This is a genomic window from Burkholderia sp. 4M9327F10 (assembly GCF_005503145.1).
In the GTDB taxonomy this organism is placed as follows: Bacteria; Pseudomonadota; Gammaproteobacteria; order Burkholderiales; family Burkholderiaceae; genus Paraburkholderia.
Genome location: NZ_SCNV01000006.1, coordinates 114,418 through 228,553, shown reverse-complemented (window position 1 = coordinate 228,553; position 114,136 = coordinate 114,418). Strand labels below are relative to the sequence as shown.

The window sequence follows — 114,136 nt, the reverse complement described above, 5'->3', positions numbered from 1 at the left end:
TGCCCTGCAGGTACGGTCAAAACAACGCGGGGGGAAGACCGCGTATGGGCGGGATGGTCCGTCGCGCCCATGGAAACCAGTGTAAAGAGGAACCCATGAAAACGATCCGGCGAAACGAGGGGAATTGACGGCGCAGTTCAACGAATTGCCAGAGGGTGCTGTCCACAGCGGGTTAAAGTGCGCTCGGTTCTGATGCACTTGTACCTGTGCGACGGTTAAAGGGTGGCGGCTGCCACCTCATGCAAGGATCGCGCTCACCGGGACATTGGCCTCGCTGATGCCGGCACGCCGATCATGTTCATCAGGCGTCGTTCTTCATCGCACTGTCCCTTGTCTAGCTCAATTCAGCTTCGTCTAGTTCGATTTGGCCGACATCGCAATGTGGGTTCTTTGTTGCGTCTCCAGCGGCGGCGGGGCATTGCCGGTTAATCACAGCGTGTCATCCAGCCGTCGTGATCTCTCACGTAGCCTGTCATCCAACGCGAGGGAGGGTATATCGTCAGATGAGTTGTTGCCGTTTTCGCGCCTTACTCAATTGATATGGATAACGAATCAAATTGCAGCGATGTGTTCCGGAAACCGAAGTGGCGTTCCTGATGCAGAGGGACTCTGCTTTATTCGGCAAGCCGTCGTTGCTACGGCGCATGAGGAGTCAGCCATGTTCCACGCTGCGAGCCTTGCGTTGCGCACCGAAGCGGTGCTGCCGTGCTCGATCTTGCGCACCTTGGGGCGCACAACGCACACGAGCATGCAAGCGTTAAATCTGATATTTGGTCAAAAGACCGTCAGGCGGTCAGTTGACCAGATCGGCATAAAACTTGCCTCAATCAGCCGGGTGAGCAGCGCATGCGGGGTGGCCAGGTCGCGCCCTGGCCGGTTTGCGCAGCGTGTGGAATATGGACCTGTCGCGTCGGGCTGGAGGACTGTCACGCACTGGAAAGGAAGCAATCCACGAACGGGAGGACATCATGTTCGAGTCCGCGCCTATTACGGCCAGCAAGGTAGTGGATGGAGAAACCGTGCGCGCCGAATATCTGTGCGATACGGGACGTCTGCGCATTATCGGTGAGCGAGCCGTGCATGCAGAATGGTTCCCACCGCATTCATGGTTCGCGATTGCATCGAGTTCGGGGCATAGCCGTTGGGGCACCCAGCCGGACGAAGCCGACCTGTTGCTGCTGATCGACAATTACATGGGGTATTCGCGTCACGACGGCTTCGCGCTCGTGCGGCGTTAATCGCAACAAAGCAGTCCCTGGCGTACAGCAACAGCTTCTCCTCAAAGCGTGCTGTAATTCTGACCAGATCTGGACGTGACTCAAACTCTCCATGCAGATTAATATCCTGCTTCAGACCGGGGCAGCGAGGCGCAATCGCCATGGCTACCATTCATCGTGAGATATTGATCGACGCGCCGCCCGGGCAAGTCTGGGATGCCGTGCGCGATATCGGCGCACTGCATACACGTCTGGTGCCGGGCTTCGTCGCCGATACGCAACTGGAGGATGGGGCGCGCATCGTCACCTTCTGCAATGGTATGGTTGCACGTGAACTGATCATTGATGTCGATGACACAACCCGCCGGATCGCGTGGGCAACGGTTGGCACCGCCATGAAACATTACAGCGCTTCCTTCCAGGTATTCCCTGAAAATGGGCGTACACGCGGCGTCTGGATTGCCGATTTATTGCCTCATGAAATGGCGCCTGCTATTGCTGCGATGATCGAGCAAGGCCTTGCCGCGATGAAGCGTGCCATGGAAATGCCGCTTGACCGGTGATAGCACCCGAAACGTCCCGCTGGAGCGAACGAAATGCTAGTCCATATTTTCCGGGGTCCGGGTCGCGTGTTCGGTTTCACGCTGGATGAGGCCGGGGCGAATTTGCCTGCCATGTTCGCCCCTTGGGTTTCATTTAAATCGGTCGAACTGAATCGCGATCAAGCGACGCCCGGCGTGAAGCCGGGCGAGTGTCTTGACGATATTGCGGAACATGGCTTTCACATTACCGATGCTCACGTTCGCATAGCCGACAAGGTAATCTCAGGCCACGCTTAGTCCGCCCGCGGAGATTGTGAGGACCGGTTGCGCCGGATGCTGAAAATAGCGCTATTGCGTGAGCGGAGTCTTCAGCATTAACCGTGACTGTCGACCCAGGCGCGCGCCCAATCGAGGCCCGCGAGGCGGGCGTCATCCTCGCTATCGAAGGTGCCGAGCACACCGGAGCCTTCCACCAGCTTGCTGCCGCGGGTAATCGTGCCGCTCGCGGCGTAGCCGTCGTTCTGGACGATGGCATGGCCCCAGATCGCATAGCCCTTGTAGGTTTCAGATTCCATTTCTTGTCTGCATAAGAGGCTATGCCGGTTGCGGCCCAGACCGCAACGACGGCGTGTGATTCCCAGCGCGCCCCTGGTTGTGACCGTTAGCGAAGCACGGAAACAGGCATATGCCCGGTACTCACCTGCAGGATATTGCCTTCCGGCGTCACGATCCGGGGAATGTCGATAAACCGCGGATTCGTCGCTTTTTTCGACGCATCGTTGCCGGCGTGCTTACCTGCCGACGCTTTCGCGAGCGGGTCTGCGATACGGCGCGGCGCTGCCTTGGTCATGCCATGCGAGAGAAGCGCCGTTTTGCCGGTCCTGGGTTTGCATTTGCCGACCGGCTGGCCAATGCGAGCCTCTGGCGGGTTCCAGATCTCCACATAATGCTCGCCCGCCACGGCGGTTGACGCGACCGCCAGCAGCAGGGCGGCCGCGCTCACGAATCGCAGCATGTCTTCTCCGTAGGTTCGCCCGACAGGGCCCGGTGCGCTAAACAGCACGGCAACTTGCCTCAGTTCCCGCGCATGAACCGTCACAGCCTTCGCGGCAATGACGGTCACGCACTGCGCGGCCGACGCGCAATTGACGCCCAGGAAAGAGGATTACGGATACTGTACATCCATACAGGTTTTTGTGCAATCGGGTTCCAGCCGGGTCCTGGCCTCACTCGATCGAGGCAACCTAGGCCTGCCGGCGCCCAAGGTTCAGACGTTTAGCGCCTCCGGCTCCTTGCGGCGGATGGCAACAGCCACCGAACTGCCGACAATCAGGACGATGCCGAGCAGCGACAGCATGCCGACCGACTCGCCCCACAACACATACCCGAACACGGTGGCCCAAACGATGCTCGTGTAGTTGAACGGCGCGAGCACGCCGACCTCGCCGTGGCGGAATGCCGAAGTCATCAGCAGTTGCCCGGTGCCGGCAGCCACGCCCAGCAAGACGAGGATGCCCAGGTGCGCGAGGCTTGGTGTGCGCCACGCGAAGAGCAATGAAAGACCCATCACCACGGTGCCGATCAGGGTGGAATACAGAACGATCAGGCTGGCGTTTTCGCTCGCGCCGATGCGCTTGATCTGGATCACCGAAAGCGCGCCGAAGATGGCGCTCAGCAGGATCAACAGGGCGCCTGTGAGGTTCGACGAAGCGCCGGCGGGCCGCACCACCAGCACGATGCCGATGAAGCCGAATACGGCGGCGAGCAGGTCGCGGCGGCGCAGTGCCGCTTTCAGGAGCAGAGGCGAGAGGACGATCAGGAACAGGGTTTCCGTATAGGCCAGCGCCACCGCTTCGCTGAGCGGCACATAGCGCAGACCGGCGAAGAAAAACGCCAGCGAAGCCATTAGCGCGACCGCGCGCTCGAGATGCGCGCGCCAGTGGCGGGTGCGCAGCATCCGGGGGCTTTGCCTGGCGCGCGCGGCGAGCAGCAGCGCTGGGCCGAGGCCGAACAGCATGCGGAAGAAGGTGATTTCGTTGGCCGGGTAGTGTGCCGTGATGGACTTGGCCAGCGCGTCGACCACGGCGAAGCAGAACATTGCGGCGAGCATCTGCGCGATGCTGCGCAGGGGCAGGGTGGAGCTGGGCGTGGTGGCGATCTGCATCGAGACTCGGGGCGTTGGAGACAGGGCGGGTGTGCGAGGTGTGGCACCTGAGGCACAAGCGGCGGCGGCCGCGCGGGGTCCATGATAGCCCTGCAACCACCCGTTACGCGCTCGCGTCCCTATCGCCCAGGCAGCATGCCTGGGTGGCGCCCTTAGGTAGCTCATGTAGCGCGCTCAGGTTGCAAGCTCATGCAGCACGCTGCACGCAGCAAGCTCACGCAGCAAGCTCAGGTTGTAAGCTCATGCAGCAAGCTCAGGTTGCACGCTCGCGCAGCGCCCCTGCTTTCGTCTGCGCGCGCCACTGCGCCGGCGTCATCCCAACCTGCCGCTTGAACACCCGCTGAAACGCCGCATCCGACTGATACCCGACCGCCTCGCCGATTTCAGCAATCGCGAGGCTCGTTTGCGCGAGTTTGCGGCCGGCCAGCGCCATGCGGATTTCCGTCAGGACATCGCTGGCCGAGCGGCCGATCGCCTCGTCGAAATGGCGCGCAAACGTGGCGCGCGACATATGACATAGCTCCGCCAGCTCGGGCAAGGTCCACGGCCGGGCGGGTTCGTCGAACATCGCCGCAAGGGCCGGTTGCAGGCGCGGGCGCTGCGCGAGGGCGAGCAGGCCGCGCGGCGGCTCGTCGGCATGGCTCGCAAAACGCAGCGTCAGCGCGAACAGGGCGCCTGACAGATGGTTCACCAGGGTCTCGCTCGCCGGCCCCTGTTCAAGCGCCTCTTCGCGCATGAGCTGGATCAGCCGCGCAAGCCGGCTACTGGCGAATTCATCGTCGCGCGGCCCGGTCTGCGCGTCGTCTCGTGGCGCCACGCTATGCACGAGCAGGCGCCCCGGCAAATGGTCGCGCAACAGCCGCTGCGGCACCGCAGGCAACAGAAACCGGCCACACAGGATATCGGCAGCCGCGCTCGTGCCTCCGGTTACGCCTTCGCTTATGCCTTCGCTCGCGCCTTCATTGGTCACCACAGTCAACCCATTTACCTGGCGCCTGCTCGCCGCCAACACCGCGCCGCCGCTGCCATCGTGCAGCACGTGCGGCGTGCCGGCCGGAAACAGCACGATATCGCCCGCCGTCATGCGCAACGGCGCGCCGTGCTCGTCCTCAATGACCGCTTCGCCACGCAGCAGCACGTGATAGGGAATCTCGCGCGTCTCTGCGGCCGGTTCGTCGATCCGCCACGGCGCGCCGAAATGGCAGCGCACGTCGAGCCGGCCGGCAACCGGCATCAACGCGAGTAATCGGCTCAGCAGATCCATAACGGGGTTCCAGTTGGACGGGATAGGGGTCGAGACGTTTGGGCATAATTTTGCTAGATTGTGGCATTAATTTACTCGCCGCGTCTCGCTAAACTGACTCTCATGCCATACGACATGGCTAGCAGTTGCAGACAAACCCATCTCAAGGAGTCAATCATGTCCCGTCTTACCGCAATCAGCCCTGAAGCGGCTACCGGCGCCGCCGCAGAAGTCTTTGCCAAAATCAAGAAGGCTGCCGGCAAAGTGCCGAACGCCTACGCCACCGTCGGCACGCATAGCCCGGCCGCACTGGGCGCGATGCGCAACGTCGACGCGGTGCTGGCAAGCGGCAGTCTCGCCAAGGCCGAAATTGAAGTGATCAAGCTGGCTGTCAGCGAAGTCGCGGGTTGTGACTACTGTATTGCCGCCCACACGTTGATGGGCAAGTTCGCCGGCCTGTCGGCGGACACAATGAAGCAGGTGCGTGCCGGCACGGCAAGCGGCGATGCGAAGCGCGATGCGCTGGTGCGCTTTGTCCGGACCCTTGTGACGACGAGCGGCACGGTGCCCGCCGCCGATGTCGAAGCGATTCGCGCCGCAGGCTACAGCGAACAGCAGGTGATCGAAATCCCGCTGGCGATTGCGTCCATCACGTTCACGAACCTGGTGAACCGCGTGAACGACACCACGCTGGATTTCCCGGCCGTGGCCTAAGGTGGGGAGCGGCGGATAGCGGTGCTTCGGTGACACGTGCAGCTTACCGCCGCCCAACGCCGCTCACCCCAGCAACGCCTGCAGAGCCGCTCGCGCGCTGTCGACAAAGGCCAGAGCCAGCGTCGACAGCGGCTGGGCGGCGGCGCTGGCCAGATAGCACTCATCCGGCAACTCAGGCAGAAACGGCTTAACGGCCACACGGCCATCGACAAACGCCGCGGTCACCGGATCGATCAGGGCGACGCCCGCCCCATTGGCGACCAGCGAGACGATGGTATGCGACAGTTGCGCCTCCACAGTCAGTTGCCGTGAGACGCCGTGCTCAACGAAAACCCGGTCTATCACGTTGCGTGCATCGAACCAGCGCGGAAACGAGACGAAGGCTTCGCCGCACAGATCTTCGGGCCGCAGCACGTGTTGCGTGGCGAGGCGGTGTCCGAGCGGCACGATGCAGCGCATCGGCGCGTCGGTAAGGCGTTCGAGTTTCACCGCGGGATGCGGGATTGCCTCCGCAGCAAAACCGACATCGCAGCGCTGCGAGGCGACCAGCTCCACAACCGTGGTCGAACTATGCGTGAGCAGCGTCACGTCGATGCCGGGGTGCGCGGCGACAAAAGCCGTCACCACGCGCGGCAGCAATTCCAGCGCGAGCGCGGGCGACCCCGCGATGCGCAACGAGCCGCGGCGCATGGCGCGAATCTGCTGCGCGGCCTGGGCGATACGGTCCATGCCGACAAACGCACGCTCGACCTCTTCATGCAGGACATGTGCCTCGGCGGTGGGCACGAGCCGCCCCTGCTGCCGCTCGAACAGCGTAAAGCCGACGCTGGCCTCGAAGTCGGCCAGCAGGCGGCTCACCGCGGGCTGCGAGACGTGCAGCGTCTGGGCGGCGCGGGTCACGGTATGGCGCTGCATCAAGGCGCGGAACGCCTCGACCTGGCGGATCTTGAGGTCGGAAGAAGCCATAACATTCCAGCATGGATAACTGAAAAAACGGTATTTGACGCGTCCTTTCGCTAGCCCGAAAGTTGAGCCCATTGCCTTCTATAGGGGACTTGACGCGTGGCGGACACCCATAATATCGGATCGATGCCTTGGCGGCTCGGGTGAGCGCCCAGACACAGGCACAGCAGGCGCGCCGCGCGGCGCGGAGCTTCGATGTGGTCGTGGCTGGCGGCGGACTGGTGGGCATGGCGCTCGCCTATGGCCTGGCGCGGACCGGCCAACGGGTCGCGGTCTGCGATGGCGACGACTCCGCGTATCGCGCCGCCCGCGGCAATTTCGGGCTGGTCTGGGTACAGGGCAAGGGCAGCCGCTGCCTGCCCTACGCACAGTGGTCGCTCGATTCGTCGCGGCGCTGGGGCGCATTCGCGGCGCAATTGCTGCGCGAGACCGGGGTCAATCCGTGTTTTGTCCGGCCGGGCGGCTTCGAGTTATGCGAGGGCGCGCAGCAACTGGAGGACGGCCGGCGGTTGCTCGAGTCGCTGCATGAGCGCGACGCCGGGCTCGACTACGAGGTGTTTGATACGGCCGCGCTGCGCCGGCGCATTCCCGCTGCGTCAGCCGGACTCGCCGGCGCCCTGTACTCGCGCAACGACGGCCATGCGAACCCGTTGTTCACGTTGCGGGCGCTGCATGAGGCGTTTCAGGCGCTCGGCGGCGTGTACCTGCCTCAGCATGAAGTGACCGACGTGATTCCCCATAGCGGCAGCTTCACCGTCGTGACGAGGCGCGCCACGCTGGAGACAGGGCGGATCGTGCTGGCGGCGGGTCTCGGCAACGCGCGCCTTGGACCGATGGTCGGTCTCGACGCCCCGATCACCCCATTGCGTGGCCAGATCATGGTCACCGAAAAGCTCGCGCCGTTTCTCGACTACCCCACGCTCGTGGTGCGGCAAACGCGCGAGGGCTCGGTCATGCTGGGCGACTCCGCGGAAAACGTCGGTTTCGACGACGGCACCAGCCGCGCCATCATGTCCGACATCGCACGGCGCGCCCAGACCGCGTTTCCGCTGCTTGCCCAGGCGCGCATCGTGCGCGCCTGGGGGGCGCTGCGCATCATGACGCCGGACGGCTTGCCGGTGTACGAGGAATCGCCCGCGCACCCCGGCGCTTTCATGGCCATTTGCCATAGCGGCGTGACGCTGGCGGCCGCCCATGCGGACCTGCTGGCGCCGTGGATGGCCGGCGGCCCGCGTCCCGCTGTGCTCGACGCTTTCACCACAGCCCGTTTCCATGCTTCTGCACTGAGCCATCATGTTTGAGTTATTGCCGCTGAAGGCGGCCGCTACCTGTTCGATTGAGATCGACGGCCGGACGGTTCAGGTGCCGGACAGTTTCACGGTCGCCGCCGCCTTGCTTGCGAATGGCTGGGATGCGTGCCGGACCTCCGCGATAAGCGCCGCGCCGCGCGGGCCGTTTTGCATGATGGGGGTGTGCTTCGAGTGCCTCGTCGAGGTGGACGGCGTGCCGAACGTGCAGGGCTGCATGACGCCGGTCCGCGAGGGCATGCAGGTGCGGGCGATGCAAGGCAAGGCGAGGCTGGCATGAGCGAACTACGCTGCGACCTGTTAATCGTCGGCGCCGGGCCCGCCGGCATGGCGGCGGCGCTGACGGCGCGTCGTCAGGGGCTTTCGGTGATCGTCGCCGACGAGGCCGTGCAACCGGGCGGCCAGATTTACCGCGCGGCGGCTGACTCGCCACTGGCAGATCCCGCCATACTCGGCGCCGAATACGCGAGCGGACAGGGACTGATTGCCAGCTTCCTCGCGAGTGGCGCGCAGTACCTTGCACAGACGCTGGTCTGGCAGATCGAAGCGGCGCCGACGCCCAGCGCCATGCTGACCTGTCGCGGCGCCCACGGTGGCACGCTGCAAGTCCACGCGCAAGCCGTGCTGCTCGCCACCGGTGCGCAGGAGCGGCCGTGGCCGGTGCCTGGCTGGACCTTGCCGGGGGTGATGGGGGTGGGCGCCGCACAGACCTTGCTGAAATCCGGCGGCCTCGCGCCCGGCGCGGATACGGTGCTGGCCGGCAGCGGGCCGCTGCTCTGGCTCTACGCGTCGCAACTGCTGAGGGCGGGGCGCACGATTCGCGCGGTTGTCGACACCACGCCGCGTGGTGCATCCCGCGCCGCGTTGCGCTATCTGCCGCGCGCCTTGCTGGCGCCCGACTATCTGCTCAAGGGCATGCGCATGATGCACACGGTGCGGCGCGCAGGCGTCGAGGTCTACCGGGCCGCGCAAGAACTCGAAGTGCTCGGCGAGACGCACGCCTATGCGCTGCGGTTTCGGGTCGGCGCCCATCTGCATGCCTTTCCGGCCAGCCAGGTATTGCTGCATCAGGGCGTGGTGCCGCGCACCAATGCGGCGCGTTCGCTAGGCTGCGCGCATCGCTGGGACGCGAGGCAGGCCTGCTGGCGTCCGCAAGTCGACTCCTGGGGCCGCAGCAGCGTGCCGCGTGTATGGATTGCCGGCGACGGCGCGGGCATCGGCGGCGCCAAGGTCGCCGAACGCGCGGGTGAGCTGGCCGCGCTCGATATCGCCGCCGCGCTCGCACGTATCGATACCGCAACCCGCAACCGCGCCGCGCGCGCAGCCCGTTCGTCCACGCGCCGTCATCTCGCCATCCGCCCCTTGCTCGACGCCATGTACACGCCCGAAACGGCGCTGCGCCGTCCGGGCGACGACGTCATTGTGTGCCGCTGCGAAGAGGTCAGCGCGGGCGAGATCCGGCGCATTGCCCGGCTCGGCTGCACCGGCCCGAACCAGATGAAGGCGTTTTCGCGCTGCGGCATGGGACCGTGCCAGGGACGCTGGTGCGGCACGACCGTAGCGGAACTGCTGGCTGAGGTGCAGGGGCGGCAGCCGGAAGAAGTCGGTTACTACCGCATCCGCGCGCCGATCAACCCCGTGAGCATCGCGGAGATCGCAACCGCCATGCCCTCCGGCGACCCGTTGGAACGCGGCGAATTTCCAAGTTGAACGAGGCGGGCGCCTTTATGCAGAAGATCGGCACAAGAGCGCGCCGCAACTGTTGTCCCATTGATCTCATTGCCCGGAGTGCTGTGATGAAACGAAGCTGGAAACTGGCTGCATCCGTCGTGTTGATGGCGCTGTCATGCGCGGCGTCGGCGAAAGAATGGACCACGATCCGGTTCGGCGTCGACGCCACCTATCCGCCGTTTGAATCCGTCGCCAAGGACGGCTCGGTGGTCGGCTTCGACGTGGACCTCGGCAATGCCCTCTGCGCCAAACTGAAGGCGAAATGCGTCTGGGTGCAGTCGAGCTTCGACGGCTTGATCCCCGCTTTGCAGGCACGCAAGTTCGACGTGATTCTGTCGTCGATGGCGGCCACCGCGAAACGCCGCGAGCAGATCGACTTCACCGACCGTCTGTACCGCAACCAGGTGCGGCTCGTGACCGCGAAGGGTTCAAGCCTGCTGCCGGACGGCGCCAGACTGGCGGGCAAGAAAATCGCAGTGGAGCAGGGGACCTTGCAGGAGACCTACGTGCGTGAGAAGTGGGCGCCGCTTGGCGTCGAGTTGACGGCCTACCCCAACTACGATCAGGCGTATGCGGATCTGGCCACCGGCCGGGTGGACGGCGTTCTGGTGGATGCGGTGCAGGCCCAGTTGGGTTTCCTCGACACGCCGCGTGGCCAGGGCTTTGCATTTGCGGGCGGCACCGTGTACGACCGCAAAATCATGGGCGACGGCGACGCAGCCGGGGTGCGCAAGAGCGATACGGACTTGCGCGAGGCGCTTAACGGCGCCATCGCGGAAATGCTGCGCGACGGCACCTACAAGCGGATCGAAGCGAAGTATTTCGACTTCGATATGTACGGGCAGTGAGGCGCATCTGGCGCGCGTGCCGTCCTTCCCACGCCACCTGCTTTGCATATGCGCATTGATTGGTTCGCCTCGCGCTGACGCGTCCTTATCCTAGACGTCGCGACGGCGATGGGCCGCCCGCTTGCGGCGCATCGAGCCGTCATGAACTTGCAAAGGACGCATATGGCTTCATCAGGACAGACCAACCGCGACGCACAGCCGGCCGATGCCAGCCGTCGTTCGCTTCTGAAAGCAGCCGCGGCGTTGGCCGTCGGGACCGGCGCCGCGCTGGCGGGAGGGGCCGGCGCGTTGCTGGCGAGCCAGCCCGCGCTGGCGCAAGGCAATCCGAAAACGCTACGCATCGGCTTTCAGAAATACGGTAACTTCGTTGTCCTGAAGGCACACGGCACGCTCGAAAAGAGACTTGCATCGCAAGGTGTCAGCGTGCAGTGGCTGGAATTTCCCGCCGGGCCGCAACTGCTGGAAGGCCTGAATGCGGGCGCGGTGGATGTCGGCACGGTCGGCGAAACGCCGCCCATCTTCGCGCAGGCCGCGGGCGTCGACTTTGTCTATATCGCCAACGAACCGCCGGCGCCCAAGGGCGAGGCGCTGGTGGTGCAGCAGGATTCGCCGGTCAAAACGGTGGCCGACCTGCGTGGCAAGAAAGTCGCGCTCAATCGCGGCTCGAACGTGCACTTCCTGCTGGTCAAGGCATTGCAGCGCGCGGGTCTCGCTTACACGGACATCGTGCCGGTCTATCTGACCCCGGCCGACGCCCGCGCAGCCTTCGTGCAGCGCAGTGTCGACGCATGGGTGATCTGGGATCCGTATCTGGCCGCGATCGAGCGTCAAGCAAATGCGCGCGTGCTGACCAATGGCGAAGGGCTCGTGCGCAACACGCAGTATTACGTCGCCACCCGCAAGTTCGCCGAAGCGCAGCCGCAAGTGCTGCATACGCTGCTCGACGAACTGAACGAGGTGGACACGTGGGGGCGCGGCAACATTCCTGCGGTGGCCGCGCAGTTGTCGCCGCTCGTCGGTCTCGATACCGCCACGCTCGAAGTCGCGCTCGGACGCGCCGGCTACGGCGTGCAGCCGATCACCGATGCGACCCTCGCCTACCAGCAGCAGATTGCCGACACGTTCAGCGACCTCAAGCTGATTCCGAAGAGGCTGACCGTCGCGGATGCGCGCTGGAACAGCGAGGGGTGATCGGACCCTGGCGCAAACGGGGACTCCGGGCATGACCGGTGCACCAGGTACGCCGGGCGGTACCCGGCAGCCGCACTACATGCCCTTGAACTGATCGGCATACAGGCGGCTCACGCTCAGTTTCGCCGGATGGCTACGCAGGTTGAGCGTCAGCTTGCCCGACTCGTCGCGCGAGGCGCTGGCAATCGCGTCGGCGCGCACCACCGTGCCGCGATGGATCTGCCAGAACTGCTGCGGGTCGAGTTGCAGCAGCAGGTCGCGCAACGAGGTGCGAATCAGGTGTTCGCGCTCGGCCGTCATGACCCGCACGTACTTGTCCGCCGCCTCGAAGTACAACACCTCGCCGACCGGAATCATTGTGATCGTGTTGCCGGCGCTCGCCTGGATCATGCGCAACGGGGCGGCGGCCTTCGCCGTGGCGGCCGCAGGGTCGAGGCTCGCTGCGCGAGGCGCCGCGGCGCCGAACAGTGCGCGCAACTGATCGATCATCGGCGCCAGCGCCGCTTCCTCCGCCTGCGTTTGCTCACGCGCCTGCAACGCCGCTTGCAGGCGCTCGCAGGTTTTGGCGAGCCGCTCGGGTTGCACGGGCTTGAGGACATAGTCGAGCGCGGCGCGTTCGAACGCTTGCAGCGCATATTCATCGTAGGCGGTGACGAACACGAGCAGCGGCAAGGGCCGGCCCGAGTCGGGCCAGTCTTCTGCCAGCGCCTGCGCGGTTTCGAGGCCGCTCATGCCCGGCATGCGGATATCGAGGAACAGCAGGTCCGGTTGCAGCGCAAGCCCCTGCTGCAGCGCCGAGGCACCGTCGCCAACGCTCGCGACAATACGCATTTCGGGCCACAGGCGGATCAGCTCGGCTTGCAGGTTGGCGGCGAGCAAGGGTTCGTCTTCGGCGATCAGGGCTGTGGCGTACATAAGTGGAGACCCAAAAAGAGGCGGCCGGCGCTCAAGCAACGGGCAGGCGCACAACGGCGAGCGCACCGCCGCGGCCGTCAGCGGGCGTGGTCAGTTCAAGGGAGGCTGCGTCGCCGTACAGGGCCACGAGCCGTTCACGCACCTGTTGCATGCCGAAGCGGCTGCCATGCGCCGCCGCGCCAAGGCCCACGCCGGTGTCGCGCACGCTCAGGCAGAGGCCGTGGCCGTCGCGCCGCGCGCTGACTTCAATCTGTCCCCCCGACACGCTCGGTTCGAGGCCGTGCTTGACGGCATTTTCGACCAGCGGCTGCAGCAGCAGCGGCGGCACCGGCAAACTGCTGAGATCGGCGGGTAGATCGAGTGTGCCGCGCAGCCGTGGCCCCATGCGTACCTGCATCAACTCGAGGTAATCGGCGATTCGCGCAAACTCGGCGGAAAGCGCATGCGAGTCCGAGCGCGAGGCGTCGAGCGTGGCGCGCAGGAAGCCGTTCAGATGGTCGAGCATGGCCTGGGCCCGCGGCGGATCCTGGCCGATCAGCACGCGCAGGTTGGCGAGCGTATTGAACAGCATATGCGGCTCAAGCTGCGACACCAGCAGCTTGAGCTGATTCTCGGCGGCGGTGCGCCGCGCGGCCTGGGCCTGCGCTTCGCTCGCGGCGAGGCGGCCGCGGGCATAGAAAAAATACGTGAAGCCGATCGAGACGGCAAACGCGGGCGCGAGAGCCGGCAGCAGCGTTTGCATATTGCGCAGGAAACCGGGCGCCGGGTGATGCGTGCCGGTCAGCAGGTCGCCCAGCGCATGGCCGCCCAGATAACCCACCGCCGCGGACATGGCCACCCACGGCGCCATCAACGCCCAACCGGGCCAGCGCCGCTGCGCTACCGGGTTGCCTGACGGGGTATCCGGGCTGGCGGCGCCTGGCCGGACAGGTTTCGTCGAGAAGCCGTAGCGGCCCGCTTCGATCAACGCCTGAATACACAGCGTAACGGTGCACGAGTAGATCAGATTGGTAAGAATCGCCGTATCCGAAAACGGGGTGAACAGGAAAGTGCTCGCCAGTGCGATGAGAATCGTGATCCTCAGTTCACGCCAAAGCCAGTTGAACATGATGCGGTACGAGGGCATGGGGCTGTCCGGGTTCGGAGGCGGGTCAAGCGGTTTGGCGAGGGATGGCGGCGAGGGTGGGCAGGTTGTGCGGACACCGGCCGCGCGCTCCGGTCCGTGCAGCGGATTGTAACGGCTCGGCGCCCGGGTCCTGTGGGAGCGCCTGGGGAAGGCCGCGCCATTCTGCACGCCAGTCCAGCCGGCTGAGTGCCGCGCGCCGGATCAATATGCGGCATCGCGCGACGTCGCCTGCCGTACCACGCGCCACACCGTCAGCGCGCGGGACAGGAAGGCACCGCTAAACGCGCCGTAGGCGAGGCCCGCAAGGGCGGCTACCCCAGTGTCGGCGCCAAGCCCGGGACTGGTCGCCAGCGCTACGCCGACACCGAACTTGATGCAGAACACCCCGAGCATCAAGACGAGCGGCAGCCAGCTACCGGGCATCAGCACGCTGCGCTCGGCTTCGAGCCAGCGCACCTCGCCCCACACACGCAAGGATTGACACCCGGTCAGGACGACCGCCACGCCGGCAGCCCAGGTGAAGAGCGCCGTCGCTTGACCGGAAAATGCGGACGTGAGGCCGTAAAGCGACAGGATGGCCATCACAACGGGCAAGCCGGTGGCGCTGCGCAACGATCTGCGGCGCGGTACTGTCTGCTTGAACCCGGTTGCGAGCAGCGCGGCGAGTACGCCCCAGACCCAGTCGGGGGTGTGCTGGAGTATGCCGTCGAGCATGGCGGCGGGCATGTCCCAGCCCCAGAGCCAGTCGGGCGTCTGCCGGAAAATGTCGTTGAACATGGTGGTGGGCTCCTTGTCTATCAACGAAGGTTGCGATGCCGCACATGTTCAGCCGGCTTGCCGCCATGTTCGAGCGGTTTGCGACAAAATGACGAGCAGTGGCGCGAAACGGTCCGGCTCAGGCGCGAAGCGTGGCTGGCGCGCGGGCCTCTGAGCTTGCCCGGCGCGCAGGCTTCCGAATGCGCAAGGCGCGCGGGCCTCTGCACGCGCCCGGTGCGGGTGCTCCTGATCGCGTGCCTGAAAGCCTATGTAATCTGCACTGATGGTTGCCGTACAGAAGGAGCGGGGCGAAGGTCCTACGTTGGGAACGGGCTCCGCATGCCGGACACCTGCCAGGATAGAGGTTGCATGACCATGAGACTGTGCTTTCCCAACGCGCTGGGCCTGCTGGCCGCGATCGGCGCGACCCTCTATACGATCTCGTCGGCGGCGTACGAACTCGACGCGCAACTGGATTGCAGCTCCAACGCGCATAGCTTTATTGCTTCGCTGCAAAGCGACCAGTTCATCGAAGCGGAACCGATGCATGTGGAAGCGAACTCCGTCAACGCGTTTCGCCCCACGCGCGGCAGCGAGCTGACCGCCTTCGGCTTCCGGGTCTATGCGGTGCTCGGCTACGACCAGAACGACCAGCTATTTCACAAGGGCAGCGGCCAGGCCATGACGGGGTCGTTGTACGGCGTCGTGGTGTTCGGCGCGAGCGATTCGGTCAAGGTGCATCTGCATGATGCCGGCAGCGCGGCGGCGGTGCATGATGTCCTGCCGCTGGTGATGACGGCGGTGGTGTGCAAGAGCAATTGAGCCGGGCCCGGCCGACGAGCCGACAGGCAAGAGGGTCAAGTCCGGGTCAAGTCCGGGTTACGTCGCGGCACGCCAGACCGATTCAGCTCCGCTCGCGCAGCACGTCCGCCAGCGCATCTTTCACGTCGCTGATCACGCCTTGCCAGTTCCCGTCTGAATCGCGCGGACGGAACAGATACATATCCTTGGGGTACCACGGCGACTGCGTGCCTGTGCGGTGCCAGCGCCAGTCGACGCCCCGGCGCGGCAGCATCAGCCAGCAGGCCACGCCTAGCGCGCCGGCCAGGTGAGCGATGGCGGTGTCGACGCAGATCACCAGATTGAGCTGCGCGACAATCGCGGCGGTGTCGCCGAAGTCGCCAATCTCCTCACCCACGCACAGCGCCGGCTGCCGCGCCGCACATGCCCGCGCCTCGGCCTCGGCGCCACCCACCTGCAAGCTGACGAAACGCACGCCGGGCACTGACCACAGTGGCAGCAACTCGGAGAAATGACGCAGCGAGCGCTCGGCGTCGTTGTCGTGTGCGGGGTTGCCCTTCCAGACGAGCCCGACGCGGATGCCGTCGCCCGCCAGCCGCGCACGCCACTTCTCGAGGCGCTGGGTGAACACGCCGACATAGGGAATCGCCGCGGGGATGGACTCCAGCGTCGTGCCGAAGCGGCCCGGCAGGCTCAGCAGCGAGTCCCAGTAATCGTGCGCGTGCAGCGCTTGCGGGTCGGTGATCAGCGCGTCGATGCCGTGCACGGTCCGTAGCAGCGGCGCCAGCGCCGGTTTGCAAACCACCGAGAGCTTCGCCAGGCCGCGTGCCTTCAGCAGGCTCGCATAGCGGACAAACTGAATGGTGTCGCCATAACCCTGCTCGGGCAGCAGCAGGAGCGTCTTGCCCTGCAGATCCTCGCCGCGCCATTGCGGAAACGGCAGGGCGCCATGCTCGCGGAATACCTGCGAACGGGCTTCGTAATGCGGCCAGGCTTGGGCATAACGGCCCGCGGCGAGCAGCATCAGTCCATAGTTGAAGCGCACTTCCGGGTCGTCGGGCTGCAGTTCGAGCGCGCGGCGATACTCGGTCTCGGCTTCCTCATAGCGCCGCAGGCCTTCGAGCGTGTCCGCCAGGTTCGCGCGGATCTGCGCGGCGTCCGGCAGCGCCTCGAGCGCGCGCCGGTAGTGATCCACGGCCTCCGGCAAGCGGCCCGACTTGCGCAGCAGATTGGCGAGGTTGTTGTGAGCCACGCCCTGGTGATCGCCGGTTTCGAGCGCGGCGCGGTACAGGCTTTCGGCAGAGGCGAAGTCGCCCTTTTGCTGGGCGTCGAGTGCCGCATCGACAAGCTGAAGGCCGGCACCGGACGTGCGGCGTTGCGGAGGCTGCTGGTTCATGCGACAGGTGGTTGGCGCTCGAAGGCGGCAAGCGGTGTCTTTCAGATGGAACGTTCGGCACTTCTTCATGGCCGCGTGGCGGCTATTTCAAGGCCTTTTCAAGACCACAGCGAGGCCCGCGTGCCGTACCAAGGCAACTCGCGCCATTTTACTGCTGCGCCTACCATCGGCACACCAACACGCAAGGTTCTGAAACTATCGGCGCACACGATATATTGGATGCTAAATAACGATTTTTCATTTGCATATAACCGACTTAGGATGCACGGGTACGCTGCCGCGGCCCTACCGCAGTGCGTCAGCGTGGCAATAGCGGGCGTCACGCGGTTCATGCAGCCGGCAAGACCCAAGGAGGTATCGATGGAACACCATCCGCGCACGCAAAACGAAAAACTCGAGGTCAAAACCACCACGTGCTACATGTGCGCCTGCCGCTGCGGCATCCGCGTGCATCTGCGCGACGGCGAAGTGCGCTATATCGATGGCAACCCCGAGCATCCGCTCAATCAGGGCGTGATCTGCGCGAAGGGCTCGTCGGGCATCATGAAGCAGTACTCGCCCGCGCGCCTGACGCAGCCGCTGATGCGCAAAGCGGGCGCCGAGCGCGGCAGCGCACAGTTCGAACCGGTCTCGTGGGAGGTGGCGTTTGCGACGCTCGAAAAGCGCCTCGCCCATCTGCGCGCCACCGATCCGAAAAAGTTTGCCCTCTTCACCGGCCGCGACCAGATGCAGGCGCTCACCGGCCTGTTCGCCAGGCAGTTCGGCACGCCCAATTACGCGGCCCACGGCGGTTTCTGCTCGGCCAATATGGCGGCCGGGATGATCTATACGATCGGCGGCTCGTTCTGGGAGTTCGGCGGCCCCGATCTCGACAACGCGAAGCTGTTCTTCATGATCGGCACCGCCGAGGACCATCACTCCAATCCGCTGAAAATCGCGCTCTCGAAGTTCAAGCGCGCGGGCGGCCGCTTTATCGCCATCAACCCGATCCGCACTGGCTACGCGGCGATTGCCGACGAATGGGTGCCGATCCGCCCCGGCACCGACGGCGCACTGTTCATGGCGCTGATTCACGAACTGCTCGCAACCGGCGCTTACGACCGCGAGTTCGTCACACGCTATACGAACGCGGCCGAACTGCTCGACATGAACGCTGCCAGCGACGCGTTTGGGCTGTTCGTGCGCGAGCCGGGTCTGCCCGAGGTCAATCCGCTGTTTCCGCAAAACCACCTGTGGTGGGATCTGAAGACCCAACGCGCGGTTCGGCATCACACGCCGGGCGCGCAGCCCGCTCTCGAGGGCAATTACACGCTCGACGACGGCACGCCCGTGGCGCCGTCGTTCGCCTTGCTGCGTGAACGCGTGGCGGACACCACACCGGAATGGGCGTCGGATATCACCGGCATTCCCGCGGAGGTGATCCGCCGCCTCGCGCGCGAAATGGCGCAGACGGCACGCGATCACAAGATCAGCTTGCCAATCCCGTGGACCGACGCGTGGGGCGAAACGCACGAGACCGTGACCGGCAATCCGATTGCTTTTCACGCAATGCGCGGCCTCGCGGCTCATTCAAACGGCTTTCAGTCGATCCGCGCACTGGCGGTGCTGATGTCGCTGCTCGGCACGATCGACCGGCCCGGCGGCTTTCGCCACAAGTCACCGTATCCGCGCGCAGTGCCGCCCTCGGCCAAACCGCCGAACACCCCCGATGCGGTGCAGCCGAACACACCGCTCGCCAATGGGCCGCTCGGCTGGCCGGCTGCGCCCGAGGACCTGTTTATCGACGGCGCCGGCGAGCCGGTGCGGATCGACAAGGCGTTCTCATGGGAATACCCGCTGGCCGTGCACGGCCTGATGCATAGCGTGATCACCAACGCGTGGCGCGGCGATCCTTACCCGATCGACACGCTGCTGATTTTCATGGCCAACATGGCGTGGAACTCGTCGATGAACACGGTCGAAGTGCGCAAGATGCTCGCGGACAAGCACGAGAACGGCGAATACAAGATCCCGTTCCTGGTGGTCTGCGACGCCTTTCAGTCGGAGATGACCGCGTTCGCCGACCTGATCCTGCCCGACACGACCTACCTGGAGCGCCACGATGCGATGTCGGTGCTCGACCGGCCGATCTCGGAGTTCGACGGCCCGGTGGATTCCGTGCGCGTGCCGGTAGTGCCGCCCACCGGCGAGTGCAAGCCGTTCCAGGAAGTGCTGATCGAACTGGCGAGCCGCCTGAAGCTGCCCGCCTTCACCACCAAAGAGGGCACGCGCAAGTTCCGCGACTATCCGGACTTCATCGTCAACTTCCAGACTGCACCGGATTCCGGCGTGGGGTTCCTGATCGGCTGGCGCGGCAAGGACGGCGACAAGGCGCTGGTGGGCGAGCCGAACCCGAACCAATGGGAACAGTATGCGAGCCACAACTGTGTGTTTCATTACACCTTGCCGGAAACGCTGCAATACATGCGCGGCGTGAATGGCCCGTATCTGAAGTGGTCGGTCGAGAACGGCTTTCGCAAGTTCGACACGCCGATCGTGATCCAGCTCTACTCGGATGTGATGCAGAAATTCCGCCTCGCCGCGCAAGGCAAAACGGCGGGACGGCAACCGCCTGAGCATCTGCGTGCACGCGTCGAGCGTTACTTCGATCCGCTGCCGTTCTGGTACGAGCCGCTCGAGCTCGCCGCCACGGATCGCGCGCGTTTTCCGCTGGCCGCCGTCACGCAAAGGCCGATGGCGATGTACCACTCGTGGGACTCGCAAAACGCCTGGCTGCGGCAGATCCATGGCGAGAACTACCTGTTCATGAATCCATTGATGGCGCGCGAGCAGGGCATCGGCGACGGCGGCTGGATCTACGTCGAATCGCCGTGGGGCAAGGTGCGCTGCATGGCGCGTTACAGCGAGGCGGTGGAGCCGGGCACGGTATGGACCTGGAACGCGATCGGCAAGGCCGCGGGCGCCTGGAATCTCGGAGCGGACGCCAACGAATCGCAGCGCGGCTTCCTGCTCAATCACCTGATCACCGACGAGTTGCCCGGCGCCACGCCAGGCGAGACCCGTATGTCGAACTCCGATCCGATCACCGGGCAGGCGGCCTGGTACGACGTGCGGGTGCGCGTCTATCCAGCCGAAGCCGACGCGGATCACACCTTGCCGCAATTCGCCCCGATGCAACCGTTGCCGGGATCGACGGGCGCACCCCAGGCCGGGTTGGCCCGCCGCATCGTGCAAACCTACTTCGCCGGCCGCGGCGAGTTCGCGGCGCGCCTGCGTGGCGCCGGCAAGCAAAAATGATGAGGAACCTGCAATGACCCAGATGGCGCTCGTAATCGATCTGAACGTCTGCGTGGGGTGCCATGCCTGCGTGACGAGCTGCAAGGAATGGAACACGTCGGGCGAGGCCGGCAGCCTGGCCGACCTGCGTCCCTACGACGCCGATCCATCCGGCACGTTCTTCAACCGCGTGCAGACCTTCGAAGCCGGCGAGTTTCCGCTCACCGATACAATCCACTTTCCCAAGTCGTGCCTGCACTGCGAAGACCCGCCGTGCGTGCCGGTCTGTCCGACCGGTGCGAGCTATAAGCGCAAGGAAGACGGGCTCGTGCTGGTGGACTTCGACAAATGCATCGGCTGCAAATACTGCGCATGGGCTTGTCCCTACGGCGCACGCGAGCTCGACGAAGAGCGCCAGGAGATGACCAAGTGCACGCTGTGCGCGGATCGCATCCATAACGAGGCGTTGCCTGAGCGCGATCGCAAGCCGGCCTGCGTGCTGGCCTGCCCGACTTCGGCGCGGCTTTTCGGCGACATTCACGATCCGGAGTCGGTGGTGTCGCAGGCGATCCGCGAGCGCGGCGGCTATCAATTGATGCCGGAGTGGGAGACCAGGCCCGCCAATCACTATCTGCCGCGCCAGAAAACCACGGGCTGCGGTGGCGAGGCCTGCTCATGCAAGTCGCAGAGCGGCGCCGAGGCTTTGGTTGCGGACACCACGAGCGCGCCTCGCGCGCGTGCTGATGTCGATGCTCCGCTTACGCAAGGACAGTCGCGCGCCGAGCGGCGCGGACCCGTCGCCGGCATGTTCGAGCGCGTCTTCAATATCCTGAGTCTGGGGAGGGGCGCATGAAGCCCGCATTTTCCGTCGTGTTTCTGACCACGCTGAGCGGCGCGGGGCAGGGACTGCTGATCGCGCTATTCGGCGTTGAACTGGCCGTGCGGCTTGGGCTGGTTACGGCCGGCGCTGTGCCGCCGCAGATGTTCTTTGTGCTCGGTGCGGCGCTCTCGGTCGTGCTGGGTGGCCTTGGACTGCTGGCTTCGTTTTTCCATCTCGGCCATCCCGAGCGCGCCTGGCGGGCCATTGCGATGTGGCGGACATCATGGCTGTCGCGCGAATGCCTTGCTTTGCCGGTGTTTCTGGGCTGTGCTTTTGCGTATGGCGTAGCGCACTGGCTCGGCTCATCGTGGTCTCTCGGGATTGGCGCTTTGGGTGTGCTCGCCAGCCTCGTGCTGTTCGTGTGTACTTCGATGATTTATGCGTGCCTGCGTTTTCTGCAGGAATGGGCCACGCCGCTGACGATGGTCAATTTCGTGCTGCTCGGTTGCGCGTCGGGCTTCACGATCGCGACCGCCTGCGCCGCCTGGTTTGCGCCGGGGCTGGTGGCCGGATTGGCTGTCTGGGCGGGTGCGTTGACGCTGGCGGGTGGCGCGAGCCGTGTGGCATCGCTGCTGCGCAATGCTCGCCTGCGGCCTAAATCGACCGTGCAGAGCGCGACCGGCATCAAGGCGGCGAAACTGGAGCAGAAGTCGCGCGGGTTTACGGCCGGTGCATTCAATCTGCGCGAGTTCTTTCACGGCAAGACGCCACAGGCGCTGCGCCGGATCAAGTGGACTTTTCTGGTTGCTGCGTTTGCTGTGCCGGTGGTGTTGATCGCGTTGGGTGGCAGTGTGGCGTCTTTGGCAGCCTCGTTCTGGCTGCTGTGTGCGGCGTGTACCGTGCAGTACGCAGGGCTGGTTGCTGAGCGCTGGTTCTTCTTCGCGGAAGCACGGCATCCGCAGAATCTTTATTATGGGCAGGCTGCCTGAGGGCGCTTGGCAGTGCGGCTCTCAGGCAGTTTCGTTCCCGCTGCCGGCGGCAGGCGTTAACGCCTGCCGCCGACGCGGACACCCATCATTCAGCGTGTGACGCCGCAACCGCAGGAACCGCCGCACCCGACCCACCCGACGCCGCCGCGGCCGGTTGCGCAGCGGCCGCCCGCGGCGGCGCATCCTTCACATAGCGATCAAACCACCGCTGCATCTCATACGCGAGCTGCTCATTCGATTCAAGCGCCGAGTACCAGTGCGGCTCATGCGGCAGCATCACCAGCCGGGTCGTGCCGCCGTTGCCGCGCAGTGCTTCGTATAGCAGCGTCGCCTGCAGCGGGGTCGTGCCTGGATTCGCGTCGTCCATGCCGTGCACGATCAGGAGCGGCGTCTTCAACTGGTCGGCGTAGAAGAACGGCGACACCTTCAGATAGACATCCTCGGCTTGCCACACCGAGCGCCGCTCGTTCTGGAAGCCGAACGGCGTGAGCGTCTTGTTGTAGGAGCCGCTCGTCGCCACGCCGGCGCGGAACAGGTTGGAATGCGCCAGCAGATTGGCCGTCATCAGCGCGCCATGACTGTGACCGGTCACGCCGATGCGCTCCGGATCGACGACGCCGAGCCGCACCGCCTCATCGACCGCAGCCTTGGCGTCGGCCACGAGCTGCTCATTGTAGGTGTCGTAGGCATGCTTCGGATCGCCGATGATCGGGAACGAGACGTTGTCGATGATCGCGTAGCCGGCCAGCAGCATCAGCCGGTAGTTCTTCAGGCGCGTGAAGGTCTGCTCGGAACCGCTTACCTGGCCAGCCGTCGCCGCATCGGCGTAGTCGAGCGGGTAGGCGTACAGGATCGCCGGTACCCGCGTGCCTTCCTGATAGCCGGGCGGCGTGTAGAGCGTGAACGACAGGTCGACGCCGTCGGCGCGCTTGTATTTCACCAGACGCTTCTTGATCTGGCGCACCACCGGCGTCGGATCGATCAGATGCGTGATGGCGGTCTCGCTCGATGCATAGCGGGCCTCACCCTCGGGCGCGTCGACCGGGGCGCCGAGCGTGCGCTCGAACAGGTTCGGCGGATCGGCCGGTGTCTGGTGCCACGTCAGGAACGACTGCGTGCCCTCGCCGGTGAATGCCACGAAGAACTCATAAGCCGTCTTGTCGCTGCGGAACAGGCGCTCGGTCTTCAGGGTCGCGAGGTCGAGGCGGTCGAGGAACGGCCGGCTGCCGGCCGGCGAGGCGCCTTCGCCGGCGAGGAAAATTGCACCGTTGTCGATACGGATCACCCGGAAGCCGTTCGGCTGCATGCGGGTGACCGGCGTGCCGGGGTCCGCGTATTGTTCGTCGCTCGACATGTCCCACAGCACCCGCTGCGTGAGTTGCGCGGCATCGACATCGACGAGGAAGGTGCGTTGCCAGTGGCGGTTGTGGTCGTACTCGCTAAGCAGCGCGAGATCGGGCTGCGAAGTCCATCCGAAGCCCGCAAAGCGCTGGTGCAGGCGCGTCACTTCACGCGGCGCGCTGTCGAACGGCGCCTTGAGCATCATCACCTTGTCGCGCTCCGGCACGTCGACGTTCCAGTCGCCCTGGTCCAGTGCTTCCGCCCACACGAGCGTGGCCGGGTCGGTTGGCCGCCATGAGAAGTTGCGCGGCCCGAGCGGCACGCCACCAACCGGCACCCGGTCGGCCAGCGGGCGCGACACGATCCGGTGCGTGGCGATGTGCGTGCGGTTCGCGATGTCCCACACCGTGTAATCGTGCGGGAAGCGCTCGGCGGTCGTGACGTAGGAATACGGCCGCTGGATCGTCGACACCAGCACGTGCCGGCCGTCCGGCGCCGGTGCGATGCCGTCGAACAGCGCGGGTGTCCCGAGCGGCGTGACAGCGGCCGTGCGTGTGTCGACCAGGGCGAGCTGCGAGGCGCCGTAGTAGTCGAACAGCGCTTCGTCCTGCACGTTCCTGAGCGTATCGCGCGCCTCGTAAGTGCTGCTTTGGCCACGCTTGCCGTCGGACTCCTGGATGCTCGGGCCGACCGATGCCTCGGTGGCTACCGGCGGCGGGCCGCTGTGCGCGGGAACCAGCTTGACGAGCAGGGAGGTCTGGTTGGGCATCCAGTTCAGCTCGTCGGCGAACATCGGGTTCAACTGCACACCCGGAATGCGGCGGACCGCGCCCGTTTCGCCATCGCCGACCCACAGTTCGACCGAATGCGCGGTCACGTTTTCGAAGGCGAAGCGCTTGCCGTCGGCGTTCCAGCGCGGACGGGTTGCGCAGACACCGGCCGGCAGCGCGACCGGCAGCGTGGCGCCGCCCGCGAACCGCGTCAGCTCGAAGCGGGTTGCACACGCCGGGATGCCATAACCGCCGGGCGTGTCGTGCCGGCTACGGTTGGCAGGTTCGATGCGCACGCCCGCGAGAGCCAGGAACGGCGTCGCGACCCGCGCAATGGACGGATATTCCTGCCAGGTGACCAGCAGCGCCCGGTCCGCGCTCGGGCTCACGACCGGCGCCGGCTGCGGCGGTGCCAGTATCACATCGAGGATCGCTTTGGACGGCTGGTTGTAACCCGAAGCGGCGGACTGCGCCACGGCGGGCGCCGGCGCCGCCGTGGTGGTCGGCTGGGCGAGTGCGGCTTGAGCGGTGATCGACAGGACGAACGCGGCAATGGCGAGAGGGGATGTGACGGAGTGAGAGGTCATCGTCGGCGTGGCTGGTTTTGCGGAAATGAAGTCGTCAGATGAAGCACAACGCGCAGTATTGCATGCGGCGGGCGCCGGGCCTCGGGCACGTATGTCAAATCTTCGCCCGGCGCGGCAAACCGGTTTGGTAAGATCCGCCTTTATATCCGTGCGATCCCGTCATGCTGGCACTCAAGCTCACGCTTGTCCCCGTGTTCCTGTTGGTCGTGTCCATGTCGGGCAAGTGGTGGGGGCCATCCGTTGCAGGCTGGCTCGCCGGGCTGCCGGTGGTGGCGGGGCCGATTCTCTATCTGCTGGTGCTGGCCCACGGGCCGCAATTCGGCGCGCATGCCGCCACGCTCTCGCTTTCGGCGATTCTCGCCTCCGAAGCCTTCAATTTTGCCTATGCCTGGACTTGCCGCGCCCGCGCGTGGCCCATCGCGCTTGCGGCGGCGCTTGCTGCCTGGCTGGCCGCGGCGTGCGCGCTGTCGTTCCTGCCCGCTTCGCCGCTCTGGGCGCTCGGCGCGGCGCTGGCGGCGGTGCTGTTCGGGCAATCCTTCCTGCCGCGCAGCACGGCTGTCGCTGCCGGCGCAACGTTGAGCCCCACTGACCTCATCAGCAGCATGCTCGCGGGGATGGCGCTCACGCTCTTGGTGACCTCGCTGTCCGGCTGGGCCGGCGCGAGCTGGAGCGGCTTGCTCGCGGTGTTTCCGTTGCTCGGCAGTGTGCTGTCCGTGTCGTCGCATCGCGCTCATGGCGCCGACTTCGTCATTGCATTGCTGCGCGGCATGGTGCTCGGGCGGTTTTCATTCGCGGCGTTCTGCCTGTTGCTGGCGTTTGTACTGCCGCATCAGGCGCCGCTCGTTGCGTTTCTGGAAGCGGCCGCACTGGCTATCTGCGTGCAGGGCTGCACCCGGCGTCTGGCGAGCGCAAGCCGTGCGCAGGCCGTGGCGCGGGACGCCGTGGCGGCTGAGTAAGCACGTCACCGCGCCATTGCAGGTTCGACCCTGGCCTACTCGAGCCGCGCGAAGCGCACGGCTCGGGTAGGGCGATAGCACCCATGTCGGAGACTCACACCGGGCAGTTCAGCATCCACTGCACGCCGAACCGGTCCGTCAGCTTGCCGTAGAACGTCCCCCAAGGTTGCAGGCCGAGCGCGGTGGTAATAATGCCTCCCGCCGCGAGTTGGCCAAACAGCGTCTCCGTCTGCGCCGGGCTGTCCATCGTCAGGATGTGGGCGGACCCACGCATGGGCTCCGCGTCGTCGTTATCGGACGCATAAAACAGCACGCCCGGTCCCTCGAACCTGGCGTGCATGACCCGCCCGCGCATGGCTTCGTTGCGCACCGGCATGCCCGCTTCGCCGTGACGCATCAGTTCAGTCACGCGCCCCAGACCGCATTGCGTGTAGAAGCTGAGCGCCGGCTCGCAGTCCGTCGTGAAGAACAGATAGTTGGAAAGCTGCATGATACGGAATCCTAATCAGATGATTTGCACGGGTTCAGGCAAAGGATGACAGGAATCAGCTTGGGTGGGTCACAAGACGCTCAATTGCCGCGGAGACACGGTTCAAGCCCCGCTCACGACCGCCTTGCTTGCTCGGGATAGCCGTGGGCTACATGCATCCGTTCCTGCGCAGCCAGCAGCGGCTCGAAGAATTCCGCTCGCTGCGGTGTGCCTCCCGCGACCTGATTGATCTCGCGAATGCCAATGGTCTGGCCGCTTGCGCCCCAGTTGCCATCCGGCACTTCGTGGATCAGCACCCAGTCGCCGCCGCGCTGCGGAAACGTGCCGTCAACGTCGAGCGTCTCGGCCACGATCGCATTGATCCGCGCATGCAGGGCGCTCTTGTCCACCTGCGAGGCGGCGCCATACGGGTAGACCACGTCGAACAGGAAGCGGCCGCCCTTCGGTGGATCGAGATCGGGCTTGCCACCGACGAACCACTGCGTTTTCGGATCCACTTCGTCGAACAGCACATAGGCTACGGCGCGGCCGGCAGGGGTGTCGGCGCCGACCTCTGCAACCAGGATCGCCGCGGTGAGCTGTTCGGCGAGCTGGGCCTTCTGGGCGGTGGTAAAGGCGCCGCGCTGGTGGGTGATACGTAGCAAAGGCATACGATTCTCCTCGGGATATGCGCCGGCAATTGCCAGCGCTTCCCCGGTAAATTATATTGGGATCGTAATTTAATCAAGAATTATGTGACGATCGTCATGTAAAAGGAGAGCTGGCATGGCGCGCTATGCGCAAGGGCATAAGGAAGAGAGCCGCGCCCGGCTGGTGGATGCGCTCGGGCGGGGCTTTCGCAAGCAGGGTTATGGCGGCAGCGGCGTGGACGGTCTTGCGCGCGAGGCGGGTGTGACGCACGGGGCGTTTTACGGGCATTTCCGCTCCAAGGCGGAGGCTTTCGCCGCCGCGGTGGCGCAGGGCCTGCAGGATTTGCGGCAGGCCGTGGAAAGCTTGCGCGCCGAGCATGGCAAGAACTGGCTGGGGGTATTTGCCGCGTTCTACATGGGTTACAAGCGGACCTGCGAACTGGGCGACGCCTGCACCTTGCCGAGTCTGTCGGCGGAGATCGAGCGGTCGGATCTGGCGGCGCGTACGGCCTACGAGGGCGAGTTGCAGCGCGTCATGGCGGCGGTCGCGGCGGGTTTGCCGGAGGGCACCCAGGCCGAGCGCGAGGCGAGGGCCTGGGTATTGCTGTCGTTGCTGGCGGGCGGCGTGACGCTGGCGCGAGCCGTGCCGAGCGAGGCGACCGGAGAACAGATCGCCGCGGCGGTTCAGCAGGCGGTGAAGCTGTTGGGCGGCGTGGCCGAATGAGCGGGTTCGAGCAAGGCGCTCATTTCAGCCCATCGATCCCCGGTCGTGCAAGATGCATCACGTCGTAGACTTCGCCACCGCGAGCGGGATCGGCGGGCGCCGACGAAAGCGTAAACCGGATCAGGCGCCAGGCCGACAAATCGAGCGCCGCCCAGACCGCAACGGTGTCGGCCCGTGCGGCTATCTCGCGGTTGGCTTCGATCTCCCGCGCCTGCAATGCCGCGCGATCCTCAGTGGCCTTTAGCGCGCGCTCGTCCCGGTAGAGCGAGACCGCGTTGCTCGCGTGTCCACGCCGCGCATCGAGCGGCAACCAGGTTTCGATCTGCGGCCGGCCAAATGAATCGATCACCGCCTGGAAACGCTCACCCATCAGAAAGCGAACCGTCGCATCCGAATCGGACCACAGATATACCGATGCGTAGAGATTGCCTGCTGCGCCATTGCGGTTGCGCTCCTGCACGGCAAACACCTTGCAGACGAGGCCCTGCGTGTCATCCCACAGTGGGCCGCGCTGGGCCACGCGCTGACGGATGATCTGCATATCGTAGTCGGCGGGCAGCCGGTGTGAATATTGCATCGCGAACATGTCGTGCTCCGTAGTCTGAAGGAACCGTTCGCAGTGTGCACCGATGCGGGCCTTCAGTGAAGACCCGCATCGCGATAGCTGTGATAAGGGAAGTAAATCGCCGGCGCGCAGTCAGCGCACCGCCGCGTGCTGGGGCATCGTGCCCGGCCGCATGGCTTACTGGCTCGACTGCGCCGATCCGTTCGTGGACGGACCGTAGCCGTCGGTGCCTTGCGTCTGCTTGCGGGCCGCTATGCGCGCTTCGGCGGCCTGGATATCCGCGGGATAGTTGTAATCGTTGGTTGCGCCGGGATTGTAGCCGGCCTGTTCGACCTCGACCAGTTGTTCGCGGACCTGCGCGCGTGTGAGGGGTTCGTTGGCCGACTGCGCGAACGCGGCAAGCGGCGCGGCGAGCAAAGATAATGCGGCGACAGCATAGGCTAGTTTTTTCATTGTGTGCTCCCTGCAGGATTCGATGATGGGCCACTGACGCCGGTGCAGCGCCAGACGCGGCACGACAGGCCCGTGTGGCTACATTTTAGTAACGCGGCGTGCCTGTCTTTGCACGGGTTTGCACAACTCAGTATTGCGCCGGACGTGGGGATGAAGGCGGTGGCGTTCGCGCCGGCTGGCGGGTGTTAAAACAGCTCTTTTTGCCCCGTCATCAACGCAGAAAAGTCGTCACCGAGAAACGGCAGGATCGCATCGGCGACCGGCTGTAGCTGGCGTGTCAGGTAGTGGTCGTAGTCGATCGCCGCGCGTTGCGTCTCAAGCGGTTCGGGGCCGGCCACGGTCATCACATAGGTAATCCAGCCGCCGTTCTGATACTGCAGGGGGCGGCCTTGCTGCAGGTTGAATTCGTCGGCCATGCGTGCCGCCCGCGCGTGCGGCGGCACGTTGCGTTGATAGTCGTCCAGATTGCGGCGCAAGCGTCGCCGGTACACCAGCAAGTCGTCGAACTCGCCCTTCACCGTGCGCTCCACATAGTCGCGCACATAGTCCTGATATGGCTGCTGCTTGAAGATGCGCAGATAGAGTTCGCGCTGGAACTGCTGCGCGAGCGGGGTCCAGTCGGTGCGCACCGTCTCCAGGCCTTTGAAGATCATCTCGTCGCTGCCGTCCGGCCTGGTCACCAGTCCGGCGTAACGCTTCTTGCTGCCTTGCTCGGCGCCGCGAACGGTAGGCATGAGAAAGCGCCGGTAATGCGTCTCGAACTGCAATTCGAGCGCGCTCGCGAGGCCGAAGGTCTGCTGCAGGTGTTCGCGCCACCATTCATTCACGTATTTGACGAGCGCGCGGCCGATATGCGTGGCCTGTTCCTCGGAACGGGCCCGCTTTAACCAGACGAAAGTGGAGTCGGTGTCGCCGTAAATGACCTGATAGCCGCGGGCCTCGATCAGCTCGCGGGTACGGTGCATGATCTCGTGGCCGCGCATCGTAATGGAGGAGGCGAGCCGCGGGTCGAAGAAGCGGCAGCCGCTCGAACCGAGCACGCCGTAAAACGAGTTCATGATGATCTTCAACGCCTGCGATAGCGGCTTGTTCTGTTGCCGCTTGGCGGCCTCGCGCGCCTGCCAGACCTGTCCGACGATAGCGGGCAGGCTATGCTTGTTGCGCGAGAAATGTGCGCCGCGAAAACCGGCGACCGAGGCGCTCTCGTCCGGATTGCGTATTCCCTCGACAAGCCCCACCGGGTCGATCAGAAACGTGCGGATGATGGAGGGGTAGAGGCTCTTGTAGTCGAGCACCAGCACCGAATCGTAGAGACCCGGCTGGGAATCCATCACGAAGCCGCCGGGGCTCGCTTCTCCCGCCGTATCGCCGAGATTCGGCGCGACATAGCCCTGACGGTGCATGAGCGGCATGTACAGATGCGTAAATGCCGCCACCGAGCCGCCGCTGCGATCCGCGGCGAGCCCGGTCACGGTGGCGCGCTCCAGCAGGAAGTTGAGCAACTCGGTTTTAGCGAAAATCCGCGTAACCAGTTCGCAGTCCTTGAGGTTGTAGCGGGCCAGTGCCGGCTTGTCCTCGGCGAAGCGCCGGTCAATTTCCGCCATGCGCTGATAAGGATTGTCGATCGATTTGCCTTCGCCGAGCAGTTCCTGGGCGACATATTCGAGGCTGAAGCTCGGGAAGCTCCAGGTGGCGGAGCGCAGGGCCTCGATGCCGTCGATAATCAGGCGGCCCGCCGCAGCCGCGAAGAAATGGTTCTGATTACCGCCGTGCTCACGCCACTCCATCACGTCGCCGCCGCGGCCGAGCCGCAACGGTGTCTGATAGCGCTGCGAATGCTCCTGCAGCACGCGCAAATCGAACTGCACCAGGTTCCAGCCGATCACCGCGTCGGGATCGTGCCGCGCCATCCAGCCATTGAGCTTTTCCAGCAGCAGGGCGCGCGTGTCGCAATACTCGAGCTCGAAATCGAGGCCGCCGGCGTCGCCGTTCGGCGGTCCGAGCATATACACCTGACGCTGCCCGCAGCCCTCCAGCGCGATCGAGTACAGCTCGCCGTGCGCGGTGGTTTCAATATCGAGCGAGACGAGTTTCAAGGCCGGGCGATACGCCGTTTCGGGTTTCATCTCCCCGTTGAGCCAGTGCCCCGCGCCGGCAGCCTCGCCGCCGAACACCACCGGCGCGGTGATGAAGCGCTCCATCAGGTAGCGCTCGGGCGGGCGGATATCCGCTTCGTAGACGTCCACACCGAAGTCTTTCAGCAGTTTTTCGAGCTTCAGCAACTGACGGTATTGGCGGCAATACAGGCCGAGGACGGGGCGCTGCTGAAAATCGGTCAGTGCGAGCGGGCGCAGTTCGACCTGGCGTTCGTTGCGCAGCACCCATTCGGCCTGCTGGTGCTGCTCGGCCGGGATGAACGCGACCGAGGTCTGGGGCGGCAGGCGCACGTGTTGCGGGCCGCTCTCGGTCGCCAGCCAGAAGTCGACTTCCGTGCCAGCCGGCGTGTCCCGCCAATGTCGGGTCAGAAGAAAACCCTGCTGTTGTTGAACCACTGCAACCCTTTATGAACCCGTTATCTACCCGTTTAGAGACTATTTTACTTGCCAATCGCCCCCAAGCCGCTCCCCGCAGGCATGCCAGGCGGGGCCGGCGCGCCCCCGCCGGCGGCCCCGAGGGTAAGGAAACGTAGTGTGTAAATGTCGGCAAACCCTTGCCTGGCGTGCCTTCTGCGGCGAGGGTGCGGTAACATGGCGGTTCCCGGCGCCCGTCCGGACGGCGTCCAGACGCCCGGAACGGGGGGCCGCGCCTGGTACCGCGTCTGGCACCGCGCTGGGAACTGAGCCGCCCGCGGGCCTGTCGTAGCCTGCAACGAGGGTGTCCAGCCGGGCACTCGCGGTGCCGCGGGTTTGCGTAGAAGCGCCCGGATGAGGTAGGGTGGCGGGTCTGGCGCTGTTTGAAGGCGCCGGTTCTATCAATACAGAAAGGGATGTGCAATGAACAAGCAGGAACTGATTGACGCAGTTGCGGCAGCGACGGGCGAAAGCAAGACGGCCACCGGCAAGTCGATCGATGCGATCATCGAAGCGGTGACGAACGCGGTGTCTCAAGGAGAAACCGTTCAGCTGATCGGCTTCGGAGCGTTCTCGACCGGCGCCCGCGCTGCGCGCGTCGGCCGTAACCCGTCAACCGGCGCGGAAATCCAGATCGCTGCGGCCAAGACGGTGAAGTTTACCGCCGGCAAGGCGTTCAAGGACGCGGTCAACGCTTCCTGATCGTTGCGTCGATCTCCGCGCGGCCGCCACCCCTCAGGGAGGCGCTGCGCGGTGCTTACGGGCTCGTAGCGTGCCGGCTGGCCGGCGCGGCGAGCCCGTTTCCGATGTGTTTCAATCCTCCGGCAGTCTCCCCTCGGTCCTCCCTCAGTCTCCAGTGAGCGCCACCTGATTCTTGCCGTCGCGCTTCGCCTTGTACAACGCCAGGTCCGCGGCTTCGATAAGCGAAGTCATCGGCGCTTCGCCGGTCGGAATGACCGAGGCTCCGCCGATACTGATGGTCACGAATTGTCCCGTTGACGAATTGGCGTGCGGCACTTGCAGCGACTCCACCTCGCTGCGGATTTTTTCGGCCAGCGTGCGCACGCCCTGCAGTTGCGTGCCGGGCAATACCACCGCGAATTCCTCTCCACCGAAGCGCGCAGCCAGGTCGCCCGGCCGTCCCAGGCACCGTTCCACTGTCGCGGCAATCTGCTTGAGCACTTCGTCGCCCGCCACGTGGCCGTAGGTGTCGTTGTAAAGCTTGAAATTGTCGACGTCGATCATCAACAGCGACATTTCCGCGCGGTCGCGCGTGCCGCGGCGCCACTCGGCGCTGAGATACTCGTCGAGATAGCGCCGGTTCGAGAGGCCGGTCAGGCCGTCCGAATGGGTCAGCCGGCGCAGCTCCAGATTGGCCTCCATCAGTTGCTGCTGCGACTGGCGCAGCGCGCGGTAGGCTTCGTCGCGCTGCAGCAGGCTGACATACGAGCGCGAGTGGTAGCGCAGCCGTGCCACCAGTTCGATGCGGTCGGGCAGCTTGACGAGGTAATCGTTCGCCCCGGCGGCAAAAGCCGCGCTTTTGATCACCGGCTCCTCCTTGGTGGACAGCACGATGATCGGCACGTCGCGGATAGCCGGCGTCGCGCGGTACGCCTTGACGAGCGTCAGCCCGTCGATGCCGGGCATCACCAGATCCTGCAGGATGACCGTCGGCCGGGTCTGAACGGCGGCCTTCATCGCTTCGTCGGCGCGCGCGCAGTAGTGGAAGTCGATGCCGTCTTCGCCCGCCAGCGCCTGGCGCACCGCCTCCGCGACAATCGCCTGGTCGTCCACCAGCAGGACCATGACCGGCTGTTCGGCCGGCAGCGGAACCTGCAGCGCCGCCCGGGCCGCTTCGAGCGTGGCGTCGGCGCCGTCTTTTGCAATGGGCGTCGTGGCTCGCTGGTCAGGCGAGCCGGTTTGATCATTTGCCATATCTGTTACCTGTTCCGGAAACCCGTGTCACGCGTGTCGTGCCATTCATTCTATTCATCCCATTCTCATCGTTTGACGTTCGCCGTCAATTCCGCCGCAATGCTGCCAAGCGGTAGGATCCGGCGCGCCGCGTCGAGTGCGGCAGCGGCCTTCGGCATGCCGTAGACCGCGCAACTGGCCTCGTCCTGGGCGATCGTCAGGTAGCTCTTCGCGCGCATCGCCTTGAGTCCGATGGCGCCGTCGCGGCCCATGCCGGTGAGCAGCACGCCGATGGCCTCGCCGCGCCAGTGCTCGACCACGCTATGAAAAAACACGTCGACAGAGGGGCGGTAGGGTGTCGCGGACGGCTCGCCGGTGTAGCCGAGCGTGCCGTTGCGGGTCAGTTGCAGATGGTCGTTGGTCGCGGCCAGCAGGGCTTCGCCGCGGGTGGGCTGGTCGCCGTGAACGGCGACACGCACTTTCAGCGGGCTCTGGCCGTCGAGCCATTGGGCCATGCCCTCGGCAAACGCCTTGTCGACGTGCTGCACGATCACGATGGCGCCGGGGAAATCGGCCGGCAGCTTGCCGAGCAGCGCCGCGAGGGCGCTGGGGCCGCCGGCGGAGGCGCCGATCGCGATCAGCGTGGGTGCGCCGCGCGAGGTGCTCGCGCCTGGCCGCGGCGCGGCCGTGACGACCGGCTTGTCGAGCAGGCGGCCGATCTGGTCGATCTTGGCGAGCAACGGCTGGGCGGCGTCGGCGAGGCGAATGTCGGCGAGCGTCGGGGTGTCGACCGCATCGAGCGCGCCTGCGCCCATCGCTTCGTAGACCCGCCACGCGTTGGCGCCGACGCTGCTCGTCACAACGAGAATCGCGCAGGGCGCCTGCGCCATGATGCGGCGTGTCGCCTCGACGCCGTCGAACTTCGGCATGATCAGGTCCATCAGCACCACGTCGGGCGGCTGCGCGAGACAGAAGTCCACCGCCTGGGCGCCGTCGGTGGCAACCCATAGCACGCGATGCTCGGGCCGCAAGGCGATCGCGCGGCGCATGGCTTCCACCGCAAGCGGCAAGTCGTTGACGATGCCGATGTTCATGTATGGGCTTCTCCGATCAGGTCGTGCACCGCATCGAGCAGCGCTTCGTCGTGGAAGCTGCCCTTGGCAAGATAATAATCGGCACCGGCTTCGAGTCCCCGGCGGCGATCTTCGTCGCGATCCTTATACGAAACGATCATCACCGGCACGGATTTGAGCAGTGCGTCGCGCTTGATCAGCGTGACCAGTTCGATGCCGTCCATGCGCGGCATGTCGATGTCGGTGACCACCAGGTCGTAGTGCGTGTTGCGTAGCGCATTCCAGCCGTCCATGCCGTCCACCGCGACGGTGACCGTATAGCCGCGCTTCTCCAGCAGCTTGCGTTCGAGTTCGCGCACCGTCAGCGAATCTTCCACCACCAGCACGTGCTTGCGGGTGCGTGCGGCGACGCCGTGCGCGCGCTGCACCTTGTCGAGCTGGCCGCCGCGCACGAGCTTGTCGACCGAGCGTAGCAGGTCTTCGACATCGACGATCAGCACCGCCTCGCCATTTTCCATCAACGCGCCGGCGGCAATGTCCTTGATCTTGCCGAGGCGGCTGTCTAGCGGCTGGACCACCAGCGTGCGCTCGCCGAGAAAGCGGTCGACGGCGACGCCGTAGGTGCCGCGCTCGTCGCCGATCACGACCACCGCGACATTGGCGCGCGTCTCGTCCGGCGCATCGGTGCCGAGCAACTGGTGCGCGGTGACGAGGCCGACGGGCCGGTTGTCGAAGGAGAAATGCTGCTGCCCCTCGAGCATGTCGATGCCGCCACGGGCCAGTTCCAGCGTGCGGCGTACATGAGCCAGCGGGAACGCATAGGCCTCGCCGCCGACCTCGACCAGCAGGCTGCGGATCACCGAGAGCGTGAGCGGCAACTGCAGCACGAAGCGCGTGCCATGGCCGGGTTCCGTGACGATGCGCACGGTGCCGCGTACCGCCTTGACCATCTCATGCACGGCATCGAGTCCGACGCCGCGGCCTGAAACGTCGGTCACATGAGCGCGCATCGAGAAGCCCGGCAGCAGCAGAAAATCGAGCAGTTCCTGATCCGAGAGGCGCGCCGCGGTTTCCCAGTCCGCCAGTTGGCGGCGCACGATTGCGTCGCGCAGGGCGTCGAGGTCGACCCCGGAGCCGTCGTCGCTGACGCTGATCAGCAACTTGCCGGCGCTATGGCGGGCTTCCAGCGTCAGCGTGGCTTCGGCGGACTTGCCGCGGGCGAGACGCACCTCGGGCGCTTCCACGCCGTGGTCGAGTGCGTTGCGCAGCAGATGGCCAAGCGGCGCATCGAGCATGTCGAGGATGTCGCGGTCGATCTGGGTGGATTCGCCCACAATCGAAAAGCGCACGCGCTTGCCGAGCGAGCGCGCAAGGTCGCGCACGATGCGCGGATACGCGTGGGTCGCGTCGCCGAACGGACGCATGCGGCATTGCAGCGCCTCGTCGTAGAGCTGCTGTGCGAGATGGCTGCTGCGGCGATCGAACCGGTCGAGCTCGTCGATGCGCGTGGCGAGCAGATGCTGCATGGTGCCGAGCGTTTGCCGCACGGCGTCGAGCGCGGCGAGCGCCTGCGGTTCGAGGCGTTCGGCGAGCGTTTCGTAACAGGTGTCGAGCGCGCGTGCCGCGTCGCGGTGGGTGCGCTTGACGCGCAGCAACGATTCGGCAAACGGTTTGAGCCAGCGCGATTCGACCAGCGACTCGCCCGACAGGCTCAGCAGCCGGTCGAGATTGTCGGCGCGCACGCGCAGCATGCGCTCCGGATCGCGGGCGCCGTGCAGATTTTGCGCAGCGCTGAAGCCGGCGACGGGCGGGGCCGTCGACGGGGCCGGCGTAAGCGGCGGCTCTGCCGCCGGTGCTCCGCCGGCCGGAAATTCGCTGGCGGGTTCTTCCATGGCGGGCGCTGTCGCGGCAGGGCTGGCCGACAGCTTGGCCGCGTCGGCGCCGAGGATGGCGAGCGCGGCGCGCATGGTCGCGTCGTCGTCCGGGTTCGCCGATGGGTCTGCGAATGGGTTGGCGAATGGGTTGGCGAATGAGTTTGCGAATGAGTTTGCGAATGGGTTTGCGGCTGGCTCCGCCAGCGCATTCGCGGCGAGCAGGGCGCTCCAATCCTGCCCGGCTCCGGCGTGTTCGGACCCGCCAGGCGCAGCGCCAGGCACGGCGCTGAAGGCCGCAAGGCGCGCCACGAACGCGTCGACTTCGGCCCGCGTGAGCGCACCCGCCGGGTCCGCCTCGCCGGCGCGCAACAGCAGGTCGACCCCGCGCAGCAGCTCGTCGATATGGGCAGCCGAGAGCTGCAACGCGCCGCGTTGCGCTGCCACGAAGCACTCTTCCATCAGATGCGCGATGTCCACGCCATCCTGCAGGCCGATGATGCGCGCCGCGCCCTTCAGCGAGTGCGCGGCGCGCATGCACGCCTCCAGTTGCGCCGCGTCGCTCGGCGCATGTTCGAGCGCGAGCAAGCCGCCGGAGAGCACGCGTGTTTGCGTCTGCGCCTCCTCGCGGAACAGGTCGAGTAATGAACGGCGGCTCAGATCGTCGTCGAGACTCATCGCAAACTCCGGGCGAGCGATTCGAACACGCGGTCGGTGTCGAGCAGGCCGACGGTGCGCTCGCGCCAGACCAGCACACCGCGCGCATGCGAGGCGCTGGTGTGCGCCAGGGTGGTCGGCACCGGCAGCAGCGCGTCGGCGGCAAAGCGCACCACGCCTTCGACCTCGTCGACGGGGAAGGCGACCGCCTCGCCGCGGTGTGCGGCCACCAGCATGCGCGCGTAACTGTTGCGCGCCGCGTATTTGCCGCCGGCCGTGCGATCCAGATGCAGCAGCTCGCCGAGCGACGCAGCCACAGTCAGGGCGCCGCGGATATTGACGAGCCCGAGCACGATGCGATTGCGCCGGTGCGGCAAGGAGTGAATCGGGCGAATGTTATCCACCTGGCGCAGCGCGGCGGCCGGCAGGGCGAGCCATTCTTCGGCAATCCGAAACACCAGCGCAGCGTGGCTGGCGGTCGAGTCGTCTGGGACCGCGGACGTCTCCAGCCCGGGGCTCACCTTCCCGCGCAACAGATCCGGTGGCGTCGTTTGAGCGGATTCAGCCGCCGATTCGGCGAGATCCGCGTCGCTGAACGGACGATCGAGCAGCCGCGCTGCCGCCTGGGCGAACACCGGGCAGTTCAGGCAACGGAAATGCTCGACCAGCTTCGGGCACGACTTGTCGCCGCGCGTGCCAATGCGATTCCAGCAATCGTCGACGAAGGCGATCACGCCTGCCGTCTCAATGGCGCCGTGAGCCATGCGCGCCTCGTGGTGAGTTCAGGGGCGCGTCGTCAGGCGGCGCGGCTTTTGCGGCGGCACGCTGCGCGCGCCGCATGAGTTGCTGTGCCCCGGCGCTGTCGCCGGTTACTTCGAGCAGCGCCGCCAGATGCGTGAGCGCTTCGTAGTGCCCGGGCTCGAGGTAGAGCGTCTTGCGGTAATAGTCGCTGGCGTCGGCGCTGTGGCTTTGGGCGTCGGCGATCAGGCCGAGCAGGTAAAACGCCTCGGCGTGCGGCCCGTTCACGATGGCGAACTCTTGTGCTACACGCTCCGCCTTGTCGAACTGGCCGGCGTCGGCGAGCCGGCGCGCCTCCTCCAGCGACACCGTTGGCGTAGGCGAGAGGACCGGCGTCGCGCGGCTGTGGGCAGACGCGGTCTTTGGCGTGCGCGGCGCAGCACGGGCCGGTTTCAGGGTTGGCGGGTTGGCGGCGGGCTCCCCCGCGGGCAAAACGGCGTTTGACGCTTGCATGAACGGCAGTGGCAGCGTTTTGCCGAAAGCATCGTTGCCCGCTATGTCGACCGTGCCGTCCATGCCGCCAGGCGCTGCGCCTGCCGCGTAGCCTGCTGCATAGCCCGCCGCCGCACCAGGATTCGCGGCCTTGCCGAACAGCGTGAAGCGCGGCTGCGCCGCCTCGTCGGGCGGCATGCGCTGAAATGCGAATGCCAGCGGGATACGCGCCGAACTCAGGGTATGGCGCATCATCAAGCCGGTTTCGGCAGGTCCGACGAAGATCGTGCCGCCGTCAGCCAGCCGCCCATCGAGCAGATGGATGGCGCGATCCTGGGCGTCGCGGTGAAAATAGATCAGCACGTTGCGGCAAAAAATAAAATCATAGCGTGCGCCGGCGCTGGACGACGGCTCGAACAGATTCGCCTGCGCAAAGCGCACGGCTTGCCGGATGCGTTCGTTGAGCACCCATCCTCCGTCGCCTGGGGTGAAATGGCGGTCGCGGAACGCGTATTCGCCGCCACGAAACGAATTGCGTCCGTAGACGGCCTGCTGCGCCAGCTCAATCGCGCGGGCGCTGATGTCGAGCGCGTCGATCGTAAAGCGCTCCGCTCCGATTCCCGCGTCGAACAGCGCCATGGCCATCGAATACGGCTCCTCGCCGCTCGAGCACGGCACGCTCAGCACGCGCAGCACGCGCGACGGATCGCGCACCAGCTTTTCATTGGCGAGCCGCGCGAGCGCGACAAACGCCTCGCGGTCACGGAAGAACCAGGTTTCGGGCACCACCAGCACTTCGACGAGCGCGAGGCGTTCATCCGGCGAGCTGTTGAGCAATTGCCAGTAGGCGTCCACCGCGCCGTGCGCGAGACCCGCAGCGGAGCCGGCCGGCTGCGTGACGCGCACGCGCTCCAGGATGGCGCGCTCCAGCGCGTTGATGCCGAGCGAGGACGCGTCGATCCCGGTCTCTTGCGAGAGCCAGGCTTCGAAGCATGGGTCGGTGGCATTCATGGGGCGCGTCGGATAGCTATGCGGGTTGTGGTTCAGGAACTCGCTCGGGTTGCAGTTCAGGGCGCTCGTCACAGCGACGCCAACGGTTGTGGCGCAGCGGCGGGCGGAAACAGCAGGGCCTTCACATCCTCGCCAAGCATCTCCTGCACATCGACCCATTGCACGAGGCCCATGCCGTCGTTCGCGACCGGGCCGAGCCAGCGCGCGTGCGGCGTGGCGAGGCCGCTATCCGCGAAACGCTCGCGTTCGATGCGCCGCGTCTGCGTGGCGCGTTCGACGATCAGCCCAAGCAGACGCGGCACCGCCTGTCCCTGCGTTTCGTCGCTGCCATCGTGCGCGGCGCGGGGCTGCGCCTCCAGCGCACGGTACTGGACCAGCACGAGGCGGGTGGAACGAAGCTGGCGGGCAGGGCGCCCGAGCGCGAGTTGCGACACGTCGATCACCGGCACCGGTTCGCCGTGCCGCTCGAACATTCCGGCCACCCATGCGGGCGCGCCGGGAACCGACTTGGTGGGGGCGAGCGCCAGCACCTCGGCAATCCCGGCCGCATCGAGCGCGTAGCGGTCGCCGTCCAGATCGAACAGGAGGAAGAGCATCGCGATGGCCCGTGTTTAGCGTGAGATGGACGAGGCGTGCACGGCGTACAAGGCGTCTGTCACGCGTCGATCTTGAAGCGCGACACCCCGGTGCGCAACTGGTTGGCGACCAGCGTCAGGTCGTCGATCGCCTGCGACGACTGACGCAGCGACTCCGCCGTTTGCTGCGCGGCCTCGGACAGTTGCGACAACGCCTGGGTGATCTGCTCCGCGCTGGTGGCCTGGGTCTGCATGCCTTCGTTGACCAGCTGGAAGCGCGGCGCGAGCGTCTGCACTTCGTTGATGATCTGCGAGAGCTGGCCGCCCACCAGTTGCACGTCGCGCATGCCGCGGCGCACTTCCTCGGAGAACTTGTCCATGCCCATCACGCCGGCTGAAACGGCCGACTGGATTTCCTTGACCGTCTGCTCGATATCGTAGGTCGCCACTGCGGTCTGGTCGGCAAGCCGGCGGATTTCCGTGGCGACAACGGCGAACCCGCGCCCGTATTCGCCGGCCTTTTCGGCCTCGATGGCGGCGTTCAGCGACAGCAGGTTGGTCTGATCGGCCACTTTGGTGATGGTTGCCACCACCTGATTGATATTGACAGCCTTCTCGTTGAGGATCGACAGCTTGGCGTTAACCGAGCCGGCTGCTTCCATCACGCTGCGCATGGTGTCTTCCATGCGCGTCAGGCCGCTTTGGCTCGCGCCCGCGAGCGTCGCCGACTGCTCCGCTACGTCGGCCACTTCATTCATCGTGCGCAGCAGGTCGCGCGAGGTCGCAAAGATTTCGCGGGATGTCGCGCCGATCTCGGTCGTGGTTGCGGCCGTTTCGCTTGCCGTGGCCTGCTGTTCCTTGGAGGTGGCGGCGATCTCGGTGACCGAGGTCGTGACCTGCAGCGACGACTTCTGCGCCTGTGAAACGAGGCTCGTCAGTTCTTCGGCCATGCGGTTGAAACCGTTCTCCAGCGTGCCGAACTCGTCGCTGCGGCGCAGGTTCAGACGCTGCGCCAGATTGCCGGTGCGCATGATGTCGAGCACTTCGACGAGCCGCGCCATCGGCACCGTGACTGCGCGGAACAGCGCATAGCCGGTCATGAGCGCGACCAGCAGCACGATACCCAGGGCGGTGGCAAGCGTGATTTCGGTGCCGGTGACCGAGCTGCGGATCAGCTCGGCCGAGTCGTCGGCCTGGGTGTGGTTTTCGGCGACGAGGACGTTGGCGGCGCGAATCACGTTGTTCCATGTGGGCGTCAGGCGGATGAAATCCGCCTGGGCGGTCGTCCGCGAGGTGCGGGCATGGGTCACCGCCTCGTTGAAAAGCTGGATGTACTGGTCGTAGGCGGCCTTGAAGCTGTTGAAGTGCTCGCGGTCGTCTTCGCGAAAGACCGTGCCCTGGTAGTCGGCGGTGGCCTTGTCGAAGTGGCGCAGGACGTCGGGAACGAGGTCGAGGTCGTGCATCATGCTGGGCTCGTCCGTATCGACGAAGATGGCCCGTTCGAGCGTGACATAGCTTTCGTTCGAGGCCGCGCGCAGCGCCGTGGCGTAGTACAGGCCCGGCACGGAGTCGCGGCGCAGGCTGAGCGCCTCGTCGTCGATGGAGCGCAGACGCGTATAGGAAATCACGGCCATCACGACCATGAGCAGGAATAGCGCGCCGAAGCTGAGTACGATGCGCGCGCCAAGGGTGAGCCTGCCGCTGCTGAGCAAGCCCGACAGATTTGCGTTGCTTGCGCGTGGCGTGACGGTGGCCATGTTCGATGCCTCTCTGACGGATTGATACGCGGGCGCCGCGCGGAACGCACGGATTCGCCCGATTCGGCCAAGCATGTTCGGCCAAGCATATGACGCTACACCGGTGGCGGGAAGGGCCATCGGATGAATAGTGGGGGTAAATTGTGCCAGATTAGGCTACCGGGCGGGCAGGCCGGCGGGCGGTGGGCCGGACGGACGCATTTCCGCGGCTTCACCCGCTGTGGCGGCAGTGCCCGTTCAGGCGAATCTTCTTGCGCCACATTACTGATCGGAAATGACAAGGTAATCATTGCATGCGGGATTACCCGGGTATCGGAATTTAAAACCGATTATTCAGAAAGAATAAAATCCGTGTGATTATCAATTGTAAAGCGTGCGGTTATTCAAAGCGAATGATTATTTTACGTATGTAAAATCTTTATTGACGTCTTGTCAGCTAAGGCAATTCGGCTAAGATTCGCATTACAAAAAATTACAAGCTTCGGGGATAGGTGTGACGGAGAACGTGTATCGCACGCAATCCAGTACATTTTGTTAGCCCGGCACTACCGTGCTGGTCAGCAGGTGGCCGCTTGTTCTCACGAGGAGGCATTATGCCATTAACGGCATCGTCTTTTGTTACGCGCTTTTCGACAACAACACGTCGTATCTCGGTTTTATCGTTAATCGGATTATCTTCAACCGGTCTGCTGACTCCGGCAGTTCACGCCCAGGTCAATCCGCAAGACTGGATTTCCACTAAAACCCGCGCATTTATTGCGCCGCAAAAAAATACCCCGGAAAATGGCGCATTGCTTGCGCCGCTGGCTACCTCGAATGCAGGCACCGAGGCGGCGGCGAATAAGCCGTTACACGTCGTCGTTACGCTGAAACTGCGTAACCAGCAGGCGCTGGAAAAGTTTATTCACGAAGTCAATCAACCCGGCAGCCCGAATTTCCGTCAATACCTGAGCCCGCAGCAGGTGCTGGACACCTACGCGCCGACCGAGGCGCAAGTGGCGGCAGTCCAGCAATATCTGACTCAGGCCGGCTTCACCAACGTCAAGGTGGCGAAGAACCGGATGCTGGTGACCGCCGACGGTACGGCAGCGACGGCAAGAACGGCGTTCAACACCAGCCTCGTGCAGTTTAACGACGCCGGCCGCCAGGTCTACGCCAACTCGAGCGATGCGCAGGTGCCGTCGGCATTGGCCGATGTGGTCGATACGGTGCTGGGTTTGCAGAACGTCGTGACCGCGCATACCAACTATCACCTTGCGAGGCCGGCGCAGCCGGGCGCGAGCGTGGACCTGCCGGCACGCAGGAGCGCTGCCCAGACCGCTCAATCCGCTCAGGCGGTCGTGACCCCGCACAATCCGGTCGAATTTTCGAGCCTGTATGGCGCCGGCAGCACGCCGACGGCCTCGAGCACGACCATCGGCATTATTTCTGAAGGCGATCTTACGCAGACCTTATCAGATCTGCAGACCTTCACCAGCAACAACTCGCTCGGTACGGTATCGACCAATGTCGTGCAAACGGGTGCGTCCGGCAGCGACTACAGCGACACCTCCGGCACGGTGGAATGGAACCTCGACAGCCAGTCGATCGTCGGCGCCGCGGGTGGCGCGGTCAACCAGCTGATGTTCTATGACGCGCCCTCGATGAATCTTAGCGACATCACGGCCGCCTATAACCAGGCCGTCTCCGATAACGTCGCCAAGGTGATCAACGTGTCGCTGGGGGTCTGCGAAGCCGACGCCCAGCAAGGCGGCTCGCAGTCTGCCGATGATGCCATCTTCAAGGTGGGCATGGCGCAAGGGCAGACCTTCTCGGTCGCGGCAGGAGACCACGGCGTGTACGAATGCCAGAACGGCGTGCCGCCGTCGAACCTGAGCACGTATAGCGTCGGCGAACCGGCCACCTCCCCCTACGTGATTGCGGTGGGCGGTACATCGCTCTACACGAACAACGGCCAGTACGACCATGAAACCGTCTGGAACTCCGGCCTCGACAGCAACGGCGCGCTGTGGGCAACCGGCGGCGGGATCAGCCAGTACGAAACCGCACCGAGCTGGCAGTCGGCTGTCACCGGCAATCAGCAGCGCACCGTGCCGGATATCGGCTTCGATGCAGACAATGCCAGCGGCGCGATCCTCGTCTATCAGGGGCAAACCACGGGCACGATCCCCGGCTACGGTCCGAACGATCCGAACGTGGTGGGCGGCACGAGCCTCGCTGCGCCGATTTTCTCCGGCATCTGGGCGCGTGTGCAGTCGGCCAACAACAACGGCCTGGCGTTCCCCGCCTCGACGATCTACAGCAAGGCTCCCGCCGACCCGAGCCTGATACATAGCGTCGTCTCCGGCAACAACGGCATCACGCAAGGCGGTGTCACGTATGGCTATAGCGCCACCACGGGCTTTGACTTCGACACCGGCTGGGGCAGCTTCAATATCGCGGAGCTGAACACGGACTTCGGTTCGGCGCCGGCCATCGCCTCGAGCGGCAACGCGGACAGCAACGACACCGGCAGCCCGGCGGATCTGTTCAGCATGATCGCAAGCCTGTTCCATAGCTGGTGGTCGCTGCTGTCGGGATCGTCGGCGACCGCGTAACCCGGCCACTCACCACAAGCTTCATGCAGATCGAGTTGTGCCCATCCCAGGCATCCGGATCCATGGATGCCTGGGATGACTAATCAGTAGCACGCAGCAGGAGCTGTCAAAGCAGTACAGGGGTTGTTTCGTATCACCATAACCAGGATGAAGATGAAAGAGACACAACGTGCAATGCCTGCCGTCTGGGCGGGGCCGATCCGGCGCGTCGCGGAAGTGGCGTTGACTGCCGGGATTCTTGTGACCGCGGGTTGCGGGGGCAGCGTCAGCGGCAGCAACGATACGCCGACTCAGGCTGACCAGACCTTCACCGATCCGGTCGCGTATTCGCCCAAGGGCGGCGACAGCCTGAGCGCCGCGCAGGTTGCCGAAAAGGCCGCCGTGACGCATCATCAATGGAGCGCCGGCGGCACGACGGTCAACTACACCACGACCACCGGTCACCTGACCGCCAGCGATCCGAACGGCAATCCGCAGGCGACCATGTCGTATGTGGCATACACCGCCCCGTCGGCCAACGGCGCACCGCGTCCGGTTACTTTCTTCTACAACGGCGGCCCCGGTTCGTCGTCCGTCTGGCTGCGGCTCGGTTCGTTCGCGCCGACGCGCGTCGCGACGCCCGACCCGCAGATGACCAACTGGCCGAATTTTCCGCTGGTCGACAACCAGGAAAGCCTGATCGACACCACTGACATGGTGTTTATCGATCCCCCGGGGACCGGCCTGTCCGAAGCGATTGCGCCGAATACCAACCAGACCTTCTGGGGCGCCGATCCGGATGTGCGGGTGATGCGCGATTTCATCCAGCGCTATCTGACGGTGAACAACCGCAACAGTTCGCCGGTCTATCTGTACGGCGAATCGTATGGCACGCCGCGCACCAACATGCTGGCGCTTTCGCTGGAGTCGGCCGGGGTTCATCTGACCGGGATCGTGCTGCAATCGTCGATCCTGAACTACTTCGCGGACGTGGGCGAAACGAACGCCATCACGAACAATAACGCCAGCGACTATCCGATCGAGCTGAAGTACAGCACGGATTCGATGATCGGTTACTTCGTGACCTATGCGCAGGTTGCAGCGTACTTCAACCAGGTCTCGCCGGCGCCGGTCAATCTGGGCGCGTACGCGCAGCAGATCCAGAGTTTCGTGACCACGCAGTATGCGTCGCTCGCCCAGTACGGTCCGAGCAACAACTTTGCCGGCTCGCCGGTACTCACCACCCCGCCGGTTTTCCCCAGCAACAACACGATTGCATCGTGGTCGAGCCTCACCAGCATGTCGCAGCAGGCGCTGAATGCGTACTTCGGCAGCGCGTACTACGGCACGGCGCTGGTGCCGGGTTCGACGATCGGGCGCTACGACGGCCGTGTCTCACTGCCGAGCAGCGATCCGCGCCTGCAGGCCGACTCGGACCCGTCGGACATCCTGATCTCGCAGCCGTTCACCACGGCGCTTGCCACGCAGATGCCGGCGTATCTCGGCTACAACGCGCCGAATGCCACGTACCAGACGTTGAATAACGACATCATCGGCTCGTGGGACTTCAGCCATGGCGGCCAGGCGGTGCCCGATACGATTCCCGATCTGCTGGCGGCGCTTACGCTGAATCCGCAGTTGAAGGTGCTGTCGGAGAACGGTTATCACGATCTGGCGACTCCGTATTTTCTGACCGAGAACCAGTTGGCGCGTCTGCAGACGGTCTCGGGCCTGAATGCGAACCTGCAGGTCACGTTCTATCCGGGCGGCCACATGATCTATCTGGACAACAACGCGCGGCCGCAGATGAAGGCAGACCTGAAGTCTTACTTTGCCGGTACACCGATCGGTGGCGCACTGTCGCTCGCCAATCTGCCCCCGGCGTGGTCAGACGAAAGTCCGGCTGGGACGCCGACGCTTACCGCAATGAAAGTTGCGCCTTAAGCTCACACTGAGTTCACATTGAGCGGGCTGCGGTCGATGAGTCGCCCGCTCGCTTTTCTTGCGAGTCATCTCATGCGTTTTATTCCTGTCTTGCGGTATGTCGCTGCGGCGACGGTTCTGTGTTCCGCTGCGGCCGGCGCCTACGCCACGTCGGTGCAGTCGGTTTCCGATGCAGTGCCGGCGAACGGCGGCGGTGTCGATGGTCCGTTCTTTCCGCGCGCTCACAGCGGTGTGGCGGCGCCTGCTACGGGTGTCACGCTGCAGCGGCAAGCGCAACAACGTCTGGTCAACAGCCTCGGTGCGGAGGGCGCGCTGCAGAATGGCGCTGCGATCACCAAGGCCCAGGCGCAAACCGACGGGCTCGGTTATGTGGCGGCGCATTTCGATCAGATCGATACCGCGCGTAGCGGCACGGTGACGATGAAGGATGTGCAGCAGTATCTGAAGCAGCAGAAGTGAGGGTGGGGCGCCGCGGTCTGCTTTGATGCCGCCGCGGTGCTGAGCCAGGGCGTATTGTGCGAAACGGAGGGCCGTCGTTTGACGGTCCTCCGTTTTGTTCGTGAAGTTCTGGAAACTTGCTAGGGCCGCGCGTTACCGCTGAACTCAGTGGCTCGCTTCATTCCATGCCGGCAGCGTTGCGCCGTGATAGACACTCAGGATTTCCGCAGCCACATTAGGCTGCTGGTAACTTTGCACGAGCGTTTTCACCCAGGGCGCGTTCGCGTCTTTCGCATTGACCGCAAGGAAGTTGCGGTACGGGTTGCCGCTCACCTGCTCCTGTGCGATCCGCTCCTGCGGAATCTTGATGCCGGCCTTGATGGCCCAGTCCGTGTTGATCACGGCAGCGTCCACGTCGCCGATTGCGCGGCCCACGATGCCCGCGTCGAGTTCCTTGATATGGATATGCTTCGGATTGTCCGCGATGTCGCGGGCGGTCGGCAGCAGGCCGACGTCAGGGCGCAGCGTGATCAGATGCTGTGCCTGCAGCAACAGCAGCGAGCGTCCTTCGTTACTCGGATCGTTCGGCACGGCGACGGTTGCGCCGTCCGGAAGATCGGCCACCGACTTGACCTTGCGCGAGTACAGGCCAATCGGCTGCACATAGGTATAGCCCACCGGCACGATCGTGTAGCCGCGCGCCTTGATCTGCGCGTCGAGATACGGCTTGTGCTGGAACGAATTGGCGTCCAGGTCGTGTTCCGACAGCGCCTCATTAGGTTGCGTGTAATCGGAGAACGTCGTGATCTTGATGGTGAGGCCCTGCTTGGCGGCGTTCGCGGCAACAACGCGCCACACGTCCTCATCTTCACCGGACATGATGCCGACGCGCAGGGTTTGGGGAGCCGCCAGCGAGAGTTGCGAGGTGGCGATACCCAGGCCGAACACAACGGTGGCCAGCGCGGTTTTCAGCAGGTTTCTTTTATTCATGAGACACGGTAGTCATGTGGTTGATGATGGCCGAATGCTATGTAACCAGGGTGGTCGCTGGCAAATACTTTTCCGTTCGTTACTAACTCCGCTCAGGCATATAAGAAAAACGCGAGCGCACGCTATCCGCAACTTCTCATAAGCAATTTCCAATTCGATAGTAGGCGTGGCAAGCCTCTACTGGTCCAATAGACGGTTCAACCTGTTCGCCACAAGCGTTAGGCAGGCTGTGCGCTTCTCCATCAAAAGGGGCTGAAGCGCCGCGGCCGCACGGGTGTCATCTCTGTCGGTACGAACCATCATGTCTACTCCTGAATCCCCCTCTGCCGAGGCAACCTTGCCGCGGCGTCCCGACCCAGCCCGCGTACGGCGTATCGCCGATGATGCAGAAGCGCTCGCCGCCGCGCACACCCTGGCAGAAAGCTTCGCAGCGGGTGCAGCCGAGCGCGACCGCCAACGCCGGCTGCCCTGGGCCGAACTCGATCTCTGGTCGGAAAGCGGACTCGGCGCGATCACAGTGCCGCGCGAGTACGGCGGCGCCGACGTGTCGTATGCAACGCTGGCGGAAGTCTTTGTCATCCTGTGCGCTGCCGATCCGGCGCTGGGGCAGATTCCGCAGAACCATTTCGGTGTGTTGGGTGTGCTGCGCGAGATCGGCACGCCGGCACAAAAGGCGCGTCTCTATGGCGAAGTGCTGGCGGGCCTGCGGCTCGGCAATGCCGGCCCGGAGCGCCGCTCGGCGAGTGTCAAGACGATTCTGCAGGGGACGACGCGCCTCACCGCGACGCCCGGCGGTTTGCGTCTGAACGGCCAGCGTTTCTATTCGACCGGTGCGCTCTTCGCGCATCGCGTGCCGGCGCGTGCGACAGACGACGAAGGCCGTGCCGTGCAGGTCTGGGTGCCACGCCATGCTGCGGGCCTGACGGTGGTCGACGACTGGAGTTCGTTCGGTCAACGCACCACGGCAAGCGGCACGGTGACCTTCGAGCAGGTGCCGGTCGATCCGCAGGACGTGCTGCCGATCTGGCAGCTCGCCGATCGTCCGGGGCTGTTCGGGCCCAACTCGCAGCTGGTTCAGGCGGCAATCGATCAGGGTATCGCGCAGGCCGCCGTCAGCGATACGCTCGCTTTCGTGCGCGAACGCGCGCGCCCGTGGGTCGATTCCGGCCTCGAGCACGCGACCGACGACCCGTACATCATTGCCGACGTTGGCCGCCTGCAGATCGATCTGCACGCCGCGCATGAGGTATTGCAGGAGGCAGGGCATACGCTCGACGCCATCGCCGCCGCGCAATCGATCGACGCCGAGGCCAGCGCACGCGCCTCGGTCGCAGTGGCTGAAGCCAAGATCCTGACCACCCGCATCGCGCTGGAAGCGAGCGAAAAACTGTTCGAGCTGGCCGGCTCCGCCTCCACGCGCGCAGCCCATAACCTCGACCGTCATTGGCGCAACGCACGCACCCACACGCTGCACGATCCGGTTCGCTGGAAGTTGCATCTGCTTGGCAACTATCACCTGAATCACGTGCTGCCCGCGCGTCATTCGTGGAATTGAAACATGACTCTTGATCTTTCCGTAGAAGCACGCGGCGCCGTGGCGGCGAACCCATTGCCTGCCGGATTGCGCCCGCCGGTGACTCCCGATCTGATTGCAGACGACGCGCACGCCCTACTGACTGCGCGGCGCCTCGCTGCGAAATTCGCGCCCGAAGCCGCGCTGCGCGATCGTGAACGACGTTTGCCATGGGACGAACTCGACGCGTTCGTCGCGAGCGGCCTCTGGGGTATCACCGTGCCGCGTGAATTCGGTGGTGCCGGGGTGCGCAACGGCACGCTTGCGGAAGTGACCGCGATTATCTCGGCGGCCGACGGCTCGCTTGGACAGATTCCGCAGAATCATTTTTACGCGCTGGAAGTGCTGCGTGTCGGCGGCAGCGCCGAGCAGCAGCGTTTTTTCTATCAGCGTGTTCTGGCGGGCGAGCGCTTCGGCAATGCGCTGGCCGAAATCGGCCACAAGGACTTCAAGCGCCGCACGCGGCTCACGCGTGGGGCGGATGGGTGGCATATCGACGGCCGCAAGTTCTATTGCACCGGTGCGCTCTACGCGCACTGGATTCCCACTCTCGTGGTGGCGGATGACGAGGGGCGCGACGTCACCTATCTGGCCTTCGTTCCGCGCGACACGGAGGGCGTCACGGTCACGGACGACTGGGATGGTTTCGGCCAGCGCGTCACCGGCAGCGGCTCGGTACAGTTCGAGCATGTGCGTGTCGAGCCGGAATGGGTCGTGCCGTTTCAGGTCTCGTTCGAGCGTGCCACGACCATCGGGCCGCTCGCGCAGATCATCCACGCCGCGATCGATCTCGGCCAGGCCCGCGGCGCCTTCGATGCCGCCTTGCAGTTCGTGCGCGAACGTTCGCGGCCCTGGATCGATGCAAAGGTCGAACGCGCCGCCGACGATCCGCTGACCATTGCGCAGTTCGGCGACCTCGCGGTGCGCCTGCGTGCAGCGGACGCGCTCGTGCGCCGCGCGGGGCGTTTTGTCGATGCCGCGCAAGCGAAGCCCAGCGACCGTTCGGTGGCCGAGGCGTCGGTTGCCGTGGCCGAGGCACGCGCGCTTACCACCACCGTGTCGCTGGACGCGGGCTCGCGCCTGTTCGAACTGGCCGGCACCGCAGCCACCCTCGATGGACTCGGACTCGACCGCTTCTGGCGCAACGCCCGCACCCACACGCTGCATGACCCGGTGCGCTGGAAGTATCATGCAGTGGGCAACTTCTATCTCAACGACAAGCTGCCGCCCCGGCATGGAGCCTTGTGATGGCGAAGAAACAGATTCTGCTCAACGCGTTCAACATGAACTGCGTCGGCCATATCAACCATGGCCTGTGGACGCATCCACGCGACCGCTCCACGGACTATCGCCTGCTGCCGTACTGGACCAACCTCGCGCGCACGCTGGAGCGGGGCCTGTTCGACGGGCTGTTTCTGGCCGATATCGTGGGCGTTTATGACGTGTATCAGCACAACGTTGACGTCACGTTGCGCGAGTCGATCCAGTTGCCGGTCAACGATCCCACGTTGCTGGTCTCGGCAATGGCGGCGGTGACCGAGCATCTCGGTTTCGGTGTGACCGTCAATCTCACGTATGAGCAGCCTTATCTGCTCGCACGCCGCTTCTCGACGCTCGATCATCTGACGCAAGGGCGCATCGGCTGGAACATCGTCACCGGCTATCTGGACAGCGCGGCACGTGCGATGGGGCTCAACGAGCAACTGCCGCACGACGAGCGTTACGAGCGTGCGGATGAGTATCTCGAACTGCTCTACAAGCTGTGGGAAGGCAGCTGGGAACAGGGCGCGGTGCTGCGCGACAAGGCTGGCCGCGTGTATGCCGATCCGGCCCGCGTGCATCAGGTGAAGCACGCGGGGCGCTACTACAACGTCGAGGGCTACCACCTGGCCGAGCCGTCGCCGCAGCGCACGCCGGTGTTGTTTCAGGCGGGCAGCTCCGGGCGTGGTCAGCGCTTTGCGGCGCGGCACGCCGAATGCGTATTTATCTCGCCGCCGAACCGGACGGTCGGACGCGAGACGGTGCGTACGTTGCGCGAGCAACTGGTGCAAGCCGGGCGGCAACCGGACGACGTCAAGGTCTTCGTGGGGGCGGCGGTGGTGACGGGCGCAACCGAAAGCGAGGCGCGCGAGAAGTATGCGGACTATCTGCGCTATGCCAGCCGTGAAGCGGGGCTCGCGCACTTCGCTGCCAGCACCGGTATCGACTATGCGCAATACGATCTCGACGCGCCCGTCGACTATGCGCCCACCAACGCCATCGAATCGGCTACACGCACGGCGAAGCAGCACGGCTGGACCCGTCGCAAGCTGCTCGAAATGTTCGAGCTGGGCGGGCGCTATCCGGCTATCGTCGGCACCGCCGCGCAGGTTGCGGACGAACTGCAGGCGTGGGTCGAGGAAACGGGCGTGGACGGCTTCAACCTCAGCCGCACTGTCGTGCCCGAGAGTTACGAAGACTTCATCGATTTCGTCGTGCCCGAGTTGCAGAACCGCGGGCTCTATAAGACCGCTTACGCTGAAGGTACGCTGCGCAACAAGCTGTTCGGTGAGGGCGACCAGTTGCCGGAGCGCCATGCGGCGGCGAGTTTTCGACACCGGACGGCCGAGACCGCTTAAGTCGCCTGACTTGGGCCGCTTAAGTCGCTTGGGCCACGTGGGCCGCTTAAACGTCAACAAGCGCCAGCAAGCAGCCTCAAACAAGCGCACATGAAACTGGGGCCTCTGCGGCATTTGCCGCAGAGGCCCCAGTTTCCAGGCCCGTATTCGCGGTGCAATTACGGAACGAAACGGCCCTCGGCGGCAATTTCAGCCAGCGGCTTGCGCGGGCTTTGCACTTCACGCGCCTGCAGCGCCTCCGGCAGCACACTCTTGTCGCCTGCGCGGCCGATCGCAATCCCCGCTTCGATTGAATACACGTCAGGGACGGCCAGTTCCTTGCGGATCTTGTCACGCTCGATGCCGGCCAGGCCGTGTGCATGCCATCCGGCGAGGCTCGCCTGCAGCGCGAGATAGCCCCACGCCGCACCTGAGTCGAACGAATGGGTGGGCGCGGGCACTTCAGCACTCGCACCGGGCGGCGTGAAGGTGCTCTTCGACAGCACGATCACGATGGCCGCTGCGTGCTGTGCCCAGCTCTGGTTGAATTCGTTGAGAAAGCCGAGAAAGCGCGTCCACTGTTCCGTGCCGCGCCGTGCGTAAGCGAATCGCCAGGGTTGCGAGTTGTAGGAGGAGGGCGCCCAGCGCGCCGCTTCGAAGAACGTCAAAAGCGTTGCCTCTGGAATGACCTCTTGCGTGAAGGCGCGAGGCGACCAGCGGTTGAGAAACTGTATGTCGATTGGATGTTCTGCGGCGCGGGCGTTCGATGTGGTCATGGCTCTGTCCAGAAGAAAGTAGCAATGCGATCATGCCCGCGCGAGGCGGGCATGACAATCCCTTTGAACCTTTGAAGGCCGCTGAAGCTGAATCAGCGGCGTGGGAGCACGGCGCCTAGAAGTCGAAGCCCGGGCCGCCCGCACCCGGACCGCCGGCAGGCGCTGCCGGTGCGGCATCCTTCGGCGCTTCATATACGGTGGCATCGGTCGTCAGCAGCAGACCCGCAACCGAAGCCGCGTTTTGCAGTGCAGTGCGCGTGACCTTGGTCGGATCGAGCACGCCCGATTCGACCAGATCGCCATACTCACCGGTCTGTGCGTTGTAACCGAAGTTGCCGTCGCCTTGCGAGACCTTCGCCACTACGACGCTGGCTTCCTCGCCGGCATTGGAGACGATCTGGCGCAGCGGCTCTTCGAGCGCACGCAGCACGATCTTCACGCCTGCGTCCTGATCCGGGTTGCTGCCCTTCAGGCCGGCGATCGCGTTGCGAACGCGGATCAGCGCGACACCGCCGCCCGGCACCACGCCTTCTTCGACGGCTGCACGGGTTGCATGCAGGGCGTCGTCAACGCGGTCTTTCTTCTCCTTGACCTCGATCTCGGTGGCGCCGCCCACCTTGATCACGGCGACCCCGCCGGCCAGCTTGGCGACGCGTTCCTGCAGCTTTTCGCGGTCGTAGTCGGAGGTGGCTTCCTCGATCTGCACGCGGATCTGCTTCACGCGAGCTTCGATCGTCGCCGAGTCGCCGCCGCCATCGATCACCGTGGTGTTGTCCTTGCCCACTTCGATGCGCTTGGCCTGGCCCAACTCGGCCAGCGTTGCTTTTTCGAGCGTGAGGCCGGTTTCCTCGGCAATCACCTGGCCACCGGTCAGAATCGCGATGTCTTCAAGCAACGCCTTACGACGGTCGCCGAAGCCGGGCGCCTTGACCGCCACCGTCTTCAGAATGCCGCGGATGTTGTTCACCACCAGCGTCGCCAGCGCCTCGCCTTCGACATCCTCGGCGATGATCAGCAGCGGGCGGCCCGCCTTGGCAACCTGCTCCAGCACCGGTAGCAGATCGCGGATGTTCGATACCTTCTTGTCGTGCAGCAGGATGAACGGGTTGTCGAGAATGGCAACCTGCTTGTCCTGGTTGTTGATGAAGTACGGCGACAGGTAGCCGCGATCGAACTGCAGCCCTTCGACCACTTCCAGTTCATCGGCGAGCGACTTGCCGTCTTCGACGGTAATCACACCTTCCTTGCCGACGCGGTCGATCGCCTCGGCGATCCGCTGGCCGATCGATTCCTCGCCGTTGGCGGAGATCGTCGCCACCTGGGCGATTTCCTTGCTGGTGGTCGTCGGCTTGCTGATCTTCTTCAGCTCGTCGATGGCGGCAATCACCGCCTTGTCGATGCCGCGTTTCAGGTCGAGCGGATTGAGACCCGCTGCAACGTATTTCTGGCCTTCGCGCACAATCGCCTGGGCGAGCACGGTGGCAGTCGTGGTGCCGTCGCCGGCGGCGTCGCTGGTGCGCGATGCGACCTCTTTTACCAGTTGCGCGCCGATGTTCTGCAGCTTGTCGGCCAGCTCGATTTCCTTGGCGACCGAGACGCCGTCCTTGGTTACCACCGGTGCGCCGAAGGTGCGCTCCAGCACCACATTGCGGCCCTTCGGACCCAATGTGACCTTGACTGCATTGGCGAGGACGTTCACGCCTTCGACCAGTTTCGAACGCGCGCTGTCGCTAAAGACGATTTCTTTGGCTGCCATGTTGTGTTGCTCCGTTATTGGTTAACTACCGCGACAATGTCTTCTTCGCGCAGCACCAGCAGATCGGTGCCGTCGACCTTGACCTGCTGGCCCGCATATTTGCCGAACAGCACGCGCTCGCCGACCTTCACGTCCGGTTCGATGCGCTTGCCGTCGCTATCGCGCTTGCCGGGACCGACGGCGAGAATTTCGCCCTGATCGGGTTTTTCGGCGGCGCTTTCGGGGATCACGATGCCCGAAGCGGTTTTTGTCTCCTGATCGAGACGTTTGACGATCACGCGATCATGCAAAGGACGTAGGCTCATTTAGATATTCCTGCGGTGGAGATTTGGCACTCTTCGCTGGCGAGTGCTGACCGAGGTTGAGTATAAGAACCGGTAAGAGGGCGCTCCAATAACGAATCCTCAGATGCTTATCGGCGTTTTGCTGTTTAGGTTATGGGGCGCGGGGCGACCGGTTTGCAGGGCGCCTCGCCGAGTGCAGATTTGCATATATGAATTCGTCGTTTTGCCGATGCTGCGTGCATAGCTACCATGCAACGCTTCAGTGACTCGTGCGAAATCCGACATCATGTCCACCGTTGCTTTTCCTTCGACGAATGCCGATACGTCGGCACAGACAGAAAGTGCGCCCCGTCACAGCGTCATCCGCACCGCTCAGGATGTCTCGGGTATCGTCGACGCGGGCGCTGCGAAAGGCAGTAACGCAAAGATTGTGATTGCCATCGCGCTCGGCGGAGTCTTTCTGGATGCCTACGATCTGACCTCGCTGGCGTATGGCATCAAGGACATCGCGCGCCAGTTTTCGCTTTCGCCGGTACAGGTGGGCTTCGTTTCGTCGGCGATCACGTTCGGCGCCATTCTTGGCGCACTGTTTGGCGGTTACCTGACCGACCGGATTGGCCGTTATCGCGTCTTCATGGCCGACATGCTGTTCTTCGTGGTCGCGGCGATTGCCGCGGGCCTCGCGCCGAACGCATGGGTGCTGGGAGGGGCGCGCTTTCTGATGGGCTTCGGCGTCGGCCTGGATTTGCCGGTGGCCATGGCGTTCCTGGCCGAGTTTTCGCGTGTGGCGGGCAAGGGAAACAAGGCGGCCAGCGTAGCGGCATGGTGCCCGGCATGGTATGCCGCGACCAGCACCTGCTATCTGCTGATTCTGGGGCTGTATGCCGTCCTTCCCGAGCATCAGCTGGGCTGGCTGTGGCGTCTGACGCTCGCGTTCGGCGCGGTGCCCGCCATCGTGATCATTCTCGTGCGCAGCCGCTACATTAGCGAGTCGCCGGTGTGGGCGGCGAATCAGGGCGATCTGGAGGAGGCTGCGCGCATTCTCAAGCGCTCGTATGGCGTGGACGCCGTCGTCGAGCGCAGCGAAACCCCCGTGAAGGCGCCGCGTGCCGCCTCATGGCGCAACTACGGCGTGCTGTTCAACCGGACCTACCGCAGCCGTACGATTCTCGCTGCGACGATCGGCGCAGCGTCGTCGTTCGGCTATAACGCGATCATCTTCGGCTTGCCGGTGATTATCGCCAGCTTCTTTCATCAAGGCCCGCTTACGACCATCATTGCGGCGCTGACGCTGAATCTGGCGTTCGCATTTGTCGGCGGATTGATCGGCGTGCGCACCGCGCCAACCGTGGGCGCCTGGAAAATGACCGTGCTGGGGCACTCGCTGCAGTTCGCGTCGCTGATCGGGCTGGCCTTGATCGGCAAGCCCGGCAGCGGTCTGCTGGTGGTGCTGGCCATCCTGCTGCTCGGTGGTTATCTGTTCGGGCAAGGTTTCGGGCCGGGATCGCACTCGATGACCTATGCCTCCCTCAGCTATCCCACCTCGCTTCGCGGCATAGGCGTGGGTTTCAACCAGACCCTGGTGCGTTCGGCGTCGACGGTGTCGCTGTTCCTGTTTCCGGTCCTGGCGGCCGCTCTTGGGACGAAAGTGTTCTGGGTGATTGCGATTGCGCCGCTGACTTCGCTACTGGTGTTGCTGGCAATCCGCTGGGAGCCGTCCGGGTATGACATTGACTCGGAAGACTATGTTGATGCGCATGCCGCCCGGACGGAATCGCCGGTCCCAAGCGCGTGAGCGTGATTGAGCGAGGTCTGACGGGCGGCCTCGCTCGCGCTGGTTGCTTTGTTGTACGCAAGCCAATCTTAAGCCAATGTTGGTCCGCCATTCCCGATCCGGGAAACCCTCCTGCGACCACGCACCGTGAGCTTCATGACTCCCGTCGTCCCGCGAGACGACCGGTTTGCGGCTGTCGCTCGTCCACAGTTCCCCACGCCTTTCGGTGCTGATCACCACTGGCCTGTCATTCGTCCTTAGTCGCGCCGGTAGGTGGTAATACTTTTTACGACCTAATCGCGCCAGAAAAATATATTGGACGTCTCACCGGCGCGCTTGCACTATTCGTATCTTCCCCCAGCTCACGGCCGCCGTGCGCGCCTGCCAGCCGCGGCCTGAGGGCTTCCAGCGCGCCGCCACCGTTCGCAGCGGTGCTGCCGGCCGGGCTGGGCACCATTCTAATTTTGATAACCACAATACCTGAGGATACAGATGCCTGATTACCGTTCGCGAACCTCGACTCATGGCCGCAACATGGCCGGCGCCCGCGCCTTGTGGCGCGCCACCGGCATGAAGGACGGTGATTTCGGCAAGCCCATTATTGCGGTGGTGAACTCGTTCACCCAGTTCGTCCCCGGCCACGTGCATCTGCGCGATCTGGGCGCGCTGGTCGCGAAGGAAATTGAAGCGGCCGGCGGTGTGGCCAAGGAATTCAACACCATCGCGGTGGATGACGGCATTGCCATGGGCCACGGCGGCATGCTGTATTCGCTGCCCTCGCGCGAACTGATCGCCGACTCGGTGGAATACATGGTCAACGCGCACTGTGCGGACGCCATGGTTTGCATTTCCAATTGCGACAAGATTACCCCTGGCATGCTGATGGCCGCCATGCGCCTGAACATCCCCGTCGTGTTCGTCTCCGGCGGCCCGATGGAAGCGGGCAAGATCAAATCGCCGACGGACGGCCAGGTGATTGCCAAGATCGACCTGATCGACGCCATGATCAAGGCCGGCGACTCCCGGGTCAGCGACGCGGAAGTCGCGGAAATCGAGCGCAGCGCCTGCCCGACGTGCGGTTCCTGCTCGGGCATGTTTACCGCGAACTCGATGAATTGCCTGACCGAGGCGATTGGCCTCGCGTTGCCCGGCAACGGCACGATCGTCGCCACGCACGCCTGGCGTAAGAGCCTGTTCGAACAGGCCGGCCGCCTCGTGGTGGACCTGTGCCGCCGTTACTATCAGGAAGAAGACACCTCGGTCCTGCCGCGCAGCATCGCCAGCAAGCAGGCCTTCGAAAACGCCATGGCGCTCGACGTGGCGATGGGCGGCTCGACCAACACCGTGTTGCACCTGCTGGCCGCCGCGCAGGAAGGCGGCGTCGATTTCACGATGTCCGATATCGATCGCATCTCGCGCAAAGTGCCGTGCCTGTGCAAAGTCGCGCCAGCCACCGACAAATACCATATCGAAGACGTGCACCGTGCCGGCGGCATCCTCGGCATTCTTGGCGAACTGGCGCGTGCGGAACTGCTGGACCTGTCGTGCGGCAACGTGCATAGCGGCACGCTGGGCAATGCGATTGCGCAGTGGGACGTTGCCGGCGGTGCGGGCGAAGAAGCGCAGAAGCTGTTCCGCGCGGCGCCGGGCGGCATTCCGACCACCGTCGCGTTCAGCCAGGAAGCCACCTTCGCTGCGCTCGATACCGACCGCAAAAGCGGCTGTATCCGCAGCAAGCAGAACGCCTATTCGAAAGACGGCGGTCTCGCCGTCCTCTACGGCAACCTCGCGGAGAAGGGCTGCATCGTCAAGACCGCGGGCGTCGACGAATCGCAATGGGTTTTCTCGGGACGCGCGCGCGTGTTCGAAAGCCAGGACGACGCCGTCGAGGCCATTCTGGGCGATAAGGTCGTGGCGGGCGACGTGGTCGTGATCCGCTACGAAGGCCCCAAGGGCGGCCCCGGCATGCAGGAAATGCTTTACCCCACGTCCTATCTGAAGTCCAAGGGCCTGGGCAAGACCTGTGCGCTGTTTACCGATGGCCGTTTCTCCGGCGGCTCGTCGGGGTTGGTGATCGGTCATGCTTCGCCGGAAGCCGCGGAAGGCGGCACGATCGGGCTGGTGGAAGAGGGCGATGTGATCGAGATCGACATTCCGAACCGCAAGATGCATCTGGCCGTGGCGAACGACGAATTGGCGCGCCGCCGTCAGGCGATGGAGGCACGCGGCGACAAGGCATGGCTGCCGGCGAACCGTGAACGCGTGGTGTCGCAGGCGCTGCAGGCTTACGCTGCGCTTGCTACCTCGGCGGATCGTGGCGCCGTGCGGGATATTTCGCAGCTTAAGCGCAAGTAAGGCCGAATGAACTCGCCCCGCTGCGCGAACGCGCAACGGGGCGAGTTTCGAACGGCGCCTGAACAATCCACCTTTATTTACATTGCACCGGGCCGGAGCTGCAGGTTTTCGCGGTGCTGCGGTCCGCGGGGGCCGTAGTCGAGTTCCGCCCCAAGATTGCTGCTTCGGGTGATGGCGGCAGGAGCGTCGCACGGGTCCATGATCGACTCGACGAAGAGCAGCCTGTCATTCGGCGCGGCAAGCGCTTCTTGCAGATCCCCGCACGTTTTCACCACGTACGATCGCACCGGGGCCCCCGGATGGAGTACTTTCGGCAGGTCTGCATAGGACCAGTTGGCGACGTCGTTATACGGCTCGTTCTTGCCGATATAGCCGCGCTCGATCGTGTATCCCCCGTTGTTGATCAGCAGGATGGCCGGCTTGTGATCGTGTCGCAAGATGGTCGACAGTTCCTGCGCCGTGACCTGGAAGGAGCCATCGCCGATCAGCAGCACATGGCGACGCTCCGGCGCCGCGGTCAGCGCACCGAGGAGGGCGCCGACCGAATAGCCGATGGACCCCCAGTTGATCGACCCGATAAAGGTGCAGCCCGGCGGGAGCTTCAGACCGAGAATGGAAAATGACGTGCCATTGTCGACATATATGACGTCACCGGGGCGCAGGTAGTCCTGGATCGCCTGCCAGTAGGCAGCCTGGGTCAACGTGGCGGAACCGTCGGCTCGCGCGCCCGGCGCTGTTGCCGGTGCTGATTCCCGCGCCGTTGCCAGTGCTGCAACAGGCTGCGCAGGGCGGGTCGTGACCTGCGGGACCGTTTCGATCACGCCGCGCAGCACTTCCTTGAGCGTTACGGCCTGATAGTTGTCGTCACCGATGTCCACAGCGTGCCCCCGCGCATGGATAGTGCCGGCCGGCAGCGTGGCCGTGAAATCGCCCGTGGTCACCTCGATCGGCCGGTAGCCGATGGCGAGCAGGCAGTCACTGCTCTCGATCACCTCACGCACCCCCGGCTCGCTGCCTCTGCCGGCGTAGATGCCAATGTAATGCGGGAACGATTCGTCGATCACGCTCTTGGCCGCGTTGATCACAGCCAACGGAGCTTGCATCTTCCGGGCCAGTTCCATGAGGTCGGCGGCGACGCCGAACCGGGCCGCGTCCGCATCCACGAGGATCGCGGGCGAAGTAGCGGCAGACAGTCGTTGCGCAATCGCGTCGATGCTCGAGCGCAGCCGTTCCGGATCGCAGGGCGGCTCGGCCAGGACGAGCGGAGCCGACGGCACCTCGATCTCGAGATAGGTGATATCGGACGGCAGCTCCATGTACACCGGCAGCTTCTCCCGCCAGGCAGTGAGAATCAGCCGGTCGATCTCGACCACCGCATTGCGCGGCGTGATCCTCGCCTGCGCCGCGGTCACCGGCGCGTAGGCGCGAAGGAAGTGATCGAAGTTTCCGTCAGCCATGGTGTGGTGCATCCCGAGGCCGCGATCGACGGAGCGCAGCGGGATCGAACCGCAGATGCAGATGGTCGGCACGTGCTCGGCATAGGAGCCGGCTACGCCGTTGATCGCGCTCAGGGAGCCGACCGCATTCGTGACGAGCAGTGCGCCCAGGCCATTGAGCCGGGCGTAGCCGTCCGCCGCGTAGGAGGAGACCAGCTCACCGGTATTGCCAACCCATTCCAGCGTGCCGCCATCGTGGAGCTGTTGCAGGAGCGCGAGGTTGTAGTCGCCTGGAACGCCGAATAGATGCCGGATGCCGGCTTCCTCAAGACGGCGAAGCAGGAAGTCGCCGATCGTCATACGTTGGGTGGGGTTGCCCATCTGATGCGTGGTATTCATATAGGACTCCTGATCTGAATCATAAGAAGAATGCGCTACCGCGTTCGACCCGACTCCGTGGACTTCGATGCTGCATCATGCATGTCCGTGGACATGCTGGAGTCTTCAATGCCATCAAGCAGTGCGGTCACAACCTGTTCCATGTCGTGCCGGTCTTGCGGAATAACGACATGGTACGATCACGCATGATCGCCAGTCCGTAAGATTTCTTGCATTTCAACATGAATTTTCACGTCTTCCCAGACAATTTCTGATGCAGGCCCGGCTATGGGATTGAGCGCTTCCGTAGTTGAAACGATCTCCGGCAGCCCCTGGTTTTCCTCGCTGCCGCCTGCGGAACAAAGCAACCTTGCTGCGAACAGCACGCTGGTTCGTATTAACGTTGACGAATCACTGTTCCGGCGCGGCGATCCGGCAGATGGCTTTTACGGAATCGTCGACGGTCGCTTAAAAGCGTCGAACGTGCGCAGCGACGGCAAGGAAGCCATTCTGTCCATTCTGGAGCCCGGCAACTGGTTCGGCGAGATGTCCGCCATTACAGGCTGGCCGTATGCCCACGACGTCATTGCGCTCGAGACCGCGCAAGTTCTGAAGCTTCCGCTCGAAGCGTTCCACGCGTGCATGCAGAGCGCCGCATTTGCGAAATTGATTGCCGAACTGCTGGCTCAACATACGGGCCTTCTCTACCAGATGCTTGAAGACGCCACGCTGCATTCCACGCGCGCGAGGATTGCCCGTCGTCTCGTGCGCCTCGCGCACGGCGACGCCACCCTGGCCGCCGGCAACCGGTCGGACATTCAGGTTTCACAAGACACGCTTGCGATGATGCTTGGAATTTCGCGTCAGACCCTTGCCCTCGAACTCAAGGAGATGGCATCGAAGGGCGCTCTCGCTTTGCGTTACGGCAAGGTCGAAATTGTCTCGATGGACGTCCTCAAGTCATTCGACGACTAGTTCGCGGCAAAGGCCCATTTGTAACGCATCCGCCTGGCAGATAAGGAACCGTAGCGAAGCCGTAACACGAGTAATGCGCGCTCACGTTACCGTGACTGCTTACGCAGAGCGTCGCACCACGTCTCGTGAGGAGCACGCGTGCATGCGTTCGATGGTTGGGCGCGCCTTCATGCGAAGGTGCTACGTGTCTCGCGCCTGTAGCGGCTCAAGGTCAGTGCAGACCCGCCGAGAATCCCGCACGTATACGATGGCTCAACGCTTGACGGAAACCAGAGTCATTGTCTGATAGCAGGAAGTGGATTTTTAAACTGCGCATACCGCCCGGCGCGTCGGCACGCTTACTGCGAAGCTGCTTGCGCCATGCGTCCAGGGTCTGGATCGTGCGTGCGCCGCGCCTCGCAGCGATTGCCGCAGCCGTAGCCAGCCTTACCGGTTCTTACGCCCAGGCCCAGCTCACTGGGGCCGCCGCACAAGCGCAATCGCTTGACGGCCCCTGGGGACTGCGTCTTGCGCCGCAGCTCGAAGAGCATCTCTTGCGTTCCGGCGACTCGGCGGTCATCTTCGGCATAGCCGATGCGAGCTACGCCGTGTCGGACAGCGGTATCGCGCTAAAGGGGCATGGCGAACTGCGCGTGGGCACTACCCTGATGAAGGGCGATGCCGTTTACTACGACGCAGATACCGACGTGGCCGATGCGTATGGGAACGTGCACGTCGTCAAGAACGGCGATGTATTTATCGGTCCCGAAGCGCATCTGACGATCGATGCTTCGCAAGGTTACATGGTGACGCCGAAATACCGCTTCACCATGACGGGCGGGTCGGGCCACGCCCAGCGTATCGACATCGTCGACAACGACCAGTCGGTCGTGCATCGCGGCACCTATACGGCATGCCAGTGCGCCGACGATCCTGCCTGGTACGTCAAGGCCACACGGTTCGATATGGACAATGGCACTGATACAGGGGTCGCGCACAACGGCGTGATCTTCTTTCAGGGTGTACCTATCTTCGCCAGTCCCTGGATGTCGTTTCCACTCGACGACCAGCGACGAAGCGGTCTGCTTCCGCCAACTTTCTCGGTCAGCTCGACGAATGGCGTGGATATCGAGGTTCCCTATTATTTCAATCTGGCGCCGAACTACGACTTGACCCTTACGCCGCGCATCCTGTCCAAGCGTGGCGAAATGCTGTCCGAGAACTTTCGCTATCTCTCATCAAGTTATTCCGGTTTCCTAACGGCCTCTTACCTGCCGGACGATGCGATTACCAGGACCAACCGCTACGCGATCACCTTCGTGCACAACCAGAATCTGGGGAACGGCTTTGGGGTGTACGTCAACTACAACCGGGTATCGGATTCGGAGGTGACCACCGACCTCGCGGAGGGCAGTGCCGTCCCGTTGACTTCGACAACGGAGTTCCAGCAGGAAGCCGGCGTGACCTACAACAGCGGGCCGTGGTCGGTGCTGTTCCGGGACCAGCACTGGCAATCGTTCACGACCAGTCCTTCCTACAACCGCGAGCCGGAAATCGATGTCAAGTACGCGAAATACAATATCGCCGGCTTTGATTTTGGCGCCGAGGCCGACGCGACGCGCTTTACCATTTCGACCGCGGATTCCACGCAGGGCAGCCGCATCGTATTCGACCCGTATCTCAGCTACTCGATCGTGCATCCGGACTGGTTCTTCACGCCGAAGCTGCAATGGCATTTTGCCAGCTACGATCTGTCTTCAATCGGCAGCACGGCGCCGTCTGGCCAGCCCAAGACGTTCAGCTATAACGTCCCGACGCTGAGTCTCGATTCCGGGCTGATCTTTGAGCGAAGCGTCAACCTCTTCGGCAATAGCTATATCCAGACGCTGGAGCCACGCCTTTACTACGTCTACACACCGTATCGCAACCAGACGTTCGCGCCGATCTTCGATACTGCCCAGGCGGACTTTGGCCTTGCCGAGATTTTTACGTCAAACACCTTTGTGGGCGGCGATCGCGTCGCCGATCTGAATCGCCTGACGAGCGGGCTGACAACACGGTTTATCGATCCAGCGAGCGGTGATGAGCGGGCACGCTTCACGATTGCCCAGGAATACTATTTCACCAATCCGCAGGTTACGCTGGTGCCGGACGAACCCGAGACCGATCTGCGCGGCGCCGCCGTGACCGTTGGGGCCTCTTACAAGATAGGGCGTGGTTTCTCGGCAGAGCAATCGGCACAGTACGATGAAGAATACGATCGCATTGACGACGCCACGGTGGGTTTCACATGGAAGCCCGCGGAGCGGGAGATCCTCAATGTGGGGTATCGCTACATTCGCGACAACACCACGATTGACGACGAGCCGGAAAACCAGTTCATTCTGTCGACCCAGTGGCCTCTGACGCGCAACCTCTCAAGCGTCGGCCGGGTCAACTACGACATGCTCACGCACCGGCTGATCTCTGGCTTGCTCGGCGTTCAATATGACGCGCAGTGCTGGTCGATCAGCGTGGCCGTACAGAAGTACAGCGAAGAAGACGATACGACCGGCCAGCCGGCGAGCGGCACGCGCGTGTTGATGCAACTGCAGCTCAAGGGATTTTCCAGAATCGACAACGGCCTGCTCAATCAGTTCAAGGCCAGCGTTCCGGGTTATACACCGCTGCCGTCCTCGACACCGCAGGATTCGCGCTTTAGCGACTACGAGTAGGCGCGGCCAGGATCAACCAGGACCGATGGAGCACCGTGCCGATAACGATGCTCCATCTGTCCGGTTATGCCGCGCCTGAACTCTCGTCAATGAACTGCCGGCTTTGATACCGTCGAACGGGGCAGGCGGAATGTGAAGTCAATTTACCACGGGGCTCATTGCAAACTGCGTGGGCGGTTGCATGGTCAATGCACCGTTCAGTCTGGCCATGCTCTGCGGCGGCAGCGAATACGCGATCCATCCATAGCCGGCGTGTCTCAACAGAAGGACGACACCGTCAAACAGCGGGCTTCGGTCGACATGCCAGCACGGGTCGACCTCGAGCGAGTAGCTCCTCGACTGCTCCGGTTGTGGCGACGGGACTGGCTGCATGCGCGCGCGAATCTGGCCCAGTTGAGCGATGAGGCTATCAATTTCCTTGGCGTCGAGCAGAGCGGCACTATTTCCGATCACAAAGCGCAAAGCGCCGTGTCCGAATTCCTGTAAGGGTTCAATCGACAAACTCTGGTACATAGCAATACCTCTAAATATGGGAAGCTGGTTCCTGGTGCGAAGCCCGCGCGCCTGACGCTCGCGATAGCCTCCGTTTCTCCTCGGCCCACCTTCTTTGCATGCCTCTGTGAGGGTCTTTATACATTGATCTTTGAGAGACCAGCATAGTTCAGATTGCCGCTAAAGAAGTTTCTGACTGTTTACGTGTTATTAGAATTGCAAGGTACGGCGCTTGACTGCGGCCATGCGATTTTTTTGTCGCGCCATATGTCCCGGATTACTAGTTTCGGACCACGAAAGGAAGGGTAAGTCCGTTGTGGCTCATTGCCAACGCTTTGCGAAAGGCGGTATGCGCTAATGACGAGGTCCGCTGAACGCTGGCTAACCAGCAGTGCGGATATCAAACGGCAACGTGTTGTGTACGTCGAAAAGAATCCCGATGTTCGAGCCAATCCGGCTGCGTCGTGCACAGCGTTATCCAAGCTTATCCTCGGAGAACCTGAAATGAAAAAGTCCGTTGTGACTCTGGCGCTGCTGGTTGCTGCCGTCAAGGTCGCTTACGCTCAAAACAGTATTACCTTGTACGGGGTAATCGATGAATCGATCCAGTACACCCATAACGCAACGCCGACCGGCAGCAATCAGGTGGGACTCTATTCCGGCAACCTGTCGGGCAGCCGCTGGGGACTGAAGGGCTCGGAGGATCTGGGCGACGGACTGAAAGCCATTTTCCAGCTGGAAGACGGCTTCAACGTGAACAACGGCAAGATGGGCAGCTATAACGGCACTACCTCGGAATTCGGCCGCCAGGCGTATGTCGGTCTGCAGAGCGACCGCTACGGCACGTTTACCGCCGGCCGCCAGTACGATCCGCTCGTGGACCTGGTTCAGGGCATTACCGAAGATAACTACTTCGGCAGCACGTTCGCGACCGCGGGCGACGTAGACAACTACGACAACAGCTCGCGCACCAACAATGCGCTGAAATACGTGTCACCGGTATTCAGCGGTCTGCAGGTCGAAGGCCTTTATGCACTGGGTGGCGTGGCAGGTGCGGGCGGCTCGGGTCAGACGTGGTCGCTGGCTGCCGCGTACAACAACGGCCCGCTCGCTGTCTCCGCCGGCTACTTCGTGGCAGACAACTCGGAGTCCAGCACCGAACGAACCGGCTGGTCGTCGACATCGGACGGTACGTTCGATGGCCCGGTCAACTCCGGCTACGATACGGCCAAGTCGATTAACATCGCTCGCGTGGCTGCCCAGTATGTTGCCGGTCCATACACATTCGGTCTGAGCTACAGCAACTCGCAATACAAGGCTGACGCCCAATCGGCTTTCGCGGATACGGAAAAGTACAACACCGGACAGGCCTTCCTGAATTACCAGGCGACACCGGCATTGTTGCTGGGGCTGGGCTACAGCTACACGAGGGCGAGCGGCGACACGGGTGCATCGTATAACCAGATTTCGCTGGGCGCAGACTACAACCTGTCGAAGCGCACCGACGTGTATCTGGTCGGGGCATGGCAACACGCCAGTGGAGATCAGTTGAACGCGGACGGCACCGTGAGCAGCGCCGAGGCTTCCATCGGTTCGTATGGCGTAGCAGGAACCAGTTCGCAGGAAATGCTCAGCTTTGGCATCCGCCACAAGTTCTAACAGGACGAACGGGCAAGCGGCCTGAAAAGCGGCCTGAAGACCGCAGAGATCCAGTCACCTACATGAGACGAGGTGACTGGATTATCTCCGCTTCGCCGGTTTCGCTGCAATCGCTGCAATCGCTGCAATCGCTGCAATCGCTGCAATCGCTGCAATCGCTGCAATCGCTGCAATCGCTGCAATCGCTGCAATCGGTGCAATCGGTGCTGTCGTGGCCAAAGGCCAGAAACTGCTCGACGATATCCGTCATCGAATCGACGGCGCGTACCACGTCCTCGCGCACGCAGGCCTCGTCCATCATCTCGGCGCGCAACCGTAACCGCGCCAGCGGCGTCTTCAGATCGTGCGCGACACCCGCGAGCATCACCGCGCGGTCGTTTTCTGTGCGCGCTACTTCCTCGACCATCTGGTTGAAGCCACGGGTCAGCTGGCGTAGTTCGCGAGGCCCGCGCTCCGGCACCGGCGGCACCATCTGGCCGCGCCCAAAGCGCGCCACCGCACCTGCCAGAGAACGCAACGGCTGCTGCAATTGCCATGCAGCAAAGAGCGCAGCCATTACCGCAGACATGAAGATGGCAATGAGCCATGTCAACGTGTTCTCGAGCGTGTGAGGCATCCCCAATGGCTGGAGCGGCACCACGATCCAATGTGGGTCGGCGGGCTCGTGGACCCACAGCCCCGGCATCTTGCCCAGCTTGCCGACGCGCACCTGGGTGCCTGGCGGCATCCGCTCGCGCACGTCATCGAGAAAGCGGCTCAAGGGGGTATCCGTATGTGCCGGCAGAGGCGGCAGGTGGGCGCTCGCCAGATCGACGATGCGCACCCGCGAGGGCAAGGGCAGGGCAGGTGTGTGGGCGATGTGCTGGCGCACCGCATCGACGAGAAACGCCGCCTCTTCAACGACATAGTGGGTTTGCATCTGGCCGCCTTCCATGCGGAACAGCGCATACCAGGCGAAATGCGACAGCAGCAGCACCACGACGACCAGCAATGCCAGCCGTCCAAACAGCGAGTCAATGGTCCGATGCATGTTGTTCACCATCGGGCACAAATACATAGCCGCGGCCGCGCACGGTTTGAATAAAGCGCGGGGCGGAGGGATTGGTTTCAAGGATGCGGCGCAGACGCCAGACCTGCACGTCGATACCCCGGTCCGTGCCGTCGTATTGCAGGCCGTGCAGCAGTTCGAGCAGGCACTCGCGGCTCAGCGTGTGCATCGGATGATTGACGAAAATCATCAGCAGAGCGAACTCGCCTGGGGGCAGTGTGAGCGAGCGGTCGTCCAGATTCAACGTGCGTGACTGAAAATCCAGCGTAAAGCGGCCGAACGTGAAGACGTCGCTTTGCGACTCCGCGATGGGCGTCGTCGGCAGCGAGTGACGGCGCCGTAGCACGGCTTGCACGCGCGCCAGCAGTTCGCGCGGATTGAATGGCTTGCCCAGGTAGTCGTCCGCACCCAGTTCGAGTCCGATGATGCGATCTGCTTCGCCAGTGCGCGCGGTCAAGATGATCACCGGCGTGTCGTTGCCGGCGGCGCGCAGGTTCTTCAGCGCCGTCAGACCGTCCACACCCGGCAGCATCAGATCGAGCACGATCAGATCCGGGCGCTCGTGCTCAAGCAACTCCTCGAGCAAGTCAGCGTCGTGCAGCAGCGAGACCTCGATACCCAGACCGGCCAGATAGGTGCGCACCAGCTGGCGAAGGTCGACGTCGTCATCTACGACAAGTATTTGAGTGGCCATGACATGAAGACTCGCGGACAGGAACTGAATTTATAGTTCAGGCAATCCCCCGAGAAGTTGCCGTGTTTTACGACGCTGGAGGGTATGTAAGGAAGAGGAACGCTTGGAAGAACCGGTTTCCCCAGCACGGAAAAGAGCTCGATGCCCCTGCGGAGTGCTGCGCGGAGCCTTTACGCGTTAAAACGCCGGCATCGGCATGCATGGCGCGGGGTAATCCAGCGTAACCGGTACGTAACGAAAACCGCCATCGTGCCCGCTACCGTCAATAGCAACGGCTATTTTGCCGTAGCACTGGAGTGGACATCATGGAGCGATATTTTTCGCCGGTCGTACTTGCTGAATTGTTTCGTACGAGTTCTAGCCTGGTCTTTGCTAAAGACCTGTCCTCGGCATCGAAGCATCGATCGCACGGATATTCGGCGCGCGGGCCGTACGGCGTGAAAATGGCATTCGTAGTCTGGCGCACCACTTCCGGCGCCAGCGTTCCCAGACGTGATAGCCGCAATGGACAGGCGCACGCGGTAAGGCGTTGAATGGATCGTGCTACCGCAGATCCCCTCGTTTGAATCTAAATGTTTTCTTAAAACGGCCGTTAACACCTGGATAGATTAACCAGGTCAATGGTGACACGGGCGTCAATGGCGCAGTGCAGGGCGGTCAGGCCGGCACCCGGTTCAGTCACAGCAAACGAGGAAAATATCGTGCCGTTTCTTAAGAACATGAGAGTGGTGACGCAACTCATTTCAGGCTTTGCGCTCGTCACTCTCCTGCTGGTTGGACTGGGTGTGTTTTCGCTCTACGAGGTCAGCGCCGAAAATGCTCATGTCAGGGTGCTCCGCGATAAATGGTCGGCCAGCGTCAGCAGCAGCCTGCGGATGCAAAACGCCCTGAACCAGATCCGCCTCTCCGAATTCCGCATGGCGTCCAGCGACAAGGCGGCCGAAGTACTGGCGGTGGATTCGAGGATGGAGCCACGCATCGAGGCGTTCCGCAGCGCCAGCGCGGAATACGAAAAGCTGATCTCCGAGCCCGAGGAAAAGACGGCCTTCGCGGACATCCAGGTCCTGATGCCCCAGTACATGGACCTCGATCAGCAGGTCCGGGCGGCGGCGAAAGCAGGCAACCTGCAGCAAGCCATGAGCATCCTGACAGGGCAGTCCGGAACGGTTCGGGATGCTGTGGCGAAAGACATCGACAAGATTGTCGCCATCAATGAACAAGGTTCGGCCACGGAAGGCAAGGCCGCCGCGCTGGCTTATCACAGTGCGATCGCGCTGGTGGTCGGCCTGATTGTCGCGGCCGCCGCTGTCGCGCTGGCCGTGGCGCTCTTCATCGCCCGCGGGTTCGCGAGGCAGCTCGGTGGCGAGCCTCGCGAAGCCGCGGCCTTGGCCAGTGCCATCGCAGCCGGCAATCTGCGCGTCACCGTGCCATTGAAGGCGGGCGACAACGCCAGCCTGATGCATTCGCTCGCCGCCATGAAAGAGCAGTTGACGACGATCGTGCGCGGCATCAAAAGCTCGAGCGAATCTATTTCGGTTGCCGCAAGCGAGATTGCCCAGGGCAACACCGATCTGTCGCAGCGAACGGAAGAACAGGCCGCTTCTCTGGAAGAAACGGCGTCGAGCATGGAGCAACTGACCAGCGCCGTGCGCCAGAACGCGGACAACGCCAAGCAGGCAAGCCAGCTGGCCAGCACGGGATCAGGCGTCGCAAAGCGCGGCGGCGAGGAGATCGGCCACGTTGTCGCGACCATGCACGAGATTGCAGAAAGCTCGGCGCGGGTCGCGGAGATCATTAGCGTGATTGAGGGGATCGCCTTCCAGACCAACATCCTGGCGCTCAATGCGGCGGTCGAGGCGGCCCGCGCCGGCGAACAGGGACGAGGATTCGCCGTGGTGGCGGGCGAGGTCCGCACGCTCGCCCAGCGAAGCGCGACCGCCGCCAAGGAAATCAAGGATCTGATTACCGAGTCGGTGACCCGGATCGATACCGGTTCGAAGCTGGTTGAAAACGCCGGCCGGACGATGGACGAAATCGTGACCTCTGCGGGGCGCACGACCGACATCATGAACGAACTCGCGGCGGCCTCGGACGAGCAGAGTACCGGCATCGGGCAGGTCAATACGGCCATTACGCAGATGGATGAAGTGACGCAGCAGAACGCCGCTCTGGTTGAGCAGGCGTCGGCCGCGGCACAGGCGCTCGCGCAGCAGGCGCAGGCGCTGCTTGAGGCGGTGTCGGTTTTTAGTGTCGAGGGTGAGGCTTTCTCCGCGGGAGGGGCTAGCGGGACCCGTTACGCCGGCACGGCTGCGCGCCGCTTTCGCACACTGGCGCCGAAGATCTGAGTGAGAATCGCGGTGACCAGCAGGAAGCCGGAGAGCCACAGCAGCGAGCCACTGTAGCCCGGCGTGGTCTGCCTGATCCAGCCGACAAGATAGGGGCCGAAGAAGCCCGCCGAATTGCCGACCGACAGGATCAGGCCGAAACCACCCGCCGCCGCACGGCCTGTCAGGAACGTCTGCGGCAGTGCCCAGAAGGTAGCGAGAAAGCCGAACGCGCCGATCAGCGCAACGCTCAGGCCGAGCATGACGAGCACACCGTTGTGGGCAAGGCTGCTGAGCGCCATCGCGGCTGCGCCGAGCAGGCACGTCGCTGTGACGTGCCAAACCCGCTTGCCGGTGCGGTCGGAACTGCGCGCCCACAGCACCATTGCTATGGCGCCGAGCAGATTCGGCACGGCGCAGACTAGTCCCACGGTCACGTCGTTCAGACCGAGCGATTTCACAATCTGCGGCATCCAGTAGTACACGCCGTTCAACCCGATCAGACCCGTCAGATACGTCAACGAGAGCACGAGCACCCGGGCGTCTGTGAGCGACTGGCGCAACGACAGGTGGCCAGCCGCCTCGATGGCCGCGCGCTCGCGCTGCAACTCCGTCTCGATCCATCTTTTTTCATCGTCGCTGAGCCAGTCCGCTTTTTTCGGGGAGTCGAGCAGCGTGAACAGACACACGGCGCCGAGCAGCACCGCCGGAATGCCTTCCAGCAGGAATAGCCACTGCCACTGTTTCATGCCGCCGATACCGTTCAGCGAAAGAATCGCGCTCGACAGCGGCCCCCCGATCACTGCGGCAAGCGGCACGCCCAGCAGGAAGGTGGCGACCGCCTTGGCCCGCCAACGGGCCGGGAACCAGTAGCTGAGGTAAATGAAAATGCCGGGTGCGAAGCCGCCTTCGGCGACGCCCAGCAGGAAGCGCGCGACCATGAGCTGGGTAGGCGTGCGGGCGAGGGAGCATACCGCTGTCATGATGCCCCACGTAATCATGATGCGGGCAATCCATCTGCGTGCGCCGAACTTCTGCAGCGCCAGATTGCTGGGAATCTCGGACAGGCAATAGCCAATGAAGAAGGCGCCGACAATCCAACCAAACAGCGTGGGCGAAATGCCCAGATCGCGATTCATCGTGAGCGCGGCAAAGCTCACGTTGGTCCGGTCGATATAGCTCACCAGAAAGCACATACAGACGAACGGCAAGATGCGCAAAGAAACCTTCGCCATCGTCCGTTCGCGATCGACCCGGTCGTCGCCCACTGCTACTGCTGTTGAACTCATCATGTGTCTCCCCGTCCTCGGGTTGGTTTTTTTGTCGCGCTAACGTCTGGAATATCGGTTGAACAAGTTCGGTCAAAGCTATTCGTTGGCCCGCGAGACGGTTGGAATCGCCTCCTCGACCGTCTCCCAGATAAAGCGTCCGGAGGGCGACTCCAGTTCTTCGCTAATGTGCGAGACAAGACCAGCCGCCCGGGAAATGACGGCGAAGCCGCGCATCACGTCGGTAGGTACGCCCACCTCGCCGAGCAACGCGGCCACGGCTCCGGTGGCATTGATCGTGATGGGGCGGCCAAAGACCTCGTCCACCGCGGAGGAAAACTGCTCGAGCATGGCAATATGGCGTCCCGGCAATTCGGGCTCGGCCTTGCCCAGTTCGAGCAGCTTATAGGCGCGCGGATCGACGGGTTTGTGCAGATGATGACCAAAGCCAGGGATGGCCTTGCGGTTTTGCTTATGCTCGCGCGCAATAGCCAGTGCTTCCTGGTAGGGGGCCGGCGCCTGCAGCAGATGATCGAGCAGGCGCGAGCAATTCTCCATCGTGCCGACGAACTGGCTGCCCACCGCGAGCAAACCCGAGGCGACCGCGCCCTGGAGGTTTTCAGGGGCGCTCATATAAACGAGACGTGTCGCGATCGAACTTGGCGTCAGGCCATGCTCCATCAGTACGATCAGCACGGCATCGACGATGCGCACGTCCACCGCGTGTACGGCGCGGCCGAGAATCTGCATCAAAAGCACTTCGGTGAAGGTCTTTTTGCCGAGCAGGTCGTCGACCAGATTGGCATCGCCGTAGTGGAGCGAGGTCAGGGTGTGGGCGCAAAGCCGCGTGGTAGGCGGCCGGCGATCGGACTGCTTCGCGGATGTCATGGCATTCCTCATTGCATGCTTCAACATGCTTCATGCAGCGGTTTGTACAGGGCGGTTCGACAACAGCGTGTCGCGGACGACGGTTTTCAGCACTTTGCCGACCGGCGAGCGGGGCAGGTTGTCGTAGAAGTGAATCTGCTTGGGCGTGTGGACGGGACCGAGTTTCTCGCGCACGAAAGCGGCCAGTTCGGCCTCGGTCACAAACATGCCCGCGCGTAACTGGACCGCCGCCTGCACCGCTTCGCCCCACTTCTCGTCGGGCATGCCGAACACCGCGCATTCATGCACCGCGGGATGCTGCGCCAGGGCGTTTTCGACATCGATCGGATAGACGTTGAAGCCACCGGTGATCACGAGGTCGCGGATCCGGTCCTTCAGATAGAGATAGCCCGCCTCGTCGATATAGCCGCGATCGCCGGTGTGCAGCCAGCCGTCCACCATCGTTTCCGCGGTTTTCTCCGGCAGGTTCCAGTAACCCGTCATCAGCAGATCGCCGCGGGCCACCACTTCGCCGATTTCCCCGGTAGGCAGCAGACGTCCGTCGGGGGCCATGATGGCCACGTCGCTGAACCATGCGGTGGCGCCGACCGATGCCCAGCGCGCCGGGTCGGCAAAATCTTCGGGGCGCATCACAGTCAGTATCTGGGGCGCTTCAGTTTGGCCATACGTGGTGCCCAGCACCGGCCCGAAGAACGCCAGAACGCGCCTGATTTTTTCGGGGGGCATCGGTGCGCCCCCGTAGATCAGGCGTCGAAGCTGTGGAAAGTCGTCGCGCGACACGCCGGGCAGCGCCATCAGCATATAGATCAGCGTGGGCGGCATGAAGCAGACGGTTCCGGCACGTTCGCGGAAGGCGGTGTGCACGGCTTGCGCGCCGGAGTCCGCGAGAATCACATGACAGCCGCCTTGAGCCAGGACCGGCAGGATATACGTCGAAGTGCCGTGGGTGATCGGCGCGCCGACGATATAGCGGTCGTGCTCGCTGAATTGCCACGTCTGGATCTGATTGGCCACGTTCGCCATCCATGCGCGATACGGCTGCATCACACCCTTTGGAATGCCTGTCGTGCCTCCCGTGAATTTGATCGCCTGCGTAGCCGTGTCCGGCAGATCGAACGGGGCGGGGCGTGCGCCCGTGTGGGCCTTGATGACCTCGCGCAAGCGGGGGCGAAAGCCGTCCTCATCGACGTGTACCGGATGGCTCGCGCTGCCGTCGCCATGGCAGTAAATGCGCAGTGCAGAGGCACCCGCCACCAGCTCTGCGTACTTCGCATCCACGACGACGATAGTCGGCTGTGTGGTGTCGAGAATCCGCTGGATTTCCGTTTGCGTGCTGCGTGGATTAAGCGGCACCCAGATCTTTCCGCTGGCGAGTACGGCCAGCAAAGCAATCAGGTGCTCTGTGCTGTTGGCCGCGCAGATTGCGACCCGGCTTTGCGGCGCGGAATCCATACCCTGAAGCGCAGCAGCAAGCGCTGCAACCTGCTCGCCTAGTTCGTCGTAACGCAGCGTGCCTTCCGGTGCGTCGATTGCAATACGGGAGGGCCATCGTTGCGTGGCGCGCCAAAAAAAGTCGATGGGATACATGGTGCCGGGAGTCCTCCGATACACGTCTTTGATTGGGTTCAATTCTGTCTACTCCCCGCATGAACGGAAAATCAAAACGTTCATAGCGCGGACGTTTTCATGGAATCGATTCACAGGAAGGCATCGGTATTTTCCCTGTGCCACAGGCATGGGGGCGTGGCATGTTCGTCAAATTTCCCCGTAAGGCACCATGTTTTTGGATCATATCGTCTGCCATACTTGGCATCCTCTTCAGTGACCTTAGCCATTCATGCGAAGCCGCACCGTCTCTGCTTCCGTCCGTTCGCCGGACGATTCGAAAGATCTCGACAATGCCGGTTCGCGCACCTTGCGGCGCGGCCTGGACGTGCTTGAAGCGGTTCTGGGAGCGAGCGGCGAAGGCGTGCGGATCATCGATCTGTGCCGTCGCTGCGGACTGGAGCGCGCCACGGTGTACCGGATACTCGAGACACTTATCCACGAGGGCTATGTCGAGCCGAGCGGGCGGTTCAGGTACGTGGCCGGGAAAAAAGTGGAAAGGTGGCGCGACGAACGCATGCTGAGTCAGTCAGGCATCGCGGCGCGACTCGAACCAGTGTTGCGCCAGGTCAGCGCCATGAGTGGCGATGCCGCCTTCGCGGTGGTCAGGGAAGGCTGTCTTTCGTCCTGTATTGCCCGCCAGGTGGGCACCTACCCCATACAGATCCTGGCGGTGCAGGTTGGCACGCGGCAACCGCTCGGCGTCGGCGCTGGCGGCCTGGCGCTGCTGGCCGCGTTGCCCGTCGAGGAGATCGAAGCAATCATCGCGCAACTCGACGGTGCGCTATCCAGCTACGGCGGCATGGACGCCGAACGACTGCGGCTTCTGACGAATGCAACGCGGGAGCGAGGCTGGTCGGTGATCGGCAACCACGCCGCCAAGGGCGCGCTGGCAGTGGGGGTGGCTGTGCGCGACCGTCAGGGGCGGCCGGTGGCCGCAGTGAGTGTCGCGGCGCCTATCGAGCGGATGGTGCGTCAGCGGCAGGAGTCTATCGCAGGCGAAATCAAGGCGGCACTGACGACTTTTCTCGGCGAAGGGCTGTGAGGAGGGCTATGAGACGGGCTATGAGACGGGCTATGAGACGGGCCGTGAGACAGGGGTGATAAGCAGCTTTATCCGAAATTTTGTGTCGGATCAGGGTTAACAATAATATGGCATACCATAATCTCGGCCGTTGACACCTTTAGTGGGCTGTTCGCTCACGCCATCACGACGACGACTATGAAGACCATTCAGAACTTGACCATCGCGGGAAAGATCGGTGTCGCATTCACCGGCGTAATTGTTGCCTTTGCGATCAGCGCGGGCGTCTGCGTTTCCAGCATCCGGGAAATCGATCAGAAGCAGAAGGAAATCGCAGCATCCGAAGACGTGCTGCTGCAGTTGAAAGACGGCACGGCGGACTATCTCAACATCGTCTGGGCGGTGCTGGCCAATAACCTGAACGGCAAGCCCGGACACAAGGAATGGATCGTCAAGCACGGCGGCGACTTCGGTACCCGTATCACCGCCTTGCAGTCGATCGACGGCACGGCCGAAGGCGCGGCGCTGGCCGCCGACGCCCGGCAGCAATACGACACGTGGTTGCACACCGTCGTGAATCCGCTCGTCGATATGCGAAAGAAGGTCGATGACTTCGCGGTCAGCGTGAGCGACCTGTCGGAGATGACCGAGGGCTTCGGCTCGTACCTCGGCACGGAGAAGCTGATCGCGGCGGTCGACAAGCTCGACGCCTACGAACGTAGCCGAATGGCGCAAACCCGGCAGGAACTGGATTCTCTGCGCGCACGGATATACACGACCATCGTGATTTCGTCGCTGATCGCGGTGCTGGCCGCCATTCTGGCGGGCAACTGGCTGGCCCGTATTGTCTCGCGTCCGCTGAAGCAGGCCGTGGTGCTCGCTACGCGCGTGGCCGAGGGCGATCTGACGACGCGTATCGAAACCTCGTCGACAGATGAAACCGGTCAGTTGATGCTGAGCCTGAAGGCCATGAACCAGAGCCTGTCGAAACTCGTCGGGCACGTGAGAATGGGTACGGACGGCATAGCCACGGCGTCGGGTGAAATCGCGGCCGGCAACTTCGATCTGTCATCGCGCACGGAACAGCAGGCCAGTTCACTCGAAGAAACGGCGGCCAGCATGACTCAGCTGACCGAGACCGTAAAGCAGAACACGGACAACGCGCGGCGCGCCAGCGAACTCGCCACGCGCGCCTCGGGCATGGCCGACGCGGGCAACGAGGCCGTGCTGGGCATGGTGCAGACCATCGGCCAGATCAGCAACAGTTCGAACAAGGTATCCGAAATTACCGGCGTGATTGAAGGCATCGCATTCCAGACGAACATCCTTGCGCTGAATGCGGCGGTGGAGGCGGCGCGCGCCGGCGAACAGGGGCGAGGCTTTGCCGTCGTGGCGAGCGAGGTCCGCAGTCTAGCGCAGCGTTCGGCCACCGCCGCGAAGGAGATCAAGGAGTTGATCGGTTCTTCGGTGGAGATGATTCAGGGCGGCGCGCAGCGGGCCGCGGACGTCGGCAACACGATGGGGCAGGTCAAGCTCGCGATCAAGCACGTGTCCGATATCGTCGCGGAAATTGCAGCAGCATCGGAAGAGCAGGGCCGCGGCATCGAACAGGTCAACCTTGCCGTCAACCAGATGGACAAGGTGACGCAACAGAACGCGGCGCTCGTCGAAGAGGCCGCGGCTGCGGCGCAGTCGCTCGAAGAACAGGCCACCACCCTGAAGGGCGCGGTGGCGATCTTCAAGCTTGCGAGTGCAGAGGCCGCGACCCGGAAACCGTATTAAATCTGGCGGTTCCCGAATCGCGCCGCGTCCTACGGGTTCTGGGCGACCCCGATCGCCGATTGAGCGGTCGGCCGTGAAGAACTTCCAGCCGTCCGGCACCACGGGCTCGCGCAGAACCACGGGATCCTTGAACCACGGCATGCCGCCGAAAATTACGCATCCTGCTTCGATCATGGCAACGGGCCGCTTGTAGCGGCCCGTTGCGTGGGCAGGTTAGCGCACCCGGCGGGGCATGCGCGCGCGAGCGCCTACTCCCATCCCTGATACCCGGTCGGCTGCACGGAATTGCCGTAGCCGGCAGGGTACGGCCGCCGCAGTTCGGGCGGCGTGTACATCTGGTTATATGCCGGATAGGCAGGCGGGCGCCCCGCTATGACGACCTGTTGCGCCGAGGCTTGAGCGGGCGGCCGAGGTACGTAGTCGGACTGCGCATAAGCCCGTTGGTACTGAGCGGGCGGATACTGCGCAGGCGCGTACTGGTTAGCCTGAACGGCTCGAGGCGGCGGAGGAGGTGGCGCGTATTGCCGCGCGGAGTAGCCGCCTTGTTCCTGAGACTCGGTTGACGCCTGGTTATAGGCTGGCGCCGCCGCGTATTGCTGGGGCTGCCGGGACTGCGGCGCCGCCCGCTGAGCGTTCTGCGAATCGCGGCTCTGCGCGTCGCCGTCGCTGTCCGGTTTGTCGTCCGGCAATGCAGTCACGGTTTGCGTCGGAATCAGTATCGGCGGTTCTGACTCAGGGGCAAACCGCTGCAACGGCGCAGCCCGCGTGGAGGCCTGCTTCAGAGCCGCAGGTTGCATGTCAGCCCGTCTGGGCGGCGCGATCTGCGCCGAAGCCTGCTTCAACGACGCGACCGGCGCAGCGACCCGCCTCGGCGGCGCAGACTCGACTTGCGCGTAGACATGTTTCTGCGGCAGCGGGGCGACTTGCGCGGGAACGTGCTTCGGCGGCACTGGCTCGGCCTGTGCAACGACCTGCCTGGACGGCACGGCTCGCGCAGCAACAACTCGCCTTGGCGATGTGGCCGGCGCGGGTACCGGCTTCGGTGGTGCGACCGGCGCGGCTACGTGCCTAAGCGGCGCGGCTTGCGCTACGACCCGCCTCGGGGGCGCAACCCGCTCGGCAACCGGCTTGGGCGAGGCAGGCATGGCCTCCGCGGCAAGCGGCTTCTGCGGATGCTTCACCTCGTCAGCCAGGTTGGCATAGGGTTTCGAGTCCTCCCTGGCGCGCGCGTTGTAGCCGATGAAATACGCGTAGCGCAGGTCTTTCAGGCGTGCCTGATTGTCGCCATCGGCAGAGACCCGTTCTTCGCCGGGATCGAGAGACGCGTCGGTGTTCGAGTCGTCGTAGGCCGAGGGTGCGGCATCAGCGGCACGGGAGGATTCGGGATGCAGCGCGCCCACAAAAGACACAAGCGCGGCAGCTACCGCGACCAGCACATTTTTTTCCATGCTTTCACCTCGGGATTCCGTGCGACAGGCCGCGTAGGATTCTCCAATCTCCGGACCGGACTTTCAGTCGTACTTCCGGGATATCGACTATTTTTAGCACGTCCTGAAGGGCTTCGCATAATGTTTCCGGGTATAACCCAGGCGAGAGACTATATGCCTCGCGGCCATGGCAGCAGCGGTGTTGTCGGTGCGGAAATTTTTGCCTGCTCGGGCGGCCGTGGCATGCGGCCAGCACGCTGACGATCCCGTTCTGCGACACTCACGCCTGGCCGGCGCTGAAATACGCTGGTCTGGCAGAATTCAATCGATATTTGTTTCTACGGACGCGTCGATACGGCATGACAACCCGCCTCTTTCACTTTAGCGATGATCCGGATATAGCGATATTTCGTCCGCGCCCGGTTCGCGTCGCGGTCGATCGTCCGGTTGGGCAGGAATGGTTGAATGGACCGCTCGTCTGGGCAACGGATGAGGCACACGAGTTTCTATACCTCTTTCCCCGAGATTGCCCACGGATTGTCGTCTGGCCCACGCAGTACACGACGGTAGAGGATCGAGCGGCATGGTTCGGCGAAGCGGCGAACCGTCGCGCGATCGCTCATGTTGAGCGCGCCTGGCTGGACCGTCTCGCTAGTGGCGCCATCTATCGTTACCACGTGCCTGTCGAGCAGTTCGATGATATTGATGACGTAGGAATGTGGGTTTCGAATTCCCCTGTTGTCCCGTCGCAGATGGACGTGCTGGACGATTTGATAGCTGAACTGGAATTGAGGAATGTTGAGCTGCGAATCATGGACAGTCTCACGCCGCTAAAGGGCGTCTGGCAAACGACACTGCACGCCAGCGGAATCAGATTGCGGAATGCGCAGGGCTGGGGAAAACCGGGCTGGACGCATTCGAAGCCCGGAAGACCCGTTGCCATCAGGTAGCGAGCAAGTCGAATGAACTATCCGGCCGGCACAAAAAACGCGGATTGTCAGGGCGACCAATGGACCACCAATGGACCCTCAGCAGGTATTGGCAACAGACAAATTACCTTTCGGAACCTCATGAAAACGTTTATATCGGCTGTTGTGTTGTGCCTGTCGACGACAATCGCACACGCCGCGGGCATAAAGCTCGTTCAGGTTCCAGCTGATGCCGACGGCCCGGCGCTACGGGCGATGGTGTGGACGCCGTGCGCAGAGCCCGCCCAGGCGGTAGCCTTCGGGCCGTATGTCCTGCAGGGGCAGCGCGACTGTCCGGCGGTTGGCGAAAAGCTTCCGCTGGTCGTCATTTCACACGGCCACGGGGGATCCTTCCTTGGTCACCATGATCTTGCCGAGACGCTTGCCGACGCGGGTTTTGTGGTTGCGGCAATCAATCATCCTGGCGATACATACTCGGATATGAGTCGGGCGGGTGAGATGTCTGAGTTCGTCGAGCGGCCGACGGACATAAAACGTCTTATCGATTACATGTTGAGCGCCGCGCCCGACGCAGCCAGAATCGACCCGCAACGGATAGGTTTTTTTGGCTTTTCGCGGGGCGGCTACACGGGCCTGGTGTTGGCCGGCGGCACCCCGGATTTCCTTCATGCCGATGTTCCATGCACGGATCCGAAAGCACCGGTTTGCGAACAGCTCCGACGCCGGGAGGTGCCCACCGATCCGCTGACTCACGACCCGCGGATCAAAGCCTTTGTCCTGGCGGACCCGCTCAATGTGTTCCCGACTGCGGAGAGCCTGAAGAATGTGAAAGCGCCGATTCAACTTTGGGCTTCTCAATTCGGCGGCGATGGCGTGCTGCCACGTAATGCTCCCGCACTCGCCAACACGCTTCCTCACAGACCCGAATTTCACCTTGTTTCCAACGCAGCGCATTTTGCCTTTCTTGCTCCATGTTCCGCGGCAATGAAGAATGATGCGCCGGGACTCTGTGAAGATGGGAACGGTTTCGATCGTGCAGTCTTTCACAAGCAGTTCGATGAAATGGCGCTTACGTTTTTTCAGGCGAATGTTCGGTAGAGTGCGAACGCGCTCTGCCGGACGATGTGTGCCGACCGGTATTCCAACAACACGATTTCTATCCAGAGGCCCCACTGCTCAAGGCTCTACGGATTGTTCAGGACGGACTAAGCCGGCCATTCAAGTGGGCCGCTCAGCTCAAGAACGCCCACCTGTGCCGTGATCGGCTCAAACGGAGGCATCTGCGACTCATCCACCTAGTTGCACACCTCTCCCGACCCACGTATCGACCTCGGCCGCCTCGACCAGGAACTCAGCAAGGTCCGCGCGCGATATGGACCAGGACCACGACACTCGCTCAAGTCCCTGCTGCCTGACATAGTTTTTAGTCGCCGGACCATTGGTGAGCATCCCGGGGCGCGCGATCACCCACTCAAGCCCGCTTTCACGAGTGTCCTGCTCTCGCTGCTCAAGGTCTGCGTACGGAACCTTGAGCAACATGCCAAAGACAAATTTCTCGGCGATCCAGCCAGAAAGCTTTCTGGTTTCACCCACACCGATCCCGCTCAGCACAATCAGTCGTCGAACCCTGCTGGCCTGCATGGCCCGGATAACCAGCCTGGTGCCTCGCGAGAAAAACGTGGGATCTTTTTTGGATCCCGCGAGGGACCCTGGCGATGCGGTCAGGATGACTGCATCGTGACCGGGAACGGCTCTCTCGATGTCCTCGCTGTTGTGAAAGTCTCCCCTTACCTTCGTGAGCTTTGGGTGATTGAGTTCGAGCCTTTCGGGGCTTCGGGCAAACGCCGTGACTTCATGTCCGCGCTCGAGTGCCGCTTTGACGGCGAGCGCCCCAGTTCCTTTTGATGCTCCAACGATCAGGATGCGCATAGGTTGTCTAGCTCCAATAGTTCGTGGACCACGCTCAGTTCATCGCGTCGATCTGTGCCTCCAGCACCCCCTGAATCGTCTTGAGTTCCTCTGGACCGATAGCCGACCAGCCGAGCACGCGCATGGTGGTCGCGCGGCCGCTTCCGAAGGGGGAAAAGCTGGAGAGCAGCATTAGCGCCTGTACGCCCACAGCGGGATCTGTCGGCAGAACGCCCCGGATGCACGCAAGCAACCGGATCACGAGTTGCATGCCAGGCTGCCATAGGCGCTCATATAGGAGTTCGAACGCCGCCCCTGGGTCTCTGACCTCTCGGGCCGCGAACGGCGTCCAGTTGCCAGCCTGATTTGACTCCGCAATGACGGCGAGGAGCGCGGCGATCACCTGCTTGAGGTGAGCCCGCGCCGTTTCGGCGTCACAGCCATCAACAAGCGCTGCGGCCGCAGCGGCGGCCGGGCCGGTCGTGTGCTCAGCGTAACGCTCGACGATGGCTTCGGCGCATGCCCGGTAGAGCCCCTCCTTGTTGCCGAAGTAATACTGAAGCACAGGCAAGGTGACGTCAGACGCCTGCGCAATCCTGCGTGTCGAAGCGGCCGTGAAGCCATCCTCGCCAAATGCTTGCAGCGCAGCCCTCAAGACCCTCCGTCGGGTTTCATCGCTCTTGGAATAGCCCGACCCGGAGGCGGCCGGGGTACTGGTGGCTTTGGACAGGACTTTGTCCTTTTTTTGCATCAATTTTCTCCTGTGCGCTCGGACAATGAGCCTCCTTGCAATGATACCTATCGATCGATATAATTTGAAAAACTATCAATCGATAGATTTTTTGACTTGCCGCGCTGGATGACGATCTGTCGACTGGGTAGCGGCCTCGGGGGGGCATGCACAATGGGCAACACTGAACTACCTGGCGGGCAAGCGCGGCTAGACGTTCGCGCCGAGCCAGGCGCGTCGGTCGAGCGGCACGGAACTAGCAGTTCTCGCAAGGCAACCGCACCATCCGCGCGAGGTGTCGTGGTGATCACGGGCGCAAGTTCCGGCATGGGTGCGGAAATGGCCCGGCAGTTCGCGGCCCTCGGCTACGACCTCGGTCTATGTGCCCGGCGCGCGGACCGCCTGGTTGCACTGGCTGACGAAATCCGCGCTGCTACAGGCCGGCGCGTGCAGGCGTCGCCTCTCGATGTCACTGATCCTGTAGCAGTGAGCGCTGTATTCCAACGCTTCGTGGACACCTTCGGTTCGATAGATCGCGTTGTCGTCAACGCTGGAGTCAGTGGCGGTCGCGAGATCGGAACCGGGAACGCTCAAGCCAATTGCAATATCGTGCAGACCAATTTTCTGGGTGCGCTGGCGCAGTGCGAAGCGGCGTTGGAAATCTTCCGCAAGCAGGGGCGCGGGCACCTTGTGCTCATGTCTTCTGTAAATGGCCTTCGTGGCATCAAGGGACCAAGAGCCGTCTACTCGGCCACGAAAGCCGGCGTCACCTCGCTCGGGGATGGCCTGCTCAGCGAACGAATCCCCGGGCTGGACGTCTCGATCGTTTATCCCGGACTCGTCCGCACCGAGATGACCACGCACATGGAAGGCCACAGCATGATGGTAGACGCTGCTGATGCTGTCCGCGCGATCGTCGCCGGTGTCGAACGTCGCCGCACGAAAGTCTATGCGCCGTGGTGGCCGACCAGGCTGGCGGCACTTGTGGTTCGGTTCGCGCCGTTGAGCGTCGTGCGCAGAATCCTCTGAAGCAGGTTGACCAATCGACGCGCATATTGAGGAGCACGTCACATGACTCATGGCAAATCCATTTTCGACCTCAGCGGGCGGGTCGCCCTCGTCACCGGGGCCGGGCGCGGCCTCGGTTTCGAAATGGCGCGGGCAATGGCCGCCGCTGGTGCGACCGTTATTCTGAACGGCCGGCAGGAAGATACGCTAACCAGGGCAGCCGGGGCGATCGGCGCCGAGGGCGGAGCGGCCTTCAGCCTGGCCTTCGATGTCAGCGACGCGCCCGCTGTGGAAAAGGCCATCGGCGACATCCGCGCCCAACACGGCCGCCTCGATATCCTGATCAACAATGTCGGGCGGCGCGATCGTAGGACGCTCTTTGACTTCGCGCTCGATGACGTCCGGGCCACACTGGAAGATAACCTTGTCGCTCCTTTCCACATCAGCCGGACTGCGGCGAAGGTGATGATCGAACAAGCCTGGGGCCGGATTATCAATATCAGCTCTGTCGGCAGCTTTTTGGGCGGGCCTATCGACGCGCCTTACGCAGCCGCGAAGGCGGGCCTCAACGCCCTGACCCGAACGCTCTCCGCCGACCTCGGTCCACGTGGAATTACTGTCAACGCGATTGCGCCGGGCTTCTTCGCCACGGAAACCAACGCCGGCCTCGTGGCGACGCCGATGGTCACCGAGATGCTCAAGCACCGCACGTCGCTGGGGCGCTGGGCCGATCCAAAAGAGATCGGCGGCGCGGCCGTCTTCCTCGCGTCAGAAGCGGCGTCCTACGTTACCGGCCAGGTGATCGCGGTCGACGGCGGTTACCTGAGCCACCACTGACAGCGCGTGGGCAATGTGTTGCATGGCTTTCGTCTCCGGCACGACGAGATCCGTCTGGTCGAGTCGTCGCGGGCGTGGATGGCATCCAGCAAGGCAGATTGTGGCCGGGTAGGGCGGGTTGAGCATCAGGCGACTTAACCCCGGTCGTGCTAGTTGCCTGCCTCGATCATAAATGTTCCGCCTACCGGCCGCTCGCCGGTGGAATCGGACGGGTGGCCTACCGAATCGCTGTTCGCAGTCGGGTGGCGTACCAGATTATTGACCACGACCATGTTGCTCGACCCGCCGCCGTCGAGGTTCATTGCTGAGGTTGCACCAAGCCAGCGCATGACTGCAGCAGTCTCCGGGATCGTCGTTCCCTGGCTGATTTTGCCGTTTCGCCCGTCGATTTCTACAAGCAGGATGGTACCGTCAGGCGCGGTTCCGATGGCCGTGCGAGGATTGCGGCCTATAACCCAGCCGCTATACCAGCCTGAATCCGATGCCGTCGATTCTCCGGCGTCAGTTCCATTTGGATTCTTCGGGAACCCTTCAGCCCACGCATTTGATAGCAGGTTGTCGCCCGGCACTGATAGCGTAGGCCCTGCCTCTACGATAGTCATACCGGGCGTGAGAGTGACTTCTTTGCCGTCCGAATACAAATGGCTGGTCACACTGAGGTGTGTGCTGGCGGAGTAGTGGTCTTGAAGCCATATAGCGCTGCTGCCGAGCCCTTGAAGCACGTACCCATCTTCGGGCGCCTGCGCGCCGAGCGACGTGTGCCCTGCCACAACATACCCTGTTGAATCGACTACCAGTTCATAGGTTGCCAGTCTGGTCAGGTTGTTGTCCACCTGTGTGTTGGACGATTCATCGTGAAGGTACTGGGAGTCATACATCCGCAAGTCATCGGCGTTTGTGCAATCGGTGTCCTGTTCCGGCGTGGGCGTCGGAGGCCTGGCCTGTGCTCCGCAGTTGATAACCATTCCTAGAATTGGGACGTCTATTTGATTCACGGTGATGGATGAGTTGTGGGCGTCTGTCAAGGTCGTTTTCGACGTCAGGTCAGGCAGTATGGTGACGCTTGGGTATCCATCGCTGGTGGTCTGGATCAGCGCTCCAGGGCGACCGCCTGCCGCGGTGCCGACCAGCTTCCCATTGACCACGGTAGTGCCGACGGACGACCGTGCCGGTGATGCTATTCCCGCCACGTTCACGTTTGAGAAAAAACCCGCGTTAATTCCGGCAATCGCGCCGACTCTGGATGCGGCAGCCGACACTGTTTCTCCGGAGCCGCCGCGGTTGTTTCCGCCGGGTAGCTCGTAGGCCAACCGGGCAGTGGTCCGGGAAGGCTGAATCGCCAGAACGTTGATTAGCCATGGATCGTTCGCGGCGTCGCGGTATTCGATGTGGTAGTAGGAGACTCCTTTGGTCAATTGATTGCTGGTGACAGTTTGTGTTGTTGCCCCAGTGGAACCGAGTGGCACATTCGTCGTAGGCATCGTCCATGTTTCGGCCGTTGTTGTCGTTGTAGGAGTTGTCGCTGTCGGGCGAGAGGGTGTTGCTGTGCCAGAGGGTATTGCTGTGGCAGAAGGTGTTGCCGTGGCAGAAGGTGTTGCTGTGGCAGAAGGCGCTGCTGTGGCAGAAGGCGCTGCTGTGGCAGAAGGCGCTGCGGTGGCAGAAGGTGTTGCTGTGCCAGAAGACGTTGCTGCGGCAGAAGACGCTGCTGCGGCAGAAGACGCTGCTGCGGCAGAAGACGCTGCTGCGGCAGAAGACGCTGCTGTGGCAGAAAGCTTTGCTTTGCCCGCAAGCGCGGTCGTGCATGGGGGCGCTTTTGGGCGCGGAGGTGTTATCGTGCACAAAGGCACTGCCTTGGGTACGGTCGACGTTGCTGTCGCCGTGCTTGAGTCGGAGCGCTCGCATCCCGTGAGCAAAGCGGCGTTAAGAGACGCCAAAACTGTAGCTGCGGTGAAATAGTCACGAAGCCTCATGTTCATCGCCCAATGATTTGAAGTTGTTTTACGTTTTCGCAATCCGAATGCCGGCCGTGTCGGCAGTATCAGCTACGCCTGATTTTTGGGAGAGGGCGGGAAGGCAGATGGAACGATGTATACATCCTCGCCTGATGTTTTGGATGGCGAAGTATCGTTCCTGTGATTTGATTGTTATGACCAGCTATGCGGATAGTCCGTGGCTCAGTACCTGTTGTCAAGATGTGGTGAAGAATTTGATCCGGGGGTTCGGCCAGGTACGGAGATATGCGAGGACTAGATTGCCCTGATATCGAGTGTGAGCTGGTGGACAAACAATGCGTCGTTGGCTGCGGGGCGCGGCTTGATGACGGGTTGCGATGCCTGCTGCGCTGCCTCGCGCTCAATCGCGGTAAAACCCATCTGGTCACGCATAAGCTCGTATTCGAGCGCCTGAAGGCGCAACACCGCTACGGCCCACGGCGGGATCACGGCCTTTCCGGCCATCCAGTCCTTGATGGTGCGTTCATGGCGCTGGAGCGTCCTGCAAAGGTGACGCATGGGCAGGCTGCGTGCGTAGTACTGGAATTCGGCTGGTGACGCGGCGTTGTTGCGCGTCAGGATTTTTGGTTTTCGTTTGGTCATGCCCGGCCTCGGTATGGCTGTTGTGTGCGGCGGGAACAAAAAAGCCGCTTGTTGGGAAGCGGCTAATGTAGCGTTTTGCGAAGTGAGTTGCTGCCTTTCACATAACTTACGAACCTTGCAAATGTCACCGCCAAGTTCAAATGTCGCACCTCCAGCTAAATAGAAATGTCGTGTTTCAGAGTGGTTTTAGCCTTGTTTCTTTTTATGGTTTTGGGGTGGGGCGGCGCAGCCGCCCCCCGTTCCTGCATTGCCTTGGCACTGACTTCCAGAACAGCATGATTGATGTCGGTAAAGTCAATTGCTCGCTGTCTCTTCAGCCCGATGAGGGCCTGCTTCGCGCGAACTTCTTCACCGCAATGCGTCCGTGACGGCGAGCCCGAGGTCCGGCGATCATCACGCATGGCCTGAATCTGCCGTGCCACCTGGAGCGCGCTGGCCAGCCGCTTGTTCTCGAGCTCCGCACCCTGATCAATGCGCGTGATGCGATCGTATTGCCGGTACGGCAGCGTGACACCGCTGGCCTGGACCTCGATGACGCCATCGGGGTATTCAACGACCTCCACGTACTCATGCATCAGAGCACGACTGACGGGCGTGTCATCGAGCAGATACATCACCCGGTCGTACTGCACGGTCAGTGCATTGGAGACCTTGCGTGGCACGCGATACGCGAGGATCTGCCGCAGATCCTCGTCGACATGCAACGTCCGGTGAGCGTCGTGATCGCTCCTGGGTGGTTTGCCGAATCGCCGGTTGAAGTCGGCGATGAAGGAGGGCGCATACGCATTGGCCGCCTCGCGGGTGCTGATGCCGCGTAGCCGCAACTCCTTCACGAGGCGATCCTGCAGCGTCAGGTTGGCCCGCTCGACGCGTCCCTTGGCCTGACTCGTGTTCGCACAGAACGCGTCGATGTTCAGTTCATACAGGGCCCGGCCGAACTGCGTGACGCCTTTACCCGCCGTCTCTGAACGTTGCTTCACGTAAAAGACGCTGGCCTTGTCGCTGTAGAACGCCACCGGCTTGCCGTGCGTGTCCAGATACTTCGCCAGCGCCTCGAAGTAGCTGAAGGTCGACTCCGTCGCCGTGAAGTGCAGCGTCATCAGCCGCCCGGTCGCGTCGTCGATAAATACCAGCAGCGTACAGGCCGGCGCCCGGTCTTCGAACCAGCGGTGATCGCTGCCGTCGATCTGGATCAGTTCGCCCAGGCAGGCACGACGGTTACGCGGCTGGTACACCTTCGGCGGGCGCTCCTTACGCGGAATCCACAGCCCGGCAGCCCGCATCAGTGTGCGGACCGTCTCCACGGCCAGCTCAATGCCATGACATTCGCGCAGCTTCTCGCACGCCAGCGTCGGGCCAAAATCCGTGTAGCGCTCGCGGATCAGCGCTAGCGCCCGCTGCGCCATGCCGGCAGGAAGCTGGTGATTGCCCGGCCGGCCACGTTTGCCCGACACCAGTCCGGCCACGCCGGCCACCTCATAACGCTGCACCAGCCGCTCGACCTGGCGTACACACAATCCCAGTCGCTCAGCCGCCTGGCCCGGCTTGAGCCGGGCCTCGGTCACGGCCTGAATGACCTTGAGTCGGTCCAGTTCCCGCATCGTCATAGTTATCCGTTCTGTCACAGCCATCGAGGTCTCCAGCGCCGGAAAAACGGCGGCTGGCTAGCATACGACGGCATCAAAAGCGGACATTTCTATGCAGCTAAAAGCGGACATTACCATCTAGCCGCTACAAGCAAAAAGTTCGATAATTTATCTTATGTCAAATTAGATCCACCAACTTCCTCACTCCCATACCTCGGCCGACCCGAACCCCGTTCCAAAAACTTACCCACGCTTACAAAGACCGCCTGACGTAACTTGCGGTAACGCCGTGCCCCGTAACTGCGCGGTTTCCGCATTGAACAGAACGGTGAAAAAAAGCATGCTTACCCGCGTAACCGAACGTTCAACGCCTGACCCCACGCAACGAGCGAGTGTCGTGTCTACGACAACGACCTGCCGTTGCACGGATAGCAATCATGCAAAAGCTCATCATTCATATTGGCGCCGGCAAATGTGGCAGCTCGGCGATACAGGCCTATCTGGGCGCTAACGCGGCGGCGCTCAGAGCACAGGGTGTACTGATTCCCGGATTGGACTTGACCACGAATGCACGTGTCTACGGCCAGCAAATTAATTTCTTCGTAAATTTGCTAGGTGCGCCGGAGTTAGCCAATCTTCCTCATTCTCCTCACCAGCCAACCAGACCGGACGCCGCACTCATCGTGCGGCGCCGTCTGGCGACACTCAAGGAGGAGATGGACAAAAGCAATTTGCACACGTTAATCATCAGCGCCGAGAATCTCTCTGGCCTGCATGCGTATTCACGCCTGTTTTCCGAGGAGAAGGCACATTTTGACGTGCATATCGTTGCCTATATTCGCCGTCAGGACGAGTATCTTTCGTCTTCATGGGGGCAATGGTACGTCAAAGCTTATAAGAATATCGGCGAATATCTGTCGGCCCGCGCCCCAGTCGATGGAGACTGGTATGCCATGTTAACCCCGTGGCTGGAGGACTTTGGCCGAGATCGCGTTCACGTCCGTCTGTTCGACCGAAAAACAATGTACAACGGGGATGTTGTCGACGACTTCATAAAGACCATTGGATTGCCTGTTGATGAAAATCATAAAAAAATCGGCATTATTAATGAAAGTAACGACGAGCGATTAATCTCTCTGGCCCATCATGTTCAGGATGAGTTTACATCCATTCACGACATGTCTTTTTACGATGCCATGAATGAGCTGCTTGGCAAGGACAGTCGCCAAAATAAATCCAAACCTTACATTTTCGACCCGGAAATTCGCTCGAAAATCATGGATTATTATTCGCAAAGCAATGAAAATGTAAAAAGGATATTTTTCCAGAAAATCCCGCGTGATACACGTCTCTTTCCCTCGCCGGCAAAGAATGAGGTGCTGGATTTGAGTCCCATCGAGAAACTCGAGCAGGAAATTTCGATGCTGACAAAAATCGTCTACTCGTTGACAAGAAAGCTAAGCGAGCCCCAGAAAGCCGAATCGAACCTCGAGATACAGCCGCCTGCCCAATTAGATCCAACTACCGCTCAGATTATCGGTGCGATCGCCATTCCCGGGTCCAAAGTGCTGAAAGATGCGCTAAACAGCCAGTGGTATTCTGAACAGAACCCGGATATCACGAACGTCGGCTTCGACCCCTACTGGCATTGGTTCGATTTTGGAATGAAAGAAGGGAGATTGCCTGCCTCCGATCTTACAAAACTCATGGTTGAGATACTCGCTGAGCGAAACGCGTTATCGCACTCGGATTCTCGGCCGGTGCAAGCGGAAAGCCAGCAGAACAGTGGGCCGGAGAATAAATCGAATTCCTAGATGCTCGCGGGAAGCCTGCCGCCTGCAATCGCGAACTTGATGCGCGGCCCTATCTCCGCCAACGCCCTGAAAGGCAGGACGGGAAAGAGGCATGCACCTTGTCCCCGACGCGAGCCAAACACGCACCTCACCTTGGGTCCGATCACCGGAAGCGGAACGAGCGAATGTTTGCCTGATTACCCGTCAAAGCGTCGGTGTCCTCAGCGACCTCTGCGGCAAGCTGCAAATAGGTGCTCATCGGGTCACTGGCTAGCTCGCTGGTACGGGGTGGAGTGTTCGAGGCCGTGGGTCCCAGAGACTCGCTGTCTGCCGCAAGATGCTCGGCGTGGCTGTGTGATGCGATCTCCCACTGTCCGTGACGGTTCTGCTCGGCCAAGCCGCCGCCGTTCAAAAACGGCGTCCAGTCACCATTCGCATAGGCCCTGCCCGCGCCCTGCCCATCCATCGCGAACAATGTCCCGTCCGTCGCGACGCCGGCGATGTAGCTCTCCTTCGCCGAGTCCTTGCTGGTTGGAATAAGCACGCTCTGCCCTGAGTCGATCGCCGCCAGAACCTGTTCGCCCGCATCCGGATTGCGGAGCATTGAGTCAAAGAGCTGTTTCGCAGGGGGCTTGGAAAAATCGCTCTCCAGGGACGGATCCTGACTGACTGACGCCGACCACAACGGGCCCAGGACCGGCGAGCTGCGGATGTCGTCGATAAGCTTCATGCCGCGAACCGTTGCGGCAACGCCTGAGGACAACGATGCCTTGGAGGACGTTCCAAGGTGCTTGCTCTGGGCAATCTGTGACGAGATGTGCGCTTCGAGTTTCTCGAAGTCCATCGACTGCCCTTTGAGACTACTAACGATCTCCCCTGCTACCTGAGGATTCTGATTGAAAATCTTGCTCAACGCCGCGATTGCACACTCGCTGTCCCTGTCCGACATGTTCTGGACTGTGGGCGAGCCGGCGACTTGCTGCGCAAACGGCAGCAAGCCAGCGAACCCTTTGGATGTTTTCAGGACGCTGGTATCAAGCGCGTGGACGTACTGCAAACCTGCGTCACTGGTCAGAAATTGATCGATCTTCGCGCGAAGAGGATCGCCCTGCACCATGTAGCGGTCCGAAGCGTGCCCGGAGGGTCCTACGAATTCAGGACCGCGAGTTCTCAAATCGTCGGATAACTGCTTTTGCTCGTTCGGTGTCAGCGCCGTTTGTCCGTTGCCGGCCGCCCACGCGTTATATGAACCGATGAGTAAGTTGATTCCCGTCAGGTTGGAGCTGGAATCCTTGATGTCTGATCGCGCGCCGAAGTCATACTGCAAAAGACCGAGTGCGTAGCCGCTCTTCCCGGAAACATTGAGTTCCTTGCTGCTCTTGTTGTAGCTCGCGGCCAGTTGCAAGGTAAAGGCACTTTTCGTACCGACTTCGCCTGAACGACCAACGGCGTTGTACAGGATTTCCATGAGATCGTTCTCCGAATAGCTCTTCGGCATGTCTATCCTTTTTTATTCTCCGTGGGGGAAAAAGTAATCCGTTTCCAGTTTGTAGTACTCGGCTTCATTATCAAATGTCAGAAGCTTGCCGCCGCCAAACACCTTTGAATATCTTTCAGCCCTGGCCGCAGCTACTTCTGCCGAATCAAAAACCTTCACGTCGGATACAGGGCCAACCGGCATGCCGGTTTCGGCCGAGACGCGTATCACCGTGTGACCGACCAGAACCCCAATCGTGTCATCGCCAAAGCCGATCAAATCGCCTCCTCTTAATAACTGTGGCTGGCGCGGAAAATGCCCACAACTCCCCCAGTCGTCCTCACGTACGTTGTGCTCCAGCTTCACGTACGTTTTGCGCCACAGCGGCTTGCCCGTTGCATCGAGCCTGACAACTCCGCCGCTTACGTCGCCACACCGCATTTCCAGATCCTCGATGCCATCGGGAAGATTAAACTCCTCGTATCCAAATCGAGCGCGGTCGGCGCGCGTATAGATATTTGTCTTGTCATCGCGCTTCCATGAGCCATCCGTTGGCTCGAATTCCAGGCTGATGTGTGCTCCCGAGTGCAACGTCACGGTGAAGCTTTTTGGGTTATAGGAAGCCACCGGAATCTTGCCTCTGAAAAACAGTGGCAAGATCCATACGCCGTTTTTCTTATGAGGTCTATCCAGCGCAATATCAGGCAGGCCGTTCGGCAATCTGGCCGCACTGGCCGGCCCGTCGAGATAAAACACAAAATCGGCCGCACCCTGCTGCTCCACCACTGGCGGGTACGCACGCGCTACAGCAGCGTCGCCTGCCGCGGCCGCCTCGCTCTCAGCCAGTATTAGCGAAGCTGACACAAGCAACAACGCAGCAATCGCCGACGCAACCCGTGTCAGCCGATTCGTCATCACATCCGGTTGGGGAAGCCGTTTCTTCATTCACTGTCTCTAGGAAAGATGCATTTAACATGCCGCTCCCCTCGGCTCGCGGGCACATTCCTGCAATCGGCGCGAGCGAGCGGAGGCATTCATCTGTAAGCGCGGATTTTCTTAAGGCTGGCGTATTCGCAGCGGGAGCCATTATCTATTGCTTTCTTCATGGGTCGAGCGCCGTTATGAAATTGCAATAAACGTTTCAAATTCATTAAATAAGGTTTCACAATCGGCCGTCGTCATCGAAACCGACAACTCCCGCCAGTGCCGGCATCCCATTCAGCTCTTCGACCCACCACTACTCTTCCCCGCTACTCTGAGTCCTCCTGGCGCCGTCGATGTTGTATTGGCCGGTGCGCGTCCCGGACCGGGACTCAACGAATGCGCATTTCCGCTGCTCTGGCCCACGCTGCTGTCGAAATTGCGCTTCACCCCTTCCTCGAAGCCGGAATTCGGTGCCGCCATCTGGGCGCCGATCCAGGAGAAAACGTTGTCCGGGATGACGTGAATCAAGCTGAACGCGGAGTTGCATAGCGTCTGGCACATCCCGACATAAAGAACGATGAAGCCAATCATGGTCACGATGCCGGTTGTCGAACCGTACTGCGCGTTCTCCATCGCCACTCCGAACATCGTGTTCAGAAGCGAGCCGAGCACCACCACACTCGCCCCGGCAAGCAGGAAACCAAACACCATAAAGACCGGGCGCAGCATCACGTTCAACAGAAATACATAGCCATGCTGGGTGCGCTGCCCGAGCCCTTCCCCATCCCCATCAAGGTGAGTCATCGCCCATAGCGGCGACGCCACCATCGCTTCGGCCACGACCATGAACCACGAGACGACCCCGCTAAACCAGATGATGAACGGCAGCATCGGCATGTAAACCGAGAGCATTACGCCGAAGAACAGCAGCGTGATCACCATGACCACCACGAATGGTCCAATCGCGTCCTTCGCCCCATTGCCCGCAGCCTTCGATGCCGTGCTTGAGCCCAGGGCGTTCGCCACGGTGGTCGTGATGTTTCCGATCTGCGAACCAGCCGTCTTGTCCGGCGCTTGACCGATATACGAGCCGAGCATGCTCATCCCGGCGCTGACAATGTAATCGCCGACGCTCTTCATGGCGATCAGCGGGTTAAGTTGCACCGGAGCGTTCGCTCCGGTTTGGGTGGCACCGGAGATGAGCGCGGTCACTTCGCTCAGGAGATCTTGCCCGGGAAACCAGTGCGACAGCAAACTCTGTGGATCGCTCGTGCCCGTGTACAGATTGCTGCCGGCCGCCGCTGTGGAGGTTCCGCTTCCACCGGCCGAAACGGACGCATCCTGCTGGATTTGCTGGTTGTAACTTGCCATTACGCTCTTGTAGAGCTGCGGATAAGGCAGGTTGTCCAGATCGGTCGGGGGAACCGCAGTCGCCACGTCCGCCGCCAACTGCGACAACTGGGAGTTGGCTTGCGCGAACGATTGATACCAGGCGCCGAGCATGATCCAGCCGTCGCGCGTCAGGTTGGACTGGATGGAGCTGGCTAAAGCGCTGATCGTGTTCGACTGGCTGCTGATCGCCGCCTGGATCGCGCTCTGATACGCCTGCGCGGCAACTTCAATCGTCGCCTGCGGATCGGCCGGCTGAGCCTGGTTGTTGACCGCGGAAACATACGACTGGGCGGCACCTGACAATGTGGACTGCATGGTAGACAGCGCGCTTTGCTGGGCCCCCTGCAGCGATGATGCAACCGAGCTCGTATCCGTTGAGTAAGCGTTCAAGGCAGACGCAGATGTCGACGCTGACGCACTTGCCGACGTAGCCACATTGGCATCAACTTCGGCGCCGCCGCACGACAGGCCGTTCTGGTTCATGAGCACGATCTTGTTGGCCGTCGTACTCGGGCTGAACGTATCCCCGCTGTCCGCTGTCACGCCGGCATCATCGGGCAGGTTGGCGATCGCCTGATTGGCAGCGGCCGCGCAAAGATTCGCCTCGAACAATGACTGCGCGAGCGTCGTCACCTGCGGCACGACCGGTGTTCCCACCAGAGACCCGCCGCTCGTCAGCACGCTGATTGCCGCAGACAGGGCAAGGTTGGCGATGCCCACGCCCATCATTGTTCCCCATAGCATGATGATCTGCGCACCGCAGTACCCGCCGAACATCGGCACCAGTCCGGTGAAGCCCACCCCCATACGAATGATGAACCACGGAGATGACTTCTTTTGCCCCAGAAATTCCCCATCCTGCCCGGTCGCGATCATCGCGGAGCCGAAGTGATACATCGCCCAGATCACGCCCACAGCCAGAATGCAGGAGTTCAGAACGAGGAACACCTGGGCAATCAGCCCTCCAGACGATGCGCCTGCGGCCGCGTCTCCCCCAGTCAGCGGATTCGTGGCAATCGGACCATAGATGAGTTGCAGCGCCGTCATGGATTTGTCGGTGCCGTTCGACGCCGCGCCTGTGATCGTCCCTATAGACTGGATCGACGTCTGAGCGAAGACAGCGCCTGAAACCGCGAACAACCCGAACAATACGATGAGCCGGTACGTTCTTCTAATGATGGCGAGCATGTCGTCTACATCCTTATGTTTATGGCGATACGGAATAAACGAGCCGCATTAACTAAACAACCTGGGATCGAATAGCCGCCTGAACGCGCCGGGTTGTGCGAAAAACTGCCGGTATCCGCCCAGAGGTTTATCCGGAGCCGCGCGGCCTGTCTCGATCTGCCACAACTGGTGCTCGAACTTCAACACGAACATCAGGCAGAAAAACGTAAAAAGCAGACCGATCAACGTTCCGAAATAATTGTGGCCGATCGCACTGCCAAATATGAAGCTTGCAGAGACGAATGCCACCGCCATGAAGAACTGCTTTTTGCGGGTACACAAGCGTTCGATTGCCTCGAGCGGCATCGCCTCCGGCGAACGCATGGCGAGCGCCTCGTTGAACGTGCGCGAGCGCGGGTTTCTGCGCTGTGCGGCCAGTTCGCGGTTCTGATCGGTAATGGTCTGCAGGCCCGTTGCAACGGTGTCTTTCATCGACGTGGCTGCCTTGACGAGCGGGTAGCCTGGAATCAGATAAAGGCTGGAGCGCGCGATGCGTCGTGCCGCGCTCGACTTCTTTTCCGTGCTTTCGGTTTTGCTCATGTTGGCAGTTCCGCTTTTTCGAGTCCGTACTTCACGACCAGTTCGTTCGCGACCGCATCGATAATGTTGTCGTCGTCGCGCGCGCCCTGCTCCGCCTGCCGGCCTTCGAGATACTGCGCCGCGGTGCCGCTCGGAAACTCTTTGGCGAGGATTTTCCGGGCGGTTGCGGGTGAGGTCCGTTTGTACAGACGGCGCCGCAGCCCAACGTCCTTCGCGGTCGTCGAGAACGCCCATAGCTCGATTGCACCGGGCGCGTTATGCAAGATCTGGGTGACCACGCCGCTTTTCGTCTGGTGCCAGACGAGAAACTTGCCCGCGCCTCGCACGTCGCGCTGCAACGCGGTCATCGCCGAGTTCGACAAGCCGAACATCTTTTGGGCTTCGGCACGCGAATTCGGACTGCCCGCATTCATGATGTACGCGGAGAAAGCCGATTCGGTGATTGATTCCCCGTCCGTTTCAAAGTCGGCCATGAACTGGCTCGCAAGCGACACACGGATGCCGTGCTTACGGCCTTCGCGACGATCAAGCGAAAGCAGACGCCGAAACGATTTCTTGCCGGCCGTTCGGTGAACTTCGTCCACACAGATGGCCTTCATTTCATCCTTGATATCTTCGTAGCGTTGACGGTGAGCATCGTGGTACAGCACCGGCGCCAGCTCCGCAATGCTTTCTGGCAGGTAGTATTGCCGCGCCGCGATCTGGCGGGCAAACACGTACATGATCTCTGCGCGTTTTTCGCCGTCTTCGCCGGCGCCGCGGGTGACTTCCTCGAGATCCAGGGCGACCACGCGCGATTGCTCATTCAATTCGAAACGCGTATGTGAAGCAATGATCGGAAAGTCCCGTAACGCGGATGTGATCACCATCCGCATGGCATCGAGCAACGTCATGCCATTATCGACGCGTGCCTTGGAATCTTCCTTGGGCTCGAACACGCTGCGAATACGCTCCGCCCCCAACGATTCGATCAGGTCGGACAGAACCGGTACCGCGAACCGCTGCGCCAGGCGAGCCGCGCGAACGTGGCCAGTCGCCGTCAGATGGTCGGTCACGTCCCACCACGTCGTGTATTCGTCGTGCCTGAATCCGGTCGTCTCAAGCGCCATATCCACGGCCGCGTCGACAGTCCGCTCATAGCGCTTCTCAGAGCCACGCGTCGAGTATTTCTCGTACACCTCGTCGACGACCATGCCCGCGAGTTCCGACGAGTTCGCGTACGGTTGCTTCTGGCCGACGGGCGTCGCGAGCGCGGTCAGCAGCGAAATCAGGAACTCGCGGTCGAAAGCGGTCGGCCTGCGGCAGCCCGGCAAGGTGTCGAACGGATTGATCGAATATTCGCCGCTGTTGCGCAGGCGGATATAAATGGCCTCGTGCTTGCGGTCCTCCGGCAGCGCGTTCTGGATCAGCTCGATCAGCCCGCTCGAACTTACGCCTACGTCGATAATGGTGATGAGCGGCAGCCGCTTCAAACCGGGCGAGAGAATGGCGCCGAGATTCAGCGTATTGAGCCAGACGGACTTGCCCGAGCCCATGATGGCCCAGATCAGGTCGATCCACGCGGTTTGCAGCGACGAATTCGGCTGGAACGGATAGACCTTGCCGTCAAGCGTGCGCAGCAGGATCGAGCCGCCTGCAAACCAGGGCGACGCTGCCCGCTGGATCGGAAAGAGACGCACCAGATCGCTGAGCGGCGGGATCATCTTCGGGGCGACCGATTTATCCGTGAAGCCGGGTACGGTCGAGGCCAGTCCCTGGATCGGATCCCCGGTGTCCGTGCTGATCTGCGCGACGCCCCACCCCTGCATCGCGCTGACGAGGGCCGACAGACGGTCCTCGCACGACTTCTTGTCAGGTCCCCAGGTGGCCGCCGTCACGCGCACCGAGACATTGCACTCGCCGTCGCGCTGCGCCTCTTCGAGCGCGTCGAAGGACCGCTTGATTGCCTTATTGGTGCTGCCCATAAAGCCGATGATACTGACCGCGAGATTCTTCAGCTTGGCCGACTCCAGACCACCTGGCTCGATCGCAAACTTGATGCGCCAGGGGACTTCCTTGCCCACCCGGTTGAACAGCATCATGAAATCGTGAATTTCCTGCGGTCCGACTTCCATGTATGCGGAGCCGTGATACTCGCCGTTGATATATACAAAGTCGCCTTCCGTACGGATCTTGCCTGAGCACATCTGCTCGGCCAGTTTCGGCAGGTACATGTCGCTAGCCGAATTGTTACGTGTCTTGCGCGGGGTGAAGCGGTCGCCGGGCAAAACGGGTTTCCATTTATGATCGGTGCGGCGGCGATCGTAAGCGAGGCGAATCGCGCGTGCCGCATCATGTGTCGACAGGCGCTCGACGTGCAGCTTCGCATGGACGAAGTCACGTTCAATCGCGTCGACGAAAGTCTCGTGGCGGCTCAGCAGCCCTTTGAGGATCGCAGTCACGGACTGCGCTTCGAGCATCGGCTGGATCTTGTGCTCCTTCATGCGCAGCTTGTGCGTCTCCATCTCCCGCTTCAACTCGTCAGGCGTCATCGAAGAAAGATGGGTGTACAGCATCACGTAGCACGACTCGTGCGAGCAAAGCGACGCGACGCGCTCGCAACGGTCGTCGAGCATGTCCTTCAGATCGAGGCCGACCCGTTCGCACGTATCGTACGCGGGTTGCATCAGGCTCTTCACCTTGTGCCGGATCATGTCAGGATCGCGCTCGAATGAAATTTCGATGGAGTGGCCCGCCTTCTGGAAGTAGGCGGTCATCGCGCGCCGCAGATCGTCGGTGATCTGTTCGAATTCCACTTCGCCCACAACGTCCATCGAGCCGGTCAACTCAAACAGCGTCAGCATCGCGCACTGGCGCGTGATGAGGATGTAAGGACGCGCGCCTTTGGGGTCCATGGCCGCCATCTGTTTGGCGCGCGGGTCGTCCGGATCGAGGCCGATCGCTGTCTCGAGCTGGCAATAGGACGGCAGATCGGCGCCCAGCGCGTGGCTGGAAACCCAGGCGATCAATGATTCGACGTTGTCGAGAAGGCTGCTTACCACGGTCATGATTGCGATCTCTCCGGCGCGCCCAGGACACTACCTGGCGGTGCGTGCGCGTTCATATATCTGCCCCCATGTCTTGATGGGGAGTGACTTGTAACTCTCTTCGATCCACCGCGCGACATACTGCGCGAAGCGAACTGGCCGGTAGATCAATGCCATGCCGGTAAAAGCGCTTACGCGTTTGTCCAGATCATCTTCGTGAAGCGTCAGCATTGCATTGGAGAAGTCTGACGGGTTGGCACTCCCCCACTCGGAGGACACCAGTTCTGCGCGGCTCGCGAGATGCTGCAACAGTGCGCGCGCTTCGGCTTTCTCCGCATCGCTGCCCATTTCAAGCACGACGGCGATGGTCCGCTGCAGATGATTGACTTCAGCCTGCGGGACGCCGTCGAGGTGAATGAAAACACCGTGCCGCTGGTTGCCGACCTGACCAACGTGCTGGGTTCCGTGGCAGAGCGGGTCGGCGATTTCCAGGTTCTCTTCGCGGTTGTCCGTGTGGTTGTCGTTGCGGTGATGCACTTCGGTATAGTTCGAACGGAACCCGCAAAAGACGCACCTGCCTTCGCCTCTTGCCAGGATAGCGGGGCGTTTCTGCTTGTAAGCCGCGTCGGACGGCTCCATGCGGTCGTCGTCCTGCCGCCGCACCCTCCGCTTGACGGAGAACACGATGTCCTTGCGCCGGCGCGAATCGAAATTCGCGCCGAGCGTCGACTTCGGTGCGCTCATGCCCTCGGTCGCTTCGTCCCATGAGACCCCGGCGTCGCGTACTGCTGCTTCGTCCAGCACGGCGTGTTGCCGCGAATCGGCCGTGGCTGCCCTACCCGGGGTCTCGATGGGATGCTCCATCAGTGAGCCGCTGCCGGAAGCGCATCCATCGCGCTAGCGCCTGCGCCCATCGAGCCGGCTGCCGAATTCATCACATAGCCGACCATGCCGAGCGCCGGGCCGCCCAGACCGTAGCCAAAGATCGAACCCGTGGTTACCTGCTGGTCGCCCTTCGACTTCTTGATGCCGTTATTGACACCGACGCCCGTGCTGACGAGACCGCCGCCGTAGAAGGCGTAGACGATCATGTTGTAGATCGAGCCCATATCGTTCTTCAGACTGGTCGCCATGCTACCGAGCGTGCTGCCGTTCGACTGTGCGTCTGCAACACCGGAGAACACGAGGCTCGTGACAACGAACAGCATCAGGCCGGTCAGCGCAAGGTGCCGGTTCGACAGGCGCGTTGCATGCGGCAGCGACGAGTGCCAGACCGCCATGGCGACAAACACGATGGCGGCGACGGCCAGCGCCGGGTTGGTGAACATCAGCCGTCCGATACCTGTGAGCACCATGGCGGAAACGACGAATGTGCGCGCGTTCTCCATGGCGTACAGATGAAACCGTGCGAGTGGATTAATCAGGAATGCTTGTTGCATGTTTGGGTTGCTCCTTAAGATAGTAAGTTGAGACCAAGCGTTCCATGGAAAGCATCAAGCGTGGAATTGATATTCACCAGCGCCGCGCCCCCCAGGATGTGAATGAAACCTTTCCAGGCGTAGTCTTCGTACCCTCCTCCTCCGCCTCCACTAGAGGCTTTGCGTAACATGGTCCAGCCCTTGAGCGCGTACCACCAGCCAAATGTCGAAACGATCGTCAGAATGGCCGTGATTGCGGGTGCGAAGGCGCCGGCCGACGCGGTCGTGTCGATATAGGCAATCACGTCGCCATACAGCGTGTCGGGTTCACCTAAGGTGCCGAGGGTGCTATCCATCGCACCCGAAAAATTGACAATCAGTGCGCCGATGAAGAACGACGCGAAGATGCTCTGGCCGCTAATATCCGCACCCGGCGATGCTGATTTTTTGATCGCGTTCTGCAATGCACCGGCGCAATAGAAAATGCCGACGCCGACCGCAACCATCTGAGCCAGCGCCTGAAACGCTACGATGTCAGACGCGATACTGGTAACGATGGTGGTGAGGTCCATTACTGAATCACTCCCGAAGTGGTCACGATACGATAGGTATCCGGATCAATTTTCGTGACTTGCGCATCACCGATCTTGTCGCCGACCGAGACAACCTGCTGCTTTCCGGTCTGTTCGTCCTCGACCCACCCCTGGCCGGGAACAACCTGCTTGATCCGGTAACCGGCCAGAATGGCGAGCGACGCATGCTTGCCATGAACGCGATGCCTGACGTGACGTGCATTCGATGCGACCTTGGTTGCGCCGCTGCCTGATGCCGCATCGGCAGTGGCCGCATCGCTCGCTGCGCCCGGAGCGGTCGCGGCGTCTCCTGCGGTGGCCGCAGTGGCCGCATCGCTTGCCGCCACGGCGTGCCTGACCCGCACGACCCGCTTGAGCGCGTGCTTCGGCGTCGCGCCGTGGTGCGCCTGCGCCTCTTTCAGCTCGGACTTGAGTTGCGCAATTTCGGCATCCTTTGGATCCGGGGCGGCTGCCGGCGTAATGGGCGCGCTGGTGCCGGCGCCCGTGGCGGGGATCATCGACGATGCGGTTTCCGGTGCGGCCGTTGTGCTTACATCAGCAGGTGCGGCGGCCGCGTTGCCAGTCATTGGCGTTCCTGTAGCGTTCAGCGAGCCGGCGGTAGCGCCCAGATCCACCGGTGCCTGTGCCGGTGCAATCGGCGGCGGGGCCACCGGCTGCGGGCTCATCCGGCTGCTCTCGACGGAAGGCACGGGACCGGCGGGTTCGGAAGCGGCTGGCCGCATGTCGACGGGAAGAGGCGGCGGACTTGCCGCGCCGCTCACAAGCCCGCCGCTGCGAGCCGGGGATGGCAAGGAAGCGGTCTCCGGCTCGTTGTTGGAAGCAATCATGCCGCCCGCCTCAGCAGATGTACTGGCCGGCGGCGCAGTCATGATCTCGCCCTGTGGCTTCGCGCCGAAGAAATGCTGATATCCCGCGCCAATGGCGATGAAAACGACCATCCCGCCAATGATCAGGACCGGCGTCGGGATGGGCTTCTTCCGGGACACCTTGGGTTCGTCCTCGTGAAAATCCCCATAACCGTCGGCGCCGGCGTACTCCGCGCCGACGCCGGAATGATCGTGCAACTGTTCGTGCGCCTCCACGTCAAGCACAGTCGAGAAGTGATCGGGTTCGCTCATGTCATCGCCAGGTTAAGTTCGTATCGAATTAATTATACGTAATTATTCGGAGCTGTTGCTACCTTATTGAAGGACGACGTCCGACTTGAACAGAATGATCAAGGGCGTGTTCATCTCGACTCGCCCTGTCACGGGGGGAATCGCGGAAACTTCCTTCTGGATCACCCCTTGAATACCGGTCATCCCACCGGAAACGGCCGCACCTTCAAGCTGCGCCGGCGTAGGGTTTGGGTTTTGCACGGTCGTGGTAGTGCCCAGAGCACCTTGCGTAACGGTCGCGCCCGCATTGCTGTAGACGGCGCCCGCAGCGCCCAGCGCGCCGAGCAACGCCGGCACGGCGACTCGGGCGACGAGATGGTGGTCGAGATCGGCCGGCAGCGCATTGCTCAGCGTCTGGTCATTGAGCGCCACGGCGTTGATCGATACCGACTTGCCTTCGCACTGCAGGGTCGTGAACGCTGCCGTCACCTCTTCTCCCGTGAGCTTGCCGCTACCCATCATTTCGCCCCCTTTGCATGGTCCCTGATCGAGCACGGCAAGCACGTCGGATTGCGCATCCGTATTGATGCCGTTCTCCAGATGCGCATAGTATTTTTCACTGGCGCGGATCGTCGGCGTCTTGCCGGTTTGCGAGGTCGAGGCCGACGTGGCCGCACCCGCGGCCGAAGCGCCGGACGCCGCCGCGGCCAGCGCTTCCTTCTGCAATCCGAGTACTTCCTGCGACTGGGGTGGATTGTCCCACTGGTTCACCAACTGCTGAACCTCCATGGTTACGCCTTGCGTCGGCGCCGGGAGCGCGGGCAATGACTGTGTCTGGCCCTGCTGGCCGGCCGGCATGCCGTTGGGATGCTGGTAATCGATTCGCTGCGCCGTCGGCGCCGATGCGGACCGCTGCTCGAGCGCCTGCTCGATCTGCGCGTTGCGGTCGGAGAAAGCCGGGATGAACGTCGCGCCGGTCTTCTGAGCCTGCGCGAGACCCTCCTGATTGGCGCGGTTCAACGTCTGCGTGTAGTGCGGCGTTTCCGGCGACGGTGTGCCGCCTTGTGCGGTAACGGACGGAATCTCCGTTTCGGTGGCAGAGCCCGAGCGATGCTTCATCGCGAAGAACGCGACCGCCACGCTCACGATCGCGAGGACGGTGATCGCGCCGATCACTTTTGCGTTGCGCAGAAAACCGGGGTGCAGCTTCCGGGGGCCATTAGCCATCGTTACTCCAGATCCAGAATGATGTTGCGGCTGATGCCGTTATCGCTGACCGTCACGACCGGCGTTTTCGGAATGTCGTACACATGTGTGCCGTCAGCACCCGTGACCGCACCGTAGTACGCCGGATCGCTGAGAAACAGGTTGGTACGCAGCACGATGTGGTCACCGAGCGCCCATGCCGTCATCCCCGGCGGGCCGTTTTCGATGTGAATCGGCCTGGCGCCTGGCGTGTCTGTGCCATCCAGAATCGACTGCATGCTATCGCCCGGCAGATCGATCGCTGGCGTGCCATGCGCTGCCTCTACGGTATTCGGACCGCGGCGTGGGATACGGATATCCTGCCGATAATCGGTTTCACGCTGTCCTGCGATCATCTTGACGACCACCGGAAACGGCAGGCCCTTCAGGAAAACCGCCACGTCGCCTTCGACGTAGCTGCCGTCCGCCGTAATCGTGATGGTCGGCACACCTGGAACCGGCCTGAGCACCTCGAAGCGGCCCTTCGCCATGTTGTCCACCTCGGCGATATCCCACGGTGCACCGGCGCTGTCGATGAAGGTGACAGCCGAGCCGAGGTCGCTCACGCGGACGATCGGCGGCGGCGCGCCGGGCGAGAGATCTACCGTCTGGACCGAATAGACCGGCTTCGGCGGACGTGTCGGATTTGTCGATGCCGCGCGCTTGGCCGCGTCGATACGCTTGCGCAGCGCCCTGATCTGGTCGGGCGTAAGCGGCGTGACCATGTTGACGGCGGCATCGTAATTGGCGTTCGTCTGCGTGAGCGGAGGCAGCGGCTGGGGCGCGTTCGGATTTGCATAAACGCCCCCGGCCGCGCCGCCACCCTGCATCTCCGCGCCCGCACGCTGATTCGACATGGTCGAGCCGGCCCCATAGGCGTTCGCTCCTGCGTCGCCGGCATCGGATGCTCGCGCCACTTGCGCGTCGGCAATGTGCGCCGCACCGAGCAACGCGAACAGGCACAGCGTCCTGGTGAGCAGACTGCTCATGGGTTTCACCTTAGAACGGACTGCCAGTGACGACCGCATACATCTTGCGCGTATCCATAATCCCAGTCAGCCAATCCTGGGCGCGGCGATTCGGGGCGGTTTGCCAAAGGTCTTCCAGTTCCTTGCGCGTTGCGATGAACGGATCGATTAGCTCGAACTCGTGGTGCCAGTCCGTGCCTTCAACACTAGCAAGAGGATGCACGCCCTCTTTGTCCTTCGACTCCTCAGCAATCTCGATTGCTGTCGGAAGGGGTTTGAAGCCGTCAGTCATGCCATCACCTAATTATTTTGACCGTTGCCAATAATCTGAAGTGCTGTCGTAGAAATGCCTTTGGGATTGTCGACAGTCGGGACGCGCTGAATGTGCGTTTCAATGATGAAGCTATAAGAGCGCCGCTCCGTCTGATTCACAAGCGTGATTGAAATAGGTTGCTGCACCGTCCACTTGTAGCCGCGTGGGTCGTGTGCATCGATCGCGGCAATCACACCCGCGCCGGTTGCGACTGCCGAGGACACGAGCCGGCCGTCACGAATCTTCGTCAGCAGATTGCTTTTGTCGAAGGCGGCCATCAGTGCGTGGAAGCCCTCGTCCGTATAGCAGTCATGGAGCGACTCGAGCTTGTTGCGCAGCTGGTCGGCCACGAAGTCGAGTGAGAATGATCGCGTTACGCAGTTCTGCGCGAACTGGACCACCTCCTCCGGCGAAACAAGCGGCTCCGAAAGCGGAGCAAGCCGGGTGATTCGTCCATCCGCCGTGACGGCGAAATAAACCGGATCGGCTTTTCTTAATGCAAGCGCCACGTTGGCGGTGACGGATATCAGTAGCGCAATTCCCAGAATGAGATTGCTGCCGAGCAACTTCGGCCAACTGAATTTATAGAGGAATGTCTCAGTCAGCAGCCTGACGGCCGGATGAACCTCGAACGGCCCGCGCGCAGGCGCGGTGGAATGCGTGTTAGGCGCAGCCATGATCGTCCACCCCGGCTTGATAGCGCTGCGGATACAGCAAATGTATTTCCCGGATACCTTCCTGCGCGAATTCGGCATGTAGCGCTTTGACACGCTCAACCAGGCGTTTCGCACTCTCAAGCGATTCGACTTTGGTCGGTGTAACCGAACGCCGTTCTGTGCGAACGCATTCAGTGTTAGTCAAAACCTGTATCAGCCGTGCAGCAATTTCCACGCTGGGGGTGGCCCCCTGCTCCACCCTCGTCAGGTAAGAGCGCGAAATGCTGGCCAGCTCGCAGATCTTGTTCGCATCCAGGTTGTTCACTATTCGATACGCTTTCAGTAGCGTAAGGGGCTTCGAGTCGATGGTCATAGGGCCGACTTCGTTCTATATCGTTATAACGGTACACAAATTATTTGCCCTATATTTTTGCCTGTCAAGCAATTTCGGTGCGGTCAAGCACGCTTGCATTCTGTTACGAAGATGCGGGAGGTACGGCACCTGATTTCCGAAAAGGGAACGGGAAAGCGGATGGACTAACGGATAAGCGCGTTATCGACTCGTTCGCGCGATAACTGAAGATCAAGCAACAATTTTTTCTGCGCATGCAATGCGTTTTGTTTGTAACTCTAATTGTTCTGGCGCAAGTGGCGCCACGCAGATGAGCAATATTTCCTGATCTATTACGTGATCGGAGCGCGTTAATTCCTTGCGCAAACGATTGCGCGTTTCCATATGGACCTGGAGCGAAGTATTCCTCATGCATTGCGAATAGTTTTCATGTTGATGGCTTACACCTGCCCGCTGTGTTGGCGGCAGGGTATGTCTGTTCTCTGTGCTCATGAAGGACCTGGGCTATGCAAATTGTTATATGGGTACATAGCAATGAGGACGCCGGTAATCGGTTTAGTGGTTCGTCTCGGATATGCGGTCCCGGTGTGCACTCGCCTCCGGGCACAAGCCGAGCGGCCTTCCCGCGTCGAACGGGCCACATACGTGAGCCTGTAGCGTCAATGCGTCGTTTGGCTCCATACCCCTCCCGACATGCTATAGACCTTGCTCGCTGAATATTTCGTATGTTATAATTGATACAGAATTTTAGCGATTGCCGGGGTGTGGCTATATGATAGATAGAGCTAAACATATTCGATTTATGAGCATTGCTATTGCGGCATTGGCTTGCGGCTTTGCCGGTTGTGCGACGCAGCCGGCGCCGGTCGATGCAACAGGCCAGATGCTCGACACACAGCTAAACGACTCCGCTCATAGAATCGATGCCATGCTCGGGGAGATTTCCCGTGCTGGAGGCATCTCGGCGGTCGTACCCAAGACTGGCACCGTCGTTGTCGCGGGGGATTTCGTGACCGTCGAGTGGCAGGGTGATGCCCCCGAAGTGTTGCGCAAGATCGCCGACGCGAAGGGGCTTAAGTTTGCCGTCATGGGGCGCCCTGTTCCCGCGCCCATTTCGATCAATGCGACGAATACGAGCTTCGTGCAGGTACTCGAAAACATCGGCACGCAACTGGGCGGGCGCGCCGACGTCGTGCTGAAGACCGACGCACTGGAGTTGCACTACCGTGCGATCTAGGAAGGCTTCGCGATGATCAGTACACCGGAACCGTTCAAACTCGAAGCGAACTTCGGCGTCCACGATCTGCAGGCGTTTCTCGCCTACTGCGGCAACGTCGGCTCGTCCGATATCGTGTTCCAGACTGGTGATGTGGTCTGGGGAGAAATCCGTGGCCGTCAGGTCGCCCTTACTGAGCGCACGATCAAGGACGGGGAGATCAAGGCATTGCTCGCCGTTTCGTTCGGCAGCGAACTGATCGGGGTCATCAAGGGCGGCAACGATGCCGACCGCCCGTATCGATTCGTGATCGAGCGCGACATGAGCCGCTACCGCGTCAATATCGCGGGCGCCCAGATTGGCGACGCCGAGGACGGCTTGTCCATCACCATGCGGACCATACCGGAGTCGCCGCCCTCCCTCGATTCGCTGCAACTGCCAGCCGGTATCCGCGAAAACCTGTTTCAGCCGCGCGGCCTTGTGTTGATCTGCGGTCCGACCGGATCCGGAAAGACCACGCTGATGTCGTCGTTCTACGCCGACGTTTCGGAGAACAACGGCGATGTGAAGATCCTTCTCTACGAAGATCCGATCGAATTTCTTTTCACCAAGGTTAGAAACAGAGGCCCGAAGATCCGCCAGATGCAGATCGGCCGGCATATTCCGAGTTTCGCGCGAGGCATTCGCAATGCGATGCGCTGCAAGCCGACGCTGATCGGCATCGGCGAGGCGCGTGACGCCGAAACGATCGGCGCCATGGTCGAAGCGGCGCTAACGGGCCATGGCGCATACGGGACCATGCACACCGAAAGCGTGTCGGAGACGATCAGCCGGGCCATCCAGGTGTTCCCCGCCGATCAGCATTCGGCCATCGCATCGAAGATTCTCGGCTCGCTGCGCCTGATCATCGTGCAGATTCTCGTGCCGACGCTCGACGGAAACCGCGTGGCAGTGCGCGAATTCCTCTATTTCGACAGTGAGATCAAGCGGCAAATGAGCGACATGCCCTATACGCAATGGGGTGCGTTGTTGCGCAAGCTTGTGGCGGACAAGAAGCAGGATATGACGACCGGCCTGCGCGATCTGCGCGATCGCGGACTGATCGATGAGAAAGCCTTCCGGCGCTATGCGGGGGAATCCAACGAATGAAAGTACGCCGCTCTATCTGGCGAGATGCGTCGCTTACGCCGCGCATTATGGGTATTGACGCGCGGGGCTATTTTCCGATTCTGATTGCCCTCTACTATCCGCGTAAATGGACGTTCGCCGCGGCACTGCTGGCGATTGTCGGGTTCTATCTGATGGAAAAGAAGGGTTATACCCTGCCCGTTTTGATGCGTGCGATCCGCCATGCGTTGCGCGGGACGGTGGTTCATGGGCGGGCGTGGTGGCATCATCGGAGGTTTTATGAGTGAAGGGCGTTGCGTTGGTGAGCGTTGGCAACCTCGCAGCTTGAGCAACCATCCGTATATGAAAAAAACCGCGTGCGCAGCGGAGCCCGGATTGCTGACTAATCTTACGTTTTCGGGGGCGTGGGATTTTATTTTTCGGGCTGGGTAGATCAAGGCGTAAGGCCCGAATTTTGGGGCAATCGAGATCCGCAGTGCGCTGATGAGTCGCTGTGGGCAGCCGTGCAAACCAACGGTAGGCCACGTTGACCCGAACCTCTCGTACGAGCTCGCGTTCGCCGCACGCCTCGAACATGTAGCGGACGAACAGCGGCCGGAACACCAGCACCGGATCAAACGCTGGATGCCCGTTATCCGCGTAGTGCGGGTGCGCCACCTTCGCATGCCCAATAAACGACAAAGCCCGGCGCAAGGCTAGGCTTTGAACTCATAGTTTGTCGGCAGTCTGAGCGCCTAGCAGGACGCTCTTCATACACATCACTGGCACTCTATCAACGCTGGGTTGCTCTCGCCGTATGCAGCGACAGTTGAGAAATTAATCGTTGGATGGGCGGCCGGACAAGCAAGAGTCCAACCTTCGTTGCTCCCGTTGCCCGCTTGTCCCTCAAAGAATGAATTCGCGGTTGAACCCGAATCACCTGGCGACCAGATGATATTTCCCCAAAGTATACTGACGCTTTGAACGACCGTACCCGCAGGTCCAGGGGCGTTTTCATACGGGGCGTTGTTAGTCCACGCTTCATAGATGGTTTTTATAAAAGAGCTTGGCGTATTCCAATAGTCAGTTGTTCCGTTCCCGTTATATAGGTTACCTTCCTGAATGACTCGAACCGCACCAGCCATCGATGGCGTGCAACTAAACCAGTATTGTGTAACATGCAGAATCGTCCGCTGCTTGGTCTCACCGCAGTAGCCGATCAAATACGCATACGGATTTCCGTCCGCGGCGCATTGAAATCCGCTTGGGCAGGAAGGCGGAGGAGGTGCTGCGCAGGTAGGCCCGATCCATTCGCTCCCATTCCATGAAGCCGGAGAGGTTGTCGTATCCCCGTCTGGGCACGGCGGTGGTGGCGCCTGGTAGTTACACTGCGGCGCCGAATATTGCGAACCGATCCATTGCGCCGGCGCCACGGTCGTCCAGCCTGCCGCTGTCGAGCATGCCGGCGGTGTCTGCGGCGCAGCTGTCACGCGTCCGAGACACGTCGAGTCCTGATTACCCGCTCCGCATCCCGCCGCCGATTGAGCAAAGGCTGAATGACCGGCAAATATCCCCGTCACAAGCGTCACGACAACCAGCGCGAATCTCCATCGCCTCATTGTTTCTCTCCATCAAAGTCAAAATATTCCGGGAAGCACATAAGAGCCGCACGCACTTCCCGGCCTCTATCTTTAGGTGCCATTTAATGCGAGCACTCGATCAACGACGGATTGCTATCCGCATATGCTGCGACGGTTGCGTAATTCAGATTCGGATACGTCGATGGGCAATAAAATACCCATGTAGACGACTGAGGGTTGGGAGCGGTATACCCGGTATTAACGAGATTGCTGGGAGTTCCCTGATAGACGATCGCCCCAGTCCAGCCTGAATTGAAATTCAAGTAGACTTCCTGCAAAACTGTGCCAGATGGAACAGCCGTTCCTGCGTATGTTTCAGCAGTACAGTTTATGCACGTATTCGAGTTGGCAAACTGCAAGTAAAACCATGTCTGTGGAGAGTATCCTTGGGTTGTGAGTTGTCTTCCGGTTTGAGCGGATGCGCCGGCCAGTGTTGTGGCACATTGAAAATAGGGGGTGTTCCATGTAACACGTCCATTACGGCCCAGTCCATCGAACGAGTACCCACAGTACCCAATAAAACCAGCATAGGGATTTCCGTCCATGCCGCATTGAAATCCGCTCGGACAAGAAGGCGGAGCAGGTGCTGCGCATACTGGATCGACCCATTGGCTCCCGTTCCATGAAGCCGGCGAGGTTGTTGTATCGCCATCCGGACACGGCGACGGAGGTGCCTGGTAGTTACACTGCGGCGCGGAATATTGCGAGCCGATCCATTGTGCAGGCACCACGGTTGTCCAGCCTGCTGCCGTCGAGCATGTTGGCGGTGTTTGCGGCGTGGCCGTCACGCGTCCGAGGCACGTCGAGTCCTGATTGCCCGCCCCGCACCCCGCAGCGGATTGCGCAAAGGCTGAATGGCCGGAAAATAACCCCGTCGCGATCGTTATAATAAGCAGTACGAATCTCAGTTGTCTCATCGTTTTATTCCTTAGAATTCACAATATGTTTCGGCAAGAGCCTGTCCGGATATTGGCGTACCTGTGGGCGTGGTACCGTCGACGATCGAGATATCCCAGTTCGATCCGTTCGCGGTTGCGCTCATATTGACGGTGGCTGTGTCGTCCACGAAGAAGTTCTCCGCGGCAAGCTCAATCTTTGGCACCCCGGGAGACGAGCAGGTTGGCTGCGGCACAACCGAGCCATTCGATACCGCATTAACCGCCATGCGCACCCATGTGCCGCCAATCGGTGTCCATGCGCCACGCACGCACGAGAACATCTGTCCGCTGCCATCCGAATTAGCGGCAACGAGACCATTGGACGCGCAAGACGCACCATTGTTGGCGATATTCGCCAACTGAAGCGTTCCGTTGACCTGAAGCCCTGCCCCATTCGCTGTCGCGGCGCTGATGGTCAGGTGATTGTTGGCGTCGTTTTGCATGCGGACGTTGTAGTTCTGCACGCCCTGGCCCGCCTGGTGAAAGTTGATATACGGAGTGCCTGTCCCGGCGGTACTCGCGTTGCCGCCCAGCTCCAGCGAACCGCCCTGGTCCGAATCCAGTTCACCGGCGCCGTTTGCCGAAAAAGTAGACGCTGTGGCGGTGGCCACCCCGGTGATGTTGTGCGCGGTACCACCCGTATCGGTCAGACCCAGGTCGGTCTGCATGTCATTCAACTGCGGCTGGCCCGGGACCGAGACGCGGTAGAGGTAGTTGCTGTTGGCCTGCGCGCCGCTGAACGCGAGCAACGATGCCAGATGGCCGCTGCCGGGATTCGTATAACCGGTCAGCGCGAGCTTCCAGGAACCGTACGCCCCGTAGGCGTTGGTCGGCGTCATGGTCGGGTCCCCTGCCTGATTCGCGTACGGGACGAATCCCCCTTGCGCACCCGACTGGGCAGCGATCTGGACGAGTTGCTGCGTGTTGGTAATCGCCCGGCCGCCCTGCGAGGTAACAAGCGTCTGCAGCTCGCCCGGTGTGGGTTGCAGAACCTGCGCCTCCCAGGTTTGCCCATACGAATTCGTTGCCGAAAAGCCTGCCGGCAGATAGTTGGCCGTGGTCAGCATCGCAATCGTGATTGTTACTGGCGGTGTCTGCGCCGCGATAGCGGCCGCGTTATCCTGCACGTAGAGCGACACAGCCTTGTCAACGATAAGCTGCTGGCTTGCGATAGCCGCGGTCTGCACATTGGTGACGCCCATCTTTGCCCATGGAATGAAGCCGACGATGCCGAGCATCGATAGGGTGAGCGCAACTATGTACCCAAGAATTGCATCCATCTTCCCGCTTCCTTATGGGTTGACCTGCAACCAGCTCAGCAGTGATCTGGTCGGGATCGTCGCCGGTACCGCCGATGTCAGACTGCTGACCACGTTAACCGCCTGTCCAGCGGTCCGCACCTGGTACCAGGCCGCGCTGTACTGCGTATCCGAGACCACTTGACCGGCCTCGCCTGGCACCGCCGGTGTATAGGCGAAGATGTTTCGGGTCCCTCCGCCTGCAGAGGTCGTCATGCATACCGCCCCGCTCGGTACGAGCACACCCGCGGGCAACGTGACCGTGATGCTTGAACTGATGAGGCCAGGCATGGCGAACGCTGCGTTTTGACAGGCGGTCGCAAATACTTCCGCTTCCTGGGCGTAGATCGCCGCCAGGTTGCCCATGCGGCCTTGCACGCCCGCGCCGGCAACCGACAGGGCCAATTGCCCGGTTTGCGCTTCAATACCGACGAAGAACAGCACGGCGATCAGCGGCAGAATGGCGAAGCCCATTCAGATCGGCCCTCCGTCCGCGGCCCATATCAAGCGTTTCTGTCGTTCGATTTCGGAAGTAAGCTGCGAGAAGTCGCCCTTACGTATATGCACGCGGATCGACGTTTCGTTCTGTGCGCCGGCAATGATCAGGGGCGTAACGGTGAGGAATATCCTCCTTTCTCCCGATGGCGTACGCATGCTCATAAGCCGCTGGTGAATTACCGCCGACAGGGCATCGGCCATCATGGATGTGTCGAGCCCCGACTCGCGCATCATGTTTTTCGTGCGCTCAAGCGCCGTCGTCACGTTGTTCGCGTGAATGGTCGAAGACACAAGATGTCCGCTTGTACCCGCAAGAATCGCTTGAGCTGCCGCGTCTCGGGCGCGGATCTCACCCAGCATGATCACGTTGGGCGCAGCGCGCAACAGACGCTGGATTTCAGGGCCAAACTCTGCGTCGCTGCGGATCTCTGTCTGATAGCACGTGCCAACGACTTTCCCTGATCCGTGCTTTCCCTGCAGCACGATCTCCACGGGATTCTCGATCGTCCAGCCCGTCCCGCCGAATGTGCAAAGCCGCTGAACCAGCCACGATGCCTGGGACATCGACTTGCCATCGCCTGTGCCACCGCTAAACAGCACAAGACCGCCCTTGGAGAACGCCTCGGTCATGAGTTGATCGCGCAGGCGTGGCGGGTAGCCGAGTTCGCTCCATGCGATCGGACGTGGCAGCAGACGGCGGCCCACATATACGTCCCCGTCGAGGGTCTCAATCCGCTGGACACGAAGTGCGACCCCTTGCCACTCGGTGCGGAAGTCCAGCCCCGTGCGATGGCTCTGCAGGTGCTCACGAAGGGCCCGCGATTCCTCGAGTGCCCCGGATTCGAGCGCATGCCGCTCCCGGTCAGACGGGCTGGTCTTGTACCAGGCCTGTCCGTTCGGTTCGAGGTACAGGTCGGAGAACGACATATCGCCCAGGTATGATTCCAGGGGCTGCTCGACTTCGACCATTACTCGCTCCTCGCGATCAACATATTGTTTGACGGCATCATCTGCGCAGACGCTTCGACACTTACTGGAACGTCAACGTAATCGTGAGGCCATTGCCACAGGCATTGCCCGCCGAGACAGAGTCCGGCAACGTTGCTTGCGTGAACGTCGTTCCGCCGACTTGCAGGCTCACGTAGTCCCTGAGCGTAGTTACGACGTTCGAGCACTGCTCGACGGTTTCCGATCCACCGCCGCCGAACGCAATGACACCCTCAGACGCATTCCCGGCGCTGCTGACGGTTACGTCGTTACCCCACGCGTCGATGAGCACTCCGTTGCGCACCATGTCCGGCGGGAAAACGGCCGAGTTGTTCATCGCTGCCAGATTGCCGTTTATGAAGTTGGTATAGCCGTTGCTGTTCTGCGAAAACTGGGTGCGCGCATTCGTCACAACCCATGTGATGTCACTCGCCACGGTGGCATTCTTGTTCCACGAAAAACCGCCGTGAATGTAGACGACTGCAGCGCCGATAGCCATGAGGGTAAGGACGGTTGCAACAATTCGACCCAACATCGAATCCATAAAAATCTCCCAATATCAAAACGTTGTGTAAATCAGTAGGAACCCATTGACGATGCAAAGAGCGATGACAGCGAGTTGGAGCCAAGCTGCACGACAGCAAACGCGAAGTACATCATGAGCAGGAATACGAACGAGATAGCCATTCCTCGAGCAATCAGCCGGCGCTCGAGCCCTTCGGCATATTCCTTGGCAACCTTTTCAATCACGTCGGCGAAGTTGGGAAAGCCAACATACGCATCGATCTCCTCAATCAGGTCGACAGATGGAAACTCGAGTCCGGACCGTCTCATCGCTGACGCCAGATTGAATCCGTCTCTCAGTCCACCTGCGATCGGACGCAGCCGTGATGCAAGCCAAGGGGACGCGCTGACGGTCTGGCTCTTGAGAGCCTCCGTGTCCGGGACCCCAGCTTTCAGCAACGCCGCAAACGACAACAGCCATGCGAATCCGGTTACCTCGCGGTAGACCGTGAACGGAAACACATTCCGGTCGAAGAACCGTCGCCCCGGTCCGCTCCATCGCCGCAATGACCAGCATGAAACAGCCGTAGCCACTATCGCGGTGCCAAATAAAGCCGGCGCTTCCCAGCCAACCGCAATCTGACCCATGACGTACAACACGTAAGCCCAGCCTTTCCATTTTTCGACGGGCACGTTTTCCGTGAACTGCGGCACGATCGAATAACCGATCGTGAAAAGAACCGAATAGAACGCGACCAGATAAACAACCGGCGAAAAGAAGCTCCCAAACAGGTGGCGTTGCATGCGGGTCGTGCGGTCGCGCACGTCCACGACGAGTCGCATCGCGGCCGGCAACTGTCCGGCCTGCTCCCCCGAGGCAAGAACGCTGCTTTCCAGATCCGGCAAATCCGCTCCCATCGCGTCGCGAAGCGTCTCGCCGTCGCGAACTTTCCGATAGATATCGTGTGCCGCCTGCGCCGCCTTCTTGCGACGGCGACGCTGCAGGCGATCACGAAAGTCGCCAAGAACCTGTGTGATTCCCAGTCCGTTCTCGATCTGATTCGACGCCTGCTGATAGAGCCGGCGGCGAACGCTCCACGACAATCCCGCCGTCATACGCCCTCCTCCATGAATTCGAGCTTGTGGACTTTCGCGTGTACGTCCCGCGGGTCGACTTTGCCCGCGAACACAAGATCCATCGCATTGGCGAGCATGGATTTGTCGGAGCCAGGCTTGAGGCGATGGTTGCGCCGTGCGATCAGCACATCGCGGTGCTGATAGTCGTCCATAAATTCTTCGTCCGTGACAACGATTTCCGCTACCGCCTGCCGGTCTACGATCCCGTGGAAGCCGCAGTGCTCGCATCCTGGCCCACGCAGCCTCACGGATCCCAGATCACCGTTAGGC

At 62.3% G+C, this 114,136-nt stretch carries 98 protein-coding genes and 2 pseudogenes (1 of these 100 cut by a window edge); 39 read left to right on the top strand and 61 right to left on the bottom strand.

What is annotated here, in order from left to right; all coding sequences use genetic code 11:
* Positions 1–968 precede the first annotated feature (968 nt).
* From FFS45_RS09325 to FFS45_RS09315, 3 genes are all read left to right on the top strand, one after another.
* Positions 969–1,238, top strand: a complete 270-nt coding sequence (locus FFS45_RS09325) for a hypothetical protein (RefSeq protein WP_137954332.1) — start codon at positions 969–971, stop codon at positions 1,236–1,238.
* Positions 1,239–1,378: 140 nt separating this feature from the next.
* Entirely contained in the window at positions 1,379–1,780 is a 402-nt protein-coding gene (locus FFS45_RS09320; RefSeq protein ID WP_137954331.1) for an SRPBCC family protein, read from the top strand.
* A gap of 33 nt (positions 1,781–1,813) precedes the next feature.
* Positions 1,814–2,056, top strand: coding sequence for a hypothetical protein (locus FFS45_RS09315; RefSeq protein ID WP_137954330.1), 243 nt, complete (start codon positions 1,814–1,816; stop codon positions 2,054–2,056).
* A 77-nt stretch (positions 2,057–2,133) separates the two neighbouring features.
* Here FFS45_RS09315 and FFS45_RS09310 read toward each other — a convergent pair whose 3' ends face one another.
* From FFS45_RS09310 to FFS45_RS09295, 4 genes are all read right to left on the bottom strand, one after another.
* The gene (locus tag FFS45_RS09310; protein WP_137954329.1) at positions 2,134–2,334 is read right to left on the bottom strand and encodes a hypothetical protein; all 201 of its coding nucleotides are present in this window, start codon (positions 2,332–2,334) and stop codon (positions 2,134–2,136) included.
* An 86-nt stretch (positions 2,335–2,420) separates the two neighbouring features.
* A complete protein-coding gene (locus FFS45_RS09305) occupies positions 2,421–2,774 on the bottom strand; it encodes a hypothetical protein (protein WP_137954328.1) in 354 nt (117 codons plus the stop codon).
* Between the two features lie 252 nt (positions 2,775–3,026).
* Entirely contained in the window at positions 3,027–3,923 is an 897-nt protein-coding gene (locus FFS45_RS09300; RefSeq protein WP_137954327.1) for a DMT family transporter, read from the bottom strand.
* A gap of 253 nt (positions 3,924–4,176) precedes the next feature.
* Positions 4,177–5,187, bottom strand: coding sequence for an AraC family transcriptional regulator (locus tag FFS45_RS09295; RefSeq protein WP_137954326.1), 1,011 nt, complete (start codon positions 5,185–5,187; stop codon positions 4,177–4,179).
* 156 nt (positions 5,188–5,343) lie between these two features.
* On the opposite strand from FFS45_RS09295, the gene FFS45_RS09290 reads away from it, so the two are divergent.
* Entirely contained in the window at positions 5,344–5,880 is a 537-nt protein-coding gene (locus tag FFS45_RS09290) for a carboxymuconolactone decarboxylase family protein (RefSeq protein WP_137954325.1), read from the top strand.
* A 63-nt stretch (positions 5,881–5,943) separates the two neighbouring features.
* Here the strand turns inward: FFS45_RS09290 and FFS45_RS09285 are convergent, their stop codons facing one another.
* Complete coding sequence (locus FFS45_RS09285) at positions 5,944–6,846, bottom strand: LysR substrate-binding domain-containing protein (RefSeq protein ID WP_137954324.1); 903 nt, start codon at positions 6,844–6,846, stop codon at positions 5,944–5,946.
* 140 nt (positions 6,847–6,986) lie between these two features.
* Between FFS45_RS09285 and FFS45_RS09280 the strand changes: the two genes are divergently transcribed.
* From FFS45_RS09280 to FFS45_RS09260, 5 genes are all read left to right on the top strand, one after another.
* The gene (locus FFS45_RS09280; protein WP_283204753.1) at positions 6,987–8,144 is read left to right on the top strand and encodes an FAD-dependent oxidoreductase; all 1,158 of its coding nucleotides are present in this window, start codon (positions 6,987–6,989) and stop codon (positions 8,142–8,144) included.
* Complete coding sequence (locus FFS45_RS09275; protein ID WP_137954323.1) at positions 8,137–8,430, top strand: (2Fe-2S)-binding protein; 294 nt, start codon at positions 8,137–8,139, stop codon at positions 8,428–8,430. Before FFS45_RS09280 ends, FFS45_RS09275 begins: the two co-directional genes overlap by 8 nt.
* Complete coding sequence (locus FFS45_RS09270) at positions 8,427–9,860, top strand: NAD(P)/FAD-dependent oxidoreductase (protein WP_137954322.1); 1,434 nt, start codon at positions 8,427–8,429, stop codon at positions 9,858–9,860. Before FFS45_RS09275 ends, FFS45_RS09270 begins: the two co-directional genes overlap by 4 nt.
* Before the next feature lie 86 nt (positions 9,861–9,946).
* Complete coding sequence (locus FFS45_RS09265) at positions 9,947–10,729, top strand: ABC transporter substrate-binding protein (protein WP_137954321.1); 783 nt, start codon at positions 9,947–9,949, stop codon at positions 10,727–10,729.
* Between the two features lie 162 nt (positions 10,730–10,891).
* Positions 10,892–11,920, top strand: a complete 1,029-nt coding sequence (locus tag FFS45_RS09260; RefSeq protein ID WP_137954364.1) for a sulfonate ABC transporter substrate-binding protein — start codon at positions 10,892–10,894, stop codon at positions 11,918–11,920.
* Positions 11,921–11,995: 75 nt separating this feature from the next.
* On the opposite strand, the gene FFS45_RS09255 is transcribed toward FFS45_RS09260, so the two are convergent.
* The 3 genes from FFS45_RS09255 to FFS45_RS09245 all read right to left on the bottom strand — a co-directional run bounded on the left by FFS45_RS09255 (position 11,996) and on the right by FFS45_RS09245 (position 14,738).
* A complete protein-coding gene (locus tag FFS45_RS09255) occupies positions 11,996–12,835 on the bottom strand; it encodes a LytTR family DNA-binding domain-containing protein (protein ID WP_137954320.1) in 840 nt (279 codons plus the stop codon).
* 31 nt (positions 12,836–12,866) lie between these two features.
* Complete coding sequence (locus tag FFS45_RS09250; protein ID WP_249362735.1) at positions 12,867–13,961, bottom strand: histidine kinase; 1,095 nt, start codon at positions 13,959–13,961, stop codon at positions 12,867–12,869.
* 201 nt (positions 13,962–14,162) lie between these two features.
* The gene (locus FFS45_RS09245) at positions 14,163–14,738 is read right to left on the bottom strand and encodes a DUF6622 family protein (RefSeq protein ID WP_137954319.1); all 576 of its coding nucleotides are present in this window, start codon (positions 14,736–14,738) and stop codon (positions 14,163–14,165) included.
* A 348-nt stretch (positions 14,739–15,086) separates the two neighbouring features.
* On the opposite strand from FFS45_RS09245, the gene FFS45_RS09240 reads away from it, so the two are divergent.
* Complete coding sequence (locus tag FFS45_RS09240) at positions 15,087–15,539, top strand: hypothetical protein (RefSeq protein ID WP_249362734.1); 453 nt, start codon at positions 15,087–15,089, stop codon at positions 15,537–15,539.
* A gap of 82 nt (positions 15,540–15,621) precedes the next feature.
* Here the strand turns inward: FFS45_RS09240 and FFS45_RS09235 are convergent, their stop codons facing one another.
* On the bottom strand, positions 15,622–16,914 hold the full coding sequence (locus tag FFS45_RS09235) for a tetratricopeptide repeat protein (RefSeq protein ID WP_171029614.1): 1,293 nt from the start codon (positions 16,912–16,914) through the stop codon (positions 15,622–15,624).
* A 360-nt stretch (positions 16,915–17,274) separates the two neighbouring features.
* Here FFS45_RS09235 and FFS45_RS09230 point away from each other — a divergent pair, with 360 nt between their 5' ends.
* The 3 genes from FFS45_RS09230 to FFS45_RS09220 are packed head-to-tail and all read left to right on the top strand — an operon-like array spanning position 17,275 to position 21,999.
* A complete protein-coding gene (locus tag FFS45_RS09230; protein ID WP_137954317.1) occupies positions 17,275–20,211 on the top strand; it encodes a molybdopterin oxidoreductase family protein in 2,937 nt (978 codons plus the stop codon).
* A 13-nt stretch (positions 20,212–20,224) separates the two neighbouring features.
* On the top strand, positions 20,225–21,043 hold the full coding sequence (locus FFS45_RS09225) for a 4Fe-4S dicluster domain-containing protein (protein ID WP_249362733.1): 819 nt from the start codon (positions 20,225–20,227) through the stop codon (positions 21,041–21,043).
* Positions 21,040–21,999, top strand: coding sequence for a DmsC/YnfH family molybdoenzyme membrane anchor subunit (locus FFS45_RS09220; protein WP_137954316.1), 960 nt, complete (start codon positions 21,040–21,042; stop codon positions 21,997–21,999). The genes FFS45_RS09225 and FFS45_RS09220 overlap by 4 nt, the downstream gene beginning before the upstream one ends.
* Positions 22,000–22,084: 85 nt before the next feature.
* Here FFS45_RS09220 and FFS45_RS09215 read toward each other — a convergent pair whose 3' ends face one another.
* Positions 22,085–24,697, bottom strand: coding sequence for a prolyl oligopeptidase family serine peptidase (locus tag FFS45_RS09215; RefSeq protein WP_137954315.1), 2,613 nt, complete (start codon positions 24,695–24,697; stop codon positions 22,085–22,087).
* A gap of 161 nt (positions 24,698–24,858) precedes the next feature.
* Between FFS45_RS09215 and FFS45_RS09210 the strand changes: the two genes are divergently transcribed.
* On the top strand, positions 24,859–25,653 hold the full coding sequence (locus tag FFS45_RS09210) for a hypothetical protein (RefSeq protein ID WP_137954314.1): 795 nt from the start codon (positions 24,859–24,861) through the stop codon (positions 25,651–25,653).
* A 94-nt stretch (positions 25,654–25,747) separates the two neighbouring features.
* Here FFS45_RS09210 and FFS45_RS09205 read toward each other — a convergent pair whose 3' ends face one another.
* Both FFS45_RS09205 and FFS45_RS09200 read right to left on the bottom strand, forming a co-directional pair.
* On the bottom strand, positions 25,748–26,143 hold the full coding sequence (locus FFS45_RS09205) for a glyoxalase/bleomycin resistance/extradiol dioxygenase family protein (protein WP_137954313.1): 396 nt from the start codon (positions 26,141–26,143) through the stop codon (positions 25,748–25,750).
* Positions 26,144–26,256: 113 nt separating this feature from the next.
* Positions 26,257–26,793, bottom strand: a complete 537-nt coding sequence (locus tag FFS45_RS09200) for a tautomerase family protein (protein WP_137954312.1) — start codon at positions 26,791–26,793, stop codon at positions 26,257–26,259.
* A gap of 115 nt (positions 26,794–26,908) precedes the next feature.
* Here FFS45_RS09200 and FFS45_RS09195 point away from each other — a divergent pair, with 115 nt between their 5' ends.
* On the top strand, positions 26,909–27,496 hold the full coding sequence (locus FFS45_RS09195; RefSeq protein ID WP_137954311.1) for a TetR/AcrR family transcriptional regulator: 588 nt from the start codon (positions 26,909–26,911) through the stop codon (positions 27,494–27,496).
* 19 nt (positions 27,497–27,515) lie between these two features.
* Here the strand turns inward: FFS45_RS09195 and FFS45_RS09190 are convergent, their stop codons facing one another.
* From FFS45_RS09190 to FFS45_RS09180, 3 genes are all read right to left on the bottom strand, one after another.
* Positions 27,516–28,082, bottom strand: coding sequence for a DUF4865 family protein (locus FFS45_RS09190; RefSeq protein ID WP_137954310.1), 567 nt, complete (start codon positions 28,080–28,082; stop codon positions 27,516–27,518).
* Positions 28,083–28,238: 156 nt separating this feature from the next.
* Entirely contained in the window at positions 28,239–28,514 is a 276-nt protein-coding gene (locus FFS45_RS09185; RefSeq protein WP_137954309.1) for a DUF4148 domain-containing protein, read from the bottom strand.
* A gap of 185 nt (positions 28,515–28,699) precedes the next feature.
* Positions 28,700–31,066, bottom strand: coding sequence for a DNA polymerase II (locus FFS45_RS09180; protein ID WP_137954308.1), 2,367 nt, complete (start codon positions 31,064–31,066; stop codon positions 28,700–28,702).
* A 441-nt stretch (positions 31,067–31,507) separates the two neighbouring features.
* Between FFS45_RS09180 and FFS45_RS09175 the strand changes: the two genes are divergently transcribed.
* Positions 31,508–31,786 carry an HU family DNA-binding protein gene (locus tag FFS45_RS09175; RefSeq protein ID WP_137954307.1) on the top strand — a complete coding sequence of 93 codons (279 nt, stop codon included), beginning with the start codon at positions 31,508–31,510 and terminating at the stop codon, positions 31,784–31,786.
* A gap of 144 nt (positions 31,787–31,930) precedes the next feature.
* Here the strand turns inward: FFS45_RS09175 and FFS45_RS09170 are convergent, their stop codons facing one another.
* The 7 genes from FFS45_RS09170 to FFS45_RS09140 form a co-directional block, all read right to left on the bottom strand.
* Entirely contained in the window at positions 31,931–33,019 is a 1,089-nt protein-coding gene (locus FFS45_RS09170; RefSeq protein WP_137954306.1) for a PleD family two-component system response regulator, read from the bottom strand.
* A gap of 65 nt (positions 33,020–33,084) precedes the next feature.
* Positions 33,085–34,092 (bottom strand): chemotaxis response regulator protein-glutamate methylesterase, encoded by a 1,008-nt coding sequence (locus tag FFS45_RS09165; RefSeq protein WP_137954305.1) that lies wholly within the window; start codon positions 34,090–34,092, stop codon positions 33,085–33,087.
* Positions 34,089–36,620 carry a hybrid sensor histidine kinase/response regulator gene (locus FFS45_RS09160; RefSeq protein ID WP_137954304.1) on the bottom strand — a complete coding sequence of 844 codons (2,532 nt, stop codon included), beginning with the start codon at positions 36,618–36,620 and terminating at the stop codon, positions 34,089–34,091. The genes FFS45_RS09165 and FFS45_RS09160 overlap by 4 nt, the downstream gene beginning before the upstream one ends.
* Positions 36,617–37,363, bottom strand: a complete 747-nt coding sequence (locus FFS45_RS09155) for a chemotaxis protein CheW (RefSeq protein ID WP_137954303.1) — start codon at positions 37,361–37,363, stop codon at positions 36,617–36,619. Before FFS45_RS09155 ends, FFS45_RS09160 begins: the two co-directional genes overlap by 4 nt.
* On the bottom strand, positions 37,344–38,840 hold the full coding sequence (locus tag FFS45_RS09150; protein WP_137954361.1) for a protein-glutamate O-methyltransferase CheR: 1,497 nt from the start codon (positions 38,838–38,840) through the stop codon (positions 37,344–37,346). The genes FFS45_RS09155 and FFS45_RS09150 overlap by 20 nt, the downstream gene beginning before the upstream one ends.
* 68 nt (positions 38,841–38,908) lie before the next feature.
* Positions 38,909–39,436: a chemotaxis protein CheW gene (locus FFS45_RS09145; protein ID WP_137954302.1), complete on the bottom strand. Its 528-nt coding sequence runs from the start codon at positions 39,434–39,436 to the stop codon at positions 38,909–38,911.
* Between the two features lie 59 nt (positions 39,437–39,495).
* Entirely contained in the window at positions 39,496–41,172 is a 1,677-nt protein-coding gene (locus FFS45_RS09140; RefSeq protein WP_137954301.1) for a methyl-accepting chemotaxis protein, read from the bottom strand.
* A gap of 791 nt (positions 41,173–41,963) precedes the next feature.
* On the opposite strand from FFS45_RS09140, the gene FFS45_RS09135 reads away from it, so the two are divergent.
* From FFS45_RS09135 to FFS45_RS09125, 3 genes are all read left to right on the top strand, one after another.
* A complete protein-coding gene (locus tag FFS45_RS09135; protein WP_249362732.1) occupies positions 41,964–43,769 on the top strand; it encodes a S53 family serine peptidase in 1,806 nt (601 codons plus the stop codon).
* A gap of 174 nt (positions 43,770–43,943) precedes the next feature.
* Positions 43,944–45,692 carry a peptidase S10 gene (locus tag FFS45_RS09130; RefSeq protein ID WP_137954360.1) on the top strand — a complete coding sequence of 583 codons (1,749 nt, stop codon included), beginning with the start codon at positions 43,944–43,946 and terminating at the stop codon, positions 45,690–45,692.
* A 72-nt stretch (positions 45,693–45,764) separates the two neighbouring features.
* A complete protein-coding gene (locus FFS45_RS09125) occupies positions 45,765–46,151 on the top strand; it encodes a hypothetical protein (protein WP_137954299.1) in 387 nt (128 codons plus the stop codon).
* A 144-nt stretch (positions 46,152–46,295) separates the two neighbouring features.
* Here FFS45_RS09125 and FFS45_RS09120 read toward each other — a convergent pair whose 3' ends face one another.
* On the bottom strand, positions 46,296–47,120 hold the full coding sequence (locus FFS45_RS09120; protein ID WP_137954298.1) for a MetQ/NlpA family lipoprotein: 825 nt from the start codon (positions 47,118–47,120) through the stop codon (positions 46,296–46,298).
* Positions 47,121–47,421: 301 nt separating this feature from the next.
* Here FFS45_RS09120 and FFS45_RS09115 point away from each other — a divergent pair, with 301 nt between their 5' ends.
* The 3 genes from FFS45_RS09115 to FFS45_RS09105 are packed head-to-tail and all read left to right on the top strand — an operon-like array spanning position 47,422 to position 51,311.
* Positions 47,422–48,675, top strand: a complete 1,254-nt coding sequence (locus tag FFS45_RS09115) for an SfnB family sulfur acquisition oxidoreductase (RefSeq protein WP_137954297.1) — start codon at positions 47,422–47,424, stop codon at positions 48,673–48,675.
* A gap of 3 nt (positions 48,676–48,678) precedes the next feature.
* Positions 48,679–49,941 carry an SfnB family sulfur acquisition oxidoreductase gene (locus FFS45_RS09110; protein ID WP_137954296.1) on the top strand — a complete coding sequence of 421 codons (1,263 nt, stop codon included), beginning with the start codon at positions 48,679–48,681 and terminating at the stop codon, positions 49,939–49,941.
* On the top strand, positions 49,941–51,311 hold the full coding sequence (locus FFS45_RS09105; RefSeq protein WP_137954295.1) for an LLM class flavin-dependent oxidoreductase: 1,371 nt from the start codon (positions 49,941–49,943) through the stop codon (positions 51,309–51,311). The genes FFS45_RS09110 and FFS45_RS09105 overlap by 1 nt, the downstream gene beginning before the upstream one ends.
* 158 nt (positions 51,312–51,469) lie before the next feature.
* Here FFS45_RS09105 and FFS45_RS09100 read toward each other — a convergent pair whose 3' ends face one another.
* The 3 genes from FFS45_RS09100 to groES all read right to left on the bottom strand — a co-directional run bounded on the left by FFS45_RS09100 (position 51,470) and on the right by groES (position 54,127).
* Positions 51,470–52,066 (bottom strand): nitroreductase family protein, encoded by a 597-nt coding sequence (locus FFS45_RS09100; protein ID WP_137954294.1) that lies wholly within the window; start codon positions 52,064–52,066, stop codon positions 51,470–51,472.
* 115 nt (positions 52,067–52,181) lie between these two features.
* Positions 52,182–53,822 (bottom strand): chaperonin GroEL, encoded by a 1,641-nt coding sequence (groL, locus tag FFS45_RS09095; RefSeq protein ID WP_137954293.1) that lies wholly within the window; start codon positions 53,820–53,822, stop codon positions 52,182–52,184.
* A gap of 14 nt (positions 53,823–53,836) precedes the next feature.
* Positions 53,837–54,127: a co-chaperone GroES gene (groES, locus tag FFS45_RS09090; RefSeq protein WP_137954292.1), complete on the bottom strand. Its 291-nt coding sequence runs from the start codon at positions 54,125–54,127 to the stop codon at positions 53,837–53,839.
* Positions 54,128–54,392: 265 nt separating this feature from the next.
* Here groES and FFS45_RS09085 point away from each other — a divergent pair, with 265 nt between their 5' ends.
* Positions 54,393–55,901: an MFS transporter gene (locus FFS45_RS09085; RefSeq protein ID WP_137954291.1), complete on the top strand. Its 1,509-nt coding sequence runs from the start codon at positions 54,393–54,395 to the stop codon at positions 55,899–55,901.
* 471 nt (positions 55,902–56,372) lie between these two features.
* On the top strand, positions 56,373–58,235 hold the full coding sequence (ilvD, locus tag FFS45_RS09075; RefSeq protein WP_137954290.1) for a dihydroxy-acid dehydratase: 1,863 nt from the start codon (positions 56,373–56,375) through the stop codon (positions 58,233–58,235).
* Between the two features lie 77 nt (positions 58,236–58,312).
* Here the strand turns inward: ilvD and FFS45_RS09070 are convergent, their stop codons facing one another.
* Positions 58,313–60,052 (bottom strand): thiamine pyrophosphate-binding protein, encoded by a 1,740-nt coding sequence (locus FFS45_RS09070; RefSeq protein ID WP_171029612.1) that lies wholly within the window; start codon positions 60,050–60,052, stop codon positions 58,313–58,315.
* Positions 60,053–60,337: 285 nt separating this feature from the next.
* On the opposite strand from FFS45_RS09070, the gene FFS45_RS09065 reads away from it, so the two are divergent.
* The gene (locus FFS45_RS09065; RefSeq protein ID WP_137954288.1) at positions 60,338–61,024 is read left to right on the top strand and encodes a Crp/Fnr family transcriptional regulator; all 687 of its coding nucleotides are present in this window, start codon (positions 60,338–60,340) and stop codon (positions 61,022–61,024) included.
* 380 nt (positions 61,025–61,404) lie between these two features.
* Positions 61,405–63,717 carry an LPS-assembly protein LptD gene (locus tag FFS45_RS09060; protein WP_249362731.1) on the top strand — a complete coding sequence of 771 codons (2,313 nt, stop codon included), beginning with the start codon at positions 61,405–61,407 and terminating at the stop codon, positions 63,715–63,717.
* Positions 63,718–63,855: 138 nt separating this feature from the next.
* On the opposite strand, the gene FFS45_RS09055 is transcribed toward FFS45_RS09060, so the two are convergent.
* The gene (locus FFS45_RS09055) at positions 63,856–64,230 is read right to left on the bottom strand and encodes a hypothetical protein (protein ID WP_249362730.1); all 375 of its coding nucleotides are present in this window, start codon (positions 64,228–64,230) and stop codon (positions 63,856–63,858) included.
* A gap of 483 nt (positions 64,231–64,713) precedes the next feature.
* Here FFS45_RS09055 and FFS45_RS09050 point away from each other — a divergent pair, with 483 nt between their 5' ends.
* Positions 64,714–65,868: a porin gene (locus tag FFS45_RS09050; RefSeq protein ID WP_137954287.1), complete on the top strand. Its 1,155-nt coding sequence runs from the start codon at positions 64,714–64,716 to the stop codon at positions 65,866–65,868.
* 190 nt (positions 65,869–66,058) lie between these two features.
* On the opposite strand, the pseudogene FFS45_RS09045 reads toward FFS45_RS09050, so the two are convergent.
* Positions 66,059–66,898: pseudogene (locus FFS45_RS09045) on the bottom strand (HAMP domain-containing protein); the annotation flags it as partial.
* Positions 66,882–67,610 carry a response regulator gene (locus FFS45_RS09040; protein ID WP_137954285.1) on the bottom strand — a complete coding sequence of 243 codons (729 nt, stop codon included), beginning with the start codon at positions 67,608–67,610 and terminating at the stop codon, positions 66,882–66,884. The pseudogene FFS45_RS09045 and the gene FFS45_RS09040, both read right to left, overlap by 17 nt.
* Before the next feature lie 701 nt (positions 67,611–68,311).
* Here FFS45_RS09040 and FFS45_RS42730 point away from each other — a divergent pair.
* A complete protein-coding gene (locus FFS45_RS42730; RefSeq protein ID WP_137954284.1) occupies positions 68,312–69,955 on the top strand; it encodes a methyl-accepting chemotaxis protein in 1,644 nt (547 codons plus the stop codon).
* Here FFS45_RS42730 and FFS45_RS09030 read toward each other — a convergent pair.
* The 3 genes from FFS45_RS09030 to FFS45_RS09020 all read right to left on the bottom strand — a co-directional run bounded on the left by FFS45_RS09030 (position 69,904) and on the right by FFS45_RS09020 (position 73,677).
* Positions 69,904–71,226 carry an MFS transporter gene (locus FFS45_RS09030; protein WP_249362729.1) on the bottom strand — a complete coding sequence of 441 codons (1,323 nt, stop codon included), beginning with the start codon at positions 71,224–71,226 and terminating at the stop codon, positions 69,904–69,906. The genes FFS45_RS42730 and FFS45_RS09030 overlap by 52 nt on opposite strands.
* A 75-nt stretch (positions 71,227–71,301) precedes the next feature.
* Positions 71,302–72,090, bottom strand: coding sequence for a citryl-CoA lyase (locus FFS45_RS09025; protein WP_137954283.1), 789 nt, complete (start codon positions 72,088–72,090; stop codon positions 71,302–71,304).
* Between the two features lie 30 nt (positions 72,091–72,120).
* Positions 72,121–73,677 carry an AMP-binding protein gene (locus FFS45_RS09020; protein ID WP_137954282.1) on the bottom strand — a complete coding sequence of 519 codons (1,557 nt, stop codon included), beginning with the start codon at positions 73,675–73,677 and terminating at the stop codon, positions 72,121–72,123.
* Between the two features lie 250 nt (positions 73,678–73,927).
* Here FFS45_RS09020 and FFS45_RS09015 point away from each other — a divergent pair, with 250 nt between their 5' ends.
* Both FFS45_RS09015 and FFS45_RS42725 read left to right on the top strand, forming a co-directional pair.
* Positions 73,928–74,740 (top strand): IclR family transcriptional regulator C-terminal domain-containing protein, encoded by an 813-nt coding sequence (locus FFS45_RS09015; protein WP_137954281.1) that lies wholly within the window; start codon positions 73,928–73,930, stop codon positions 74,738–74,740.
* Between the two features lie 177 nt (positions 74,741–74,917).
* Positions 74,918–76,501 carry a methyl-accepting chemotaxis protein gene (locus FFS45_RS42725; protein ID WP_137954280.1) on the top strand — a complete coding sequence of 528 codons (1,584 nt, stop codon included), beginning with the start codon at positions 74,918–74,920 and terminating at the stop codon, positions 76,499–76,501.
* 248 nt (positions 76,502–76,749) lie between these two features.
* Here FFS45_RS42725 and FFS45_RS09005 read toward each other — a convergent pair whose 3' ends face one another.
* Complete coding sequence (locus FFS45_RS09005) at positions 76,750–77,949, bottom strand: hypothetical protein (protein WP_137954279.1); 1,200 nt, start codon at positions 77,947–77,949, stop codon at positions 76,750–76,752.
* Between the two features lie 338 nt (positions 77,950–78,287).
* Between FFS45_RS09005 and FFS45_RS09000 the strand changes: the two genes are divergently transcribed.
* Complete coding sequence (locus FFS45_RS09000) at positions 78,288–78,878, top strand: DUF6886 family protein (protein WP_137954278.1); 591 nt, start codon at positions 78,288–78,290, stop codon at positions 78,876–78,878.
* A 120-nt stretch (positions 78,879–78,998) separates the two neighbouring features.
* Positions 78,999–79,955: an alpha/beta fold hydrolase gene (locus tag FFS45_RS08995; protein ID WP_137954355.1), complete on the top strand. Its 957-nt coding sequence runs from the start codon at positions 78,999–79,001 to the stop codon at positions 79,953–79,955.
* A gap of 189 nt (positions 79,956–80,144) precedes the next feature.
* Here the strand turns inward: FFS45_RS08995 and FFS45_RS08990 are convergent, their stop codons facing one another.
* Together FFS45_RS08990 and FFS45_RS08985 are read right to left on the bottom strand one after the other, a co-directional pair.
* Positions 80,145–80,786 (bottom strand): NAD(P)H-binding protein, encoded by a 642-nt coding sequence (locus tag FFS45_RS08990; protein ID WP_137954277.1) that lies wholly within the window; start codon positions 80,784–80,786, stop codon positions 80,145–80,147.
* Positions 80,787–80,820: 34 nt separating this feature from the next.
* Positions 80,821–81,516 (bottom strand): CerR family C-terminal domain-containing protein, encoded by a 696-nt coding sequence (locus tag FFS45_RS08985; RefSeq protein ID WP_137954276.1) that lies wholly within the window; start codon positions 81,514–81,516, stop codon positions 80,821–80,823.
* 279 nt (positions 81,517–81,795) lie between these two features.
* On the opposite strand from FFS45_RS08985, the gene FFS45_RS08980 reads away from it, so the two are divergent.
* Together FFS45_RS08980 and FFS45_RS08975 are read left to right on the top strand one after the other, a co-directional pair.
* Positions 81,796–82,524 carry an SDR family oxidoreductase gene (locus FFS45_RS08980; RefSeq protein WP_212745714.1) on the top strand — a complete coding sequence of 243 codons (729 nt, stop codon included), beginning with the start codon at positions 81,796–81,798 and terminating at the stop codon, positions 82,522–82,524.
* Positions 82,525–82,566: 42 nt separating this feature from the next.
* Entirely contained in the window at positions 82,567–83,340 is a 774-nt protein-coding gene (locus tag FFS45_RS08975) for an SDR family oxidoreductase (protein WP_137954274.1), read from the top strand.
* A gap of 149 nt (positions 83,341–83,489) precedes the next feature.
* Here the strand turns inward: FFS45_RS08975 and FFS45_RS08970 are convergent, their stop codons facing one another.
* The gene (locus FFS45_RS08970; protein WP_137954273.1) at positions 83,490–84,821 is read right to left on the bottom strand and encodes a phosphodiester glycosidase family protein; all 1,332 of its coding nucleotides are present in this window, start codon (positions 84,819–84,821) and stop codon (positions 83,490–83,492) included.
* Between the two features lie 35 nt (positions 84,822–84,856).
* Between FFS45_RS08970 and FFS45_RS08965 the strand changes: the two genes are divergently transcribed.
* Positions 84,857–85,249, top strand: coding sequence for a hypothetical protein (locus FFS45_RS08965; protein WP_212745713.1), 393 nt, complete (start codon positions 84,857–84,859; stop codon positions 85,247–85,249).
* Between the two features lie 337 nt (positions 85,250–85,586).
* On the opposite strand, the gene FFS45_RS08960 is transcribed toward FFS45_RS08965, so the two are convergent.
* Positions 85,587–85,934, bottom strand: coding sequence for a hypothetical protein (locus tag FFS45_RS08960; RefSeq protein WP_137954271.1), 348 nt, complete (start codon positions 85,932–85,934; stop codon positions 85,587–85,589).
* 155 nt (positions 85,935–86,089) lie between these two features.
* Positions 86,090–87,541: an ISNCY family transposase gene (locus tag FFS45_RS08955; RefSeq protein WP_137954354.1), complete on the bottom strand. Its 1,452-nt coding sequence runs from the start codon at positions 87,539–87,541 to the stop codon at positions 86,090–86,092.
* A gap of 416 nt (positions 87,542–87,957) precedes the next feature.
* Here FFS45_RS08955 and FFS45_RS08950 point away from each other — a divergent pair, with 416 nt between their 5' ends.
* Complete coding sequence (locus FFS45_RS08950) at positions 87,958–89,334, top strand: hypothetical protein (RefSeq protein ID WP_137954270.1); 1,377 nt, start codon at positions 87,958–87,960, stop codon at positions 89,332–89,334.
* Between the two features lie 142 nt (positions 89,335–89,476).
* Here FFS45_RS08950 and FFS45_RS08945 read toward each other — a convergent pair whose 3' ends face one another.
* The 15 genes from FFS45_RS08945 to FFS45_RS08875 form a co-directional block, all read right to left on the bottom strand.
* Positions 89,477–90,811, bottom strand: coding sequence for a hypothetical protein (locus FFS45_RS08945; protein WP_137954269.1), 1,335 nt, complete (start codon positions 90,809–90,811; stop codon positions 89,477–89,479).
* A 12-nt stretch (positions 90,812–90,823) separates the two neighbouring features.
* Positions 90,824–91,735 carry a hypothetical protein gene (locus FFS45_RS08940; RefSeq protein WP_137954268.1) on the bottom strand — a complete coding sequence of 304 codons (912 nt, stop codon included), beginning with the start codon at positions 91,733–91,735 and terminating at the stop codon, positions 90,824–90,826.
* 273 nt (positions 91,736–92,008) lie between these two features.
* On the bottom strand, positions 92,009–94,294 hold the full coding sequence (locus FFS45_RS08935) for a DotA/TraY family protein (protein ID WP_137954267.1): 2,286 nt from the start codon (positions 94,292–94,294) through the stop codon (positions 92,009–92,011).
* A 48-nt stretch (positions 94,295–94,342) separates the two neighbouring features.
* Positions 94,343–94,873: a hypothetical protein gene (locus FFS45_RS08930; protein WP_137954266.1), complete on the bottom strand. Its 531-nt coding sequence runs from the start codon at positions 94,871–94,873 to the stop codon at positions 94,343–94,345.
* Positions 94,870–97,920, bottom strand: coding sequence for a hypothetical protein (locus FFS45_RS08925; RefSeq protein WP_137954265.1), 3,051 nt, complete (start codon positions 97,918–97,920; stop codon positions 94,870–94,872). The genes FFS45_RS08930 and FFS45_RS08925 overlap by 4 nt, the downstream gene beginning before the upstream one ends.
* Before the next feature lie 30 nt (positions 97,921–97,950).
* Complete coding sequence (locus FFS45_RS08920; RefSeq protein WP_137954264.1) at positions 97,951–98,763, bottom strand: HNH endonuclease; 813 nt, start codon at positions 98,761–98,763, stop codon at positions 97,951–97,953.
* On the bottom strand, positions 98,763–99,338 hold the full coding sequence (locus FFS45_RS08915; RefSeq protein WP_137954263.1) for a hypothetical protein: 576 nt from the start codon (positions 99,336–99,338) through the stop codon (positions 98,763–98,765). Before FFS45_RS08915 ends, FFS45_RS08920 begins: the two co-directional genes overlap by 1 nt.
* 14 nt (positions 99,339–99,352) lie before the next feature.
* Entirely contained in the window at positions 99,353–99,889 is a 537-nt protein-coding gene (gene traQ, locus FFS45_RS08910) for a conjugal transfer protein TraQ (RefSeq protein WP_137954262.1), read from the bottom strand.
* Complete coding sequence (locus FFS45_RS08905) at positions 99,889–101,028, bottom strand: hypothetical protein (protein ID WP_137954261.1); 1,140 nt, start codon at positions 101,026–101,028, stop codon at positions 99,889–99,891. The genes traQ and FFS45_RS08905 overlap by 1 nt, the downstream gene beginning before the upstream one ends.
* 63 nt (positions 101,029–101,091) lie before the next feature.
* Positions 101,092–102,234, bottom strand: coding sequence for a DotG/IcmE/VirB10 family protein (locus tag FFS45_RS08900; protein WP_137954260.1), 1,143 nt, complete (start codon positions 102,232–102,234; stop codon positions 101,092–101,094).
* 2 nt (positions 102,235–102,236) lie between these two features.
* Positions 102,237–103,241: a DotH/IcmK family type IV secretion protein gene (locus FFS45_RS08895; protein WP_171029611.1), complete on the bottom strand. Its 1,005-nt coding sequence runs from the start codon at positions 103,239–103,241 to the stop codon at positions 102,237–102,239.
* Positions 103,242–103,251: 10 nt separating this feature from the next.
* Complete coding sequence (locus FFS45_RS08890; RefSeq protein WP_137954258.1) at positions 103,252–103,512, bottom strand: hypothetical protein; 261 nt, start codon at positions 103,510–103,512, stop codon at positions 103,252–103,254.
* An 8-nt stretch (positions 103,513–103,520) separates the two neighbouring features.
* Positions 103,521–104,210, bottom strand: coding sequence for a DotI/IcmL family type IV secretion protein (locus FFS45_RS08885; protein WP_171029610.1), 690 nt, complete (start codon positions 104,208–104,210; stop codon positions 103,521–103,523).
* The gene (locus FFS45_RS08880; RefSeq protein ID WP_137954256.1) at positions 104,197–104,562 is read right to left on the bottom strand and encodes a helix-turn-helix transcriptional regulator; all 366 of its coding nucleotides are present in this window, start codon (positions 104,560–104,562) and stop codon (positions 104,197–104,199) included. The genes FFS45_RS08885 and FFS45_RS08880 overlap by 14 nt, the downstream gene beginning before the upstream one ends.
* 210 nt (positions 104,563–104,772) lie before the next feature.
* Complete coding sequence (locus tag FFS45_RS08875; protein ID WP_137954255.1) at positions 104,773–105,033, bottom strand: hypothetical protein; 261 nt, start codon at positions 105,031–105,033, stop codon at positions 104,773–104,775.
* Between the two features lie 310 nt (positions 105,034–105,343).
* Between FFS45_RS08875 and FFS45_RS08870 the strand changes: the two genes are divergently transcribed.
* Genes FFS45_RS08870 through icmT form a run of 3 tightly spaced genes read left to right on the top strand, consistent with a single transcriptional unit; the run spans position 105,344 to position 107,172 of the window.
* Positions 105,344–105,778 (top strand): DotD/TraH family lipoprotein, encoded by a 435-nt coding sequence (locus tag FFS45_RS08870; protein WP_171029609.1) that lies wholly within the window; start codon positions 105,344–105,346, stop codon positions 105,776–105,778.
* Positions 105,779–105,790: 12 nt separating this feature from the next.
* Positions 105,791–106,906: an ATPase, T2SS/T4P/T4SS family gene (locus FFS45_RS08865; RefSeq protein ID WP_137954253.1), complete on the top strand. Its 1,116-nt coding sequence runs from the start codon at positions 105,791–105,793 to the stop codon at positions 106,904–106,906.
* Entirely contained in the window at positions 106,903–107,172 is a 270-nt protein-coding gene (gene icmT, locus FFS45_RS42115; protein WP_212745712.1) for an IcmT/TraK family protein, read from the top strand. The genes FFS45_RS08865 and icmT overlap by 4 nt, the downstream gene beginning before the upstream one ends.
* Positions 107,173–107,386: 214 nt before the next feature.
* Here icmT and FFS45_RS42110 read toward each other — a convergent pair.
* From FFS45_RS42110 to FFS45_RS08830, 7 genes and pseudogenes are all read right to left on the bottom strand, one after another.
* Positions 107,387–107,545 (bottom strand): annotated as a pseudogene (locus tag FFS45_RS42110) (transposase); the annotation flags it as partial.
* Positions 107,546–109,432: 1,887 nt separating this feature from the next.
* Positions 109,433–110,722 (bottom strand): shufflon system plasmid conjugative transfer pilus tip adhesin PilV, encoded by a 1,290-nt coding sequence (gene pilV, locus FFS45_RS08855; protein ID WP_137954251.1) that lies wholly within the window; start codon positions 110,720–110,722, stop codon positions 109,433–109,435.
* Between the two features lie 12 nt (positions 110,723–110,734).
* Positions 110,735–111,214 carry a hypothetical protein gene (locus FFS45_RS08850; RefSeq protein ID WP_137954250.1) on the bottom strand — a complete coding sequence of 160 codons (480 nt, stop codon included), beginning with the start codon at positions 111,212–111,214 and terminating at the stop codon, positions 110,735–110,737.
* Positions 111,215–112,207, bottom strand: a complete 993-nt coding sequence (locus FFS45_RS08845) for an ATPase, T2SS/T4P/T4SS family (RefSeq protein WP_137954249.1) — start codon at positions 112,205–112,207, stop codon at positions 111,215–111,217.
* A gap of 61 nt (positions 112,208–112,268) precedes the next feature.
* Entirely contained in the window at positions 112,269–112,769 is a 501-nt protein-coding gene (locus tag FFS45_RS08840; RefSeq protein WP_137954248.1) for a type 4 pilus major pilin, read from the bottom strand.
* 32 nt (positions 112,770–112,801) lie between these two features.
* On the bottom strand, positions 112,802–113,845 hold the full coding sequence (locus FFS45_RS08835) for a type II secretion system F family protein (RefSeq protein WP_137954247.1): 1,044 nt from the start codon (positions 113,843–113,845) through the stop codon (positions 112,802–112,804).
* Positions 113,842–114,136 carry the 3' portion of an ATPase, T2SS/T4P/T4SS family gene (locus FFS45_RS08830; RefSeq protein ID WP_171029607.1) on the bottom strand. Its footprint extends 1,496 nt past the window's final position, so the window shows 295 of its 1,791 coding nt (coding positions 1,497–1,791); its start codon lies beyond the right edge, outside the window; its stop codon occupies positions 113,842–113,844. Before FFS45_RS08830 ends, FFS45_RS08835 begins: the two co-directional genes overlap by 4 nt.

Excerpts from the sequence above, each read along its gene's own strand:
- FFS45_RS09070 (WP_171029612.1), bottom strand. The coding sequence starts at position 60,052 with ATGGGCAACCCCACCCAACGTATGACGATCGGCGACTTCCTGCTTCGC.
- FFS45_RS09255 (WP_137954320.1), bottom strand. The coding sequence starts at position 12,835 with ATGTACGCCACAGCCCTGATCGCCGAAGACGAACCCTTGCTCGCCGCC.
- FFS45_RS08970 (WP_137954273.1), bottom strand. The coding sequence starts at position 84,821 with ATGCCTACGACGAATGTGCCACTCGGTTCCACTGGGGCAACAACACAA.
- FFS45_RS09140 (WP_137954301.1), bottom strand. The coding sequence starts at position 41,172 with ATGGCCACCGTCACGCCACGCGCAAGCAACGCAAATCTGTCGGGCTTG.
- FFS45_RS08975 (WP_137954274.1), top strand. The coding sequence starts at position 82,567 with ATGACTCATGGCAAATCCATTTTCGACCTCAGCGGGCGGGTCGCCCTC.
- FFS45_RS09235 (WP_171029614.1), bottom strand. The coding sequence starts at position 16,914 with ATGAACCAGCAGCCTCCGCAACGCCGCACGTCCGGTGCCGGCCTTCAG.
- FFS45_RS09260 (WP_137954364.1), top strand. The coding sequence starts at position 10,892 with ATGGCTTCATCAGGACAGACCAACCGCGACGCACAGCCGGCCGATGCC.
- FFS45_RS08920 (WP_137954264.1), bottom strand. The coding sequence starts at position 98,763 with ATGGAGCATCCCATCGAGACCCCGGGTAGGGCAGCCACGGCCGATTCG.
- FFS45_RS09215 (WP_137954315.1), bottom strand. The coding sequence starts at position 24,697 with ATGACCTCTCACTCCGTCACATCCCCTCTCGCCATTGCCGCGTTCGTC.
- FFS45_RS09155 (WP_137954303.1), bottom strand. The coding sequence starts at position 37,363 with ATGGCTCACGGCGCCATTGAGACGGCAGGCGTGATCGCCTTCGTCGAC.
- FFS45_RS09160 (WP_137954304.1), bottom strand. The coding sequence starts at position 36,620 with ATGAGTCTCGACGACGATCTGAGCCGCCGTTCATTACTCGACCTGTTC.
- FFS45_RS09055 (WP_249362730.1), bottom strand. The coding sequence starts at position 64,230 with ATGTACCAGAGTTTGTCGATTGAACCCTTACAGGAATTCGGACACGGC.
- FFS45_RS09130 (WP_137954360.1), top strand. The coding sequence starts at position 43,944 with ATGCCTGCCGTCTGGGCGGGGCCGATCCGGCGCGTCGCGGAAGTGGCG.
- FFS45_RS08835 (WP_137954247.1), bottom strand. The coding sequence starts at position 113,845 with ATGACGGCGGGATTGTCGTGGAGCGTTCGCCGCCGGCTCTATCAGCAG.
- FFS45_RS09040 (WP_137954285.1), bottom strand. The coding sequence starts at position 67,610 with ATGGCCACTCAAATACTTGTCGTAGATGACGACGTCGACCTTCGCCAG.
- FFS45_RS09285 (WP_137954324.1), bottom strand. The coding sequence starts at position 6,846 with ATGGCTTCTTCCGACCTCAAGATCCGCCAGGTCGAGGCGTTCCGCGCC.
- FFS45_RS09050 (WP_137954287.1), top strand. The coding sequence starts at position 64,714 with ATGAAAAAGTCCGTTGTGACTCTGGCGCTGCTGGTTGCTGCCGTCAAG.
- FFS45_RS09265 (WP_137954321.1), top strand. The coding sequence starts at position 9,947 with ATGAAACGAAGCTGGAAACTGGCTGCATCCGTCGTGTTGATGGCGCTG.
- FFS45_RS09000 (WP_137954278.1), top strand. The coding sequence starts at position 78,288 with ATGACAACCCGCCTCTTTCACTTTAGCGATGATCCGGATATAGCGATA.
- FFS45_RS09190 (WP_137954310.1), bottom strand. The coding sequence starts at position 28,082 with ATGTTCGCGATGCAATATTCACACCGGCTGCCCGCCGACTACGATATG.
- FFS45_RS08960 (WP_137954271.1), bottom strand. The coding sequence starts at position 85,934 with ATGACCAAACGAAAACCAAAAATCCTGACGCGCAACAACGCCGCGTCA.
- FFS45_RS08995 (WP_137954355.1), top strand. The coding sequence starts at position 78,999 with ATGAAAACGTTTATATCGGCTGTTGTGTTGTGCCTGTCGACGACAATC.
- FFS45_RS09250 (WP_249362735.1), bottom strand. The coding sequence starts at position 13,961 with ATGCCCTCGTACCGCATCATGTTCAACTGGCTTTGGCGTGAACTGAGG.
- FFS45_RS09230 (WP_137954317.1), top strand. The coding sequence starts at position 17,275 with ATGGAACACCATCCGCGCACGCAAAACGAAAAACTCGAGGTCAAAACC.
- FFS45_RS09115 (WP_137954297.1), top strand. The coding sequence starts at position 47,422 with ATGTCTACTCCTGAATCCCCCTCTGCCGAGGCAACCTTGCCGCGGCGT.
- groL (WP_137954293.1), bottom strand. The coding sequence starts at position 53,822 with ATGGCAGCCAAAGAAATCGTCTTTAGCGACAGCGCGCGTTCGAAACTG.
- FFS45_RS09175 (WP_137954307.1), top strand. The coding sequence starts at position 31,508 with ATGAACAAGCAGGAACTGATTGACGCAGTTGCGGCAGCGACGGGCGAA.
- FFS45_RS09210 (WP_137954314.1), top strand. The coding sequence starts at position 24,859 with ATGCTGGCACTCAAGCTCACGCTTGTCCCCGTGTTCCTGTTGGTCGTG.
- FFS45_RS09145 (WP_137954302.1), bottom strand. The coding sequence starts at position 39,436 with ATGCTCTTCCTCCTGTTCGATCTGGACGGCGACCGCTACGCGCTCGAT.
- FFS45_RS09305 (WP_137954328.1), bottom strand. The coding sequence starts at position 2,774 with ATGCTGCGATTCGTGAGCGCGGCCGCCCTGCTGCTGGCGGTCGCGTCA.
- FFS45_RS09240 (WP_249362734.1), top strand. The coding sequence starts at position 15,087 with ATGACCATGAGACTGTGCTTTCCCAACGCGCTGGGCCTGCTGGCCGCG.
- FFS45_RS09020 (WP_137954282.1), bottom strand. The coding sequence starts at position 73,677 with ATGTATCCCATCGACTTTTTTTGGCGCGCCACGCAACGATGGCCCTCC.
- FFS45_RS08895 (WP_171029611.1), bottom strand. The coding sequence starts at position 103,241 with ATGAGCAGTCTGCTCACCAGGACGCTGTGCCTGTTCGCGTTGCTCGGT.
- FFS45_RS09225 (WP_249362733.1), top strand. The coding sequence starts at position 20,225 with ATGACCCAGATGGCGCTCGTAATCGATCTGAACGTCTGCGTGGGGTGC.
- FFS45_RS09165 (WP_137954305.1), bottom strand. The coding sequence starts at position 34,092 with ATGAACATCGGCATCGTCAACGACTTGCCGCTTGCGGTGGAAGCCATG.
- FFS45_RS09200 (WP_137954312.1), bottom strand. The coding sequence starts at position 26,793 with ATGCCTTTGCTACGTATCACCCACCAGCGCGGCGCCTTTACCACCGCC.
- FFS45_RS08890 (WP_137954258.1), bottom strand. The coding sequence starts at position 103,512 with ATGACTGACGGCTTCAAACCCCTTCCGACAGCAATCGAGATTGCTGAG.
- FFS45_RS09290 (WP_137954325.1), top strand. The coding sequence starts at position 5,344 with ATGTCCCGTCTTACCGCAATCAGCCCTGAAGCGGCTACCGGCGCCGCC.
- traQ (WP_137954262.1), bottom strand. The coding sequence starts at position 99,889 with ATGGACCTCACCACCATCGTTACCAGTATCGCGTCTGACATCGTAGCG.
- FFS45_RS09100 (WP_137954294.1), bottom strand. The coding sequence starts at position 52,066 with ATGACCACATCGAACGCCCGCGCCGCAGAACATCCAATCGACATACAG.
- FFS45_RS09150 (WP_137954361.1), bottom strand. The coding sequence starts at position 38,840 with ATGAATGCCACCGACCCATGCTTCGAAGCCTGGCTCTCGCAAGAGACC.
- FFS45_RS08875 (WP_137954255.1), bottom strand. The coding sequence starts at position 105,033 with ATGAGCACAGAGAACAGACATACCCTGCCGCCAACACAGCGGGCAGGT.
- FFS45_RS08865 (WP_137954253.1), top strand. The coding sequence starts at position 105,791 with ATGATCAGTACACCGGAACCGTTCAAACTCGAAGCGAACTTCGGCGTC.
- FFS45_RS09205 (WP_137954313.1), bottom strand. The coding sequence starts at position 26,143 with ATGCAGCTTTCCAACTATCTGTTCTTCACGACGGACTGCGAGCCGGCG.
- FFS45_RS09125 (WP_137954299.1), top strand. The coding sequence starts at position 45,765 with ATGCGTTTTATTCCTGTCTTGCGGTATGTCGCTGCGGCGACGGTTCTG.
- FFS45_RS09185 (WP_137954309.1), bottom strand. The coding sequence starts at position 28,514 with ATGAAAAAACTAGCCTATGCTGTCGCCGCATTATCTTTGCTCGCCGCG.
- groES (WP_137954292.1), bottom strand. The coding sequence starts at position 54,127 with ATGAGCCTACGTCCTTTGCATGATCGCGTGATCGTCAAACGTCTCGAT.
- FFS45_RS09220 (WP_137954316.1), top strand. The coding sequence starts at position 21,040 with ATGAAGCCCGCATTTTCCGTCGTGTTTCTGACCACGCTGAGCGGCGCG.
- FFS45_RS08935 (WP_137954267.1), bottom strand. The coding sequence starts at position 94,294 with ATGCTCGCCATCATTAGAAGAACGTACCGGCTCATCGTATTGTTCGGG.
- FFS45_RS09005 (WP_137954279.1), bottom strand. The coding sequence starts at position 77,949 with ATGGAAAAAAATGTGCTGGTCGCGGTAGCTGCCGCGCTTGTGTCTTTT.
- FFS45_RS09170 (WP_137954306.1), bottom strand. The coding sequence starts at position 33,019 with ATGGCAAATGATCAAACCGGCTCGCCTGACCAGCGAGCCACGACGCCC.
- FFS45_RS09120 (WP_137954298.1), bottom strand. The coding sequence starts at position 47,120 with ATGAATAAAAGAAACCTGCTGAAAACCGCGCTGGCCACCGTTGTGTTC.
- FFS45_RS08915 (WP_137954263.1), bottom strand. The coding sequence starts at position 99,338 with ATGCAACAAGCATTCCTGATTAATCCACTCGCACGGTTTCATCTGTAC.
- ilvD (WP_137954290.1), top strand. The coding sequence starts at position 56,373 with ATGCCTGATTACCGTTCGCGAACCTCGACTCATGGCCGCAACATGGCC.
- FFS45_RS08945 (WP_137954269.1), bottom strand. The coding sequence starts at position 90,811 with ATGCCGAAGAGCTATTCGGAGAACGATCTCATGGAAATCCTGTACAAC.
- FFS45_RS08905 (WP_137954261.1), bottom strand. The coding sequence starts at position 101,028 with ATGAGCGAACCCGATCACTTCTCGACTGTGCTTGACGTGGAGGCGCAC.
- pilV (WP_137954251.1), bottom strand. The coding sequence starts at position 110,722 with ATGGATGCAATTCTTGGGTACATAGTTGCGCTCACCCTATCGATGCTC.
- FFS45_RS09110 (WP_137954296.1), top strand. The coding sequence starts at position 48,679 with ATGACTCTTGATCTTTCCGTAGAAGCACGCGGCGCCGTGGCGGCGAAC.
- FFS45_RS09275 (WP_137954323.1), top strand. The coding sequence starts at position 8,137 with ATGTTTGAGTTATTGCCGCTGAAGGCGGCCGCTACCTGTTCGATTGAG.
- FFS45_RS08955 (WP_137954354.1), bottom strand. The coding sequence starts at position 87,541 with ATGACGATGCGGGAACTGGACCGACTCAAGGTCATTCAGGCCGTGACC.
- FFS45_RS08930 (WP_137954266.1), bottom strand. The coding sequence starts at position 94,873 with ATGAGCAAAACCGAAAGCACGGAAAAGAAGTCGAGCGCGGCACGACGC.
- FFS45_RS09295 (WP_137954326.1), bottom strand. The coding sequence starts at position 5,187 with ATGGATCTGCTGAGCCGATTACTCGCGTTGATGCCGGTTGCCGGCCGG.
- FFS45_RS08925 (WP_137954265.1), bottom strand. The coding sequence starts at position 97,920 with ATGACCGTGGTAAGCAGCCTTCTCGACAACGTCGAATCATTGATCGCC.
- FFS45_RS09085 (WP_137954291.1), top strand. The coding sequence starts at position 54,393 with ATGTCCACCGTTGCTTTTCCTTCGACGAATGCCGATACGTCGGCACAG.
- FFS45_RS08850 (WP_137954250.1), bottom strand. The coding sequence starts at position 111,214 with ATGGGCTTCGCCATTCTGCCGCTGATCGCCGTGCTGTTCTTCGTCGGT.
- FFS45_RS09325 (WP_137954332.1), top strand. The coding sequence starts at position 969 with ATGTTCGAGTCCGCGCCTATTACGGCCAGCAAGGTAGTGGATGGAGAA.
- FFS45_RS09015 (WP_137954281.1), top strand. The coding sequence starts at position 73,928 with ATGCGAAGCCGCACCGTCTCTGCTTCCGTCCGTTCGCCGGACGATTCG.
- FFS45_RS09025 (WP_137954283.1), bottom strand. The coding sequence starts at position 72,090 with ATGACATCCGCGAAGCAGTCCGATCGCCGGCCGCCTACCACGCGGCTT.
- FFS45_RS08900 (WP_137954260.1), bottom strand. The coding sequence starts at position 102,234 with ATGGCTAATGGCCCCCGGAAGCTGCACCCCGGTTTTCTGCGCAACGCA.
- FFS45_RS09195 (WP_137954311.1), top strand. The coding sequence starts at position 26,909 with ATGGCGCGCTATGCGCAAGGGCATAAGGAAGAGAGCCGCGCCCGGCTG.
- FFS45_RS09300 (WP_137954327.1), bottom strand. The coding sequence starts at position 3,923 with ATGCAGATCGCCACCACGCCCAGCTCCACCCTGCCCCTGCGCAGCATC.
- FFS45_RS09310 (WP_137954329.1), bottom strand. The coding sequence starts at position 2,334 with ATGGAATCTGAAACCTACAAGGGCTATGCGATCTGGGGCCATGCCATC.
- FFS45_RS09320 (WP_137954331.1), top strand. The coding sequence starts at position 1,379 with ATGGCTACCATTCATCGTGAGATATTGATCGACGCGCCGCCCGGGCAA.
- icmT (WP_212745712.1), top strand. The coding sequence starts at position 106,903 with ATGAAAGTACGCCGCTCTATCTGGCGAGATGCGTCGCTTACGCCGCGC.
- FFS45_RS08840 (WP_137954248.1), bottom strand. The coding sequence starts at position 112,769 with ATGGATTCGATGTTGGGTCGAATTGTTGCAACCGTCCTTACCCTCATG.
- FFS45_RS08885 (WP_171029610.1), bottom strand. The coding sequence starts at position 104,210 with ATGGCTGCGCCTAACACGCATTCCACCGCGCCTGCGCGCGGGCCGTTC.
- FFS45_RS09105 (WP_137954295.1), top strand. The coding sequence starts at position 49,941 with ATGGCGAAGAAACAGATTCTGCTCAACGCGTTCAACATGAACTGCGTC.
- FFS45_RS09030 (WP_249362729.1), bottom strand. The coding sequence starts at position 71,226 with ATGATGAGTTCAACAGCAGTAGCAGTGGGCGACGACCGGGTCGATCGC.
- FFS45_RS09270 (WP_137954322.1), top strand. The coding sequence starts at position 8,427 with ATGAGCGAACTACGCTGCGACCTGTTAATCGTCGGCGCCGGGCCCGCC.
- FFS45_RS08940 (WP_137954268.1), bottom strand. The coding sequence starts at position 91,735 with ATGAAGAAACGGCTTCCCCAACCGGATGTGATGACGAATCGGCTGACA.
- FFS45_RS09065 (WP_137954288.1), top strand. The coding sequence starts at position 60,338 with ATGGGATTGAGCGCTTCCGTAGTTGAAACGATCTCCGGCAGCCCCTGG.
- FFS45_RS08880 (WP_137954256.1), bottom strand. The coding sequence starts at position 104,562 with ATGACCATCGACTCGAAGCCCCTTACGCTACTGAAAGCGTATCGAATA.
- FFS45_RS42725 (WP_137954280.1), top strand. The coding sequence starts at position 74,918 with ATGAAGACCATTCAGAACTTGACCATCGCGGGAAAGATCGGTGTCGCA.
- FFS45_RS09315 (WP_137954330.1), top strand. The coding sequence starts at position 1,814 with ATGCTAGTCCATATTTTCCGGGGTCCGGGTCGCGTGTTCGGTTTCACG.
- FFS45_RS08990 (WP_137954277.1), bottom strand. The coding sequence starts at position 80,786 with ATGCGCATCCTGATCGTTGGAGCATCAAAAGGAACTGGGGCGCTCGCC.
- FFS45_RS08950 (WP_137954270.1), top strand. The coding sequence starts at position 87,958 with ATGCAAAAGCTCATCATTCATATTGGCGCCGGCAAATGTGGCAGCTCG.
- FFS45_RS08985 (WP_137954276.1), bottom strand. The coding sequence starts at position 81,516 with ATGCAAAAAAAGGACAAAGTCCTGTCCAAAGCCACCAGTACCCCGGCC.
- FFS45_RS08870 (WP_171029609.1), top strand. The coding sequence starts at position 105,344 with ATGAGCATTGCTATTGCGGCATTGGCTTGCGGCTTTGCCGGTTGTGCG.
- FFS45_RS09245 (WP_137954319.1), bottom strand. The coding sequence starts at position 14,738 with ATGTTCAACGACATTTTCCGGCAGACGCCCGACTGGCTCTGGGGCTGG.
- FFS45_RS08845 (WP_137954249.1), bottom strand. The coding sequence starts at position 112,207 with ATGGTCGAAGTCGAGCAGCCCCTGGAATCATACCTGGGCGATATGTCG.